A 99073-nucleotide genomic window follows, 5' to 3' on the forward strand; every position below is an offset into this window, starting at 1 on the left:
GCCATCGAGGGCAGCCAGCGTGAGAGCCATCCCTGCCTCGTTCGCACACCCCGATCTTCTACACCAACCGGAGCGCGCTCGCACTCAAGAAGGTAGGGCCACGTGACCGAGCGGAGACAGGTCGTCCGCCCGTTGATCGCGACCACCGTCATCGCCGCCGTCGCCGTCGGAGCCGCCTACACGTTCGGCCCCGGCGCTCAGGCCGAGCAGGTCGGCGCGGACAAGGCCGCCGCGAAGGCCGGAAGTACGGCGGCGCCGGCGAAGGCGGCACGGGAGCAGGTCGAGGCGCAGACGCTCACCGCGGCGGGCTCCTGCGCCACCAGCGTGAAATACCCCAAGCGCCAGCTTCGCGGCGTCTGGATCGCCACCGTGCACAATCTCGACTGGCCGTCGAAGCCGGGACTGCCGCCCGAGCGACAGAAGGCCGAATATCTGAAAATCCTCGACAACGCGGTCAAGCGGCGCCTGAACGCGGTGTTCTTCCAGGTGCGGCCCGCCTCGGACGCGGTCTACCGCTCGTCGCTCGAGCCATGGTCGCAGTGGCTCACCGGCACGGCGGGCAGGGACCCGGGCTGGGACCCGCTGCCGTTCCTGGTGGACGAGGCCCACAAGCGCGGCCTGCAGTTCCACGCGTGGTTCAACCCCTACCGGGCGGCCGACTCGGCCACCTCGAAGCTGCCCGCCGGGCACCCGGCGCGCCTGCACCCGGACTGGACCGTCAAGCACGAGGGCAAGCTCTACTACAACCCCGGCCTGCCGCAGGTGCGCGACTGGGTGACCAAGGTCGTGACGGACGTCGTCACGCGCTACGACGTCGACGGCGTCCACTTCGACGACTACTTCTACCCCTACCCCGGCCAGGGGACGCGGTTCGCCGACCAGGCGGCGTACAAGAAGTACGGCAAGGGCCTGACGCTGGCCGACTGGCGGCGGCGCAACGTGAACCAGCTCGTCGCCCAGGTCTCGCAGGCGGTGCACGCGGCCAGGCCGTACGCGGTCTTCGGGATCAGCCCGTTCGGCATCTGGCGCAACAAGGCCGAGGACCCGGCGGGCTCGGCCACCAAGGGCATGTCGGCCTACGACTCGATCTACGCGGACGCCAGGGCGTGGATCAAGGCGGGCTCGGTCGACTACGTGATGCCCCAGCTCTACTGGCCCCGGGGCTTCGCCGCGGCCGACTACACCGTGCTCGCCAAGTGGTGGGCCGACGCGGTGAAGGGCACCGACGTGGACCTCTTCATCGGGCAGGCCCTCTATCGGGTGGGCACCGCCGACACCCCGGCCTGGACCAGGGCGGGCGAGCTGCCCGCTCATCTCACGCTGAACCGCAAATATCCCGAGATCTCGGGCGACGTCTACTTCAGTGCCGCGCAACTGGTGAAGAACCCGCTGGGCGTGCTCGACCGGATCGTGAAGAGCCACTACGCCCGCCCGGCGCTGCCGCCGGTGCTCCGCCAGGGGTCCGCGCCCGCCGCTCCGCGCGGGGTGAAGGCGGCCGGCGGGACGCTGACGTGGCAGGCCCAGCCGGGCGCCCAGTCGTACGGGATCTACCGGGTGACGGGCAAGGACGCCTCCTGCGCCACCGCGGACGCGCGCAACCTGGTGGCCGTCGTCCCGGCGTCCCAGGCCCCGTCGTACGCCGCCGGAGCCCCCGGCACCTACTACGTCACCGCCGTCGACCGCCTCGGCAACGAGAGCCCTGCCACCCGGGCGGCCTGACCTCGGCAGTGCCCCTTGGGGGCCTGCGGGAACGGGCCGGTCGCGGATTGCTGCGCGGCCGTCAGCGGGTCCGGTAGCGTGGTCGCGAGATTTTTCAAGATCACGTACGGGGACTGCGCGTACAGGATTGCGCGACTGGGCTGCGCGTACGAAGACATGGGGGTCGCCGGTGAGTGACACGTGGGTGAGGCGCGCGCTCGTCGCCGTCGTGTTCGGCGTGTCGGTGCTGGCCGCCGCTCCCGCCGCGGCCTCCGGGCTCGCGTCCGGGGCGGCGACCACGGCCGGTGTACGGGCGGCCGAACGGGTGGCCGAACGGGTGGCCGAACGGGTCCCGACGGCGGCCGGTGAACGCGTCGTGCTCGTCGGCATCCCCGGCCTGATGTGGAGCGACGTGACCCCGGCCGGCACCCCGAACCTCTGGCGGCTCGCCGGCGAGTCCGCCCTCGGGTCCCTGTCGGTGCGGGCCGTACGCAAGGACACCTGCCCGTACGACGCCTGGCTCACGGTCTCGGCCGGGGTGCGGTCGGCGGTGGGGGGAGCGTGCGGCATGGCCCCCACTCCCAAGGCCGACGGCGAGGGCGCGGTCGTCCCCGAGTTCTCCTGGCTGTGGGAGGTGCGCGAGCAGGACGCCGCGGGCACGCTGGGGCAGGCCCTGCACGCGGCCGGGCGGACGACGATGGCCGTCGGCCCGGGAGCGGCGCTCGCGCTCGCCGACCGCGAGGGCCGGGTGGACCTCTACGCCCCCTCCCCCGCCGAGGTCACGCAGTGGTCGCGCGGCGACGTGGTCGCCGTGGAGATCCCCGACCTCATCTCCCCGTACGTCTCCGGCGACCGGATGAGCGAGGTGCCCGAGAGCCTGTCCGACGACGCTCGCCGGGCCGCGGCCCGGGCGGCCGACGCGAAGCTCGGGTCGTTCCTGCCGCAGCTCGGACCGGCGACGGTGCTGGTCGCCGGGCTCTCCGACCACGGCTCGGTCCCCCACCTCAGGACCGCCATGCTGCGCGGCCCGGACAGCGGCACCTCCAGCGGCGCCGCGTGGGCGCTCGGCGCCCGGTCCACCCATCGGGACGACATGGTCATCGTCCCGGATCTCACCGCCACGATCCTGGCCAGGACCGGGGTGGCCGCTCCTCCCGTCGTCGTCGGCGTGCCGGTCGAGACCCATGCGGCGGACGGGACCCTGGACGAGCGCGTCGAGGCCCTGCGCGCCGCCGACGTCGCGGGGCAGACGATCCGCGACGCGACCGGCGTCTTCTTCACCTCGCTCGCCATGCTCCAGGTGGTCTTCTACGTCACCGCGTTCCTGCTGCTGCGCCGCCGCGACGGGCTGCCCGCCGTACGGGCCGCCGCCGTGGCGCTCGCCTCGATTCCCGTCTCGACCTACCTGGTCAACCTCACCCCGTGGGCCCGTACGGCACAGCCCGCGGTCACGCTCTTCGCCTCGATCGCGGCGATCGCCGCGGCGCTGACCGTGGTGGCCCTCGCCGGACCGTGGCGGCGGGGCGTGCTCGGCCCGCTGACCGTGATCGCGGCGGCGACCGCGGCCGTGCTGCTCGGCGACCTGCTGACCGGCACGCCCCTGCAGCTCAACAGCCTGATGGGCTACACCGGCGTGGTCGGGGCCCGCTACTACGGCCTGGGCAACATCCCCTTCGCGCTGCTCGCCACGGCAGTGCTGCTCGTCACCACGGCCGCCGCCGACCGGCTGGTCCGAGCGGGCCGCAAGGCCCTCGCGGTGGCCCTGGTCACGGCCCTCGGGGCGTTCGCCATGCTGCTCGACGGCTGGCCCGGGGTGGGCAGCGACTTCGGCGGCGTCATCGCCTTCGTCCCGGGCATCGCGGTCACCGCGCTGATCGTGGCGGGCAAGCGGGTGTCGATCGTCAAGCTGGGCGCCTTCTGCGCCGGAGGCGGCGTCCTGGTGATGGCCATCGCCTACCTCGACTACCTGCGGCCCCCGGCCAGCCAGACGCACCTGGGCCGCTTCGTGGGACAGGTGGCCGACGGCACGTTCCTGCCGGTGATCTCCCGCAAGCTCGGCGCGATGCTCTCCACGCTGCTCAGCCCGAACCTGATGCCCGTGGTGCTCGCCGCGTTCGCGTTCCTCGTCTTCGCGCTGCTGCGGCCGGGGGCGGCGAGCGCCGGCGTGCTGCCGATCGCGTTCGAACGGGCGCCCATGCTCAAGGCGGGCCTGCTCGGCGCGCTCGTGAGCGGCCTGGTCGGCATGCTCGTCAACGACTCGGGGGCCGCGGTGCTGTCCATGGCGCTGGCCCTGGCCGTGCCGCTCGTGCTCAGCGCCGGCATCCGCGCCCTGCAGCACGGCGAGCCCGTCCCGGCCGCCGCCGGATCGCCGGGCACGCCGCCGAGCCCCGCGCCGGCCTGACGCCGTCCGGGCCCTGGCTCCCGGCCGGTTCCGGCCGGTGCCGGGGAGTCGTCAGGAGGCGGCGGGCCAGGCCTCCGCGAGCAGGTCGCGCGTGTCGCGCAGCAGCTGCGGCAGCACCTTGGTGCGTCCCACCACCGGCATGAAGTTGGTGTCGCCGCCCCACCTCGGCACGACGTGCTGATGGAGGTGGGCGGCGATGCCCGCGCCCGCCACACTGCCCAGGTTCATGCCGACGTTGAAGCCCTGCGCCCCGCTCGCCTTGCGCAGCGCCTGCGTCGCGCGCTTGGTGAACTCGGCCAGCTCCGCCGTCTCGGGCCCGTCGAGGTCGGCGTAGTCGGACACGTGCCGGTAGGGGCAGACCATCAGGTGCCCCGAGTTGTACGGATAGAGGTTGAGCACGGCGAACACGGCCGAGCCCCTGGCCACGATCAGGCCGTCCTCGTCGGAGAGCTTGGGAATCTCGCAGAACGGGCAGCCGTCATCCGCGCCGGAGCCGCTGGGCTTGTTCTCGCCCTTGATGTAGGCCATCCGGTGCGGGGTCCACAGGCGCTGGAAGCTGTCGGGAATCCCGGCGCCCGCCTGCTCGATCGGCTCTGAGTCCACGTCCGCGATCTCCTCCGCTCCCGTTGTCCCCGGTGCTGCTGTTGTTCACGGCGCCGCCGTTGTTCACGGCGCCGCCGCCTCCGCGCCGGCGGCACGTGCACCGGCACCGATCTGCACGGTGCTGTGCGCGAAAAACGACACCGGCAGCAGCATATGACCTCGCGGATCTCCTCTCACCGGCCGGGTTGCGCCAGGGCCGCGACCGATATCCGCGGAGGCCGGACGACCTGCTCGATCATGGGGCAGAATGCACCTGCCGGACGCCCAGACCCCCGAGGAGCCGTCACATGAGCGAGGCCGCAGTCGTCGAGGAGCGAGTGGAAGAGCCGACCGGCGCGTACGCCGGGGAGAGCCTCGGCGACCCGGCCGACGTGCCGGCGGAAGCGGCGGCCGATCGGGCGGAGCCGAGGCCGGAGCCTGAGCCGTCCGCGCCGACGCCGAGGCCCGAGGCGCCGACCGCCAACGTGCTCAAGGGCCGGATCAAGGTCGCCGACGAGGTCGTGGAGAAGGTCGCCGCGCTGGCCGCCCTGGAGATCCCCGGCGTCGCCGACCTGGGCGGCGACCTCGAACGCGCCTTTGAATCCGTACGCGACCGCATCGGCGTGGGCTCCAAGCGGGCGACGCAGGGCGTGGCAGCCAAGATCCAGGATCAGCAGGTCTCCATCGACGTGACCATCGTCATCGTGTACGGCCACGTGGTGATGGACGTCGCCACCGAGGTCAAGGTCAACGTCGCCCGCTCGGTGAGCCGGATGCTCGGCATGCACGTGGTCGAGGTCAACGTGACCGTCGACGACGTCCGTCTCCCTGGTGAGGACTCCCCCGCCGAGGCCGCCCAGGCGTCCTGAGCCGGCCGCCCCTGAGACGCCCCGGGCCATGACCGTCCCCGGCCCCGGGGACGCCTCTGGCGCGCGCCGGGAGACCCCCTGGCCGTACTGGCCGTCCCTGCCGGCAACGCGAACGCGGGAGCCCCGGGTGGGGCCCCCGCGTTCTCCGTGTGAGCGGTCAGACCTGGACGCGGCGGCGGACGGCGTCCACGATCTCCTCGATCGCCTGGTCGATCGGCACGGCGTTCTTCTGCTCGCCGCTGCGGTAGCGGAACGAGACCGCGCCCGCGGCGATGTCGTCGTCGCCCGCGAGGAGCATGTAGGGCACCTTCGCCTTCTGGGCGTTGCGGATCTTCTTCTGCATGCGGTCGTCGCTCTCGTCGACCTCGACCCGGATGCCGTGCTCGCGCAGCCGCTTGGCGACGTCCTGCAGGTAGGGCACGTGGGCGTCGGCGATCGGGATGCCGACGACCTGCACCGGGGCGAGCCACGCGGGGAACGCGCCCGCATAGTGCTCGACCAGCACGCCGAAGAAACGCTCGATCGAGCCGAACAGCGCCCGGTGGATCATGACGGGCCGCTGCCGGGTGCCGTCGGGGGCCTGGTATTCCAGCCCGAAGCGCTCCGGCAGGTTGAAGTCGAGCTGGATGGTCGACATCTGCCACGACCGGCCGATCGCGTCCCGGGCCTGCACCGAGATCTTGGGGCCGTAGAAGGCCGCGCCGCCCGGGTCGAGGACCAGCTCCAGCTTCTCGGACTCGGCCACCTCCCGCAGGGTCTGGGTGGCCTCCTCCCAGGTCTCGTCGGAGCCGACGAACTTCTCCGGGTCCTTGGTGGACAGCTCCAGGTAGAAGTCCTCCAGGCCGTAGTCGCGCAGCAGGTCGAGCACGAAGCGCAGCAGCGAGGTGAGCTCATCGCGCATCTGCTCGCGGGTGCAGTAGATGTGCGCGTCGTCCTGGGTCAGGCCGCGTACGCGGGTGAGGCCGTGCACGACGCCCGACTTCTCGTAGCGGTAGACCGTGCCGAACTCGAACAGCCGCAGCGGCAGCTCACGGTAGGACCGCCCGCGCGCCCTGAAGATCAGGTTGTGCATCGGGCAGTTCATCGGCTTGAGGTAGTAGCGCGCGCCCTCCAGCTCCATGGGAGGGAACATGCCGTCGGCGTACCAGTCGAGGTGGCCGGAGATCTTGTACAGGTTGTCCTTCGTGATGTGCGGGGTGTTGACGAAGGAGTAGCCCGCCTCCTCGTGCCGGCGGCGGGAGTAGTCCTCCATCACCCGGCGGATCACGCCGCCCTTGGGGTGGAACACCGGCAGGCCGGAGCCCAGCTCGTCGGGGAACGAGAACAGGTCGAGCTCGGCGCCCAGCTTGCGGTGGTCGCGCTTCTCGGCCTCCTCCAGGAGGTGGAGGTATTCGTCCTGCTTCTCCCGCGACTCCCAGGCGGTGCCGTAGATGCGCTGGAGCTGCGGGTTCTTCTCGCTGCCCCGCCAGTAGGCGCCGCCGGACCGCATGAGCTTGAAGGCCGGGATGACCCGGGTGCTGGGCAGGTGGGGCCCGCGGCACAGGTCCTTCCAGCACAGCTCGCCCGTCTTGGGGTCGAGGTTGTCGTAGATGGTGAGCTGGCCGCCGCCGACCTCGACGTTCGCGCCCTCGGTGGACTCGGCCGCGCCGCCCTTGAGCCCGATCAGCTCCAGCTTGTACGGCTCGGCGGCGAGCTCCTCGCGGGCCTCGTCGTCGCCCACCGGGCGGCGGCGGAAGGTCTGCCCCTGCTTGACGATCTCGCGCATGCGCTTCTCGATGCGCTTGAGGTCGTCGGGGGTGAACGGCTCCCGGACGTCGAAGTCGTAGTAGAAGCCGTTCTCGACCGGCGGGCCGATGCCGAGCTTCGCCTCGGGGAAGATCTCCTGGACGGCCTGGGCCATGACGTGCGCGGTGGAGTGGCGCAGGATGGCGCGGCCGTCGGGGCTGTCGATCGCGACCGGCTCGACCACGTCGCCCTCGGCGACCTCGGTGGCCAGGTCGCGCAGCTCGCCGTTGATCCGGGCGGCGATCACCGACCTGCCGTCGGCGCCGAGCGCCTCCCCGGCCGTCGTCCCCGCCGCCACCACGCGCTCGGCTCCGGCGAGGGTGATGCGTATCTCAAGGGCGGCGGACACGGTGGCTCCTTAGGACAGGTTCGGCGCATGGATCTCGGGGGCCGCGCGCACGCGAGGCGACGGCTCCGGTCGCATCCGATGCTACCGGTGACGCCGCCCAATAATGGCGCGCATCCGCCGCCCCCGCGTGATCTTCCGTGCCGGGCCGGCGGCCGGAGACGGGTCGTCCCTCCGTGAACACGATCTAACAGGGCCAGGTCCAGTCGCGGATCTCGGCGGGGTCCTCGCCGAAGTCGCGGGTGTGGGCGCGGGCGCGCAGGCGGGCGTCGGCCATGCGCTGGCGCAGGTGGGCCGCACGGCTGCCCAGGCCGGGCACCCGGTCGATCACGTCCATCACCAGATGGAAGCGGTCGATGTCGTTGAGCATCGCCATGTCGAACGGCGTGGTCGTGGTGCCCTCCTCCTTGTAGCCGCGCACGTGCAGGTTGTCGTGCCCCGTACGGCGGTAGGTCAGGCGGTGGATCAGCCACGGATAGCCGTGGAAGTCGAAGATGATCGGCTTGTCCGTGGTGAACAGCGCGTCGAACTCGGCGTCGGGCAGGCCGTGCGGGTGCTCGGAGGCGGGCTGCAGCCGCATGAGGTCGACCACGTTGACCACGCGGATCCGCAGCTCGGGCAGGTGCTCGCGGAGCAGCGCGGCGGCGGCGAGGGTCTCCAGCGTGGGCACGTCGCCGGCGCAGGCGAGCACGACGTCGGGGTCGGTGCCCTCGTCGGTGGACGCCCAGGGCAGGATGCCCAGCCCGCGGGTGCAGTGGACGACGGCCTCGTCCATGCTCATCAGGTCGAGCACGGGCTGCTTGCCGGCGACGACGACGTTGACGTAGTCGCGCGAGCGCAGGCAGTGGTCGGCGACCGACAGCAGGGTGTTGGCGTCCGGCGGCAGGTAGACGCGGACGACCTCGGCCTTCTTGTTGGCGACGACGTCGAGGAAGCCGGGGTCCTGGTGGCTGAAGCCGTTGTGGTCCTGGCGCCAGACGTGCGACGACAGCAGGTAGTTGAGCGAGGCGACCGGCCGGCGCCAGGGGATCTTGCGGGAGGACTCCAGCCACTTGGCGTGCTGGTTGAACATCGCGTCCACGATGTGGATGAACGCCTCGTAGCAGTTGAACAGCCCGTGCCGGCCGGTGAGCAGGTAGCCCTCCAGCCAGCCCTGGCACTGGTGCTCGCTGAGCACCTCCATGACCCTGCCGCCCGGGCCGAGGTTCTCGTCGGTCGGCAGCAGTGCGGCCTCCCACTCCTTGCCCGTCGCCTCGTAGACGGCGGACAGGCGGTTGGAGGCGGTCTCGTCGGGGCCGAGCAGCCGGAAGTTCTCCGGGTTGGCCGCGATGACGTCGCGCAGGAACGTCCCGAGGACGCGGGTCGGCTCGCTGGAGGCCGCCGCCGGGGCCTTGACCTCGACCGCGTAGTCGCGGAAGTCGGGCAGCACGAGCGGGCGCAGCAGCTCACCGCCGTTGGCGTGCGGGCTGGCGCTCATCCGCAGCGGCCCGTCCGGCACCGTCCGCGTGATCGCCTCGACCGGCCGCCCGGCGGCGTCGAACAGCTCCTCCGGCCGGTAGGAGCGCATCCACTCCTCCAGCATCGCCAGGTGCGCCGGGTTGTCGCGCACACCGGCGAGCGGCACCTGGTGGGCCCGCCAGGTGCCCTCGACCGGGAGCCCGTCGACCTCGCGTGGCCCGGTCCAGCCCTTCGGCGTACGCAGGATGATCATCGGCAGCGGGCCGCGGTCGGCCAGCTCGTCGAAGACGGTGTCGAGGGTCGCGGCCATGAGCCCGTGCATCTCGGCCGGTTCATGCCCGGAGACGATGTGGGGGCGGTAGCCGTACCCCTCGAAGAGCTTGACCAGCTCGTCCTCGGGGATCCTGGCCAGCACGGTGGGGTTGGCGATCTTGTAGCCGTTCAGGTGGAGGATCGGCAGGACCACCCCGTCGGTGTCCCGGTTGAGGAACTTGTTGGAGTGCCAGCCGGTGGCGAGCGGGCCGGTCTCGGCCTCGCCGTCGCCGACGATGCAGGCCACCGCCAGGCCGGGGTTGTCGAAGGCCGCGCCGTACGCGTGGGAGAGGGCGTAGCCGAGCTCGCCGCCCTCGTGGATGGAGCCCGGAGTCTCGGGGGCGACGTGGCTGGGAATGCCACCGGGGAAGGAGAACTGGCGGAAGAGCCTGCGCATGCCCTCGGCGTCCTGGGTGATGTGGGGGTAGCGCTCGGTGTAGGTGCCTTCGAGCCACGCGTGGGCGACCGCCGCCGGTCCGCCGTGACCGGGGCCGGCGATGTAGATCATGTCCTGGCCGCGCTCCCGGATGATCCGGTTGAGGTGGGCGAAGCAGAAGTTGAGCCCGGGCGTGGTGCCCCAGTGGCCGAGGAGCCGCGGTTTGATGTGCTCGGGACTGAGCGGCTCGGTCAGCAGCGGGTTGTCCATCAGGTAGATCTGGCCGACGGACAGATAGTTCGCGGCCCGCCAGTAGGCGTCGATGTTCCCGTATGCGTCCATGCCCCTGACACTTTCCCAGCGGGAGCGGCCGAACCAGGGTCTTTCGCCCGCAAATCAGCGTGCCGACCGACCGGTAGTCTTGGCCGCATGTCCGGCACCCGTTGGCTCGACGAGGACGAGCAGCGCATCTGGCGTGCCTATCTGCGGACGAGCCAGCTCCTGCAGGAGGCCCTCGAACGGCAGTTGCAGCGCGACTCGGGCATGCCGCACGCCTACTACATGATCCTCGTGGTGCTCTCGGAGTCGCCCGGGCGGACCATGACGATGACGGAGCTGTCCGCCATGCTCCAGTATTCGGTCAGCCGCCTGTCGCACGCCGTCTCCCGGCTGGAGGAGAAGGGCTGGGTGCGGCGGGTCAAGCGGCCGGAGGACCGGCGCACGACCGTCGCCGAGCTCACCGACGAAGGCTTCGCCGCGCTCGCGGAGGCGGCGCCGGGCCACGTCGAGGAGGTCCGCCAGGTGCTGTTCGATCCCCTCACCCCCGGCCAGGTGCGGCAGTTCGGCGAGATCCTCGACACGATCCTGTCCGCCTTCGAGTGCCGGCGGGCCGAGGAGGCCGAGCGCTTCCGCGCGCTCGACGTCACCGCTCAGTAGTGGTCCCCCCAGTGACCACGGCCCGAGGCCACCTCTCCGGCCCGGGGAGGCCGGTAGGAGGTGGTCGGCGGGGGGTGGTCGGCCGGGCGCGGTGCGGGGGGTGGCCGGTTCAGTTCTTCGGGTTGCGCCGCGCGATGGCGGCGTTGAGCGCGGTGGCGAAGACCGTCCACCCGGCGTACGGCAGCAGCAGGAGCCCGGCCGTGCGGTCCTCGCGCAGAAGGCGGCGGGTCAGCAGCGCGTTCGACACGTTGAGCACGAGGATCTCGGCGAGCGCGAGGCGGGGGTTGCGCGCCCTGAAGAACAGTGGCGTCCAGGCCGTGTTGAGCATGAGGTTCGCCGCGAGCGCCCGCCGCAGGGCCGGCCGGGAGCCGTCGTCCGCCCGCGACAGCGCGCGGGCGGAGGCGTAGGCGATCGAGGCGTACAACGGCGTCCAGACCAGGCCGAACGCCTGTGGCGGCGGCTGCCCGGAGGGCTTGCGCAGGCGGGCGTACCAGCCGGAGCGGGCGTCGGTGGACAGGCCGCCTACAGTGGCGGCGGCGGTCACGGCGAGGGCCGTGCCCAGCAGCGTCTTCTTCGATGTGCGTCTCATGGGTCTTCCCTCTGCCCCCGCGACCGCGTTCAAGACGCGTGATCAGGCCGCCGGTCGCAGCAGGGTGGACAGGCGGTGCAGGCCGCGTGCCGTACGCGCCTTGACCGTGCCGAGCGGGACGTGCAGGTGCTCGGCGATCTCCCGCTGGGTCAGGTCTGCGTAGTAGGCCAGCTCGATCGCCTGGCGCTGCACCTGGGGCAGCGCTGCCAGCGCGCGGCGGATCCGGTCGCGGTCGGCGAGTTCGTCGCCGACCATCCGCCCGTCGTGGCCCGTGGGGTCGGGGACCGCCTCCAGCGGCACCGTGGCGGGCGTACGCGCCCGCAGGTGGTCCACCGCCCGGTTGCGGGCGATGCCGAACAGCCAGGCGGGGAGGCTCCGGGCCGGGTCGAATCGGTGGCGGAAGCGCCACACCTCGGTGAAGACGACCTGGAGCACGTCCTCCACGTCCTGGGGTGGCACGAGTCTGTGCAGGTAGGAGCGCACGGCCGGGGAATGCACCCGGTAGCACTCCCCGAGCGCTCCGATGTCCCCCGCGGCTAGGCGGAACTCCAGGGTCTCCTCCATCGGGCCCCCTTCGGCCACAAACCTATTCAAAACCTATTCATAGCTGCCCACGTTCGAAGCGGACAACCATGGGGGCCGAAGGCTGGTTCAAAAACGCATCAAAGGCGCAGAATCACCGCAGAGTGGTCATTACCGCCGAGATGGCGTCACGAAACGTGTTCACCCGGATGACATGCGTAGGCAGGCCGTCCCACCATCCGGGACCGCCGGCCACGACGCGGCAGGCGGGACGCAGCCCCGGCAGACCCGCCAGCGGGGCCGGATCGCCCGTCTCCCGGATCTGCGACCACACGAACACCGCCGCGGGACCGAGACGGCGCATCGCGTCCGCCAGGGCGGCGTACGGCGTGCGCGCCCCGAGCACGCGGGTCTCCACCCCGAGCGCGCCGAGCGCGGCGGCCAGCGCATGGATCGGCAGCGCGTGCTGCTCCTCCTCCGCGCCGGCCAGCAGGACAGGACGGGGATGCACGGGCGAGGGCGCACGCGCCGCGAACCGCGCCAGCGCGGCCTGGAGCCGGTCGGAGAACAGGTGCTCGACGTCGATCCCGGCGCCCGTGTCGCGCTGCCTGCGGGTGACGGCCGCGAACACCGGCAGCACGAGCCGCTCCCAGGTCCACACCACGCCGTACGCGGCCAGCGCCGTGTCCAGCGCCGCGCTCACGGTCGCGACGTCCAGCGCCGCCGCCGCCCGGGCCAGCATGACCGCCGACGGCAGTCCGGGTTCCCCGCCCGCGCGTGCGGCGGAGGCGGGCGGCGCCGCGCTCTCCGGCGGCCTGGAGAGCCCGGACGACCTGGAGAACTCGGACGACCTGGAGAACTCGGACGACCTCGGGGAGTGCGCCTGCGCCGGGGAGTCCGACGGCCCGGGCGGCGTGGCCGTGGTGGGAGCCCTCTCCCGCGACGGCCGCTCCCCGGAGGCGGGCCGCGTCCGCAGCGCCTGCCTGGCGGCGTCGGCCGGCGGCATGCCGGTCCGGATCAGCCGGTTCATCTCCTGCAGACGGCGCAGGTCCGCGTCGTCGTAGCGGCGGTGCCCCCCCGGGCTGCGCCTGCTCGGGCCGATGCCATATCGGAGGTTCCACGTGCGCAGCGTGGACGCGGGCACGCCGAGCCGCCGGGAGACGGCCCCGATGCCGTAGCCCGGTTCCTCGCCGGCACCCGGGTTCTCACCGGCCGCCGGCCCGCCCTCGCGCGTCACGTGCTCACCCCGTCCGGTCGTCGCCGCGGCCCCGCGCGCGGCTCCGTGCCCCTGACCTTGTTTCGGCCCGGGCGCCCGGCACGGATGCAACCGCCGGAGCGGGCGGGCGCGAAAACTCTACTGACGGCGCCGCCGATCACCGTAACGATCCGAGGAGCAGTGCGCATGCCGACGTTGACCCAGCCCGCCGGGGCCGACCTGCTCCCGGGCAAGCGATCCTGCCTCCTGGCGCCGGCGTCCGAGCGGGCGGACCACCCGGGAGCGGCGCCGCCGGACCCGCTTCCGGGGACCGGCGAGGCGCCGGCTTCGGGTGGCTCCGCCGATCCCGCTCCCGATGGGGCGCGCCGATGAGCGCGGGCGGGCCGGTCGTGGTGATCGGCGCCGGGCTGGGCGGCCTGTCCGCCGCGATGCGCCTGGCCGGGGCGGGCCGCGAGGTGACGGTCGTGGAGGCCGTCGACGTGCCGGGCGGCTGCTGCGGCACGGCGGCCCTGGGCCCGCACCGCGTCGACACCGGCCCATCGGTGCTGACCATGCCGGGGGTGCTGGCCGACACCTTCGCGTCCGCCGGGCAGGATCTGGAGCGCTGGCTCCCGCTGCGGCGGCTCGACCCGTACTACCGGCTGACCTTCCACGACGGATCGCGGCTCGACGTGGTGGCGGGGGCCGACGCGATGGCCGAGCGGGTGCGGGCGCTGTGCGGGCCCGAGGAGGCCCGGCGCTACCTGCGGTTCCGGCATCTGCTGGGAGAGCTGTTCGAGGCCGAGTGGAGCACGTTCATCGACCGGGACATGACCCGGCTGGGCGCGCTGGCCCGGCCGTACGCGCTGGCGCGGCTGGCCGCGCTCGGCGGCTTCCGCCGGCTCGACGGGCTCGTGCGGCGTCACCTCACCGACGAACGGCTGATCAGGGCGCACACGTTCCAGGCGCTGTACGTCGGCCTGTCGCCGCGCCGCGCCCTCGGCGTGTACGCGGTGATCGCCCACATGGACACGGTCGGCGGGGTCTACTTCCCCCGGGAGGGCGGCATGCACGCCGTCCCCCGGGCCATGGCCGCCGCCGCGGAGAAGGCCGGGGCGGTCTTCCGCTACGGCGTGCGGGCCACGCGGATCGAGACCGACGGCGCGGGGGTCGTCGCGGTGCGCCTCGACACCGGCGAACGGCTCGCCGCCCGGCACGCCGTGGTGGCCTGCGACCTGGTCCGGGCGCACGGCCGGAAGGGCGGCGACGGCCTGCTGCCGGAGGAGGCGGCCGACTGGCGGCTGCGCCGGCCCCGTTTCTCCCCTTCGTGCCTGGTGGCGCACTTCGCGCTCGACCGGCGCCCGGACGGCCAGGCCCATCACACGCTGCACTTCGGGCGGGAGTGGGAGCCGACGTTCGCGGCGCTCGATGCGGGCAGGCCACAGCCGGACCCGAGCCTGCTGGTGACCTGCGCGGACGACCACGCCCCCGACCCCGGGCCTGATACTCACGGGCGGCACGACCATCGCCCGGCCGTGCTCAGCGTGCTGGAACCCACCCCGAACACCCGCAGCGGCGCCGACTGGGCCTCCCTCACCCCCCGTCTCGTGGACCGCATGACGAGCCGGCTCGCCGACCTCGGATATGGCGATCTGTCCGGCGCGCCCCGGCTGGTGTTCGATCCCCCCGGATGGCGGCGGCGCGGCCACTCGGCCGGCACGCCCTTCGCGCTCGACGCCCGGTTCACCCAGACCGCGTGGTTCCGCCCGTCCGGCGCGGCCCGGCGGGTCCCCGGCCTCCACTTCGCCGGCATGTACACGGCTCCCGGTGTCGGAGTGCCCCCCGTCCTGATCTCCGGCCGCCTGGCCGCCGAACGCATCCTGGAGAGCACCCCATGAGCACCCTGAGCACGCCGTCCCTGGCGTCGGCCGCGACGCTGACGGCCGGCTACGAGCGGTGCCGCAGGCTGCACGCGAGCTACGGCCGCTCGTACTCCCTGGCCACCCGCCTGCTGCCCGCCTGGAAACGGCCGCACGTCCACGCGTTGTACGGCTTCGCCCGCTACGCCGACGAGATCGTCGACTCGCTCGCGATGACCGGCGACCGGGCCGCGGCGCTGGAGCGCCTGTCCTCCCGGCTCGCCGCCGCGCTGGACGGCGACCGCGTCCACGATCCCGTGCTCCCCGCGTTCACGCACACGGTGCGGGCGTTCGGGATCGACCAGGCCGACGTGCGGGCGTTCCTCGCGTCGATGCGCGCCGACCTCACCGTGGACCGGTACGCGACGTACGACGACCTGCTGGGCTACATGGAGGGATCGGCCGCGGTCATCGGGACGATGATGCTGCCGGTGCTGGAGGCCCTGCCGGGCGAGGAGGCACGGGCCCGCGAGCCCGCCCGCCAGCTCGGGCTGGCCTTCCAGCTCACGAACTTCATCCGCGACGTCCGCGAGGACCTGGCGCGGGGCCGCGTCTACCTGCCGCTGTCGGATCTGGACAAGTTCGGCGTGACCGAGGCCGACCTGGCCGCGCCGTACGCCACTCCCGCGGTGCGGGAGCTGGTGGCCTACGAGTGCGACCGCGCCCGCGACCACTACAGGCGGGCCCGTGAGGGGATCGAGCTGCTCGCGCCGTCGTCGCGGCCGTGCATCAGGGCGGCGTACGAGCTGTACGGCGGCATCCTGGACGAGGTCGAGGCGGCCGGGCACGACGTGCTGGCGAGGCGGGCCAGGGTCGGACGGCGGCGCAGGCTCGCGATCTTCGGCAGGCACCTGCTGGCCGCGCGCGCCGCCGCGCAGGCCGAGCTCCGCGTGGGGGTGGCCTGACGTGGCTCCCGGGCAGGAGGCCACACCGGGCGCCCCTGCGAGCGCCACGGCGGGCCCCGGTCCGGTGCCGGGGCCGAGGATCCCCGCCCGCGAGCCGGACGCGGCCTCCCGGCCGGTCGTCGTGGACGCCATGGGCGGAGACCACGGGCCCGCGGAGATCGTGCGGGGCGCGGTCGCGGCGTGGCGGGAGCACGGCGTGCCGGTCGTCCTCGTCGGCCAGGCCGGGGTCGTGCACGCGGAGCTGGCCCGGCTCAGGGCGGCGGGCGAGATCGACGTCGCGCACGCCGCCGACGTCGTCCCGATGACCGAGCGGGGCGCGGGCGCGGTCCGCATGGGAAGCTCCAGCCTGGCCGTCGGCTTCGATCTCGTACGGGAGGGGGCCGGCGCGGCCTTCGTGTCGGCGGGGTCCACGGGCGCCGTGGTCGCCTGCGCGGTCGACCGGCTGGGCACCGCGCCCGCCGTGCTGCGTCCCGCGCTGGCCGTGGCGCTGCCGACGACGGCGGGCGGCGCCACCGTGCTGATCGACGCCGGCGCGACGGTGGACCCGACGCCCGAGATGATCGCCCAGTTCGCGCTGCTCGGGGCGTCGTACGCGCAACTCGTGCTGGGCGTGGCCGACCCGCGCGTCGGGCTGCTGTCGATCGGCGCGGAGCCCGGCAAGGGCAACCGGCTGACCCGCCGGGCCGAGACCCTGCTGCGGGGCCTGCCGCTGCGTTTCCACGGCACCGTCGAGGGCGGCGACGTGCTCACCGGGGCCGTCGACGTGATCGTCACCGACGGCTTCACCGGCAACATCGTGCTGAAGAACGTGGAGGGGACCGTGCGCGCCACGCTCGCCCTCGTGGCGGCGCAGGACGTGGGCGCGACCGACTGCCTCGGGCGGGTGGCGCGGCGCTACGCCCCAGAGACGCACGGCGGCGCGGCCCTGCTCGGGCTCACCCGCACCGTCGTCGTGGCGCACGGCTCCTCCCGCGCCGCGACCATCGCCAGGGCCTGCGTGGTGGCGCGCGACCTGGCCGTGGGCGAGATCGTGGCCCGGCTCGGCGACCGGCTCGCCATCCACCCCGGGCGGTGACCTCCTGCGCTCACGAGCTTGTCCCGGCCTGCGGGATCGCTCAGCGATCGGCAGGCGAATCGCGGAGGGGGTCGCGCCCGTCCCAGGTGCCCTCGCTCGCGTAGGGGACGAACCGGGCGAACAGCTCCTCGGAGTACCAGTCGTGGGCACGGACCCGCGCGACGACCTCGCGGTGCGCCCGCCCGGCGTAGGCGAACGCGCGTACGGCGGCGGCGTCGCGCCACAGCGAGAAGGTGGCCTGCCTGGCGACCGGCCACTCCCCCAGCCCGACGGAGGCGAGGCAGCCCCCCTGTGCCCGCAGCGACCGGTCGACGGCGGGGGCGGACCGGTAGAACGCCGGCAGCCGCGACGGCCGGATCGACGCCCGGGTCAGCACCGCCACCGGGCCGCGGTGCGGCTCGTCGCCGGGGCCGCCCGTCACGGGCACGAACGGCTCGACGCCGTTCCAGCGTCCGCGCGATGCCATCGGCGCGAGCCGTACGTGCCAGGTCTCGACCGCCTCGCGCCGCCACCTGCCGGGGATCGGCGAGCGGGCCAGGAACTCCTCCGCCGCCTGCTCGTCCCGCCAGACGGCGAGCAGCGCCCAGCGGCGCAGGTCGGCGCCGAGGGTCGTCGACGGCCCCCGGCCCGTGCCGAGCAGCCGCCAGAACAGCAGCCCCCCGGTGCGGCGCAGCACCGGACGGTCGAAGGCCATGTGACGCATCGCCCCCCGGCCGGCGTATCTGTGGAGGTGGAACGTGACGACGCTCCCGCCGCTCGTCCCCATGCTGGTGGCGCTCATCGGCGGCTACCTTCTCGGCTCGATTCCGGTGGCGGTGCTGGTCGCGGGACGGCGAGGAGTCGATCCCCGGGAGGTGGGCGACCGCAACCCCGGCTTCTGGAACGTGCGCGAACGGCTCGGCCGCCGGGCGTCCGTGCCGGTCTTCGCCGGTGACATGGCCAAAGGCGTGCTCGCCGGGCTGCTCGGCCTGCTGGCGGCGGGCGGGCACACGACCGGGCCGGGAGTGGTCGCCGGGCCGAGCGCCCCGGCGGCGTACCTGGCCGTGGGGGCCGCGATGATCGGGCACGCCTGGCCGGTCTTCGCCGGGTTCCGCGGCGGGCGGTCGGTGCTGACCTTCACCGGTGGCATCGCGGTGATCTGCCCGCCCGCGTTCCTGCTCGCGCTCGCCGTAATGGGGGTGACGTTCCTGCTCACCCGGTCGTTCGCGATCGGGGCCAGGGCAGGGGTCTTCGCGATCCCGCTGCTGCAACTGCCGTTCGCGCCGATCGGCCACGTCGCCGCGACCGGCGCGCTGATGTGCCTCATCGGGCTGCGGTTCGGTCAGGCGGCCCTGGCCGCGCGCCGCACGTGACGGCGTCGGCGCGGCCCAGGCCGTACGCGCGGCTCCGCCAGGTCCTGACCGGCCGCAGCGTCGCCTGCGTGAGCCGTACGGCGGTGGCCGGATCGAGCAGGAACGACAGCAGCACGCCCGCGCCGGGCCGGGCGTAGCTGCGCCGCAGCGCGGTGGCGAGCAGCAACCGTACGGCGAGCAGCGCCAGGTCGAGCCGGGTCGGCCGCCCGGCGGCCAGGCGGAGCGCGGGCAGCGCGGCGGCGAGCCAGACGACGGCGAGATCGGCCGCCTGCCAGGCGGGGCGGGTGACGTCGCGCAGCGGCAGCGAGCGCCCCCCCTCCCGCCACGCCTCGGCCGCCGACTCGTGCATGTCCACCTCCAGCAAGCCGCCCGCGTCGAGGAAGCCGACCCTCCAGCCGTCGGCGGCCAGGGCCCGTGCGAGGGCGACGTCGTCGGTCATGTGGCCGCGCACGCGGGCGAAGCCGTCGGCCCGCCGCATCGCCTCACGCCGGAAGGCCAGGCACTGGCCGTTCGCGACCACCCGGTGGGGCGGCGGCGGGACCGGCGGCCCGATCGGGCCGAACCGGTAGACCAGCGTGGCGAGGAACGACGCGTGCAACGCCTGCTCGGCGAGGCCGTCGCAGACGAAGCGCGGGCCCGCGCTGACCAGGTCGTGCTCCGCGAGTGCGGCGGCGAGCGCGCCGAACAGGCCGGGCCGGGGCCGGGTGTCGGCGTCCAGGGTGACCACGATCTCGCCGTGTGCCTCCTCCAGCCCCTGGTGCAGCGCCCACTGCTTGCCCACCCAGCCCTCCGGCAGCGGGCGTCCGCGCACCACCGTCGCCCCGTACGCGGCGGCGAGCCGGGCGGTGCCGTCCGAGGACTCGTCGTCCACCACGATCACCTCGGTGACGGCGGGATCGGCCAGGACCGCCCGCAGGCAGGGGCCGAGCCGCCGCTCCTCGTCCCTGGCCGGGATGACCACCGAGATCCCCGGACTTCCGGCACCCGGTTTTCCGCCGCCTGATGTCGTGCCCCCGCCGATCCACGCCGCCCGGCCGGCGACACCGCCCGGGGGCGCGTCACCGGGGAATTCCCCGGGCGCGGGCGCGGTGAGCGGAGGGAGGCGCCGGCGACCACGCGCGAGCCGCGCCAGCACGACGACGGCCGCGACGGCCTGGGCCACGGCGAGCACGCGCGCGGCGGCCCCGGCCCGTGGCCGCCGCGGAGCGGGTTTTCCGGTCGTCGTGGTCGCCTCGGCCTTCACCGGGCTGCCTTACCCGGGTGCCGGGCGGAACGGGGGAAGTCGCCGCGCACCAAGGCGGCCACGATCCGCCCGCCCATGGCCACCAGGGGCAGCCCGCCTCCCGGATGCACGGCCCCGCCGACGAGGTAGAGCCCGCGCCGTGGCCCCCGGTTGCCGGGGCGGCGGAACGGGGCGAACGGCCCGCCGTACGCGCCCCCGTAGATCGCCCCGCCCCACGCGCCGTACCGGTCCCGCAGGTCGGCCGGGGTCAGCAGGTCGAGGAAGCGCAGCCGTCCGGACAGGTCGTGCCCCCGGCTCGCCAGCCGTTCGAGCACCAGCTCCGCGTACGCCTCGGGCGGCCTAGGCCAGCGCGCGGGGTCGCCGGCCGGGACGTTCACCAGCATGCTCCAGCTCTCCGCGCCGGGGGGAGCCTGGGTGTCGTCCGTCACCGCTGGGCAGCCGATGTAGACCGTGGGATCCTCCGGCGGACGCCGCCGCTCGAAGATGTCGCCGAACTCGCGCCGATAGTCGGCGGAGAACACCACCGAATGATGCGGCAGGCCCTCGGTCCGCCCCTCCACGGCGGCGAGCATCAGGAAGGCGGACGACGACAGGCCCAGCCGGGCGATGCGGCGCAGCCGGGTGCGGTCGGGCAGGAGCCGCCCGTACAGGGCGGCCGCGTCGGCGTTGACGATCACGATGTCGGCCCTGACCACCTCGCCGGGAGCCGTACGGACGCCGACGACCCGCTCCGCGTCGGCGAGGATCTCGGTGATCTCGGTCTCCAGCCGGACCTCGACGCCCGCCTTGTCGAGCGAGGCGGCCAGCGCCTCGGCGAGGCGGGGCAGCCCGCCCCGCACGTACCATCCGCCGTCACCGTGCTCGATGGCGGGGACGCAGCCCAGGGCGGCGGGCGCACGGTAGGGGTTCGAGCCGGCGTAGGTGGCGTAGCGGCCGGCGTACTGGCGCAGACGGGGGTCCCGGAAGAAGCGGCACGCGAGACCGTGCAGGGTGCGGCCCGGCGCGACCGCGAGCAGGTCGCCCGGCCGGGGGCGTGGGAGGGGTCTGCCCGGCCGCCCACCGGCAGGGCCGCCCGACGGGCCGCCCGACGGGCGACCGCCCGGCCGGAACGGCGGCTCTACGACGGGCCCGGACAGCGGGCCCGCGAAGAAGGTGCGCGTGGAGGCGTCCAGGCAGCGCTCGGCCCAGCGGTGGAAGGCCCGCCAGCCCCGGCCCTCGCCGGGCGCGAGCCGGTCCACCGCCTCCGCCGTACGCCCCGGGTCGCGGTAGGTGGCCAGGGTCGAGCCGTCCGCGAAGCGATACCGGCACAGCTCGTCGAGTTCGAGCAGGTCGAGCGGCACGCCGAGGTCGAGGAAGAGGCCGGGCAGCGTGAGGAGCGAGGGGCCGATCGAGAACGTGAAGCCGTCTCGCCTGTGCTCGGCCAGCTTGCCGCCGAGCCGGGGCAGCCGCTCGTGGATCCGCACGTCGTGCCCGTCCCGCGCGAGCAGCAGAGCGGCCACCATGCCGCCGACGCCGCCCCCGACCACGATCACCTCCGCCATGCGCACCCCCAGGCGAGCAGGGCGAAGGCGCCCATCGCGAGCCCTCCGGCGGCGGCCACGAACGGATCGGGCGGCCGGAAGACCACGGCGAAGCCGACGGTCTCCATCAGCGCCATGACCGTGTAGAGCGCGACGAGCCCGGTCGTCCCCGCCGCCTCGGCGCCGGTCACGGGCCGGTCGGCGGCGGGACGGCCGGTGATGCGGTCGAGCAGCGCCATGACCAGGAAGGAGACCAGCAGCCAGCCGGCGAAGTTGGTGAGCGGGACCCCGCGGTAGGGTCCCGGCTCCGCCCAGACCCACAGCCCGAGCCCGAGCATCTGCGGGTCGAGGAACAGGTCCCACGCGGTGAGCGCCAGGGCGCCGGTGAGGATCGGCGCCATCCGGCCGCGCGGCGCCACGCGGCGGGCGACGGCGTGTGCGGCCAGACCCATGCCGCCCCAGGCGAGGGCGACGATCAGCGGGACGCCGCCCGGCCGCGGCCACAGAACGTCGGTGTAGCGGTAGTCGCCGAAGGGCAGGCCCGTCCTGGTGCCGATCCATTCGGCGGCATAACCGGCCGCCACCGCCGCCGTGAACGCGCCCGCCGCCCTGCGCGGGGTGTACGCCGCCGCCGCGAAGGCGAGCGCGCCCACCGCGAGCAGCACCACGACCGCGGTGGTGAGGCGCGGGTCCTGGGGCCGCAGTCCCGTCGCGATCTGGGCGGCCACCATCGCGGCCAGCGCGACCACGCCGGCCGCGTTCGGCCACGCGCCCGCCGGGCGGGGCGTCCGCGGCGCTTCCGGCTCGGACAACATCCCGGAGGACGCTCCGGACGACGGCCCTGGTGATGGGCCGGGTGATGGGCCGGGTGATGGGCCGGGTGACGGGCCGGAGGGCGCTCCGGGGAGTTCCGGCCCGCTCGACGAACGCCGGGGCGGCCGGGCTCCGCGCCGTTCGGGTGGCGTGCCATCAGCCTTGGCCGCGCTCTTCGCCGCGTTCTTCCGTGCGGCCTCCCACGTCTCCACGTAGGGTCATTCGAGCGCGTCCCCCTGATCGGATGCGCTCCGGCCCCACTTGGGCGCCCGGTGGAACCCGGCTACACCGGCCGGGCCGTCACCAGCGGTGGTGGACCTGCGGGCGGATCAGGTCGTCGTAGACCTGGCGGACCGCGTCGTGGGTCTCGGCCGGCAGCGGCGGGAACTGCGCCGCCGCGGCGTTGGCCTCGGCCTGTCCGGGGTTGCGGGCACCGGGGATCACGACGCTGACCCCGGGCTGGTCGATGATCCAGCGCAGGGCGAACTGCGCCATCGTCATGCCCTCGGGCACGAGACCACGCAGCCGCTCGACCGCCTGGAGGCCCACGCCGTACTCGACGCCGGAGAAGGTCTCGCCGACGTCGAACGCCTCGCCCTGACGGTTGAAGTTGCGGTGGTCGTCCTCGCCGAAGACCGTCTGCGGGCCGTACTTGCCCGACAGCAGGCCGCTCGCCAGCGGCACCCGGGCGATGATGCCGACTCCGGCCTTCTCCGCGGCGGGCAGGACCTCGTCCAGCGGCTTGAGCCGGAAGGCGTTGAGGATGATCTGCACGGTCGCCACGCCGGGGCGCGCGATCGCGGTCAGCGCCTCGGCCACCGTCTCGACGCTCACGCCGTACGCGGCGATGCGGCCCTCGGCGACCAGCGTGTCGAGCGCGTCGAAGACCTCGTCGGTCTCGAAGACGGCGCTCGGCGGGCAGTGGAGCTGCACCAGGTCGAGCGTGTCGACGCCCAGGTTGGCCCGGGAGCGGTCGGTCCAGGCGCGGAAGTTGTCCAGCGTGTAGACGTCGGGCGTCTGCTGCACCCTGCGGCCCATCTTGGTGGCCACGGTCAGGCCGGGCCGCTCCTTGATGAGCTTCCCGATGATCTTCTCGCTGCGGCCGTCGCCGTACACGTCGGCCGTGTCGATGAGGGTGGTCCCCGCGTCGACCGCGGCGTTGAGAGTGGCCAACGCGTCGGCCTCGCTCACCTCGCCCCAGTCGGCCCCGAGCTGCCACGCTCCCAGCCCGACCACGCCGACCTGCCTGCCCGTCCTGCCCAACACGCGCTGTTCCATGGGGTCTGATCGTAGCGGGGCACTTCAGGCGGAGGCCGATCCACCCGCCAGATGGTGCACGAACCAGTCGCGGGCGAGCCTTGCGACCGTCTCCAGCGCGCCCGGCTCCTCGAACAGGTGCGTGGCGCCCGGCACGATCTCCAGCCGGACCGGCGCTGTCATCGCCCGCATCGCCTCCCTGTTGAGGTCGAGGACGACGGAGTCACGCCCCCCTACGATCAACAGCGTCGGCTGGCGCACCGAGCGGAGCGCGCCTCCCGCGAGGTCGGGCCTGCCGCCCCGGGACACCACCGCCCTGACCAGGCCGGGCCGCGTCGCCGCGGCGACGAGCGCGGCGGCGGCGCCCGTGCTCGCGCCGAACAGGCCGACGGGCAGGCCGCCGACGACCTCGTCCTCGGGCAGCCGGTCGGCCAGCGCGCCCACCCGGTCGGCGAGCAGGCCGATGTCGAAGCGCAGGTGGCCGGTGAACGCGTCGACGCGTTCCTCCTCCACGGTGAGCAGGTCGGCCAGGACGGTGGCCAGCCCGGCCCGCTGCAACTCCCTGGCGACGTATCGGTTGCGCGGGCTGTGCCGGCCGCTTCCGCTGCCGTGGGCGAACAGCACCGCTCCCCTGGCATCCCTGGGGACCGCCACGTCGGCGTCGAGCACGACGTCGCCGACCGGCATCCGTACGCTGAGTTCCACATCGCTCATGACGCCCGCCCCCCTCGGCCGTGCCCGGCTCGGCGGCGCCGTACGACATCAGGATGACGCCGCACAACCAGGACAGCGCTGGACAATCGGGGGCCGTACCCCGGGCCGGCCCAGACAAACCGGGACAACTCTCGGCAAACCGGGAACGACGCGTCAGGCGCGGCGTGAGCGCAGCGCCTTGAGCACCCGCACGCCGCCGTCCTCCCCGGCGCGCGCGCCGTCCACCAGGCGCCGGTATTCCTCCGACTCCATGGGACACAGCGCGATGCGTCCGTCCCGGTCGAACAGCAGGCCCCAGCCGTGTCTCTTCGCCAGCGGCGACGACCTCAGGCACGCCTGGGGACGGGAGAAGAACTCCTTCCTGAGCTCCGCGCGCCGCTCGGCGGGCAGGTCCGCCGACAGGTCCTGACGGCGCAGCCAGGTCTCGAACAGCACGTCCTCCTGCGTCAGGCCGTACGGCGCGCCGGAGATCAGCTCGTACTGGAGGACGGCGACGGTGGGTTTGCCGCCTCGGCCCCGGGGCACCTCCGCGGCGGTCACCGGGCAGTCGTCGGCGACCGCGATGAGCGTCGAGTAGTAGTTCAGATCCTCGGGCATGGCTCCACTATGCCCGAGGAGATCGCCGGCTTTCCTCACTCCGGTCGCACATGGAAGACCTGCGGAGGGCCGCGGGCGGGCGGGGCTCCTCGATGAGACGCACCTCTTCCGGCAGCCCGTCCACGTGCACCTCGCCGCTGTCCTCCCGGGCCTCCAGGTCGACCCGGGTGCCGGCGATCGGGAAGCCGGAGATGCGCAGCTCCCCGAATCCCTTGGGCAGCACCGGCGCGATCCACACCCTGCGGCTCGGCACCCACGGGTCGACGCGGAGCAGGAGCCGCAGAAGCTGGATCGGCGTGGCCGAGGCCCAGGCTTGCGGCGAGCACGAGGTCGGGTAGGGCACCGGCAGGTCGAACTCCGCCCTGTCGAACCCGCAGAAGAGCTCGGGCAACCGGTCGCCGAAGGCGCGGGCGGCGTCGAGCAGGCCGGTGGCGATGCGCTGGGCCTCCTCCACGAACCCGTAGCGCATGAGCCCGGACGCCACGAGCGCGCTGTCGTGCGGCCAGACGGACCCGTTGTGATAGCTCATCGGGTTGTACGCGCCCATGTCGGAGGCGAGGGTGCGGATGCCGAAGCCGGAGAACATCCGGGGCGACAGCAGGTGCCCGGCCACGGCCGGGGCCTTGTCGCGGTCGACGATCCCGGACCACAGGCAGTGGCCCATGTTGGAGGCGAGCGCGTCGATCGGGCGGCCCTCGTGATCGAGCCCGACGGCGAAGTAGCCGCGGTCGGGCAGCCAGAACCGTTCGTTGAACCGGGCGCGCAGCTCCGCGGCCCGTTGCCGGTAGAGCTGCTCGGTCTCGGTGTCGCGCGCCTCCTTGGCGAAGTAGTGGCGGGCGATGTAGGCGGCGTAGACGTATCCCTGCACCTCGGCGAGGGCGATGGGCGGCCGCGCGATCGTGCCGTCGGCGAAGTTGATGCCGTCGAAGGAGTCCTTCCAGCCCTGGTTGAGCAGGCCCTGGTCGGTCTTGCGCTGGTACCACAGGAACCCGTCGCGCATGCCGTACCGCTCGATCCACTCCAGCGCGGCGTCGGCGTGCGGGATCAGCCGCTCCACCGCCGCCCGGTGCAGGCCCCAGCGGCGCAGCTCGCCGAGAAGGATGACGAACAGCGGGCTGGCGTCGACCGAGCCGTAGTAGGCGTGCCCGGCGGCCGACCTGTCGTCCTTCCTGGCGCCGTAGCGCAGCTCGTGCATGATCTTGCCGGGCTCCTCCTCGGTCAACGGGTCGACCTTGGTGCCCTGCAGGGCGGCCAGCCGTCCCAGCGTGCCGTGCGCCAGCTCGGGATCGAGCGGCAGGGCCATCCACGAGCTGAGCAGCGAGTCGCGGCCGAACAGCGTCATGAACCAGGGCGCCCCGGCGGCGACGGTGGGCGGCAGCTCCGGTTGCCCGGGATCGAACAGCCGCAGTGCGCCGAGGTCCTTCTGCGACTGACGCAGGATTCCCGCCAGCGCGGTGTTGGTCGTCGTCACCTTGGGCAGGCGCTTGTCCCACTCGAAGAGCTGACCGGCCCGCTGGACCAGCGCGGGCGACAACTGCTTCTCGGTGTACCACGGCTCGGTCTCGATCCCGTCGATGATCGGGTTGGCCTGCACGCAGCCCGCCCACTCGCCGCGCGCCGGCACCACCACGCGGAAGACGAGCAGGCGCGGGTTGATCATCGGCAGCACGGGGGTGCCGTCGGCCTTGGCGATCACCCGCACTCCCCTGGCCTTGCTGCCCGAGAACATGCGCAGCGACCGCTCGTCCGCGACGGTGGTCACGTCGGCCACCCAGTGCACCCGGTGGGTCTTCACCTCGAACAGGTCGCACACGTCGGAGCCGATGTGCAGGGTCACCATGCAGCCGGCCGGCTCGTGGGACATGTTGCGGATGGTGATGTCCTCCGACAGCCCGCCGCCGACGTACCGGTCGCGCACGATCAGCAGCGTGCTCTCGGCCTGCCCCGGCCGCGGCGATGTCCGGCCGACGAAGGTCGCGTGGTACGGCTCGCCCGCGAGGACCTGGAGCTCCTCGATCGGGCTGTCGTCGACGCGCAGCTCCCAGTGGGACAGCAGCCGGGTGTCGGCGTAGTAGATCCCCTGCGCCGACCCGGGCAGGATGTCGCCGTTGCGGGCCGACACGCAGAACGATCCCCCGGCCACGAGTGTCATGGCCCCGCCGATGGCGCTGGGCTGTCCCTCGAACGTCCATCCGCTCGTCATGCCGATCACCCCGGCCCCCGGTGGCTGTTCCGACGGTGCCCTCATACCCGGAGGTGGCGCGAATTTTCGCCTGATATGCGGCCTTGTTTCCGTATCCAGTGATCCAGAGGGGTTTACTCGGCCATGACCCGGCGTTTCCTACCCTTCCGCCATGCACAGGTGGATGAGCTCGGAGGGACATGAGGTAGACGTGGTCGTCATCGAGGGCCGCGCTCTGCTGCGCGTGCGACACCTGGGCTACCACATCGGCTACTGCGCCTCCGTCGCGGAGGTGGCGGCCCACCTCGATCTCGCCGACCTGGTGGAGGTCGTCGACCTGCCTCACGCCGCCAGGGGCCGTGGACACGGATGACCCGTGGACAAGGATGAGGGGTGAGCCGGACAGGCTCACCCCTCCCTCTGATCACCGCGTCGCCTCACCGCGGCGCGGACGCTCAGTCCTCCCAGCCCGGCATGTTCCAGAAGCTGTCGGCGGCGGCCGGCTTGGGCTGTGCCTTGGCCTGGGCCTTGGCCGGGGCCTTGGCCGGGGCCTTGGGCTTGGCCTTCGCGGTGGTCTTCGCCTTGCCGGCCTGCGGCATGCCCCAGCCCGGCATCATCCCGCGCACCCAGGCGTCGGCGGCCTCGTCGTCGTCGGCCTTCGACGGCTTACCCGCGAGGTCGTTGCCGGACATCTTGGTAATCGTCGGCTGGTTGGACGTGGGGCGAAGGAAGACGTCCTGCGGCGAGCCCTGGCCGCTGTTCCCCTTGGCGGGCATCGTGAACATGGAGCCCGGCTGCGATCCGCTCACCTGGTTCCCGTTCGCGCCGGCCAGCGGGCCGCCTCCGGCGGGATTTCCGACCGGCTGCGTGCCGGCCTGCCGGCCCTGGGCCGTGTCGCCGCCCGGCGCCTGCCTGCTCTGGTCGTTCGCCGCCGGTCCGCTCGCCCGATCCTCGGCCTCGTCGTCCGCCGGGAAGAACGGGCCGACCTTCGCGCCCTTGTCCAGGATGTCCAGGCTCTTGGACGCGACGACGTCGGGCTCCTCCGGGTGGTTCATCGCCATGGCGGCGATCTGCTTGCCGGGCGACATCGGCTCCTTGGCGGACAGCGGAGCCGGGTCCGCGGGAGCGGGGCCGGAAAGCAGGGCCGCAGCGAGTACGGCAGTACAAAGAGGCATGAGAATTTCCCCCGAAATCTCGTGGACGGTACAAGAACGAAGGTAAGCGCACGATGCCGGGCCATCACGGACCCGATGCTCAGTGTCCGGTCAAATAAGAGGATCAGCCGCTTCAGGACATAGACTCCCAGCTCACCCCCTGCTTCGCTCATTACGGAAATGACCGCGCCATGCTCCAAGTGCCCGTACGGCAATGCATGCGGTGAAATCGCGCGGCGAGAGACCGGGGAAGAGGCGGGAGAAGGCGGGGAAGCGGCCCGGGGACGGCGTGAAGGACACAGGGAAACCGCGAAAAACGGAACGGGGGCGAGCCGTGAGCGGCTCACCCCCGTGAAGGCTGTTTCCGTACGACGGCCGATCACCTCGGCATGAGAACCTTGTCGACCGCGTAGATGGTGGCGTTGCTCGTCGCGATGTTTCCGCAGGTCACAGTGGCGTCGTTGACCTTTAGCGTGGAGTCGGACCCCGTGACGGTGAGCTTGCGCCCCTCGAGAGTGGTGAGCTCGCCGTGCATGTCCGCGGGCGCCTTGCGCCCCTTGACCACGTGGTAGGCCAGCAGCCCCCGGAGCGACTTGCGGTTCTTCATCAGCTGGTCGAGCTGGCTCTTCGGGATCTTGTTGAACGCGTCGTTCGTCGGCGCGAACACCGTGATGTCCTGGGCGGAGTTGAGCGTCTCCACCAGGCCGGCCTTCTTCACCACGCGCGCCAGCGTGGAAAGCAGCGGGACGTCGGAGATCGCGGTGCCGACGGGCACCTTGGCCAGCTCTGCGGGGCTGCCCTTGCCCGAGGCCGGCAGCGAGGAGCAGCCCGCGCCGACGGGCGTTCCGGAGACGGACGGAGACGCGGACCCCGACGCGGTGGGGCTCTCGCTCGCCTCCGCGCTGGGAGTCTCGCTGGTCATGTCCGTCGCGGTCTCGTTGGCCGCGACCGGAGCGGGATTGCCGCCGCCCTGGCCGCCGCACGCCGCGGACATGGAAAGCGCCGCGGTCAGGGCGGCAAGGGCGAGCAGACGGGTATTCATGATCGTGTTTCCTTAGTCGTGGAAAGGTCGTTGCTGGGTGGTTGGTCGGGTGCGTGATGAGACACGGGACGGGCGCACCGATCGGTCCCGGGGACCGGACGCGGTGCCCGGCGTGCCACCCGCACGACCGTCCGCGCCGTCGGCGACCCCTGTGGACGGCGACACCGGAAGAGCCCGCCACACGGGCTCAGGACCGGTGTGGCGGGCCGTTCTGACGGGCCGGTCACACGGGCCTCTTCCGTCAGGCCGTCTGGGGTTGGCTTACTAGCGCGGCCGCTGATGCTGGCGGGGCCTGGTGACCGGCTTCTTGCGCGCCGTCTTCGGCTGGGCCGCCTTCTGCTCCGCCTGCGGCAGCGGATAGATCCTGGTCGACTGGACGCCCTGCACCGGGCCGAAGGTGAACGGCTGCGGCGCCTGTGCGTTCGAGCCGGAAGCGACGACTGGCCGGATGAAGACGTCGCGTGTCTTGGGATCGATCACCGGGACGTACTTGGTCGTGGTCTCTCCATCGGCCTCCGTGCCCTCGATCGTGACCGGCGAGCGGGGAGCCGTGGCGCTGTCGTCGCGCTCGCCCTCCGTCCCGCTGGGGGTCATCCATGGCGGCGCCTGGGGAATGGTGGACGAGGGTCCCCCGGCCTGCGGCACCATGGCGGGCAGGGTCGCGAATTGCGGCCGGCCCGTGGACGGCGACGCGGCGTTGGTGTTGTCCGTGGTTGCCCTCGTACCGGGCGGTGCCGGGTCCGGCGGCACGGCGGCCGGCCCGGAAAGCAGGGCGGCGGCCAGTACGGCTGTGCAGAGAGGCATGAGACTCCCCCGAGGTCATGGATGGTACGAGCACGACGGTAAGCGCCGCACCGGGGAGTGATCACGCATCCGACGACCAATGTCCGGTCAAGCATGATGATCGGGCGCTTCACCCGTAAAGATCCCATCAGTCCCGCGAGCGGCCTCGGCACGGCCGTGGAGAGGGCCGGAGCGGGACGGGCAGCGGGGCCCGTAGGGTGCCGTTTCCTCACGGGACCCGCGGGTGAGGGGGCCGGACGGGCTCGCCGGCGCACCGCCGCTTCGCCCGCGGTCTCACTCGGGCAGCCTGACCTCGATCGGCACCACGATCGGCGGACACTGGGGCGGGTGCGGCACGGGCCGCCGCTCGAAGTAGTGCTCCAGGGCCTGCCGCAGCCGGTCGAGCGCCTCGTCGACCGAGTGCCCCTCGCAGGCGACCTCGACCTGAACGCACCGCGCACAGTACAGGCCGTCGTCCTCGGGGGTGACGGTCGCGGTCAGCCGCACGGTCCGTCCCATGCTCCCACCGTGCGCGGTGACGGGCCGAGGTAATCCCGGCGCCCGGGCAACAGTACGGAGATCCCCCGCCCGATCGGCTCGGCGACCTATGCGCTTCGCGCCGATTTTGCCTGATAGAGAGGCATTTCGGTGGCCAGTCGCGAGGCGGGCGGGCTTCCTCGGGTAGGGCCGGGCCCATGGGCAAGAAGGACAAGAAGGAAGAGCCGTCGGCGGGCGACGAGGTCACCTGGAAGAGCCACGGCGGCGAGGCGGCCGGCAAGGTCGAGAAGAAGATCACCGAGCGTACGGAGGAGGCGGGCCGCACCGTGGCCGCCTCGCCCGAGGACCCGCAGTTCCTCGTACGTAGCGACAAGAGCGGTGGGACGGCGGTGCACAAGCCGTCGGCCCTGCATCCGAAGGAGTGACGTGACCGCCGACAGGAAGCAGACCGCCGCCGAGTTCGGTGAGGCGGTCAACATGTCCGCGGACGAACTGGAGCGATGGCTGCGCGAGGAGCCGTCGAAGGCGGTCGGCGACAAGCCGGACGGCGGCGAGTCGACGGGCCGCGAGTCCGGCCGGCACATCGTCGCCATCCTCCGCAAGAAGACGAGCGAGCTGGACGACGAGGACTACGCCCACATGCGCAAGGTCGTCGGATATGTCCGCCGGCACCTGGCCCAGCGCCCCTCGGGCGACGTGCGGGACACCCGCTGGCGATACTCCCTCATGAACTGGGGCCACGACCCGCTGAAATAGTGCCTTCGAACGGCCAGGTCCGCCCCCGGGGGGTACGCAGGCACCTCACCTCGTGCCGCCAGGTGCACGACGGGCGGTCCGCGACGCCGGGTCCCCCGCGTGCCGACGCGAGGTGCCCTGCGGCAGGTCCGCGACCGGGTTCGCGAACGTGCCGCCGCGCGTTACCGCCAGGTGCACCACAGCCGGTCCGTGACGCCCGGTTCGCGGGCGCGGGGACGCGCCCGCCGTGCCGGTCGTCTTGCCGCCGCTATGTCGTCTCCGACGAGTCACGCCCCGCTGCGCGTGGCCGAGGTCGGGGGTATGGCGACGGAGACTCGCTAATCAAGCGTCTTCTTCCAGTGGAAGCCGCCGGGCAGGTTCACGGTGAGGGTGCGGCGTCCGTCCGCCGTCTTCGTGACGCGGAAGGCGCGTCCGCCGAAGCTGTGCCCGACGCCGCCGCGCGAGAGGTTGAGCCTGAACGGTCCCATCTTGATCGCTTTTCGGTAGCTCCAGCCCATGAGTTCCTCCTTGTTCTGCCGTGGCCTCGCGACTACCCCGGAGGACGATCAGCACACCGGCCGACGGATCATCTCCGTTTACGACCGTGCTGCCGGGTATGGCCACCAAAGAGCAATCCGGCCGTCAGGAACGCGATCGGATCGCCGAGCGGGCGCCGGAGGCGACGGACCCGACCTCGTCGGCGGGTCTCCGCCTCCTCGCGGGGACGCCTGCCCGAGAGCGGAAGGAGCTGTGCTATGGGACACGCCGGAGTGATGCTGGAGACCTATCCCGCCGACCTCGGCGGCGTGGACAGGCAGGTGCTCGCCAAGTGCATCGAGGCCTGCTTCGACTGCGCGCAGACCTGTACGGCCTGCGCCGACGCCTGCCTGAGCGAGCACGCGGTGGCGGGGCTCGTCCGCTGCATCCGCACCAACCTCGACTGCGCCGACATCTGCGCGACGACGGGCCGGGTGCTGTCGAGGCACACCGGCTACGACGCGAACCTGACGCGCGCCCAGCTTGAGGCGTGCGCGCAGGCGTGCCGCAGTTGCGGCGACGAGTGCGGCCTGCACGCCCACATGCACGAGCACTGCCGGGTCTGCGCCGAGGCGTGCCGTCGCTGCGCCCAGGCCTGCAACGAGTTGCTGGCCGCGCTCGGCTGAGCACCCGCACTCTGACCTTCTCCCCGAGGCCGGTTCATCAGGGCGGCTCTCTTGGCGGCTTCCACGGCGCGGCCTCGCCCGCCGTACGTCGCGGGGGCGTTGGCATGGCCGCGGCAGGGACCGTGTAAAAACTGTTCCTATGGCAAAGGAAGCGGACGAGGAGCCGATCGGCGACGACCTGGAGGCCGTCACCGCAGCCGTGCTCACCGCCTCGCGTGTGCTCGTCGCGATATCGGCACGGTCGCTGGCCGCGGCGGAGGACCGGGTCACCCTGCCGCAGTTCCGCATGTTGATGGTGGTCGGACAGGGCGAGACCAAGCTGGTGACGCTGGCGGACAAGCTTGGCGTCAATCCGTCGACGGCCATGCGCATGGCGGGCCGCCTCGCCGTCGCCGGCCTGCTGAAGCGCGAGGTGAATCCGCAGAACCGCCGGGAGACCCTGCTGCGGCTGACCGACAACGGGCGGCGGATCGTGGAGGAGGTCACCGCCCGGCGCAAGGAGGAGATCGCCGCGATCCTCACGCGAATGCCGGCGTCCCAGCGGCAGGCCCTCATCACCGCCATGCGGGAGTTCAACGACGCGGCGGGCGAGCCGCCCGCCCGCATCGCCTTCCCGCTCGGCTGGCCCGGCCCGTCCGCCTGACCACCGCCTGAGCGGCTTCCACGCCGTCGCCCCGGGCACAGGCCGAAATCCAGGCGCAGGGTCGTCGGAGATTCAGCGCCCGGAGGCGGCGCAGGCCCCGGCGATTCAGCGCCGGACGCGGCTTCCGCGGGGTCGGCTCAGGGCGAGCGCCCTGGGATCCAGCGCCTTGAAGGGGATCCAGTGCTCTGAAGCGCGACCCCGGAATCAGCAGCCGTCGGCGGCGCAGGCTCCGGGGATGAGCCCGGGGGCTCCATCGGCGCCGGACGGCACCTCACCCTGGTCCTGGCTGCTGCCGCCCTTCGAACCGCCGCCCTTCGAGGCGCCGCTCGTCTTGCCAGACGAGCCGGTCCCGGTGTGGCCCGTGCTCTTCCCTCCGGAGGCGGAGCCGCCGCCCGAGGAGGCGGAGGCGGTGTCCGCGCCGCCACCACCGGACGCCTGCGATCCGCCGGCGCCCTGGTCCCCTGCGCCCTGATCGTTCGCGCCCTGATCCGCTGAGCCCTGGTCGGCCGGGCCCTCCGCGTCCTGTCCGCCCTCGCCGCCCAGTCCGTCGCCCTGTCCGTCGCCCCGTCCGTCGCCCCGTCCGTCGCCCCGTCCGTCGCTCTGTCCGTCGTCCGCGGCGGAACCGGTGTCCTGGGCGGGGGCCGACTGGCCGGTCCCGGCCCCGGCGGGCGGGTCCGCGGGACCGAACCCGCCGCGCAGCGCGAAGCCCGCTCCCCCGGCCGCGAGCACGGCCACCAGGGCCACGGCGGCGATGACGACGGGCTTCATGTTCCTGGTCCTGGGGGGCGGCTCCTGCCGGCTGGAGAGGATCTCCTGCCGGAGCCGGTCATCGTGGCTCGTCTGTGACGGGACGCGCCCTTGCATGCGAGACAACTCCCAGCGGTCGTGTTCGGGGGAAACCTCCACGGCTTCCGCGGGTGGCTGCCCACCCTAACTCCACCCGTGACCAAATTTCACATAGACGGCTAAACAATCATGAATCTCCATAGGCCGCCGGACCTGCGGTGTCACGACAAGTCCCCCGAGCATGCTCATTCTTGAGCAAACAAGGAGTAAAGGCCCTCGGTAGCATCCCAGTGCCACTCCGGCTTCCCGCCCAGATCAGCGCGTGGGAGACCGAGACCCCGCCCGGCCGGTCACCCGTCAAGCTGAGCGCCGTACAGCGAAGGAAGAATCGATGACGGACGCCCGCCTTGCCTTTCCCGTGACGGAACGGGCCTGCCCGTTGGATCCGCCGCGGGAGTACGCCAGGCTCCGGCTCGAACGGCCGGTCAGCCAGGTCGACCTGCCCAGCGGCCAGTGGGCGTGGCTGCTCACCCGGCACCAGGACGTGCGGGCAGTGCTCGACGATCCTCGGTTCAGCTCCGACATGAGCCGGCCCGGGTTTCCCAACCTCTACGCCAACCCCGTCGAGCCCGTGCTCAAGGGCACGTTCATCCGCATGGACGGCGAGGAGCACGCCCACTATCGGCGCATGCTGACCGGGGAGTTCTCGGTGAAGCGTGTGGAGGCCATGCGCCCGGCGGTCGAAGCGGTCGTGGACGGCTGTCTCGACCGCATCGAGACGTCCGGCTCCCCGGCCGAGCTGGTGCGCGATCTGGCACTGCCGGTGCCCTCCCGGGTCATCTGCGGGATGCTCGGCGTCCCCCACGAAGACCACGGCACCTTCGGCGGCTATCTGCAGACGCTGTTCGACGCCAAGAGCGACCGCGAGCAGATCGGCGCCGCGAAGACCGGCCTCGCGGCCTACCTCGACCGGCTCGTGGCCGACAAGGAGCGCGAGCCCGGCGATGACCTGATCAGCCGTCTCGTGACCGAGCAGGTGCTCCCCGGGCGGCTGAGCAGGCAGGAGCTGATCACGATCTCCTGGATGCTGCTCGCCGCGGGTCACGAGACGACCGCCCACATGATCGGCCTGGGGGTGCTGACCCTCCTGGAGCACCCCGATCAGCTCGCGGCGGCCAAGGCCGATCCGAAGCTGATGGCGTGCGCTGTGGAGGAGCTCCTGCGGCACCAGACCGTCATGCAGCTCGGCATGACGCGGGTGGCCGTGGCGGACGCCGTGGTCGGCGGGCAGCTCATCCGGGCCGGCGAGGGCGTCATCGCCCTCCTCGCGATGGCCAACCGCGACGGTGAGGTCTTCCCCGACGCCGACAGGTTCGACATCCGCCGCGGCGCGCGCAACCACGTCGCCTTCGGGTACGGCCCGCATCAGTGCCTCGGGCACACGCTCGCCCGGCTGGAACTGCAGGTCGCGTTCACCCGGCTGTTCGAGCGGTTCCCGGGCCTGCGCCTGGCAACCCCCGTCGAGCGGATCCCCTTCCGCTACGACGCGATCGTGTACGGCGTGCAGGAACTTCCCGTCCCCTGGTGACAGGGGCCGCGCGCCCGCAGGACGAGATCGGACGAGCCGGTCCCCGTACGCCGGGGCGGCCGAGGAGGAAGTATGCGTGTCAGCGTCGACACCAGCCGATGTTGCGGAGCGGGGACGTGTGTCCTCATCGCGCCCGGCGTCTTCGACCAGACCGACGACGAGGGCACGGTCGTCCTGATGGACCCGTGCCCTCCGCGGAAGTTGTGGAACGACGTGCGGGAGGCGGCGGTCGCGTGTCCCCGCAGCGCCATCGACGTCGACGACGAATGAGGGGCAGGGCCTTCCCTGCCCCTCATCGCGTCCGGGATGCGCCGGCGCGGCGCCTGTGACCACCTCTCGAACTCCGACCAGCCCAAATAGGCACGACAATGCGCACGATAAGCGCACTTTTCACATTAAGCATGCTTCGCTTAAACTCTAAGCGGATCATGAGGCGTTGACATCATTGGGGGGTGTATGCGTCGGGCATCCGGCTCTTTACAGGTTGGCGAGCGGCTTCGCGCCCTCTGTTGTACCGCTTCCGATCACACATCTGTCGTCAGACTCAACCGCAACGAGCATTTATACGTATGCGGTGAACAGGCGAGTCATCTCTACATCATCATCAGCGGCCGGCTGAAGACGGTCAGCGTCTCGCGCTCGGGCAAGGAGTGCCTACTGGGCATCCACACCTACGGCGACCTGCTGGGCGAGTCCTGCCTGCTGGGCGGCAGGCGGGGCGAGACGGTGACCGCGATGACCCCGGCCACCCTGCGCAAGATCCCCCGGGCGAACTTCCTGTCCGCGCTGGCGGACGACGGTCTACTCGAGGACTTCCTGTGCTACCTGGCCCATCGCCTGACCGAGCAGCAGCAGGTGATCACGAGCCTGGTCACGGCGGACAGCGAGGAGCGCCTCGCGCACACCCTGCTGCGCCTGGCCCGCAAACTGGGCACGCCCAAGGCCGGGAAGCTCTGCATCCACGACAAGATCACGCAGGAGGAGCTGTCCGGCATGGTCGGCACCACCCGCTCCCGGGTGGGCTATTTCCTCAAGCGCTTCCGCGACAGCGGGCTGATCGAGAGCCGGCCGGACGCCTTCCTGGCGGTGGACGAGGAACGGCTGGGCGACTACATGGAAGCGATTTCCTGAAATTCGGACGAACGTCGTCCGGCGGAACAGGACGGCCGGGGCGGTTTTCCGCGCCCGGCCGTCGGCCTTTCATCCGAACGATTTCGAATCCTCAGGAATACAACCGATCATCGGGGGTAGGAAAATGCTTTTTGGACCGCCGGGGCCGCCCGTGATCATGCGGGCGCGCGGAATACCACGCTGCCGTTGAATCCGCCGAAGCCGAAGCCGTTCGAGAGGGCGACCCCGATATCGGCGCGGACCCCGCCGGTGGCCGGCGCGAACCGGAGACCCGGGTCGGCGGGGTGCGCGAGCCCCGGGTTGGGGTGAACGAACCCGCCCCGCATCTGCACGACGGTCGCCACCGCCTCGACCACCCCCGCCGCCGCCAGGCAGTGGCCGGTAAGGGCCTTGGTGGAGTTCACCCAGGCCCCGCCCACCGCCTCGCCGAGCACCCACCGCAGCGCCTCCGCCTCCGCCGCGTCCCCCAGCGGGGCTCCGGTGCCGTGCGCGTTCACGTACGACACGTCGCCGGGCGAGACGCCGGCCCGGCTCATCGCCCGGGTCATCGTGGCCGCCTCGGCCTCGCCGTCGGGCTCGGTGAGGCTGTTCGCGGCCAGGCGCAGGTCCCATCCGGCCAGCTCGGCGAGCACCTCGGCGCCCCGCGCCCGCGCGGACCGCCGCGACTCCAGCACCACGCACGCGGCGCCCTGGCCGTAGGCGAAGCCGCCGTGCGTCTCGTCGAAGGGCGGTCCCACCGGACCCGGGGCCATCGCGCCGACGTTGAGCAGGGCCCGCTCCTCGATGGCGGACAGGTCGGCGAGGGCGCCGACGACGAGGCACACGTCGGCCTCTCCTGTGGCGACGAGGCGGGCGCCGTGCACGAGGCCGGCGTTGCCGCTCGCCGAGGCCGCGCCCACGGTGCAGCCCTCCCCCCTGATCTGGAGCAGCTGGCTGATCGTGCCGACGTGATCGGTGTCGAGGAGCCGCAGGGCCGCACGCGGGGGCAGGTGGGCGGGCCGGTTCGCGTACCGGTCGTGCAGGTCCGTCAGGTGCCGACCGGTCAGGTTACTCCCGGCGACCACGAGCCCCACGCGGTCGCCCGGCACGGCCGCGATGTGCAGGCCCGCCCCGATCCAGGCCTCGGCGGCCACGCCGACGGCGGCGCGCAGCGGCAGCGGGGCCCGCCGGGTGAGCCGTTCGGCGGAGCGCCGCAGGGCGTCGGGCGCGCCCGCGGGCAGGACGGGCAACGCCTCGCGGACCTCCTCGTCCAGCAGGGCGGCCGGAGGGCCTCCGTCAGGGCACGAGCACACGCCCCGCCGTCCCTCCCGCAGCGCCCGCTCGAACGCGCCGGCGTCGCCCGCGATCGCACAGACCACGCCGACGCCCGTGACGGTCACCGTGTGCATCGCAGCGCCTCCATCGGAACGTGCCGCTCAGGCATGCGTGCGCAGCAGTTCGACGAGCTCCCCGACCGGCGCGCCCTGGCGGAACTCCGACAGCGGCACCTCGATCGCGAGCTCCTCCATCACCGCGGTGACGATGTCGGCCCGGTCCACGCTGTTGCAGCCGAGGTCGGCCAGGCTGCGGTCGGGCGTGATCTCAGCCGGGTCGATCTCCGGGACCACCGCCACCGTCTGCCGCCGGATCGATTCGAGGATCGCGACATCGTCCATGCACCCCTCAACTCCCTTCAGATCCACTCGTACCGGCGGTGGTGGTCCTCCACCGCGCGCAGGGCCAGCATCGGGCGCCGGTCGGCGCACCGGTCCAGAAGGTGCTCGTAGGCGGCCACGTCCACCTTCCGGTCGCGCTCCGGCACCAGGCAGCGCATGTTCTCCGGCAGCACCTCCAGATATTCGGCGAAGGTCAGCTCGGCCCTGGCCGACAGCCGGCCGGCGATGTCCATGGCCGCGACCTCCTCGGCCGACCTCTGGTCGGCCACACCGCTGAAGAACTCCGACGAGCAGCCCGAGCCGTAGGAGAACAGGCCGACACGCAGCGGCGCGGCGGGCCGTGCGGTGTCGAGCGCGGCGGCCAGGGCGAGGTAGAGCGAGCCGGAGAAGAGGTTGCCGACCTCTCCGGGATAGGTCAGCGACGGGCCCACCCGCCGCTCGAAGTCCGCCTCGATCTCGGCCGGGGTCGCCGCGGTGAACTCGCGCAGCAGCTTGCGATGCCCGGCCTTGACCATCCCCGCGAACGGCGTGTGCAGCGCCAGCAGGTCGAACGTCGTCATCAGGTCGACGTCCTCGACCCGCGCGCGGTAGTCGGCGAAGCTCTCCCGCAGGCACTCCAGGTAGGCAAGCAGCGACCGGTCCACGTCCGCGATGTCGTACGCCGGGGAGGGCCGGGCGGTGTCGAGCGTCTCGAAGCTGTAGAGGCCGAAGGCCCCGGGGTCGAGGGCGAGCACCCGCGGGTCGTCGCCGACCAGCATGGCGACCGCGCCGCTGCCGGTGGCCGGCTCGGCGTACTCCGCCCGTTCGTCGGCCAGCGCGACGTCGGTGGCGATCACCAGCGCGCGGGCGCCCGGCGAGACGTCCGACGCGACATAGGAGGCGGCCAGGCGCAGCGCTGCCGTCGCCGAGTAACACGCCTGCTTGACTTCCAGCAGCCGGCAGTGCCGGCCGAGGCCGAGGTGCTCGTGCACGTACGACGCGACCGACTTGCTGTAGTCGACCCCTGACTCGGTGGCCGTGATGAGGAACTCGACGCTGTCGCGTTCCTCCTCGCCGAGCCGCTCCAGCAGGGGTGCGGCGGCGTTGACCGCGTTGGTCACCGGGTCCTCGAACGGTAGCGCCACCGCGCGGCGCGCCATCATGAGGTTGCCGAACCTGCCGGTGTCGAGCCCCCGCCCGGCGAACAGCTCGGCGACCGGCACGCACGCCACGCCGCCGTACACGTTGAGGGACTCGATGCCGGTGAGCCGGTCTGTCATCGTCGGCCCTGCCCTTCCTTGATCGACGCGGTCCGCCCGGCGGCGCCGGGGCGCTCGTCACCGGCTCCGAGGCGGAGGAAGCCGGCCAGTGCGTGGTTCACCTCTTCCGGGTGTGTGACGCAGGGGAAGTGGCCCGCGTCGGGGATCTCGACGTACCGCGCGTCGGGGATGAGGCCGTGCAGCAGATGCGCGGTCTTGAGCGGGATGACCGAGTCGTGGCGGCCCTGGACGATCAGCGTGGGCACCGAGATACCCGGCAGCCGGCCGAGCAGGTCGGGCTCGGCCGCGAAGACGTCGAGGTAGCGCAGGCCGATCCGCGGGTCCATGCTCTCGCAGCGCAGCAGCGCCGCCTCCAGGTCGTCCCGCTGCTCGCGGATCCGGGCCGACCCCGATCCGGCGACGATGTGGTCGAGGTCCTCGGCCACCACGCGTTCCAGCCGGTTCACGGCGCCGGCACGGTTGGCGTACTTGTACGACCCGCAGATGATCGACAGGGACGCGGTGGCCTCGGGATGCCGCAACGCGAAGTTCTGCGCCAGCAGGCTGCCGAACGACGCGCCGGCGACGTGGACCGGGAACTCCACCCCGAGGCGGCGCAGGACGTCGAAGTGCAGGGCGGTGATGCCGTCGAGGCTGATGTCGCCGTCCGCGGTGGTCGCGCCGACCCCGGGGTGGTGGATCACCACGACCCGGCACCGCCCGGCCAGGTCGCGGAACTGCCGGGCGAACACCCCCGCGCCCATGTTGAACGGATGCATCAGCAGCAGCGTCGGGCCCTCGCCCGCGCTGAGCACCTCGACCTGCCCCCCAACGTACGCCACGAGCGTGCGCCGGACACCGGGAGCGGCCTCCCGCACCGCCGCCCAGTTCTGGTCGGCCGGGCGGTAGCCCTCGCGCAGCACGTCCTGGATGTCGGACGGCACCTCCCCGGCGGGACGGTAGGCGGCGCGGGCGGCGTCGAGGGCCGTGACCGGCTCCTCGGCCGTCACCAGGCACGGCACCTCGGCGGCGGAGCCGAACAGCCCGGTCAGCCGCTCGGCGACGAGATCGATCTCGGCCTTGCCGTAGCCCAGGGGGACGGCGAGCCGGACCAGCCGGTCGCCCGCGAGGTGCGGCCCGCCGCGCACACCGGTCTCGCGGAACATCCAGGCGAGGAACGACGGCACCGGATGGGGCAGACCGGCGAGGTGGTCCATGCGGGACAGGTCGAGCAGCAGGCAGTGCCCGCCGGGGGGCCCACCGGTGGGGCCGGCGAGCGGCACGCCCGCGGCGTCGAGACTCCGCCACAGGGTCCGCACGCCGCGCATCCGCTGACGCACCAGCTTCAGCACGCCCTCGCAGTCGGCGAGGGCCAGCGACAGCGCGCGGCGGTCGAGCAGGTTGAGACCGGGCCCGCGCAGCTCGGCCTCCTCCCGCAGCCGCGCCGCCACCTCGGGCAGGCGGGTCGCCACCAGGCCGCCCGCGTGGACCCCGAAGTCCTTGGTGGCGCTCATCGTCACGACGTCCGCCAGGGAGAGCAGGTCGCGTACCACGTCCCACACTCCGCGGCCCTGGTGTCCCGGCTCATGCTCGGCCACGAAGACGGCGTTCTCCACCACGCGGGTCGCGTCGACGACCACCGGCACACCCTGCGCCGCGGCACGCTCCCGCACCTGACGGAGATTGGCGGCCGACACCGGTGCGCCGCCCCCGGCGTTGCCGGTCAGCTCGACGGCGACGAAGGCGATCTCCCCGGCCTCCAGCGCCCTGTCCAGGGCGGCGAGGTCCAGGTCGCCGCCGAAATGACCGCTGGAGACGGACGGCAACGGGACGGGGTCGAAGCCGTTGTCGGCCAGGTTGAACAGCAGGGTCGGGAAGAGCCCGTTGTGCGGCACGGCGCCGCGCCGTCCCGGCCACGACCGGCACAGCAGCGCCTCGGCGGCCCGGCCGGACGGCGCCGCGACGACCGTTTCGAACGGCAGCCAGGGCGGGGTGAGCTCGTCGCCCGCGCCCGGCTCGGCGGCCCGGCGGATCAGCTCCTCGGCTCGCCGCGCCACCACCTCGTCCGTACGCTCGGCCCACGAGTCGGTGACCAGGTCGAACTCGACGGCCTCCGGCGGCAGCCGCAGCGGGTTGTGCCCGTGAGCCGCCAGCAGCGCCTCCCGCTCCTCAGCCGTGACCGCCGGACCGGCGTCGCCTCTTCTGGAGGGGCCGGACGAGACGGCGACAGCGGCGGGCGCGCTCACGGCGGCGCGACCGTCGGAAGCGGGGCCGTCGTCGGAGGCGGTGGGGCGGTCGGGGGCGGCGGGTGCCGTGATGCCGGTGGGCGCGGACGGGTCCGCGATCATCAAGATGACGTCGGCGACCGGGGTCCGCGGCCCGTCGGCGGGCTGGCAGAGGTAGAGGGGCACGTTCACGGGCCGGAACTTGTTCTTGAACTGGAAGTTGCCGGCGCCGAAGATGCCCGCGCCGCGCAGCTCCTCCAGGCCCTGTTCGACCTCGGGCGCGGCGTTCGGCGAGTCGCACACCTTGGCCCCGAAACTCGCGCCGAAGCTGAACAGCGTGCACCCCTCCGCCACGAGGACGCCGATGATCTGCACGATCGCGTACTCCAGACCGCCCAGCGGGCCGTCGGCGGGATAGAACTCCACGTCGAGCAGGTAGCCGTTCTCAGACGGGATGCGGGTCACGACCACCGCGTTCGCGAGAGCGTCGTCCAGGTAGGTCAGGAAGACCCGGTGCCGCTCGTCCAGCAGGCCCTCGCGGATCTCCTCCCGGACCCTGCGGACGTACGGGTTGGTCATCTGCTTGCCGCCGGCCCAGCGGTCCACCAGCTCGGCCAGCCGGCGGTCCGTCGCCGGGTCGGAACCCGAGCGATACTCCACGGTGCGGCAGGAGCCGCTGCGTTCGAACCGCTGGACCATGTAGCGCAACCGGCTCATCCGGCCGCCCTTCAGCGTGAACCGAGACAGGTCCTCCAGGCGCTGCACCGCACCGAACGGCGTGGCGGTCAGGCGGTGGCCTCCCGCCTCCTCCAGCCGCCGCAGCGACAGGAAGCTGGCCCTGAGGCCGCGGCCTCGCGCGTAGTCCAGGTATTCGGCCGCGAGCTCGGTGAAGTGCTCCTCCGAGCCGACGTAGCTCCAGGAGAAGAGGTCGTCGTCCCGCTGCGAGAACGTGAAGAACCCCTGGCGGGACGAGCCCAGGAACAGCAACGGCGCGATGTCCCGGCCCGCGAGCCCGGTCTCCTTGGCGTAGCGCCGCTCCAGGTCGGCCACCACCTCCCGCAGGCCGGGCCGCCCGGCGACGGCGGCCCGCGGGACGATCAGCGGCGCGCCCTTCTCCTCGGCCGATGATTCGACGGCTCGTGACGCGCTGCTTCCGGTGGCGCCGTCGGGGATGCCGGGGCCGACGCGGCTGGGGGCGCCGTCACCGGACGCGCCCAGCGAGGCGACGGCGGCGGCCCCGAAGGTGTCCCGCAGCCAGCGGGTCAGCTCGGCGAGCGTTGGCCGGTCGAACAGCAGCGACTTGCGCAGGCCACCGAGCCGCTTCTCCAGCGCGCTGATCACGCGCAGCATGTCGAACGACGTGAGCGCGTTGTGCTCGAAGCTCCGCGTCGGGTCCAGCGGCCGCCGGATGACGCTCTCGACCAGGTCGCGCACCGCCCGCTCGGCGGCCTCCCGGCCGTCGCCGTGCTCCGCGTCGTCCCCGCGCATCGCAAACGCGTGGTTCCCGTTCATCTCAGAGGTGCGGTTCCCGCTCAAGGCACCGCCCGCCGGGGCACCGGCCGCCGGAGCATGGCCGTTCGGCGTGTGGCTGCCGCGGGCGTCGCCGTCGTGAGTGGGCCGACCGCCGGACGGCGCGGTCAGCGACGTGATGTGCGCGGCGAGCGCGTCGACGCTGTCGTGCTCGTACATGTCTTCGGCCTTGAGTTCCAGGCCGTACGCCGCGCCGAGCTTGCGGGCGAGGTCCATCCGGAAGATCGAGTCTAGACCCAGCTCCGCGAAGGGCCGGTCGCCCTCGATCTCCTCGGCCGGCATGGCGAGGATGCGCGCCAGGTGTTCTCTGATGCTCCGCGTCACCGGCGCCGCCGCCTCGGCCGTCACCCGCACGAAGGCCGGGGCGGCCACCGGCCGCGGAGTGAGCTCCGGGGGGGCATGCAGGGCGGCGGGCTCGCTCGACGCGGTCCGGCCGCCGTCCGCGGGTGCCGCCACGCCTCGTGCCGCGGGCTCGGGACGTTCCCTGGGCTCGCCGGGCCAGGCGGGGTCCTCCTGTCCTCGCGCGGCGTCCGGCGGGGCGAGCCGCACCCGGGCCCGGCGGGCCGGCCGGGGTCCCATGCTGTGCCGCACGTGCTGGTTCGGCTTCTGCACCGTAACCTCCGTGATGACCTCCGGGACGGGACGGGACTCCTCTCGGGTGAACCAGAACCTCGTCCGGCTGAACGGGAAGCTCGGCATCGGCAGCCTGCGGGGCGGCCGGGCACCGCGGCCCGCCCGCCGGGCCCTGTGCGCGGCCCAGTCGACGCGCGCCCCGGCGACCCAGGCACGGGCCAGCGCGTGCAGGTCCTCCTCGTCACAGGGGCCGGCGTTCCGCGCGGCGGTGCCGAGGTGGATGACGCCGTGGTGGCCGGGCGTCGTGTCACCCGTCGCCCTGTCACCTCTCGCCGCCGTGTCGCCCTCCGCAGCGGCGCGCAGCGCCGACACGAGCTCCTCGTGGCTCGCCGCCACCACGGCGAGCCGTTCGCGCAGCTCCTCCCGGCCGGCCTGCAGCGTGTACGCGACGCGCGACAGCTCCAGGCCGGGCCGCTCGGCGAGGAAGCCCGCGAGCCGGGTCGCGTACGCGCGGAGCGCCCCGCGGGTCGGCGCGGACAGCACGAACAGCTCGGGTCCGGCGTGCGAAGACTCCACCGTCTCCTCCTCGCGGGTCACCGCCCGCTCCAGCACCACGTGGGCGTTCGATCCGCCGAAGCCGAACGAGCTCACGCCCGCGCGCCGGATCGGCCGCCCGTCGGGCCCGGGGGTCACGGGCCACGACAGGGCGGCGTCGACCAGGTGGAACGGCGTTCCGTCGAGCCGCAGGTAGGGGTTGACCTCTCGCCGGTGGAGGGTCGCGGGCAGTTCCCCGTGCTCCATCGCCAGCAGGACCTTGAGGACCCCGGCGATGCCGGCCGCCGCCTCCAGGTGGCCGATGTTCGTCTTGACCGAGCCGATGCCGATGTGGGGGGTCCGCGGCATCGGGCGGCCCCACTCCTCGTACAAGCGGCTGAACGCCTTCTTCAGGCCCTCGATCTCGATGGGATCGCCCAGGCGGGTTCCCGTCCCGTGCGCCTCGATGTAGGTGACCGTGGCCGGGTCGGCGCCCGCCTCGCGGTGCGCCCGGACGAGCACGTCGGCCTGCGCCTCCGGGTTGGGCGCGGTGAGCGACGCCGACCTGCCGCAGTGGTTGACGGCGGTGCCCCGCACCACCGCGTACACGTGGTCGCCCTCGGCGAGCGCCCGGTCGAGCGGCTTGAGCATCACGACGCCGACGCCCTCGCCGCGGACGTAGCCGTCGGCCGCCGCGTCGAACGTCTTGCATCGTCCGTCCGGGCTGAGCATGCCCGACTGGGTGAAGGCGACGAACACGTCCGGGTTGAGCAGCACGTTCACGCCTCCGGCGAGGGCCGTCTCGCACTCCCCCGCCTGGATCGCGCGGACCGCGCGGTGGATGGCCACCAGGGCGCTGGAGCAGGCGGTGTCCACCGCCTCGCTCGGGCCGCGCAGGTCCAGCAGGTGCGAGACCCGGTTGGCCAGCACCGCGTGCGCGACACCGGTCGCCATGTGAGCCTGGACCGGCACGCCGTGCCGGGTGAGCAGGGCGTCGTAGTCGGAGGTCGCGACCCCGGCGAACAGCCCGGTCGCGGTGCCGGCCAACTCCGAGGGCCGGTGCCCGGCGTCCTCGATCGCCCGCCACGCCGCCTGCAGGAACAGCCGCTGCTGGGGGTCCATCAGCGCCGCCTCCGCGGGTGAGATGCCGAACAGCCCGGCGTCGAACGCCGCGACGTCGTCCAGGAAGCCGCCCTGCAGGTGCCGCGTCCGATCGTCCGCACGAAGGTCGGCACGGTCGTCGGGCACCGGGCCCACGAGGTCGTCGCCGCGCATCAGGTGGCGCCAGAACTCGGTCAGGTCGGACGACCCGGGAAGCATCCCGGCCATGCCGACCACCGCCACCTCGACCGGCCCGCGCGCACCATGCGGTTCTCGTACGCCGCCGTCCCCGTCGCCCGCGTCGCCGCCCCTGGCCGCACCCGGTTCCGCGGCTACGGTGACCGGCTCGTCTGCGGCCGGCCTGTCCGTCCCCTCGTCGGCGGGCCGCTCCCGGTTTCCGTGCCGGGCGGCGAGCTCGGCCCGGTGGTGGGCGTCGAGGTAGGCGGCGAAGCCGGTCAGCGTGGGGCACTCGAACAGAACGGTGGGCAGGAGTTCGAGCGAGTAGCGCTCGTTGACCTCGTTGATCAGTTCGGTGAGCGAGACCGAGTCGAAGCCCAGCTCCATCAGGTCGGCGTCCGGGTCGACCTCCGACTGGTCCACCAGCAGGAAGCGGGCGGCCACCGCGCGCAGGTCGCGCTCCACGTGCGCCGCATACCCCTCGGCGTGCTGCCCGCCGCCTTCCTCCGAGGCGTGCGCGGGCGCCCCGCCGGAGGCCGCGCCGGAAGCCTCGTCCGCCACGCGTGACGGCATGGCCGCGTCCCGAGCGCCGGGACCGCCGGTGGACTCGGCGACCGCCGGCTGGAAGACGACGAAGCTCGGCTCGTCCCCCGCGAGCGCCCGGCGGAACGCCTCCAGGCCCGCGGGGGTGCTCAGCGGCGCGATGCCCCAGTGACGGGCCATCAGGCGTTCCGTGGCCTCGTCCACGGCCATGCCGCCCTCTCGCCACAGCGGGTAGCCGATCGCGACCGTACGGCCCGCGCGCCGCCCGGCCTGCCGCTCCTGCTCCCGCTCGCGGGCGAACGCGTCGAGGAAGCCGTTCGCGTATGCGTAGTCCGCCTGGCCGAGGTTGCCCATCTCGGCCGTGGCCGAGGAGAACAGCACGAAGAAGTCGAGCGGGTCGTCCCTCGTCAGCGCGTCGAGGTGGAGCGCCCCGTCGATCTTGGGAGCCAGCACTTCGGCCACCTCGCCGGGCGTCTTGAGCACGGCCCGGGCATCGCGTGTGACGCCCGCCGCGTGGACGACGCCGTGGAGCGCGCCGAACTCCTCACGCACCCGCTGGAGCAGGCGCTCGGCGTCGGACCGTACGGCGATGTCGGCGGCCAGGTAGCGCACCCGCACGCCCTCGCGATCGAGGGCCTCGACACGGGCACGGCGCGTCTCGTCGAGCGGGGAGCGCCCGGTCAGGACCAGGTTGACCGGACCGTGCCCGGCCAGGAACTCGGCGACGAGCAGCCCGAGGGCACCGGCTCCCCCGGTGATCAGGTAGGTGCCGCCGGGGCGCAGCGGGAGACCGGCGACGTCGGCGGGCGTGAAGTCGTCGAGTCCGCGGACGTGGCGTCCCGCACTGTCGTACCGCACTTCGGTGACGCCGCCGGACTCGGCGCAGAGCTCCTCCGCCAGGAGGGCGGCGAGCCGCTCGCCGGATGTGCCGGGATCGACCTCCACCCGGGCGGCCGTGAAGCGGCTGTGCTCCAGGGCGAGAGTCCGCAAGGTCCCGGCCACGGCGGCGTACGCCGGGCGGATCAGCCCTGTGCCGTCCCCGTGCGCCACAACGGCGCGCAGCGGTGCCCCGCCGTTACGCCCGAGGATCGAGACGGCGGTCCAGAACGGCGCGTGGAACCCCTCCCGCACGTCGGCCGACGCGTCGCGAGCCCCGGCGGCCGGTACGCGCAGGAACGCGTCCGGCAGCAGGCCGCGACCGGCGAGGTCGTCCATCACCCGCCGGCAGTGGTCCGGGTGGCCGGGGATCAGCGTGTAAGTCCCGTCGTCGCGTCGTCCGTAGTCCGCTCCGGCGACCACGGACACACAGGTCACGCCGCGTCCCGCAAGCTCGCTCCCGACGGCCAGGCGCAGCGGCTCGTCCGCGAGGTCGAGCAGGGCCACGCGGGGCGGGCGGCCCTGGCGCGGCGGACCGGCCGGACGCCAGACCGGACGCAGATAACGGCACTCACCGGCCCCTGCATCGCCTTGGGTGGCCGTCGCGACAGCGGTGGCGGCGGCGACACTCGCCCGGGCGGCGTCGATGGAGCCGGCGCTCTGCCACCCGCCGCCGTCGGAGCCGCCGATCGGGGCGCTGGTCGAGGCGCCGATCGGGGCGCTGGTCGAGGCGCTGGTCGGGGCGCTGATCCGGCCGGTGCCCGCGGGGGCGGGCTGCGTGACCGGGGCGACGGTCAGGCCGTCCACAGCGAGCAGGACGGCGCCGTCGTCGTCGACGAGCCGCAGGTCGAACCGGCGGCGTCCCCGAACGTCCCGGGCCTTCTCCACGACGTGGACCCAGCACGCGGACGGCAGGGGGACCAGGAACAGGGCCTGGTCGAGCCCGAGGGGGACGTAACCCGCCGATCCTTCGACCAGCGCGGCGGCCGCCTGGAAGGCGCCGTCCAGGAGGGCGGCCTGGCGCGCGAGGCCGCCGTCGTCCCCGTCCCCGCCCGTCTCCTCCGCCGAAGGCTCCCCTGCAGAGGAGCCATACGCGGCTTGCGCGGCCTGAACGCCGCGGGCCGCCACCGGGTCCGGCTCGGCGGACAGAGCGGACACCGCCGACATGGCGAGCGCAGTGGGTGCTACAGAAAGGGCGGGCACGATCGGCACTGTGGGTGCGGTGGACGTAGTGGATACGGCGAGCGCGGTGAGGCGGGCCAGGCACTCGCCGTCGCCTACACGCAGGGCGGAGACGACGCGGAGCCCGGGCCCGTAGTCGAGACCCGCCCGGCCGAGCTCGCGGTAGAAGCCCGCGACGTCGATCTCCCGGCCGCACCGGGACCTGATCGCGTCGAGTTCGAGCACCTGCGCGCGGTCGCGACGAGCCGCCTGCGGTCCGGTCACGCCGTCAGCCGCCGGGGCCGCGGCAGCGAGCCGGGCCAGCAGGCCCTCGGTGTACGCGGCGCCGTCCCGGCCGGGTCCGAGCACCCGGAACCGCCGGGCGTCTTCCTCCTGGATGAAATGGACCGAGACCTCGCGGATGCCGGATTCGAGGTTGATTGGGTGGTGCCAGCGCACGTCGCGCAGGGCCACGGCGGCGCCGGACAGGCCGGAGGCCGAGCGGACCAGTCCGAGGACCGCCGCACCCGGCAGCCAGCGCACCCCGCCAACGCGGTGATCCGTCAGGTGCGGCTCACCGCCGTCCAGCCGCAGAAGCGCCGTCTCCCCGGAGCCGGGCCAGCCCGCGTCCGGCGGCACGGACGTCATCGAGCCGCCGAGGGACGCGGCGCGCGCGTCCCCGGCACCCGCACGGGTGGGACCTGTCGCAGGTGTCGCGCCGGTCGTGTCGGGCGCGCCGGTCGTGTCGGGCGCACCGGTGTTGACGGGCAGCACCGGGCCGTCCAGGTCCAGCCAATAGCGGCGGCGCTGGAAGGGATAGGTGGGGAACGACGCCCGCAGAGGCACGGGAGCGGACCACAGCACGGGCCAGTCCACCGGCGCCCCGGCCACCCACACGCGGGCGAGCTTGGGAAGGCTGCGCCTGGCCAGGAGCGTGGCCACGAACTCTGCGCCCTCGTCGTCGTCCAGCAGGAGCAGGGTGCCGGCCCCCTCCGCCCTGCCGGTGACGACGTCGGGATGCGGCTCGCCCGAGACGTACGCGCGCAGGCGCTCCGCGAGGCCCCGCCGGTCGGTCGCCAGCACCGCGAGGCGCTCCGTCATCTCCTGGCGGCCGACCTGGCTGGTGTAGGCCAGCTCGCGCAGTGTGGCGTCGCATGCCGCGTCGTCGTCCACGAAGTCCGCGACCCGCGCCGCGTACGCGCGCAGCCGCTCGGCGTTGCGGGCCGACAGCAGGAAGAGCTGCCGATCTCCGTCGTCGGCCAGCCGAGGCCGGCTCTCTGTATGTTCCTCCACGATGACGTGCGCGTTCGCGCCGCCCGCGCCGAACGAGCTCACCCCGGCCCGTCGGGGAACGGCCCGCGGCCCGCCGCCGAGGTCGACCACCGGCCGCGCCCACTCCCTCGCCCCGGACGACGGAAGGAACGGCGACCCCGCGAAATCGATCTTCGGGCTGAGGGTCTCGAGGTGGACGCAGGGCGCGATCGTGCCGTGGCGCATCTGGAGCAGCACCTTCGTCAGCCCGGCCACGCCCGCCGCGGCCTCCAGATGACCGATGTTCGCCTTGACCGAGCCGATCGCGCACCGGCCCGTGCCGTGGTCCCCCGCCGCACCGAACGCCCGGGTGAGGCCGGAGACCTCGATGGGGTCGCCCAGCTCGGTGCCGGTGCCGTGGGCCTCGACGTAGCTGATCGTCCGGGGATCGACCCTGGCGCGGCGCAGCGCCTCCGACACCAGCTCCGCCTGCGCGTTGGGGTTGGGGACGGTGAATCCCGCGGTCTTTCCCCCCGCGTTGACGGCGCTGCCGCGGATCACGCCCCAGATCCGGTCGCCGTCGGCCAGGGCTCGGTCGAGCGGCTTCAGCAGTACGGCGCCGACGCCCTCGCCGGGCACGTATCCATCGGCGCGGGCGTCGAAGACCTTGCACGCGCCGTCGGCCGACAGCATGTTCATCGCGCACAGGGACACGTGGTGGTTGGGGTGCAGGATGAGGTTCACGCCGCCCGCGATCGCCATGCGGCACTCGCCCCGCCGGATGCTCTCCACCGCCAGGTGCACGGCGGTCAGCGAGGAGGAGCAGGCCGAGTCGACCGCGAAGCTGGGCCCGGACAGGTCGAAGAAGTACGAGACCCGATTGGCCACCGACCAGTAGGCGGAGTGCGCCCCTGACAGGCGCCCCCGCGGCCACTGGGTGGCCCCCAACTCGCCGTACGTGCCGTACATGATGCCGACGAACACGCCGGTGCGCGGTTCGCGGGTGTGCTCGCCCAGGTAGCCCGCGTCTTCGAGCAGGTTCCAGGTCGTTTCGAGGAACAGCCGTTCCTGCGGGTCGATGTTCACCGCGTCGCGCGGCAGTATGCCGAAGAACCCGGCGTCGAACTTGTCGACGCCCTCGATGACCCCGCCCCACCGGCTGTAGGTGCGCTGCGGCCGGCCGCGGCGCGGGTCGAAGTGCGGGCGCCAGTCCCAGCGGTCCGCGGGCACCTCGGTGACGCAGTCGTTGCCCTCGGCCAGGTTGCGCCAGAAGGCCGCGAGGTCGGGCGAGCCCGGGTAGCGTCCGCTCACCCCGATGATCGCCACATCGACCGGCCGTGCCCCGTCCGCGCCGCCGTCAGCATCGCCGTCACGGACAGCCGAGGGCGCGCGGGACGTGGCCGCGGAGAGCACGGACGCTCCGGAGGCCGCGGGCGCCCCGAAGGCATCCGGGAGGTCGGAGGAGCCGGGAGCCTCGGCGGACGTGGAGAGTGCGGGCCGATCGGACTGCTCCGGCTGCTCCGGCTGCCCGGGCCACTCAGGATGCTCGAGAGCGATCACGCCGCTCAGCCGCTCCGCGTGCTCCCTGGCGAGGTATCGGGCCAGCTGCTCGATCGTGAGCTGCTCGAACAGCAGGGTCGACGGCAGCGGGCCGAGGTCGCGCTCGAACCGGTTGATGATGTTCAGGCTGATCAGCGAGTCGATGCCGAAGTTCTCGAACGTGGTGCGCTCGCCCAGGTCCGCCTCTCGGAACTTGAGCACCTCGGCGAAGACGCGCTTGACGTAGTCGCGGGCCTGCCGGTCGAGTCGCACGCCCACCGGCACCGGGACCTCACCCGTGCCACCGGTCACGGTCGCCGGGGCCGCCTCCGTGCCACCTGCCGCAGGCGCCACCCGGCCGTCGTCGGCGGCCGGCGACGGTGCTGCACCGTCGCCCTGCCGAGCGCCCGCGACCACCCGAGCCCCTGAGGTCTGCCGGTCTCCCCCGGAGCCAGGCGCGACACCCTCGATCCCGAACCCGGCCAGACCGGCGGGCCCGGCCTTCACGACGAGGGCCTGCGGCACCCCGGCGGCGACGATCCGCGTGAGCGCGGCCATGCCCTCTGCGGGCTCGATGGAGCCCACGTCGAGGTCGGCGAAGCGCCGACTGTGCCGATCGTCGGCACCCATGCCGACGGCCCCCCAGTAGCCCCAGTTCACGATCACGGCCGGGGCCGCCCCCGCCTCCCGCAGGTGCAGGCCGTACGCGTCCTCGAAGGTCCCCGCCGCCGCATAGGCCGCCTGCCCGGGGGTGTCCACGAACGTCGCGGCCGAGGAGAAGAGCACCAGGAAGCGGAGCGGCTCACCGCGCAGCGCCTCGTGCAGGGTGACCAGTCCCGTGGTCTTCGGCGCCAGCGCCGCGAGGAAGGTCTCCTCGTCGAGGTTGGCCAGGGTGCGGTCCCCCGGCACGGCGGCCGAGTGCACCGCGCCGTCGACGGGCCCGAACCGCTGCCGGACCCGCGCGACCGCGTCGCGCAGGGCGGCGGGATCGCAGACGTCCGCCCTCTCGTACACCGCCTCGCCGCCCAGGCTGGCGATCTCCGCCATGCGGCGCTCGATCTCCGCGTCGCGCTCGCGGCGGCCGATCCACGCCAGGCGGGCGCCGTGGGCACGGGCGAGGTGGCGGCTCAGCTCATAGCCGATGCCGCTCGCCCCGCCCACGACGAGGCACACCCCGCCCTCCGGGAACGGCAGGCCGGCGGCGGGAAGCCGGGCCGGTACGAGCGTGCGCGTCCAGCGGCGGTCTCCCCGGCGCACCACGATCGGCGTGCCCTCCGTTTCCGCCCGCACGGCACGCGCGGCCGCGCCGGGATCGGGCACGTCGCCCAGGTCGACGCAGGTGACGGTCCACCGCGGATACTCCGCGCCGAACGCGCGGGCCAGGCCGAGCAGCCCCGCCGCCTCCGCGCGTGCCGCCGCGTCGGCCGGTCCCCCCTCCATGCCGTCGAACGGCACCGCGCCCGAGGTGACCACCGTCAGCGTCCCCCGCCCGGGACGCTCCCCCGCGATGAGGGCCTTCATCAGCCGGAACAGGCCGAGCATGACGGGATGCCCGGAGGCGTCGCCGGGACGCGTACCAGCCAGGTAGTAGACCCGGTCGTATGGCGGGTCGAGCCGCGCCGGATCGAGTTCGGCCAGCGGGAGTGCCCGGGTGTGGCCACCGTTGTGGAGCGCGAGCAGCGCGCGGGCGAGCGCGGCCGACTCCTCCGTGTGGACGACCAGCCCCCGCCGCCCGCCGTCGGCGTCCGCACCGGCAGGGACGCGCTCCCGCGGCCCGGCCTCCCGCCATTGCGGCACGTACAGCATGCCGTCCAGGGCATCCGGCACCGGTCGTACGACGAGACCGGACAGCCGCACCAGGACGCGTCCGTCGCGATCGGCCACCTCGATCGTGAAGTGGTGCTCGCCGTCCCGGGTGACGTGCGCGTACGCGGGGCCGGTGAGCGGCGCGAGGACGTCGACCAGGTCGGCGGAGAACGGCACGGCGGGGCCGGTCGCGCCGTCGGCGACGAGGGCGGCCGCCGTCTGCAGCGCGCCGTCGAGCAGCGCCGGGTGCACGGTGAAGCGGTCCTCGCCCGGCCGGGACCCGACCGGCGTGCCGTCCGGGGCGTTGGTGAGCGTGCCCAGCGCCTCCTCCGGGCCCAGGAGGACCTCGGTGAGGGTGCGGAAGGCCGGGCCGTACTCGATTCCCGCCGCGGTGAAGGTCCTGTACAGCTCGTCCGCGGTCCGCCGCCCACGGCAGCGGGCCCGGATGGCGGCCAGGTCCAGGGTGTCGACCTGGCCGTGCGCCGGGGACACCCGGCCGGTGACGTACGGGGTGGCCGGGTCGCCGGCCGTCAGCGCGAACGTGCCGTCGGCGGCCAGCTCGACATGGACGGGCCCGTGGTCCGCTCCGAGCGGACGCAGCCAGCGCACCGACGACAGCGTGAACGGTGGCGTGGAGCCCCTCCGCGTGGCGGCGCCGGCCACGGCCTCCACTGCCGCGGCGGCGGGCAGGATCGGCTCGCCGTTCACCTGGTGGTCGCGCAGGAGCCAGGGTACGGCGAGCCCGAACGCGTCCTCCCGTGCCCGCCCTTCCGGCATGGCCTGCGCGGTCCGCGGGGTGGGCCGGTCGGAGCGGGGGCCGCCGATCCAGTGCCGGTCGCGGGCGAACGGGTAGGCCGGCAGCGGCACACGGCGGGGCCGCCTGCCGCGGTGACGGTGCGCCCAGTCGACGGCCTCCCCCCTTACGTAGGCCGCGGCCAGCCGCTCCGCCTCGCCCGCTGCCTTGTCCGCCGTTTCGTCTGCCGGTGCCCCTGCCGCTTCCCCGGCGGGCTCGGCGCCGACCGGCGTGGCGATCAGGAAGGAGCCCGGCGCCCGGCCCGTACGCAGCAGGGCGCGCAGCCGTTCCTCCAGCTCGGGCAGGTCGCGAGCGACGACGGCGGCCCGTACGGGAAGGTGACGGCGGCCCACGGCGAGCGTGTACGCGACGTCCTCCAGCGTGCACGACGCGGGCAGCGCGGCGACCGCGCCGGCCAGGTCGGCCAGCCGGCGGCGCAGCGCCTCGTCGGTCCGTGCGGAGACGGGCACGACGTGAGCCTCGTCCGAGGAGTGACCGTCACGTGGCACCGGCCGTGGCGGCTCGGCGACCACGATGTGACAGTTCGTGCCGCTGAAACCGAAACTGCTCACCGTCGCGACCCGGCCGCCGGACGGGCCCGGCCGCCAGTCGGTCAGCTCCCGTACGACGTAGAACGGGCTGCCGTCGAAGTCGATGTGGGGATTGGGCCCGTCGAAGTGGACGGCGGGCGGCAGCTTGCCGTGCCGCATCGCCAGGAGCACCTTGATGAGCCCGGCCACCCCGGCCGCCATCGTCGTGTGGCCGACGTTGGCCTTGACCGAGCCGATCCCGCAGAAGCCCACCCGGTCGGTGCATGTCCTGAACGCCTGGCTGAGCGCCTTCACCTCGATCGGGTCGCCGAGCGGGGTGCCGGTGCCGTGCGCCTCGACGTACCCGATGTCGTCGGGGCGGACCCCGGCTCTGCGGTGCACGGCGGTGAGCAGGTCGGTCTGCGACGTGGCGCTGGGCGCGGTGATGCCGTTGGTCCTGCCGTCGCCGTTCACGCCGGTCGCCCGGATGACGCCGTGGATGTGGTCGCCGTCGGACAGCGCGCGGTCGAGCCGCTTGAGGACGACCACGCCGATGCCCTCGCCGAGCACCGTGCCGTCCGCCGAGGCGGCGAACGGGGCGCACCGGCCGGTCGGCGACAACATGCCCACCTGGCTGCAGCGCACCTGGAGCTGCGGGGTCAGCATCAGCGCGACGCCGCCGGCGATCGCCGTCTCGCACTGCCCGGTGCGGATGCTCTCACAGGCCAGATGGATCGCGACCAGGGAGGAGGAGCACGCGGTGTCCACCGCCATCGTGGGCCCGGTCAGGTCGAGCAGGTACGAGACGCGGGCCGCGAGGATGGAGGGCGAGGTGCCGAGGAAGCCGTACCCGCTGTCGAGCACGCCCTCTTCCTGGAGCAGCCGCGCGTAGTCGCCCGCGCCCGAGCCCACGAAAACCCCGCAGCGCGGCGGCCGGCCCGAGCCGGGAGCGGCGTAGCCGGCGTCTTCCAAGGCCTTCCACGCCTCCTCCAGGAACAGCCGCTGCTGCGGGTCCATCACCTCCGCCTCCAGCGGCGATACGCCGAAGAAACCCGCGTCGAACGCGTCGACGTCGTCGAGCATGGCCGCCCAGCGGCTGCACGACTTGCCGGGGACCGTGCGGTCGGGGTCGTAGCACGCGTCGGCGTCCCACCGGTCGCGGGGGATCTCCGTCACGGCGCAGCGTCCGGCCGCCAGGCCGGCCCAGAAGGCGTCCAGGTCGGGCGCGCCGGGGAAGCGTCCCGACATGCCGATGACCGCGATGTCGTCCCCGCGCAGCCCGCCGTCCGGGACCGCCCCGCCGGACTCGGCGCGCTCCGTTGCCGCACCGGCGGTAGGCGGCGCACCGCCGTCGCACGCATCCACGGTCGTCTGGTCGCCCGGAGGCACGTCGTCGTCCGGTTCCCTGACGGCCGCGCCGTCCCTTGGCCGCGAAGGCTCCTCCGCACCGTCGGCCTCCGCCCACGCGCCGTTCTCCGGGGCCTGCGGGGAGGGCTCGGGTGTGGGACAGGTGGCGACCGGACCCGCGGCGCACAGTTCGTGGACGAAGTCCGCGAGCCGCTCGACGGTCGGGTGGTCGTAGACGGCGACCGAGTCGAGTTCGACGCCGAAGCGCTCGCCGAGCTCCTGGCGCACCAGCTCCGCCGTGATCGAGTCCACGCCCATGTCGCTGAACGGAGTCCGCGGGTCGATCTCCTGCCTGGAGACGTAGAGCTGCTCGCACAGCGCGTCCTCGATGGCCCGGACGATTTCCTCACGCGGCACGTGCGCCGTCTGCTCGGACGGCGCCTCAAACACTGTCTGCTCGGGCGCTGCCTCCTCATGCGGCGTCTCTTCGGGCGGCGTCTCTTCGGGAGGCGTCGCCTCGGGGAGCGTCGCGTGGACGGCGAGCGGGCGCGCCCCGCCGGCCGCCACCGCTCGCCGGGCCGGGCCGTCCTCGGAGGCATCGGCGGCGTCCGCGGCATGGGCATCGGCCGCGACAGCGAGGGACACGAGCGCCTTCGGCGCTTCGGTTCCGCCGCGCCGCCAGTCACCGAGCCAGCAGCGCTCCTCGGCGAAGGGGTATCCCGGCAGCATGGGCACCCGCCGGGCGGGGCGGGGGTGGCACGCGGCCCAGGGCACGTCCGCGCCGCCTGCCCAGGCAGCGGCCACCTCCGCCAGCCTTCCGGCCCGGAAGAGCCGTACGGGGTCGGAGCCCGCGTGGACGCCGTCATCGCCGACCGCACCGGTCGCCGGCTCGATGGCCGATCCCGCCGCGGCTCCGGTCTCCGCCGACGTCCACGACCGGACGCCGTCTCCGGGCTCGCCGTCAGCGAAACGGGACAGCGCCGTACGGATGTCCTCAAGGTCGTCCGCCAGCACGGCCAGCCGTACGGGCATGGGAGTCCGGCCGACCTGGCTCGTGTACGCGAGGTCGGCGAGCTCGGGCAGCGGTTCCCCGTCGTCGCCGGGACGCAGGAAGGAGAGGTAGGCGCGGGCGTACTCCCCCAGCGCGTCCCGTGTGCGGGCGGACAGGACGAACAGGTGCGGCCCCCTGCGGCGGGTGCGGCGCGGCGGCCGGGGCGCCTCCTCCAGGATGACGTGGGCGTTCGAACCTCCCGCGCCGAAGGCGCTCACGCCCGCCCGGCGGGGCCCGCCGCCCTCCGGCTCGGGCCACCGCTCCAGCCGCTGCTGCACGCGGAAGGGCGAGTTCGCGACGTCGATGTGCGGGTTCGGCTCGGCGGCGTGCAGCGAGGGCGCCAGAGCCGAGTGGCGCAGCTGGAGCAGCGCCTTGGTGACGCCCGCGATGCCGGCCGCGCTCTCCAGGTGACCGATGTTCGACTTGACCGATCCGACGGAGCGGACGCCCGGCGCGAGCCCCACGCCGGCGAACGCCTGCCGCAGGCCCTCGATCTCGATGGGGTCGCCGAGCGAGGTGCCGGTGCCGTGCGCCTCGACGTACCCCACGGTGCGGGGGTCGATCCCGGCCCGCCTGACGGCCTCGCCGATCACCCTCGCCTGCGCGGCCGGGCTGGGGACCGTAAAGCCGCTGGTCCGGCCGCTGTGGTTGACCGCGCAGGCGCGGATGACCCCGTAGACGTGATCGCCGTCGGCGAGGGCCCGGTCGAGCGGCTTGAGCAGCACGGCCCCCGCGCCCTCGCCCGGCACGTAGCCGGTGCCGTCCCGGCCGAACGCGCGGCAGCGCCCGTCGTCGGACAGGAACTGGCCCTGCGCGAGCTGGAGGTATTTCTGCGGGTGGACGCTCAGGTTGACCCCGCCCGCGAGCGCCAGGTCGCACTCGCCCCGGCGGATGCTCTCGACCGCCAGGTGCAGCGCGGTGAGCGAGGACGAACAGGCCGTGTCGAGGGCGATGCTCGGGCCGTGCAGGTCGAAGGTGTAGGACACGCGGTTGGCGATGGCCGAGTGCACCGCCATAGGGCGTACGCCGTCGTCCGCGGAGTCGAGGAGCTGGTAGTGATTCCACATCACGCCGACGAACACCCCGACCGGCAGGCCGGAGAGCGCGACGGGCGGATAGCCCGCGTCCTCCAGGGCGTGCCAGCCGACCATCAGGAACAGCCGCTCCTGGGGGTCCATCCGCTCGGCGTCGCGCCGTGAGATGCCGAAGAACGCGTGGTCGAAGCGGTCGACACCGTCGACGAAACCACCCCAGCGCCCGTACGTCCGGCCCGCCGTGCCCCGCCGCGCGTCGAAGATCTCCTCGTGGTCCCAGCGCTCGACCGGCACCTCCGTGACGCAGTCGCGCCCGCCCGCGAGGTTGCGCCAGAAGGCGCGCAGGTCCCGCGCCTGCGGATAGCGGCCGGCCATGCCGATGACGGCGATCGGGGCCGGTTCGTCCCGCCCGGCGGCGCCCGCCCGGCCACCCACCGTGCCAGTGGCGGGGGCTCCCCGCCCTCGTGCGGCGCCGGTCCGCGCGCCACCCGGCATGGCCGTGCCGTGCTCTGCGGGCTCTCCGGACTCCCCACGCTCGCCGGACTCTCCGCACTCCCGGGGTGCGACGGCCGGGACGGTCCTGCCGACGACCGCGGGGTCGCCGTAGGCGGCGACGATCGTCACCTCGTCGTACGCCCCCGCCTCCTCCAGCGTGCGCAGCCCCACCTCGGTGGGCATCGGGGCCAACCCCGACGACGCGCGGGCCCGCTCCAGCGCCTCGGGCGCGACGCGCATGCCTCCTTCGGCCCAATAGGGCCAGCCGATCGCGAGCGTGCGCCCGGACCGGTCGGGCCGCTCGGCCCGCACCCGGGCGAAGTGCTCGACGAAGGCGTTGCCGTACGCGTAGTCGCACTGGCCGGGGTTCGGCAGGGTCGCCGACAGCGAGGAGAACAGCACGAACATGTCCAGGTCGTCGTCCGCCGTCGCCCGGTCGAGGTTGACCGCGCCGTCGATCTTGGTCCGCAGGACCTCCGCCGACGCCGCCGGGTCCTTGGCGAAGAAGACGGCGTCGCGGACCAGCCCGGCGCAGTGGAAGACACCGTCGACACGGCCGTACAGCGCGCGCACCTTGTCCAGGGCTGCCATGGTCTGCGAGGCGTCGGTGATGTCGGCCCGGAGATGGACGACCTCCGCGCCCGCCTCCTCCCAGGCCGCCATCCGGGTGGCCGTGCCGGCCCGCAACGGCCCCCGGCCGAGCAGCGCCAGCCGGGCGCGCCAGCGCCGGGCGAGGTGACCGGCCAGCAGGGCGCCGATTCCGCCCGTGCCGCCCGCCAGCACGTAGACCCCGCCCTCGCGGAACCGCAGGGGCTCGCCTCCCGGCCGGGCCCGCGTGTATCCGCGGACGAACCGCTCGCCGTCGCGATACAGCACCTCCCCGTGGGCGTCCGCCACCACTGCGCCGGCGTCCGCCCCGGCCGCGGCCTCGGTGACGATCGCGGCGGCGAGGGCCTCGACGTCGCCCTCGTCGGCGTCCACCTCCACCCGGCGGCAGCGCAGCGCCGGGACCTCGGCCGACAGGGTGCGGGCCAGCGCCCCGACCGCCGCGTCCCCGGGGCGCGCCGCCCCGTCTGGGGCTGCGTGGACGTACAGCACGTCGACCGGCTCGGCGATGCGGTGGTCGGCGAGCGCCGCGGCCAGTGCCCAGACTGCGTGGTAGGGCCCGTCCCGATCCGCCGTCTCCGCACCGGCGAGATGCGCGGTGCCGCCGGGATCGCCGACGACGACATAGGTCCTCGGCGCGGCGGCGGTCCTGGACAGCTCGCCGAGCAGCAGGCGTGCCTGGTCCCGATCGCCGGGACGCATCTCGCAGGTGTCGCGGTCGATCACGGCGAACGCCTCGCCCGCCGTCACGTGCACGACCCGTCGGCCCGTGCCGGCGATCCCGTCGCGCAGCGCGTCGGCCAGGACCGCGGTCCCGCCGACAAGGACGAGGTCGCCGGGCTCGGCAGGCTCGCCGGGGCCACCAGCATCACCGGGGGCACGGAAGTCATCGCGCTCGCCGGTCGGCGCGGCCGGGCGTGCCGCCCACACCGGAGCCAGGCACGTCATCCCGGTTTCGCCGGACGCGGCGGCCGGGCGTCCGGCCGTTTCCGCGACGCCGTCCTCTCCGCCGGAGCGCGCCACGGGTCCGTACGTGTCCACCAGGTGGCGGGCCAGGCTGTCGATGTCGCTGAACTCGAACAGCAGGGTGGGGTAGAGCCTGCTGCCGACGACCTCCTCCAGATCGCGGCTGATGCGCAGCATCGCGACCGAGTCGAGCCCGAGCTCGTAGAACCCGGCATCGGTCCGGACCTCCGCGGACTCCACGCCGAGCAGGCCGGCGATCAGCTCCCGCAGGCGCCCCGCCATCTCACCGGCCGGGTCGCCCGTCTCGCCGGACTGAACGGCCTGAACGGGCTCGCCGTCCACCAGCTTCGTGATCAGCTCGGGATGACGGATCCGCTTGCAGGTGAGCTTGCGGAACTCGGCGACGAGCAGGCCCTCCTCGTCGTACAGGAAGCAGTCGTTGTGGACCACGTCGCCCGAGGTCGCGAACTCCTCGGGCGACGGCACGTGGACGTGACACCGGCCGCGCAGCGGCCGGTGAGCGCGGAAGCGCTCGATGAAGACGGGAATGAACGGGTCGCCCGGCGACGGCCGCTGGCCGTAGGCCACGATGGAGGCCGCGTCGAGTACCGCCGGGTGCAGGTGGAAGCCCTTCCCGTGGCCGGGTCCCGCGCTCTCCAGGTCCAGCTCGGCCAGCAGTTCGCCGTCCCCCTGGAACAGCGGGCCCCGGCAGCGCATGGGGGCGCCGTGCTCGATCCGCTCGCCGCGGGCCTGTGCGTACAGCTCGGCGATGTCGCGGCGGGTCGTGGCCCTCGCCCTGACGGCGGCGAGATCGAGCCGCCCGGGCTCGGGCCCGCCGGCGAAGCGGAGCTCGGCCGAGAAGTTCCGCCGCCAGGACGAGTCGTCGCCGCCCGCCTGGCGGCTCTCCCCGGTCACCTGGCGCACGCCGTCCTCCTCGGGGCCGACGAGCACGCGGATCTCCCGGCCGAGGCCGTCGGCCGTGGCGACCGCCTCGGTGAACAGCACGTTGTGCAGCTCCGCGCGCCGGTGGTCGAACCCCTTGGCGATGAGGATGCGGTAGACGATGTCGAGGAAGGTCACTCCCGGCATCACCGACACACCGTGCACCCGGTGGTTCTGCATGATGAAGTCGGCGTGCCGCAGCGACAGGCGACACTCGATCTCGGGCATCGAAGCGTTCCTCTCCTCGGTGTGCTCAGAGCGCGCGTGACGTCGCGGGGATGGTAAGAACGGGTCCGGCGGCGGCTCAGCTCAAGATTGAGCGCCCAGGAGGCGCAGAGCCCGCTCGCGCAGCGCCACCCGGTCGGCCTTGCCGTTGCGGCTCAGCGGCATCTCGTCCAGCGGCCACAGGTGCCGCGGCAGCATGTACGGCGGCAGCCGGTCGGCCAGCCGCGCGGCGAGCGCGGCCGTGTCGGCGCCTCCACCGGCCACGAACGCGACCAGGACCTTCCCGGTCTCGTCGTCCAGCGCGAACACCAGCGGCTCGCAGCCGGGCGCGGCCTCGCGCAGCGCGTGCTCGACCTCCGCCAGCTCGACCCGGTAGCCGTGGATCTTCACCTGGGAGTCGTCCCGGCCCAGGTGCACCAGCCCCGCCTTGTCGTCGAGCCGGACCCGGTCGCCGGTGCGATACCACGTCCTGCCGTCGGCCTGGTGGAACCGGCCCGCGTCGTTGGCCGGGTCGAGGTAGCCGCGGAACATCTGCGGGCCGGTCATGCACAGCTCGCCGGTCCGCTGGCCGGGCTCGGCGTCCTGGCCGAGCATCAGGAAGTCCATGCCGTCGTTGGGGTAGCCGATCGGCACGGTCTCGCCCTCCCAGTCGAGCGGCTCGCCCGCGGGCCAGCGGTAGGCCGTGCAGGCGATCGTCAGCTCGGTCGGGCCGTAGATGTTGTCGAGGGCGGCGTCCGGGGCGGCCGCCCGCATCGCCCGTGCGGTCTCGACCGGCAGCGGCTCTCCGCAGAAGACCGCGTAGCGCAGCCCGGCGAGCGACCCGGGCGCGAGCGCGTCCCTGGCCCGCACCGCGTTGACCAGGCTGGGGGTGGCATGCCAGACGGTCAGGCCGTACGACCGGACGTACCGGGCCGGGTCGAGGGCCTGCAGCCGGGTCAGGGCGCACAAGCAGGCCCCGCTGCCCCAGGCCATGAAGATGTCGAACATCGCCAGGTCGAAGGTGAGGTCGTACACCTGACTGAAGCGGTCGCCGGGGCCGACGTCGTAGCGCGGCAGCGACGCCCGCAGGAACGCGCTCACGTTGCGGTGCGCGATCGGCACCCCCTTGGGCCGCCCTGTGGACCCCGAGGTGAACAGCACGTACGCGACGTCCTGCGGCGTGCGGCCCGACGGCGGCCGGAAGGAGTCCGCGTCGTCGTCGCCGGGCACCCGCACGGGCACTCCGGCCGGCGCTCCGGTGTCGGCGTCAACGGCGTCGGAGGCCAGGACGACGCGGACGCCGGCCGCCTCGGCCACGCGCGCCGCCTGCGCGGCCCCACCGGCGTCCACGACCAGGGAGTCCACGCCGGCGGCGCGGGCGATCTCCGCGTTGCGCTCGGCCGGCGCCTCCAAGCCGAGCGGCACGGCCGCGGCTCCGGCGTACAGGGCGGCCAGCAGGCCGATGTACGCCTCGACGCTCTTGTTCGCGAGCAGCCCCACGCGGCGCGGCGCCCGCCCGCCCTCGGTCAGCGCGGCGGCCCAGGCGCGGGCCCGCCGGTCCACCTCCGCGTACGAGAGGGTCACGGCGTGCACCCGCAGAGCCGGGCCGCCGGGATCGCGGGCCAGCCCGTCGAGGAACCATTCGTCCAGCAGCCGCTCCGTCATCAGTCCTCCTGAAGCTCGAACCGCACCGCAACCGGCGGCCCCGCGACCGGAGTCAGGGCCGGCCCGACGTCGCGCGCAGCCGGGTCAGCAGCGCCCACGCGCTCCCCGGCGTCCGGAAGTTGGCGGGCACCAGCTCCTCGTCGGGGAACGTCACCCCGTACGCGTCCTCCAGCGCCGCGATGAGCCCCACGGTCGCCACCGAGTTCAGGCCGAAGGCCGCCATCACAAGGTCGGGTGCGAGCGGGGCGCCCTCCGGCAGTGTGGGAAGGTACGGCCGCAGGACGCTCTCGAACGTCTCGTCCCAGTGGTCGGTCACCGTTCGGTCCGCCTTTCGCACTCGATCGACGTCGCGCCTATGACGGCGGCGCGCCATGCGAGCGTGCGGTGTGGCGGCCCGCACGCGGTCCGGGCGCCTGGGGGGCGCAGGCCCGCCGCGTACCGCCGGATGCTAGGCAGGCGCGCCGGGCCGATGCCGCTCAAAGTTGAGCAGACGGCCGCGGGCCGGTCTGGCGACGATCGAAAGCATGGCTCGTGACGTGCTGCTCGGCGGTTCGTCCGCCCTCCTCGCCGCCCGGCTCGCCGACCGTCTCCTGGCCCGCGGCGCCGGCCGGGTGACGATCGTCACTCCTCCCGGACGGCCGCCCGCCGCCACGGGCGGCGCGGCTTCCGCGGACGACCGGCCGCGCGATCCGCGGCTGCTGGTCGTGGACGCCGGGCCGACCGGCGACCTGCCCGAGGATGTGCGGGCCGACGTCGTCTGGCTCCTCACGGGGGACGCCGGGCCGGTTCCCGGCCGCGACGCCCGTGCGGACGCGGCGCTGGCCCGGAGCGTCGTCGCTCGCCTGCCCGTGCTCGGCGCGGCCGGGATCGTCCACGTGACCGCCGACGAGCTGTGCCGTCCCCTCGGCACGTCCGCCAGGCCGGTGGACGCCATCGTCGCCTGTGTGCACACCACGGTGGAGGAGGAGGTCGCCACCGCCTGCGCGGAGCACGGGATCGGCCACCGGCTGGTGCGCACGGTCTCCCCCGTCGGCGCGCTGTCGCCCGCAGGCACGGAGTCCGGCCCCGACGCGGTCGCGACGGCCGGGGTCGTGCCGCCGGGCGTCCGGCCGGGCGAGCCCGTGCCCGCCGGGCTGCACCGGTTCCTGGCCGCCCTGCGCTCTGTCGTCGACGAGGTCACCGCCCGTGCGCCGGACTACTTCGGCACCCGGCCCCTGCGGTGCCTGGTCCCCCCGGAGTCCGTCGTACGGCTGACGCCGATGGACGAGGTCACGCGCGTGCTGGTCGAGCTGGTGGACGATCCGGCGACGGCGGGCGGCCGGTTCCGCCTGGCCGCCTCCGGCGTCGTGCCCGTGGACGGCCTGCTCCAGCGGATCGGCGACGTCTACGGGGTGCGGCTGCTGCCGGTCCAGGACCCCGCCGAGCTGGATCCGATCGACCGGCTGCTACACGACCGGCTCACCGGGTTCCTGGCCGAGCCGTCGCCCTGGACCGGCTACCGGGAGACGACGACGGGACCGCGCGAGTGGGCGCCGCCCGCTCAGCGGGCGCTGCTGCGCCGGGTGCGCCGAGCCCAGGAGGCGGCCGAAGAGGCGGCCCGCGACCGTCAGGAGAGGGTGCCCGAACGGCTCGTGCGCACCACCATCGACGTCGCCGGACGGCCGCTGACCTACCACCTGGCGGTGCCCCCCGCCGTGCCGGGACCCGGAGGAACTCCGGCCGGAGGGGGACTCGGAGCCGAGCCGGTCGTCCTGCTCAACGCCCTGGGCCAGAGCCCGGCCTTCTGGCACCCCCTGATCGACCGGCTGTCGGCCCGGCGGCGCGTCCTGGTCGTGGACCCTCGCGGGCCCGAGGACGACGGCCCTGCGTCCGTGCCCGGTCTCAACGAGCACGCCGACGACCTGGAGGCCGTGCTCAAGAACGAGAGCGTCGAGCGCTGCCACCTCGTGGGCTGGTGCACCGGGCCCAAGCAGGCCGTCCGGTTCGCGGTGCGCCGCCCCGACGTGGTCGCCTCGATGGTGTTCCTCAACGGCTCGTTCCGGGCCGAGGGGGGCCACGACGGTCTCGACACCCCGTACGAGCGGAACCTCGACTACCTGTGCCGGACACTCGTGCGACGGCCGGAACAGGCGGGGCGGTTGCTGCGCCTGTTCGGGGGCGAGGACCCACCCGCCTCCCGCCCCGATGAGGTGCTCGCCCTGACCAGCGACGCGTTGCGGGAGGAGGTCCGTGCGCCGTTCCTTTCGGCCCAGGCCCTGGTGCCCTACGCCTTTCAGATGCTCGCCTTCTGGGGCGACGACGTGTCGGCCGAGGCCGGGCAGGTCCGCGTCCCGGTCCTGGCCGTCGGCGCCGAGCACGACCGGATCGTCTCCACGCCGCGGCTGCGCGCCGCGGCGGCGCGTTTCCCCTCGGGACGCTTCGTCGAGCTCCGCGGCGCGACGCACCAGTGCCTGTACGACCGCGCCGACGTGCTGGCCGGGTTGATCGAGGAGTTCGTGGCCGATCCCGCGGCGATGACCTGCGCTGACGCGACAGCCGGCCTGGCGGGTGAGGTGGACCGGTGACCGTACGCAGGGCGCCGGCGAGCCCGGCGACCGGTTCGAGACGGTTCGACGCGGTTGGAAGTGGTTCGAGACCGAGGAGGAACGCCCCATGACGCAGGCGATGTCGTTCGACCGCGTCGCCGACAGCTACGACGAGATGCGCGGCGGCCTCGAGCGGGGCCGCCAGTCGGCGGCGTGCCTGGCCCCGCACCTGGTGGCCGGCACGACCCTGGAGGTCGGCGTCGGCACCGGCGTGGTCGCGGCAGGACTGCGCGAGCTGGGACATCCCGTGATCGGGGTGGACATCTCCGCGCCGATGCTGCGCCGCGCACACGAGCGGCTCGCCGGCCGGGTGGCGCGGGCGGACGCCAGGGCGCTCCCCCTGCCCCGGGGTGCGGTGGCGAACGTCGTGTTCGTCCACGTCCTGCACCTGGTCGGGGACATGGCCGCCGCCGTGGCCGAGGCGGCCCGCGTGCTGCGACCCGGAGGGCGGCTCGCCGCCGTGCACGGCAGCCCCGTCGCCGACCCGGACGAACTGGTGGAGGCCCTCGACCGGCTGGCGCCACTGCAGCCGCCGCGGCCGGACACCCCGGAGGGGCTCGTGTCCGCCGGTGAGGCGGTGGGCCTGCGGCCGGTGGAGCAGCACTTCGCCGCCGAGTACGAGAAGGCCACCTCGCCCGCGGAAATGGCCGAGAGCATTGAGCGGCGGGTGCCGCCGTACCTGTGGCACGTGCCCGGCGACGTCTGGCGGGACGTGGTCGTCCCGGTCGTCACCGGCCTGCGTGCGCTCCCCGACCCCGAGCGGCCGCGGGTGCAGACCTGGCGCTCGATGTGCACGGTCTTGGAGAAGCACGGCTGAGGCCGCCGAGACAAGCCGCATAAGCCGGAGCTGCGCGGGAGCGGGACTCCACACGCCGTTCCGGGCGGCCCTTTCGACTTCCAGTGCCCTTTCGGCTTTCGCGGCCGCCTCCCGGGCCGCGACCCAAGCAACAGCCGCGGTCCCTGCCCGGCCGGTGACGAACCGGCCGCGGCTCCAGCCCGGCCGTGAGGAAGCGGCCCCGGCCCGGGCGGACTCAGCCGCGGGCCGGGGCGGGAGGGCGGACGCCGCCGGGCTCAGCGAGGGATGAGCTCGAAGGCGATCGCGAGCCGGCCGCCGAACCGCTCGCCCGTCTGGCGGGCCATCGCGGTCAGCGGGCCGCGCACGTCCCTGACCGGCGGCCGCAGGCCCGCCAGGTAGGCGCGGTGCGCCTCCAGGGAGGCCACGGCCTTGTCGATGGAGTCGGTGACGTCCACGGCGTGGGTCGGATGCGGCGAGTTGGCGATGGCCACGTGCCGCACGCCCTCCCAGGGCTCCAGGCCGAGGTCGCGGAAGATCCAGCGGTTGCCCGCGTCGCCCACGGCGTCGAGCAGGGCCCGCCCGGTGTTGCGGTGGTCCGGCGGGTTCCACCGGCCGCTGAGGAACCGCTCGTGGTGGTTGAAGCCGATGACCAGCTCGGGCCGGTGCCGCCTGATCTCCTCGGCGATCCGCCGGCGCAGCGGCAGGCCGTACTCGATGACGCCGTCGGCGTGGTCGAGGAAGGTCACCTGTTCCACGCCCACGATCGACGCGCTCTCGCGCTGCTCGGCCTCCCGTACGGCGGCCGCCTCCTCGGGCGGCATCCCGTCGATCCCGGCCTCGCCGCGGGTGAGCAGCAGGTAGCTCACGGACTTCCCGGCGGCGGTCCAGCTCGCGACGGCTCCGGCGGCGCCGAACTCGATGTCGTCCGGATGGGCCACTACCGCTAGTGCCGTGCTCCAATCGTCGGGCATAGGCTGCAGTTCGTCGCTCATATCATTTAAATTAGCACGTGAAGCCATTCTCAATAAAGGCCGGAAGCCGCTTTTATAATGCGCCGAAAATGCTCAATCCTGAGCAGACGAACCCTCTTCCATCAGGCATGATCCTACGGAACAGCATTGTTTCGTTCCGCAGAACAGTGCCGTCGTTCCGCACCCGAGAAATTCAGCGAAATTCGAGACGCGGGAGGTTTCCGATGGGAAAGACCGCCACCGGGACGATGAAATGGGAGCCGTGGCAGCCGCAGCCGTACGCCGTGCAGGACAGCGGCCCAGTCCTGTCGCGGGGCACCGTCGTCAACCACTACACCGGCGACCTGGTGGCCACCGGCGCACTGGAGTGCCTGGTCCTCACCGAGGCGGACGGCACCAGCCCGTTCCAGGGCCTTGAACGGGTGACCGGCAGCCTCGACGGCCGCCAGGGCAGCTTCGTCTTCCGGCTCGACGGCGTCGTCCGGCCGGGCACAGCCGAGGCCACCCTGACCGTGGTGCCGGGTTCCGGCACCGGCGACCTCAAGGGGCTGCGCGGCGAGGCCCGCTACACGAGCGGCAACGTGGGTCCGGACGGTCACGCGGAATTCACCTTCGAGTACGAGCTCGACTGATCGGCTGCGTACCATCGGAAATCGCGGTGCCGTCTGACGGCCGGTGAAATCGCCGTCATGCGACGCCACCGCGCAGCATATGTCCGTCTGCGCCTCCGGAACGGGCCCGTCCGGCTCGTCCGGAGGCGTAGCAGGCCAGAACGAAGGGAGCTTCACCATGTCAGCCATCGGCACTCTCGCCGCGGTTTCGCTCGACTGCCAGGATCCCGCCGCGCTGGCGGACTTCTATCGCCAGGTCACGGGCTGGGAGGTGGTGTTCAGCAGCGAGAACTTCACCTACCTCGCCGGGAGCGACGGAGGCGTGCGCCTGAGCTTCCAGCGGGTGCCGGACCACCCACGGCCCAGCTGGCCCGACTCGGCCAAGCAGTTCCACCTCGACTTCAGCGTGCCCGACCTGGACAAGGCGGAGCAGCAGCTGCTCGAGCTGGGCGCGACCAAGCCCGACTTCCAGCCGGGCGGCGACAAGTGGCGGGTGCTCCTCGACCCCGCGGGACACCCGTTCTGCATCACCACGTACACGGGCTGAACCTCGTTCTCCCGGCAGCGGAAGGGGCCACGGCGGCGACGCCGTGGCCCCTTCCGGTTCCGCCTCAGCCCCAGTGCTGCGGGGTGAGCAGGACGTCCCGCGTGGTGCCCTGGACAATGATCTTGTCCCAGGCGCCGCCGCCCTTGTCCATCGAGATCCAGTCCTGGATGAACGAGGCGCGCGGGGCGTCGGGGTCGGTGCGCGCGTCGAGGCCCATCAGCAGGTACATCACGTCCAGCGAGCGCATGTGGATGAGGAAGTGCGCGCGGTCCATCCGGCCGAACGACTCCTCGTACAGGAAGACCGTGGCCAGGCCGTCCATGTTGAGGTTCATGTTCTCGGCCACGGTCCGCGCGAACACGCGCGCCTCGGCGCGGTAGCGGTAGTCGAAGTCGACCGTACGGCGCATGACGACGCCCGCTGTGGCCGAGTTGAGCGTCTTGTCCGCCGGCATCGCGGTCTGCTCCTGCGCCGGCCGTACGTCGAACCGGGGCAGGCCGCCCTCCCCGGGGACGATGGGGCTCATCGCGGAGTCTGCGGCCATCGCCTCGGTGGCGGTGCCGAAGATGCCCCACCGGTGCGGGAGCATGACGGTCTCGCGCACGCTGCCCGCCTCGAACAGCTCGTCCCAGACGTCGGCCTCGTGCGCGCCGAAGACGCCACCGCGGATGTCGCCGCCCGGGCCGCCCATCGCCAGCAGTGTGCCGTAGTCGGCGTACGACGTGAAGTGCAGCAGCCAGTGAAGCCGGTTCCTGACGCCGAAGGTCTCCTCGTAGACGAAGGCCGTGGCCGTCCCCGCGTGCTTGGCGTTGATGTGCTCGGCGATCTCGCGGGCTGCTTTCCTGGCGGCGCCACCCCGCCCACCGCGGATCTGCGCCACCCTCTCGACGATCACGCCCGCGTTCCCCGAGTGCAGGACGCGGTCCGGGGACTGCGAGGTCTGGTGCAGCGCCGGCGGCACGGTCGTCTGTGTGGTGCTGTTCGACACCGTCTACTCCTTCATGGACGTGGGATCTGCGGGGATGCGGCCGTCGAGGCATCGGGCGGCGCCGGTCATGAGCCGCTCGGCGATGACGTCGACGTGCCGGTCGCGCCAGTCCTCCAGCTCGCTGCCGCGGACGAACCGGTTGAACGCGCCCATCGCCGGGCCGCAGTGGATCTGGTAGTTGGCACGCTCGGCCGGGTCTCCGGCGAGGGCGAGCCGGTTGGAGTGGGCGAAATACCACTTGAAGACCAGCACCATCCGGTGGCGCGGGTCACGCTCGGCCTTCTCGACCACGTGGGGCCGCCCGCCGGACAGGTAGTGGTCGCGGGTCTCCCGCCACACCTCCTCGACGGAACGGCGGAAGAAGGTGCGCTCGATGCTCGCCAGCGTGGCCGGGTCGATCTCCTCCAGCGACCGGTGGCGCTGGTAGAGCTGGTGCAGCTTGGTCGCGCGGGCGGCGAACAGCGTCCCCTTCCGCACGACCTGCACCCGCGCCCCCAGCTCGAACATGTCGCCCGAGGGCGCATACGCCGTGTCCTGCACGTCGAGCCCGGCCAGCAGGTCCTTGACGGCCTCGGAGGTGCCGGCCTCGGGCGAGCACTGGTTCACCGACCCCGTCAGCACGAAGTCGGCCCCGAGGACGAAGGCGGCGGCCACCGCCTCCGGCGCGCCGAGGCCGCCCGAGGCGCCGAGCAGGATCGGGGTGCGATAGCCGTACCGGTCCGTGAGCTCGTCACGCAGCCGGCGCATGGCGGGGACCAGCGTGAGCGCCACACCCGCGTCGGTGTGCCCGCCGGAGTCCGCCTCGACGCAGACCTCGCCGCCGACCGGCAGCTCCCGCGCCCCCTCGGCCTCCGCGGGGGTGAGCCCGCCCTCCCGCCCCAGCCGGTCGAGCAGCGCCTGCGGCGGCGGGCTCATGAACGCGGTGGCCACCTCCGGGCGTGACACCTTCGCCAGCACCCGCCGTACGGCGACCGGCCTGCCCTGGGCGTCCCGGTGGGCGCCGCTGAAGCGGAAGCGCACCAACGGGGCCGTGACTCCGAGGTACGCCGCGGCCTCGACGAAGCGCACGTCGTGCTTGAGATACAGGGTGACCGTGCGCTCCTCCCTTGCGGGGTCGTCGAGGTCGTTGAGGAGGTTCATGCCGAACGGAACTTCGGAGCCGAGCCGGCGCCGGATGTCGAGCAGCGCCTGCTCGGTGCGCTCCAGGGACAGCCCCCCAGCACCGAAGAAGCCCATCAGACCCGAGCGGCCCATGCGTACGACCAGGTCGGCGGAGGAGATCCCCTTGTACATCGAGCCGGCGAGGTAGGCGTAGCGCAGCCCGTACTCGCGACGGAACCGGGCGGAGCCCAGCTTCTCGGCCGCCGACGCGAGCCGCGCGTCCGCCTCGGCGGCCGGGGCCGTAGGAGCCGGGTTCGCATGAGCCGGCGTCATGGGGGCGGCCGGCGTCACGGGAGCCGGGGCCTGAGGGACCGGAGTCACGGTGGCCGGGGTGCGGCAGGCCGACCGCCACAGGCCCGTGAGCACCGTGCCCGGGCCGACCTCGGCGATCTCGCGGACGCCGCGGTGGAACAGGTAGCTCATGCTGTCCCACCAGCGGACCGGACTGGCGATCTGCCGGGCAAGCAGGTCCGCCACCCCGTCCCGCGGGTACGGCCGGGCGGTGACGTTGGCCACGACCGGCACCCGAGGAGGCGCGAACTCCACCTCGCGTAGGAACGCCGCAAACTCCTCGGCCGCCGGTCGCATGTGCCGCGAGTGGAAGGCGGCGCTGACGTTGAGCGGCACGCAGCGGGCGCCGCCCGCCCGTTCGACGGCCTCGACGGCCCGGGCCATGCCCTCCGGGGCTCCGGACAGGACCACCTGGTCGGCGGAGTTGTGGTTGGCGACGTCGACGTCCGCGACGCCTGCCTCCTCCAGCAGCGCCGCCACGGTCGCGGCGGGCAGGCCGAGCACGGCCGTCATGACCCCGCCGTCGGCCCGGCCCATCAGCTCGCCCCTGCGCCGGACCAGCCGTACGCCGGGGGCCAGGTCGAAGCAGCCGGCGGCGAACAGCGCGTCGAACTCCCCCAGGCTGTGCCCGGCGTAGAAGTCGGGTTCCGGCTCCTCCCGCAGCCGGGCCAGGTGGGTCAGCGCGTTGACGACGAACAGCGCCGGCTGGGCGTACTGCGTCTGCCGGAGCCGTCCGTCGGGGTCCTTCAGGCACAGGTCGCGGATCGAGTAGCCCAGGATCGCGTCGACCTCGGCGCACAGGCCGGGGAAGAGGTCGAAGAGCCCCTCCCCCATGCCCTTGCGCTGCGACCCCTGGCCCGGGAAGAGCCACGCGCGCATGATCAGCCTTTTCCTCCTCCGCCGGGTGCCGGCGGGCGCGGCGCGCCCGTCCGGAGCCCGGACTGGTCCGCTGTCACCGGGGGGCCGTCATCGGGGAAGCTGGTAGGGCACCAGAAGCGTGTCGTGCAGCGTGCCGTCCACGAAGGCCCTGGCCCAGGTGCCGCCGCCGCGGTGGGGCGCGATGAAGTCCTTCTCCAGGATCCGGCGGAAGTCGGGGTCGTGGTCGTCGAGGTGCATCAGCGTCAGGTAGTCCTCGAACGACCGCAGGTGGATCAGCCAGTGCAGCTGGTCCATCACGCCGAAGGTCTCCTCGTACAGGTACGACGTGACCCGGCCGGGCAGGACCTTGTTGACGTGGTTCTGCCAGGCGAAGGCGAAGTAGCGAGCCTCCTTGCGGAACTCGTGCTTGGCCTGGCCGACCCGGTGCAGGACGAGCTCGGCGTTGGCCGAGTTGAGCTGCTCCGACAGCGGCTGGGAGCTCTGCTTCCAGGCCGGGTCGACCCACAGGTCGCTCGGGACGTCCTCCTCGTTCTCGTGGTGGGCGCCGTGCTGGGGCACCAGGATCTTCTCCTGCATCGTGCCCTCGACGATCAGGCGGCCCCACGCGCCGACGCCGTCGTCGTCCTTGACCCGGTCGGACTCGAGAAGGTCGATCATGGTCTCGTCGTGGTCGACCATCTCCAGGCTGATGCCGTAGTCGTTGGGCGACTTCCAGTGGATGAGCCAGTGGAGGCGGTCCTGCGTGCCGAACGCCTCCTCGTAGCAGAAGAAGGAGGCCCCGTTGAGGTCGGAGTCGTTCATGTGACGGACGACCTCGGAGAAGAACTGGCGGCCCTCGGCCCGGTGGCTGTACTTGAGCTGGGCGTTGCGGGCGATGATGAAGCCCGAGTTGCCCGAGTGCAGCACCTTGTCGGCGGGGACGGAGGTCTGGTGCTGGGCCGGCCTGATCCGGCCCGCGTCGAGGGTGGACACCGCCGTGTCTGACATTGCGCGATCCCTTCTCGAAGATCGGCGCGCGCCTGACGGATCTGCCCGCCGAGCGCGTGCGCCGCGTTCGGAGGAGACGATGGGGAACTGCGGCAGACGCTACTTGGCCGGTCAGAGCGTGTCTGCGCAATGTTGCGCAAGGAAAGGGGGCCCGATCGTCGATCGGGCCCCCTGAGATGCGACGGGTCATCCGAAGGCGATGGCTCGGCCGGAAGGCGGCCTCGCCGGGAAGGCAGCGGCTCAGCGCGGGCTGTTCGCACGGCCGCCCTGCTCGGCGCCTGCCTGTTCCCGGCCGTCGCCGTTCGGCGTCGTCCCCCCGCGGGGCTGCTCGTGCCCCTGGGGCCGCTCCGGCCGCTCGGGCTGCTTGTCGCCCGCCGCCTGCTGGGTGCCGTCGGCCGGCTGGGGCATCTGCCGGGGCGGCACCTCGCGGAGGAAGAGCGACACGACCAGCGCGAGCGCGACCACGGGCACGGCGACGAGGAAGACGTCGTCCAGAGCCTGCGCGAACGCGGCGAGCACGTGTCCCTTCAGGGGCTCGGCCAGCCGCTGGATGGCCTGCACGTCGTCGGCCGCGACGCGCACGCCACCCGCCTCGTCGGCGAGATGGCGGGCCAGGCCGGAGCTGAAGACCGCGCCGAGCACCGCCGTGCCGACGGCCGCGCCCATCCGCTGGAAGAAGTTGGCCGCGCCGGTGGCCGCCCCCAGGTCGCGCATCTCGACGGCGTTCTGCACGGCGGTCAGGACGGGCTGCATGGTCAGGCCGGTGCCCGCGCCGAACACGAACGAGAGCACGGCCACCCACCAGTACGCCGTGTCCACGGCGAGGCGCGACAGCGGCAACATCGCCAGCACCAGCAGCACGGAACCGAGCATGGGGAAGATCTTGTAGCGGCCGGTACGGGTGATGAGGTTGCCGGAGACGGCGGTGGCGATGATGATCCCGAACATCGCCGGCAGCATCGCCAGGCCGGCCGTCGTGGGCGACATGCCGGACACGACCTGCAGATATACCGGCAGGAACACGATGCCGCTGAACATCGCGGCGCCGGCGAGGAACCCGAACACGTTCGCCACTCGGAAGACCTGGTTGCCGAACAGCCGCAGCGGGATCACGGGCTCGGCCGCACGCCGCTCGACCACGACGAACAGCACCGCGGCGACGGCGAAGACGGCCGGCAGGGCGAGCGACCCAGGGGCGGCCCAGCCGTACTCCTCACCGGCCCAGTCGAGGTAGAGCAGCAGCGCCGTGACACCGGCGACGATCAGCGCGGCGCCGAGGTAGTCGACGTGGTGTTCCCTGCGGGTCACCGGCAGCCGGAGGACGGCCGCGACGACCGCCAGCGAGACGAGGCCGACCGGTACGTTCACCCAGAAGATCCAGCGCCACCCCGGCCCGTCGGCCAGCCAGCCGCCGAGCAGCGGCCCGCCGAGGCTGGCCAGGGCGAAGACCCCGGCGAAGTACCCCTGGTAGCGGCCCCGCTCGCGGGGCGGCACGACGTCGCCGATGACGGTCAGCGCCAGCGCGAACAGCCCGCCTCCGCCCAGGCCCTGCAAGGCCCGGAACGCGATGAGCTGCCCGACGTCCTGCGCCAGGCCGCACAGCGCCGAGGCGAGCAGGAACAACCCGATCGCGGCCATGAACGTCGACCGCCTGCCGTACAGGTCGGAGATCTTGCCCCACAGCGGGGTCACCACCATCGATGTGACGAGGTAGGCGGTGACCACCCACGAGAGCATGTCCATGCCGCCCAGGTCGCTCACGATCCGGGGCAGCGCGGTGCTCACCACGGTCTGGTCGAGCGCGGACAGCAGCATGCCGGCCATCACGCCGGCCACCGCCAGCCGGACATGCGCGGCGGACAGGGCGGGGGGCGCCTGCCCGGCGGGGGGTGCGCCGCTGGCTGTGGTGCTCATCGATTCCTCCCGTCTGATAGGGAACGTGGTCCGCGGACTGCGCCCGCCGCCCCGGGCCGGCCCTCCGCTCACTCGCGAGGACCTCTCGGGACAGGCCGCCGTGCGGACCTCGGTCCTACTCGGTGAAGGAGAGCTCGAGCAGCGACGCGACGAGCCCGTCCTCATTCTGACTGGTGTCCTCACTGCCCGCAGTCCCGGTGGTTCGACCTGTCGCCGTCACCGTGGGATCGGCCTCCCGGCCGAGCCACAGCCGCTTGCGCCGGAACACCGGCGCGGGCAGCGGCTCGCGGGGCGCCGGAGCCCCCTCGCGCAACCGCGGGTCGAGCTGGGCGGCGACCAGATGGGCGTTGGTGCCGCCGAGCCCGAACGAGCTGAGTCCTGCCACCCGCATCCGCTCCCCCGGCGCCCAGGTGCGCAGCCGGGTGTTCGGGAAGAACGGCGAGGCGTCGAAGTCGAAGCGCGGGTTGGGGGTCTCGCAGAACAGCGTGGGCGGGATCTGGCCGTGCTCGACGGCGAGCACCACCTTGATGAGCCCGGCCGCACCCGCCGCGCTCAGCAGGTGGCCGACGTTCGACTTGACGCTGCCGATCGCGCACCAGCCGGTCCGGTCGCTGGTCTCGCGGTACACGTCGGTCAGCGCGCGCAGCTCGATCGGGTCGCCGATGAGGGTCCCGGTGCCGTGCGCCTCGACCATGCCGATCTCGTCGGCCCGCCGGTTCGCCGCCGCCAGCGCCTTCCTGATGACGTCGGCCTGGGCCGCCGGGTTCGGCGTGGTGATACCCATCGTGTGGCCGTCGTTGTTCACGGCCACGGCCTCGATGACCGCGTGGACGCGGTCACCGTCCGCGAGCGCGGCGGCCAGCGGCTTGAGCAGCACCGCCCCGCACCCCTCGCCCGGCACGAAGCCGTCGGCCCGCTCGTCGAAGGTGGCGCAGCGGCCCGACGGAGAGATGGCGCGGGCGGCGCTGAACTCCAGGTAGGGCTGCTCGTCGAGCAGCACCTCGACACCGCCGGCCACGGCGACCTCGGCGTCGCCGGCGAGCAGGGCTCGGCACGCGAGCTGCACGCTGACCAGCGAGGACGAGCAGGCGCTGTCGACGACCAGATTGGGCCCGCGGAAGTCGAAGTGGTGGGCGACGTGGGCCGCGATGAAGTTCTGGTCCGACTGCAGCACCGCGGGGCGCAGCCCGGCCCGCCTGCCGTAGGAGGAGATCCGTCCGCCGACGAACACGCCGACGTCCCGCCCCCACAGCTCGGCCCCGGTGTAGCCGGCGTCGGCCAGGCAGGTCGCGGTGGCCTCCAGGAACAGCCGGATGCCGGGGTCGAGGCAGGTCGCCTCCTCGTCGCCCATGCCGAAGTAGGCCGCGTCGAAGTCCTCGATCCCGTCGAGGAAGCCGCCCCATCTGCTCAGCGACCTGCCCAGCGCGGGAACCGGGCTGTACAGCCGCCGATGGTCCCACCGGGACACCGGCACCTCGGCCACCGAGCAGCGTCCCGACAGCAGGTTGGCCCAGTAGGTCTCCACGTCGGGCGCGCCGGGGAAGCGGCAGGCCATGCCGATCACCGCGATCTTGCCGGCCGTCGCGTCGTCCCTCCCCGCGTCGGCGGACGGCACGGCCCGTTCCATCACGGTCACGGGACCGGCGGCCGGCATCGAGCCGCAGCCGGGTTCCGCAAGCGCGCCCGGAACGGGTTCCTGAGGCGAGGCGAGGCCGGGTTCCCCAAGCGCGCCGGGTTCCGGGACCGCACCAGAGCCGGATTCCGAGTCCGCATCGGGACCGGGTTCCGGGGCGAACCGGGCGAGGTAGGCGGCGAGGCGTTCCAGCGTGGAGTGGTCCAGCAGGACGGACGGCTCCAGCCTGCGGCCCAGGTGCTCCTCGATCTGCTGGAGCAGCTCGCCCAGCATCACCGACTCGACGCCCAGCTCGGCGAAGTCGACGGTGGGATCGAGGTCCCCGGCCGGGAGCCCCACGTTGCGCGCGAAGAGCTCCACCAGCCACGCGGGTGGGCGGCCGCCGGTCGCGTCCGCGCTCACCGGCTGCCGCGCCACGCTCGGCACGGACGGCACGGGCGGGGCGGCGGCCGCGCCGATGAGGCCGGCGCCCGCGCCGCTGGGGACGTCGCCGGTGAGGGCGGAGCCCCCCTCCCGGACGTCCCAGGGAGCGGCGGAAGCCGTACCGGTCAGCAGCAGGGCGCCGGGATCGGGCGCGACGTCGCGCAACGGCGGACACGGCAGCACCGAGGCGCCGCCCGGCAGGGCGTCGGCGGGCAGGGCCAGCACGCGCTCCAGCACGCGCAGCCCCTCCGCGTCGCCGAGACTGCCGAGCCCCACCGGCTCGCAGACGTTGGGACCGCCGCGTCCCGACCCGCTCTCGTGCCACATGGGCCAGTTGACCGAGCGGAACGCACCCTGGCCCTGACGGGCCTTGCTGCTCACGAAGAAGTCCATGAAGGCGTTGGCGGCGGCGTAGTCCGCCACTCCGGCGGCGAGCCGGGGCACCGCCGCGCACACCGAGGAGAACGTGAGGAAGAACGCGGGCCGGTCGGCCTCGCAGACCTCGGCCAGCGCCTCCAGGCCGTCGGCCTTCGGTTCCAGCACGGCCCGCATCTCGACCGCGCCCTTGTGCGCGAAGACCGGGGTGCCCCGGCCGACCCGCCCCGCGCAGTGGACGACGCCCGCCACCGGGCCCCACGCACCGCGGACCGATCGCAGGAACGCGGCGAGCCCGTCCCGGTCGGACAGCTTCCCGGTGTGCGCCCGGACCTCGGCGCCGAGGCGCTCCAGCTCGCGCACCGTCGCGACTGCGGCGGCCGCGGGCTCGGTCAGCGACGGGTCGTCCCACCGCTCCCTCGGCGGCAGGGAGCGCGCGCCCACCAGCGCGATCCGGCGGGCGCCGCGTTCGACCAGGTGGCGAGCCATCCGGGCGCCGATGCCCCGGGTCGCCCCGCTCAGCACGTACGGCGCGTCCGCCGCGAGCCGCAACGGCACGTGCGGCGCCTCGACCGGCACGAGCCGGGGCTCGTGACGCCGTCCCGCGCGGTGGCAGACCTCGCCGTACCGGCCGGGATCGCCCCACTCCTCCAGCACCTGCCGGGCGACCTCGGCCGCCTGTGCGGCGGGCACGTCAGTGTCGAGCACCGTCGCCCGGACCTTGCCGTACTCCACGCCGAGCACGCGGACGAATCCGGCCATGCGGGCCCCGGCGAGCGTGGCGGGAGCGCCTGGCGCGCCGAGCAGCCCCCGGGTGACGTGGACGACCCGTAGACCGGCGGCGTGCCGGTAGGACACGAGTTGCTGCAACATGGCCAGTCTGGCCTGCCACCGCCCCGGCCCCGCCGGGGCGTCGAGGTCGCACAGGTCCCCCCATCCGGACAGGTCGGGATGCCGGGCCAGCAGCACGCCGACGGCCTCGACCGCGCCCGCCTCGTCGTCGTAGGAGAGCACGCCGACGTCGCCGGGAACAGTGCCCGTTCCGTTGTGGCCGGAGTCGCGGTGAGCGCGGGCGGCGCCTTCGCGGACCAGCAGCACCCGTCCCAGGCCCGCGGCGCGGGCCAGCTCGCGCGCCACGTTCTCGGTCCTGTCATCGAAGACGCACAGCAGCGGCCCCTCGCCGGACGCGGGGAGGGGTGCGGCGCCGGCGGGCACCCACTCCTTCCGGTAGAGCGGGATCTCCCTGCCCGTGCGAGGCCCCTCGCCCGTCTCCCGCCCGTACGGCGTGCCCGGCGTCTGACGGACGTCGGTGGAGGCGGCGACCGGCGTCACGGCGTCGGGCTCGAACGGCCGCTCGGGCAGCCAGCAGCGCATCCGGGCGAAGGGATACGACGGCAGGGCGATGACGCGCGGTGAGAAGCGCCCGGCGTCCCGTCCGGCCTGCTCGGGCTGGGAGGTGCCGGAGTGCCGGACGCGGAGCTCGTGCAGGCGCGGCCAGTCCACCCGGCCGCCGCCCACCCAGTGGGCGGCGATCTCCCGCAGCTCGTCCTCGCCGGGGGCGTACGCCGGACCGTACGCGGCATCGGAGGCGGCATAGGAGGCGGAGTGCGGCCCCGCGAGCGGAGCGTGCCCGGCGTCGGGGGCCGGGACGCGCGGGAGCACGGGTCCCGGCTCCTGCCCCGGGCCGGGGGTGCGGCCCCGCAGCACGCCCGGCGGTTCCTCCCCGGCGGCGACGCGCGCCAGGAGACCGGCCGCCTCCCGGAGGTCCGCCGTGACCAGGGCGAGCCGTTCGCGCAGCGGCTCTCGGCCGGCCTGCAGCGTGTAGGCGACGTCGGCCAGATCGTGGCGGTCGCCCGCGCCGCGGAGCCAGGCCGCCATGCGACCCGCCAGCCGCCGCAGGGCGTCCGGGTCCTGCCCCGACAGCACCAGCGCCTGCGGGCGTCCGGCCGGCCGCCCGTTCGCGAAGCGGGGCCGCTGGGGCATGTCCGCGTACTCCTCCAGGACGACATGGGCGATCGTCCCTCCGGCGCCGAAGGAGCTGACGCCGGCCCGGCGCGGCAACGGACGGCCGTACCCGTCCTCACACTTCGGCCAGGGCGCTGTCTCACGCTGCACCCGGAACGGCACGCGGTCCCAGGCGATCTTCGGATTGAGCTCCTCGGCGTGCAGGGACGGCGCGAATGTGCGATGCCGCATCTGGAGCACGACCTTCGTCAGGCCGGCGATGCCCGCGGCGGCCTCCACATGACCGATCGACGACTTGACCGAGCCGATCGCGACGGCGCCGGGGGGAAGGCCGGCGTCGCCGAAGGCCCGCATGAGCCCGTCGATCTCGATGGGATCGCCCAGCGCCGTTCCGGCTCCGTGCGCCTCCAGATAACCGATGGTCGCCGGGTCGACTCCCGCGTCCCGCAGCGCGTCGCGCACCATCTCGCCCTGCGCCGCGGGGTTGGGCACGATCCAGCCGTTGGTCCTGCCCATGTGGACGACGGAGCTGCCGCGGATCACCGCGTGCACGCGGTCGCCGTCCTCCAGCGCGTGGCGCAGCGGCTTCAACACGACGACGCCGACGCCCTCCGACGGAACGAACCCGTCACCGCCCCGCCCGAAGCTGCGGCAGCGCAGGTCGGAGGCGGTCAGCTTCATGCGGCGCTGCTGGATGAACTTGTTCGGGTGCAGGGACAGGTTGACCGCGCCCGCGATCGCCATCTCGGCCTCGCCCCGGCGCAGCGCCTGCACGGCCAGGTGGACGGCGACCAGCGAGGACGAGCACATCGTGTCGACGGTCATGCTGGGCCCGCGCAGGTCGAAGTGGAACGAGACCCGGTTGGCGATCCCGCCGATGGCCGACCCCGAGTCCTGGGGGTTGCCGCGCAGGGTCTGCTCGACGCCGAAGAAGGGGTACTCGTTGTACATCGAGCCCGCGTACACCGCCACCCGGGAGCCGTGCCGCTCGCGCAGCCGCCGCCGGGGGTAGCCGGCGTCCTCCAGTGCCTCCCAGGTCACTTCGAGGAACAGCCGCTCCTGCGGGTCCATGAGGGCGGCGTCCCTGGGTGTGATGTTGAACAGCAGCGGGTCGAACATGTCGACCTCGTCCAGGAAACCGCCCCACATGATGTCGGCGGGCCAGCCGGGGCGACGCCGCGCGGCCGGCAGCGGTCCGACGCAGTCACGCCCGGAGACCAGGTTCTCCCAGAACCGGTCGAGGTCGGGGGCGTGCGGATACCGTCCGGCGATGCCGACGATGGCGATCGCCCGGTCGTCCTCGTCGCGCTCGCCCTCCTCGCGCCGGTCGTCGCGCGCCACGAGCGCTCCCTGTCGGTCCCGCGCATCCCCGGCATCCCGCTTCCGCGCATCCCCGCCCTGCGCCTCCCGGAGCCGCCACACCCGGTCCTCTGCCGCTCGGTCCTCTGCCGCCCAGTCCGCCGTGTCCGGCTCGGCCGGCCCGGTGTCGCCTTGGGCGTTCTCGTGTCCCCTCCCAGGGGCGGACGCCGTACGGGCCGCCTCGTCCGCGAGCCAGGGGCCTTCGAGGCCGAGGAGCGCTCCCGCCACCCCGGCGAGGTCGCGGTGCTCGAAGAAGAGCGTCGGGGAGACCTCGCCCAGGTCACGCGCCAGCGCGTCGTTCAGCCGGGCCACGATGTACGACGTGAGCCCGTAGTGCTCCAGCGGCACATAGGCGTGCAGCTGGTCCACGGCGATGCCGGAGACCTCGGCATACCGCGCCTTGAGGTAGTCCTCCACCTGGGCGCGCAGGAGGGGGTCGTCCGCCGGGGCGCTGCCGGGGTCGGCCCCGCCCCGGTAATCCGCCCGGCCCCAGGAATCGGCCCCGCTGACGGGAGGGGCCACACCGCCGGAGGTAGCACCGGAGGGAGCGGAGGCGGGCCCGTCCCCGGCGACGGCCTGGGCGGTCTCCGCCCGCGACCGGTCGGAGAAGGGTCCGTCGAAGGGATATGTGGGCAGCGGGACGCGAGCGCCCGGCACCGGCCAGCAGTCCTCCCACGCAACGTCGTGCCCGGCCAGCCACGCCGACGCGGCCTCCGTCTCGGAGAGCACTCCCTCGTCGGCCCCCGGCGTGGCCTGGCCCGCCTTCGCGGTCGCCGTCCCGGCGCCTGACGCCCCCGCAGGATCGCGGCCCGCCGGAGCCGTGCACGTCCCGGGAGCACCCGCCGCCAGAGCCGCGGACCTGCCGGGGGCGCCCGGCGGCGGGGCCACCGCCGTTCTCAGGGCGGGGTGGTCGCGACCGGCCGCCATGGCGTCCAGGGCCTCGGTCAGGGTCTCCAGGTCGGCGCAGCGCACCGCCAGCCGATGGGACATCGCCACCCGGCCCGTCTGCAGGGTGAACGCCACGTCCGCCGGCGAGGGGGCCATGCCGGCGGCGCGCGCCGCGACCAGATGGTCCCGCAGCCGCCGGGCGTAGCGGCTGAGGTGTTCCTCGCTCGCGGCCGACAGCACCACGACGTGCGTGCGGGGTTCGGGCCGCGCCGCCCGGCCATGCTCCGGGTCCGCGGCCCAGGAGGCTCCCCGGCCGGTGGCCCAGGGGTCCACGAGCCGTTCGGGCTCTGTCCGGTTCATCTCGCCTCACAGATGCGTCGACGGTCGGTCTACGGATGTGGTCACGTGCCGGCCGGAACCGGCCGGGCGCCGGGAAGCACCAATGTCGTCAGGCGCCGGCCGAGCAGGTCGGCCGCGGCCTCCATGAGCCGCGCCGCCTGCACGTGCGCTGTCCCCACGTGCGCTGTCCCCACGTGCGCTGTCCCCACGTGCGCTGTCCCCACGTGCGCTGTGCCCACGTGCGCCGCCTCCGCCTGGCCGCCCACGGCGAGGAACGGCGAACGAGCCGATGCGCGGCCGTCCGCGCCACCGGGGGCCGCGACCACGAAGTCGGCGCCGAGCACGAACGCGGCGGCGACCGCCTCGGGCGTCGCGCACACCACCCCGACCCGGATGTGGTGTCCGCAGGCGGCCACCGCCTCGTCGCGGCGGCGCAGCGCCTCGGGCAGCCGGACCTCCAGCCCCGGGCCATCGGACGAGCAGTCGAGGCAGACGTCCTCACTCACGGGCAGACCCCGGGCCACCTCCACCTCGGCGGGCGTGAGCGCCCCCCGGGCCGACAGCTCGGCCAGGAGCGGCTCCGCCGGGGGCCGCATCAACCGTTCCACCAGGTCGGGCGCCGCCACCCGCACGACGAGCCGGTTGGGCGCGACGGGCAGACCGGCGGCGTCACGGTAGGCCCCGGCGAAGCGGAAGCGCACCAGCTCGGGTGGCGCCTGGGTCAGGTGTCCGAGGGTCACGTGCAGGAAGCGCACGCCATAACGCAGGAACAGGCCCACGCGCCCCTGGTCCACCTCGTCGCCGCCCGCCACACGGCGGCCGTCCAGGGCGACACCGTACGGCGCGGCGGGACCCAGGTCGCGACGCAGGCGCTGAACGGCCCGCTCGACGTCGCCGGCGGGCAGCCCGTCCACGCCGAGGAAGGCGAGCACGCCGCGCCGGGCCGTCCTGGTCACCTCGTCGGCCGAGCCCGCCGCGCTCGCGTTCTCCAGCGCCGCGCATGCCAGGCGCGTCCCGTAGTCCCTCCTGAACGTCGCCGCGCCGAGGCGCTCCGTCCGGACGCGGTACGGCTCCCCGCCGGGGGCACGGCCGATGGACACGCCACCGGCCGGCCCGGCGGAATCGGACGCGGACGGGATGAGGTGTTTTTCGGCCTTGCGCCACAGTTTGGTGAGCACCTGACCGGGGCCGATCTCGCGGACGTCGCGCACGCCCCGCTCGGCCAGGTAGACCATGGTGTCCCACCACCGCACCGGGCTGCGCACCTGCCGCGCGAGCAGGTCGGGCAGGGTCTCCGGCCGGTGCGGGCGGGCGGTCACGTTCGAGATGACCGGCACGCGCGGCGGGGCGAAGTCCACCGTGCCCAGATAGTCGGCGAACGCCGCGGCGGGGAACGCCATGTACCGCGAGTGCGCGGCGATGCTCACGTTGAGCAACACGCACTTGCCGGCCCCCGCCCCGCGCAGGACGGCGGCGAGCGCGCGCACCGAGTCCTCCGGGCCCGACAGCACGACCTGGTCGGGCGAGTTGTGGTTGGCGAGGTCGACGTCGGTCGCGCCCTCCTCGGCCAGCACCTCGCGCAACCGCTCGATCGGCATCCCGACGACGGCGAGCATGCCGCCGCCCCGGGCGCGGGCCATCAGCTCGCCGCGCCGCCGCACGATCCGCAGGCCGGTCTCGAAGTCGAAGCATCCGGCGGCGTGTAGCGCGGCTAGCTCGCCGAGGCTGTGCCCCGCGAGGTACGCGGGGGCGGGCCCCTCCTCCAGCGCCGCCCGATGGGCGAGCGCGGCCACGGCGAACAGCGCCGGCTGGACATAGCGCGTGTCGTGCTGGAGCCTCTCCTCGTCTCCCGCGCACAGACGGCGCAGGGAGACCCCGATGATCTCGTCGGCCCGGGCGACCATGTCCGGATAGCGGTCGAGCAGCCCGGCGCCCATGCCCTGGCGCTGCGCCCCCTGTCCCGGGAAGATCCAGGCGACGCTCATGTGCCCCTCCTTCCGTCCGCGTCCGCGAGCGGGCGTGTCCCACCCCCCGCGCCGGTCTCCCACGGCATCCGCTGATGCAGGGTGAAGGCGGCGATCCGGTCCCGTACGGCCGGAGCCGCCATCAGGCGGGCGAACTCGGCGGCCGCGACGCGGCCGGCCTCCTCGGTCACGGGCCAGAGCAGGCCGAAGTATCGTTTGGCCTCCCCGATCGCCTCGGTAGCCACCTTGGTCACCCGGAACTCCAGGCGGCCGAGCGCGGCGGCCGGGTCGTCGCACACCTCGTCGACCAGCCGGTCGCGGTGCGCCTCCGCCGCGGGCACGGGCCTCGTGGTCAGCGTCATCGCGTACGCCGGCTGGAAGCCGGTGCGCCGCACCAGGAACGGCAGGACCGCGCACGGCAGCAGCCCCCACAGCGCCTCCGGCAGGCTGAACGTGCTGCGGGGCGTGGCCAGCACGAGATCGCAGGCCGCCGCCAGCCCGACCCCGCCCCCGGCGGCCTGGCCGTCGACCTCCGCCACCACGACCCGGGGTGTCGTGCTGATCCTCCGCAGGAGGGCGTGGAAGTCCGCCACGCCGCCGTCGCCCTCGGGCGCGTCCACCGCCTCGGCGAGGTCCATGCCCGTGCAGAACACGCCCGGGCGGCCCGCGAGCACGACGATCCGGCAGTCCGGCCGGCGTTCGGCCTCGTCCAGGGCGTGCCGGATCTCGGCGATCGTGCGGGCGTCGAGACCGTTGCGCCGGTCCGGCCGGTCGAGGGTCACCCGCATCGTGTCGGGGGACGCCTCGACGCGAATGCCCCGATAATCCATGGTCATCTCCAACGGCGGTGAGGGCGACGATCCGGTTCTACCGGCGGCCGGAGGCGGCGTCTGCTCACCATTGAGCAGGCCGCGTCCCCGCTTCCGGGGGACGATTGCGGCGACGCGTCCCCCAGGGCGGGGAACGGGGAGACACGGAGACAGGACAGCGGGCTCGGAGGCGGAACCGGAGGCGGGCCGAGCGGTGACGGTGACGGGACGGGTGAGGGGACGAGCGGCGGAACGGGCGGCGGCGTCCACGGGCGGAACGAACTCGCCGGAGCCGCGGATCGCGGCGGGCGATGCGCACGTGTGGATGGCGGACCCGGACGGGCTCGATCGGAACGGGCTTCTCGGCGGCTACCGCGCGGTGCTGTCGCCGCGGGAGCGGGACCGGGCCGCGGGCTTCCGGTCGGAGGCCGACCGGCTGGCGTTCGAGGCCGCGCACGGCCTGGCCCGAGCCGCGCTGACCTGGTGCGTGCCCGCCGTCGCCGCGGGCGCGTGGCGGTTCACGACCACGCCCCACGGCAGGCCGGAGATCGCCGATCAGCCGCCCCACCGGCCGCTCCGGTTCAACATCTCCCACACCGCGGGACTGGTGGCCTGTGTGGTCACGCTGGGCGCCGCCTGCGGGGTGGACGTCGAGCGCGTGCACCGCCGGGCCGACCCGCTGCGGCTGGGCCGCCGGGTCTGCTCACCCGCCGAGTATGCCCGGCTCGTCCCGCTCGACGACCTCGACGCCCGGGCCGACCTGTTCTTCCGCTACTGGACGCTGAAGGAGGCGTACGTCAAGGCACGCGGATACGGGATGACGCTGCCGATGAACCAGTGCGACGTCGAGAGGGCGGCATCCGTTCCAGCGGGGGCGCCTTTGGCGGTGGAGGGGCGGAACGTGGCCCGGTTCGGGCCGCAACTGCGGGACGACCCGGCCCGATGGCGCTTCGCCCAGTGGCGGCCCGGCCCGCGCCACCTTCTCGCCCTCGCCGTACGGCGGGAGCCCGGTCTGCCCTGCGCGGTCGTCGTCCACCCCGCCCCACCGCCCGTTCCATGAGACGCCCGTGCTGTGAGACGCCGCCCGTGCGGTGAGACGCGGCGCTCGGCAGGCTCGTTCATGAGATCACGGACAGCAGGCGCCGCAGGTCGGTCCTGAGGGCGTCGATGAAGTCGGGCCGCACGCCCTTGAGATAGAAATGGTCGCCCGCGAAGACGCGGAGGGTGAAGGGGCCGGTGGTCACCTCCCGCCAGGCCAGCATCTCCTCGGGCGTGACCTCCGGGTCGGCGTCCCCCGTGAGCCCGGACACCGGGCAGGACAGCGGCGGCCCGGGGAGGGGCCGGTAGGTCTCGTTCAGCGTGAAGTCGGCCCGCATGCCGGGCACGAACAGCCGCAGCAGGTCGGGCTGCCGCAGCACCTGGTCGGGGATGCCGTTCAACCGGGCGACCGCCGCGACGAACTCCTCGTCCGGCAGGCCGTGCAGGTCGGCGCGGCGTTTGGGCAGGTGCGGGGCCCGGCGGCCGGACACGACCAGCCCCGCGGGCGGGGCGGCCGGGCCCACGGACAGGCGCCGGGCCACCTCGTAGGCCACCGCCGAGCCCATGCTGTGGCCCATCAGCGCGTACGGCCGGTCGAGATAGGGCAGCAGGCCGTCCACGACGGCGGGGACGAGTTCCTCCATCCGCGTGTACGGCCGCTCCCGCAGCCGCCATTCGCGGCCTGGCAGGACGACCGGGCAGACCTCGACCTGCGGCAGCAGCAGCGGCCGCCACGGCCGGAAGAAACCCGCCCCTCCGCCCGCGTGGGCGAAGCAGAACAGCCGGGCCGGCGCGTCCTCCCGCCCGGCGTCGCTGCTCAGCCATGCCGGCGGCGCCGGCTCCGGCCCCTTCGGGTACGCCTGCGCGATCGTCACGCGACCACCTCCTCCCGTCGTCCGTCATCCGGCGGAGCGCAGCACGACGTGAGCGTAGGACCCGCTGGCGCCGAGCGCGTTGACCAGGGCGCGCAGCGGCTCGCCCGGGCGGCGCGGGGGCCACGGCTCACGCCGGTCCGCCAGGCGCAGCGGCAGCGCGTCCCAGGACCCCAGCCCGCCGGTCCGCCCGGCCAGGGTGGGCGCGATCTCCCGGTGCGCGAACTGCAGCAGCACCTTCGCGAGCTGCGACATCCCGGCGGCCGACTCCAGGTGGCCGATGTTGGGCTTGACCGTGCCCACCGGCACGCCGCGCCCGTCACCCGCGGCCGTCCCCACGAAGACCTCCGCGAGTGCCTCGATCTCGGCGGCGTCCGCGACGCTCGCCCCGGCGGCGGCGCACTCGACGTACCCGATCTCCTCCGGCGTACGGCCGGCGCGGCGCAGCACCTGCCGGATCGAGTCGGCGAGCGCCGGGCTGTTGGGCGCGCCGAAGCGCACGCTCCGGCCGGAGTGGCCGATCCAGGTGGCCTCGACGACACCGTGAGCCGTGTCGCGGTCCCGCGCCGCCACCGCTGCCGGGCGCAGCAGGACGGCTCCCGCCCCCTCTCCGAGCACCCACCCCGAGGAGGCGGCGTCGAACGCTCCCGCGGAGCCGCCGGGCGACACGAGCCCCAGGGCCGACAGCACCTCCGCGTGATAGGGGTGGCAGACCAGGTTGACCCCGCCCACCAGAGCGGCGTCGCACTCGTCCCTGCGCAGGCTCTCCACGGCCAGGTGCAGGGCGGTCAGCGACGACGAGCATGAGGTGTCGACGGCGACGCTCGGCCCGCGGAAGTCGAAGAAGTGCGACACCCGGTTGGGGATGTCGGAGGCCATGGCGGTGACGGCGGCCGGCTCGCCCCGCCGCCACGCGTCCGCGCCCGCCTGCCGATGGTCGTGCCACATCACGCCGGTGAACACGCCGATGCGCGGCGCCGCCCGGCGCAGCGAGGCGGGAGTGTGCCCGGCGTTCTCCAGGCACTCCCACATGACCCGCAGCATCATCCGCAACTGCGGGTCGAGTGTGCGGGCCTCGGCCGGCGAGATGTGGAAGAACAGGCTGTCGAAGTCGCCGGCGTCGGGCAGGAAGCCGCCGGTCAGGCCCGTGGCGCCGGCGGCCCGGCCGGCCGGCATGGGGCCGAACGCCTGCCGCCCCTCGACGAGGCCGTGCCAGAACTCCGCCAGACCGGCCGCGCCCGGAAAACGCCCGGCGACCCCCACCACGGCGATCTCCGCCGCGCGCCGCCCGTCCGAGGCGGGGACGAGGGGTGCGGCGAGCCGGTCGCGGCGGGCGGCGCCGAACACCGGCCGCTCCCCGGAGGCGGTGACCGCGGGCACGGGCCGGGCGGGCACGCCGCCGAGGAACGACTGCAGGAACCGGTGCCCGTCGCCCAGGCCCAGCCGTTCGCAGACCGGCTCGAAGGCCACCGCCCCGACGGGGCAGAGCCCGACACCGCACGCGGCCTGGCCCATCATCAGGAGCTGGCCCATGTATCCGGCCTCCAGGGCCAGATAGCGCGGGGCGTCGTCGCCGTACAGGGGCGCGATGCCGTCGAGCTGCCCGACCAGGTACAGCTCGAAGCAGGCCCGATCGTAGACGGGCCGGTTGTAATAGAAGTGCGCGGAGCGGCCGATCCCGTCCGCCGGCCCGACCAGTTGCAGCGCGTGCTCTCCCGGCCGGTAGTAGTACAGCCCGCCGGCCACGCCCTCCACGCGCCGCACGTGCAGATACACCTGGACGGAGTAGGTGTCCCCCGCCGAAGGGTAGAGCCGCCGGCCCCGCTCGCCCGGCGCCGACGTGCGCAGCAGGCTGAGGAAACGGCAGAAGTCGTCGTACGGCAGCGCCGCCTCGGCGAACTCACGGTGGCTGCCGCGCCAGTCGTAGTGCTCGGGCGCGAACTCGGCCGCGTCGAGCGGGACGATGCGCTCCCCCGCCAGCCGGGGCCGCTCACCCCATCGGCCGGCCTTGAACGCGGCCCGCTCCTCCGGGGAGAAGAAGTCGACGCTTCCCGCGGCAGGCGCACCGCCCGCGCCGCCGTCGTCCAGCCCGGTCGCGGGCCGCGCGGCGCCGTTCGTGGCGGGCTCGGAATGCGGGACGCCGGACCTCGCGGCACCGTCCGCGGCCGGAAGGCCCGGCGGCGGGCCCGCGGTCGTGGACCCGTTCGGCGCGGCAGGGGCCGGCTCGGCGGCGCGGGCTCGCGAGGGCGCATCCGTCTCCCGCCCACCGTCCGCGGGGGACTCCCCTCCGCCCGCGAGCCGGGCCGCGACGTGCCGGGCGATGGCGGCGACCGTGGGCTCCGACAGGAGTGTCGCCACCGGCACCCGCTGCCGATACCGCTTCTGCAGTTCGCCGGAGACCTGCACGATGGTGAACGACGTGGCGCCCTGGTCCCACAGGTCGTCGTCGGGTCGTACGGCGGGCACGCCCAGCCGTTCGGCGAACAGCGCGGCGATCTCGTCGCGCAGTTCTTCGACGCCCGGCCCGCGGGGTGCCTCCCGCGGCGGCTCCTGCAGTGCCTCGCTCGGCGTCTTCCCCGGTTCCTCCGGCTCGGTGTCGGACTCCCGCGCCGGGCCGGGCGCGTCGGTCAGCGGCCACGGCAGGGCGTCCCGGTCGAGCTTGCCGTTCGCGGTGGCCGGGAAAGTGCTCACGAACCCGACGAAGTTGGGCACCATGTATTCGGGCAGCGTCTCGGCCGCGAACGCGCGCAGGTCCCTGACCTCCGGCGGGGTCGGACCCGACGGCTGCACGTACGCCACGAGCTTGCGATCGCCCGTGTGATCGGGCCGGGCCAGCACCACGACCTCCTTGACCCCCGCGTGCTGCCGCAGCCGGTGCTCGATCTCGCCCAGCTCGACCCGGAACCCCCGGACCTTGACCTGGTTGTCGGCACGGCCGAGGAAGCAGATGTTCCCGTCGGGGAAGAAGGAGGCCCGGTCACCGGTCCGGTACATCGGCTCGCCCGGCCGGGACGCGAACGGGTCGGGCACGAACCGCTGGGCCGTCAGCTCCGGCTGGTTGTAGTAGCCCAGGCTCAGGCACTCGCCCGCGATATAGAGGTCGCCCTCCACGCCGACCGGGCACGGTTCGAGGTGCTCGTCGAGGATGTAGTAGCGGCTGTTGTCGATGGGCCTGCCGTACGGGATGCTGCGCCAGGCGGGGTCGATGTCCTCGACGGGGAAGTAGTTGGACCACACGGTCGCCTCGGTGGCTCCGCCCAGGCTGACGATGCGCGCCCGGGGGAACACCGCCCGGACCTCCCCGGGCAGGGACAAGGGGGTGTAGTCGCCGCTCAGGAACACCAGCCGCAGGTCACCGGTGCCCGGCCGGCCCGCGTACGCGGGGAGCAGCGGGGCGAGCTGGGTGAGCGTGGTCGGCGCCGAGTTCCAGAAGGTGATCGGCTCCCGCAGCAGCACGTCGGCCAGCTCGGCAGGGTCGCGCTGCTCGGTCTCGTCCGCGACGTACAGCCCGGCGCCCCGCCCGAGCAGCCCCAGGATGTCGAACACCGACAGGTCGAAGCCGAGCGAGGTCACGCACAGCCCGACGTCCGAATGGCCGAAGCCGAACTCACGGTAGGCCCAGTTGAGCAGGTTGAGCACCGGCCGGTGGGCCACGGCGACGCCCTTCGGCCGACCCGTGCTGCCGGAGGTGAAGATGACGTACGCCGTGCTGTCCGGGGTGGTGACCGGCGGCGGGTTCTCCTCGCCGCGCGGGTCGTCGCGCACCGGGTCGAGGTCGACGGGGAGCACCTCGACGCCCGCGTCGTGACACCGGGTCTGCGAGGTGGACAGCACCAGCGCCGCGCCTGCGTCGCCGAGCATCACGGCCGCCCGATCCCTCGGCAGGTATGGCTCGACCGGCAGATAGACGCCGCCCGCCTTCAGCACCCCGAAGACGGCGGCCACCATGTCGGGCCCGCGCCGCATCGAGATGCCGACCACGGTCTCCGGGCCCACACCGCGGTCGCGCAGGTGCCAGGCAATGCGGTTGGCGCGCCGGTTGAGCTCGGCGTACGTCATCGTGCCGCCACGCCAGCGCAGCGCCACGGCGTCGGGCCGCTTCCTTGCCTGCCGTTCGAACAGCAGGTGGACCGGCCCGTCGGCGGGGAACTCGCGGGCCGTGTCGTTCCACTCGTAGAGGATCTTGTGCCGTTCGGCGGCGGACATGCCGCCGGGCCGCTCCCGCTCGTCGACGAGGCCCGCCAGCCGCTCCCGGAAGTCGGCGAACGCCGCCTCGGCCGTCCGCTCGGGCAGGCCGCCGGGGTCGATGTCCCAGCAGATCTGCAGCCGGTCGCCCTCGCCGACGGCCACGCAGTCGAGCGAGACGTCCGGCGTGCACGTCCGCCATTCCCCGGCGGCGACGCCCGGCGGCAGCGGGTGTCCGTCGAGGTCGAACACACCCGTGTAGACGACCGGGTGGGCCAGACCGCCGCGCCGGGCGGCGACCCGGCGCAGCTCGGCCAGTCCGCTCGCGCCGTCGGCCGCCGCGTCGGCCGCGAGGAGACGCTGGTGGTCGCGGGCCCGCTCCAGCAGCGGTGCCTCCCCCGGGGCGTACGGGATCCAGCTCAGCGCCGTGTGCTCTCCCGGCCGGCACGGCTCGGCCCACCCGGGCCACCGTACGACCGTGAGCGCGAACGTGCCGGGCAGCCGGGCGGCCAGCGCCTCGCCGAAAGCAGCCAGGATCACGGCGTCGGCCGACACCCCGGCGCCCTCGGCGATCTCCTGCAGCCGCCGGCGTCCCGGCAGCGTCGCCTCCAGCCGCGTACGCCGCCGGCCGCGTTCCTCCCCCGCCGCGGGCGAGGGCAGCGCGGGGCCCGGCGGCAGCTCGGCCAGCCGTTCACGCCAGTACGCGACCTGCTCGGGCGAGGAGGCCGGGCGGTGGTCGCGGGGGTCGGCGGCGGGCGCGGGAACGGCCGCCGGGTCGGCGTACAGCCGCCACAGCTCGCGCAGCAGAAGATGGATGCTGCGGGCGTCGGCCACGGCCAGGTCGACCGCGACGTGGACGGTGGCCGCCCCCTCGGATCCGGTGGTCCCACGTGGGGCCGGGGACCCGCCCGCCGGGAACGTGCCCGCGTCCCCCGGGCCGGAGGCGCCGCGCGTCACCTGGATCTCGGCGTGCGGCCCCCGCCCGAGCGGGAACGGCCGCACGGACAGCGCCGCACGGACCGACTCGGCGTCGAGGCCGGACACGGGGACGTGCCACCGGCGGGGCGCCCTCGACCGCACGAGCAGCCGCCCGTCAACGGTCACGGACGCGCGCAGGGGCTCGTACGCCTCGGTCAGGCGCAGCCACGCCCGTTCCAGGCGGTCCACGTCGAGATCGGCCACCTCAAAGGCGTGGTAGACCTGGCAGCCCTCCCCTCCGGACCGCCGTGCCACATAGTAGGCCTGCTGCAGGTCGTTGAGCGGCAGGACGCGGTCGCCGCAGGGGTCCTCGGCCGCCAGCGCGTGCAGCGTGTTCGCGAACCTGGCGAACACCGCCTCGACGCCGGGATTGAGGCCGTCCGCCACGTCCCAGCGAAAGCGCAGCTCGCCGTCCTGTTCCCACATCTGGTGGTCGAGCCCGACACCGGACGTACGGGTGACGGCGTAGCGGACGTCGCGGCCGAACCCCGGCGGCTCGGGCCGCGCGCCGAGCATGCTGGTGAACACGACGGGCAGGGGTGGCGGGGCTCCGCGCCACAGGCGGCGCAGCACCTCCACGCCTCCGACCGCCGCGTGGTCGAGATCCGACCACAGCAGCCGGTGGACCTCGCGCGCCGCCTCGCCCAGGTCCATGCTGTCCAGGGCCGGCACCGGGAAGACCAGGCTGGAGGTGAACGGGCCCACCAGCCGGTCGGCCGCGGCGGGCAGCCGCACCCGGTCGGTGGTGGTCAGCACGAGTGAGAACGGCGTGTGCGCGCCCGCCCATGCCAGGGTCTCGGCGAACACGGTGAGGACGAGCGCGGTCGGCGACACGTTCCAGGCGGCGGCCCGCTCGCGCAGCGTCCGCCACTCGGCCTCCGCCAGCCCGCCCTCCAGGGGCCGCCGCGGCTCCCCCGACGGCACCGGGACGGGCACCCCGGCCTCCGCCGCCGGCGCCGTACTCGCAGCGGCCGGGACGGCACGGGGCAGGGCAGGGCCCGGGGGCAGGTCGGCGAGCCGTCGCCGCCAGTGGTCGACGTCGGCATGGTAGGCCGGAGTATCGGCGTGCGCACGCAGGCGTTCGACGCACTCGCGCACACTCGGCCCGGCCCCCGGCGGTTCGGGCAGCGGGTCCCCGGGCCGGACGTAGGCGCGCCACCAGTCGGACAGCAGCACGTCGAGACCGCGGCCGTCGGTCACCACCGCGTCCACGTCGAGATGGACGACGGCCCGGCCGTCGCACGCCCGGGTCACCTCGACGGCGAACAGCGGCCAGTCGCCCGGTTCGTGCCGCAGCCGCGTCAGACGCCCCCTGACCTCGGCCACTCGGTCGTCGAGATCGGCGTCGGCCACCTCGTGGACCGGCATCGTCCAGGGGCCCGCCTCCGGCATCACCCGCTGTCGTCCGTCCTCGATCAGCACGGCCCGCAGCATGTCGTGGTGGTCGACGACCCGTCCCCACGCCTCCTTCAACCGGTCGGGGTCGAGCCCGGCGATCTCGAACTCGCGGTAGAGGTGGCAGCCCACCGGGTCTGGCCCGAGGTCGGGATGCGACCCCGTGACGTACGCCTGCTGCATGGGCGTCAGCGGGAACGGCGCATACCGGTCCTCAGGTGCGGCCCCCTCGCGGAACGTGGCGAGGGACGGCTGCCCGCGGAGTTCGGCCCCGCGCGGTTGGTTTCCATGCGGATCGTCCTCGTGCAGATCGTCCTCGTGCAGATCGTCCTCGTGCAGGCCGTCCGCCGACAGGCTGCCCTCGGGCAGCGCCCCGGCGATCCGTCCGGCGAGGTCGCGCAGGCCCCGCGCGTCGCGCAGCCACTCCAGCGGCATGTCGGCGCCCAGCTCCTCCTTGATCTCCAGCACGAGACGGGCCGCCGTCATGGAGTCCAGCCCGTACACCGCGAGCGGGATGTCGTCCGCGGGTGCCTCGAGGGGAACCGGGCCACTGCCGGTGCCCGCCGCCCTGCCGGTGCCGGTGGGCAGCGCGGCGGCCAGCATCCGCCGCAGCGCCGCCAAGACCTCGTCCACCAGCGCGTCCACCGGCGCGTCCACCGGCGCGTCCACCGGTTCCGCGACCATATCCCGTGTCGGTCCCATCGCTCTCCCAGTCGTGTGTCGGCGTCGGAGGGTGGATCGGGCCGGGCGGGGGGCGCGCGGAAGGGGCCCGCCGGCGATCGCCGCGGCGCGGGCGTCCGCGGATGACCCGGCAGAGAGCCGGCGTGCCATCCGTCGCCGGGCCGCCGCCACCCGTTCGTACCGAAAAGCTAGGCGGGGGCCCATAGGTGCGCTGCTCAGGATTGAGCAGGCCGGCCCTGGCGGCGCGGGCCGCGCTGGTGCCGCGGGCCGGGGCGGACGGCTCAGCTCAGTGGCCCATGCCGAGGCCGCCGTCCACCGGGACGACGGCGCCCGTGATGTAGGACGCCGCCTCCCCTGCGAGGAACACGACGACCCCGGCCACCTCCTCGGGCACGGCCGTACGGCGCAGCGCGATCTGCCCGAGCACCTCGGCCCGCCGCTGCTCCGTCAGCGAGTCGGTCATGTCGGTGCGGACGTATCCCGGGGCCACCACGTTGACGGTGATCCCCCGGGAGCCGAGCTCGCGGGCGAGCGACCGCGCCAGCCCGACCATCCCGGCCTTGGCCGCCGCGTAGTTGGCCTGCCCGGCCGCGCCGGACAGGCCGCTCACGGACGAAATGAAGATCATCCGGCCGCGCCGCATGCGCAGCATCGGCCCCACGGCGCGCCGTGCCACACGGAACGCGCCGGTGAGGTTGGTGTCGAGGACGCCGGTGAAGGCGGCCTCGTCCATCCGCATCAGCAGCATGTCGGCGGTGACACCGGCGTTGGCGACGAGGACCTCCACCGGGCCGTGCCGCTGCTCCACCTCGGTGAACGCGCGGTCGACCGCGGCAGCGTCGGTCACATCGCAGCGCACGCCGAACAACCCGTCCGGCGCGCCGCCGCCTCGATGGGTGACCGCCACCCGGTCGCCCTCCTTCGCGAACGCCCGTGCGATGGCCAGGCCGATGCCGCGGTTGCCGCCCGTCACCAGCACCGAGCGGCTCATGCCACTCCCTCGCCTCCGGCTCGGAGTCCGATAGTGCCGGAGGCGCGCGATTCGGCACCTCGCCGGGCGCTGTGCCTGACGGCTCGCTCGCCACGCTCGCTCATACCGTCACCAGTCCCACCGGCCCATCGGGGGGAACGGGGCCTGATAGGCGTCCGGCGCGTCGTGCGACACCTTCGTGGAGAAACCGGCCGCCCGGGTCACCTGCCTGGTGAACGCCTGCCGGAACCGGGCGTCGCCCGGCAACCCCGCCTCGTCCGCCGCCCACAGCATCAGCTCCACGAACCGGTCGCGCTGCTCGTCGGTGATCTTCAGGCCCTGGTGGGCCCGGAAGATCGCCTCGAACCCGCCGAGCTCGTCACTGAAACGGCTCGGGCCGCCCATCATCTCGACGAAGAACGCGGTCAGGTTCTCGGCGTGGTGAGCGGACCCGTACTCGAACAGTTTCTTGAGCAGCGGATCGCGCAGCACGGATTCATGGAAGTGCTCGGCGAACTTGCGCAGCGCCGCCTCGCCGCCGACATGTTCGTACATCGTCGTCATCGCAGCCTCCTCGGAACGCCTGGGCTGGCGTCACGGTAGGCGGCGGGCGGTCGCCGATTCTGCTCAAAAGTGGACGAGAGATCAGCGGCTGCGCGTCGAGGAGCTGTGGTAGTCGGTGTACGTGTAGGGGTTGTCGAGGATCTTCGTCTCGGGGATGTCGGGGTTCATCCCCTTCTGCCATGCCTCCTCGCCCATCGTCGAGCGCAGATACTCGACGGTCCGCTCCACCTCGCGCCGCGCCGCGGCGAGGTCGACGCCGACCAGACGGTGCTCGTGCTTCACCACGCGGCCGTTCACGAGGACCGTGTGCACGTCGCCGCGCTGCGCCTGGAACGCGACGTGTCCGTACGGGTTGAGCAGCGGGAACGACACGGGCGACGCGTCGTTCTTGATGAGCACGATGTCGGCCTTCCGGCCCGCCTCGATGCTGCCGAGGTCGTCGCCGCGGCCGATGGCGCGGGCGCCGCCGCGTGTCGCCCAGTCGACCACCTGGTCGGCGCGCAGGCTGCAGTGGGTGACCGTCTCACCCTTGGTGTGCGCCTCCATGTGCTCGCGGGAACGGTCGGCGCCGAGTGTGGTGCGCATCGCCGAGAACAGGTCGCCGCTCCACCAGACGCTGGTGTCCATCGACAGCGACACCGGGATGTCGTGGGCGCGGATGGCCCAGGTGGGCGGGTAGCCCTGGCCCGCGCTCTGCTCGCTCTCGGTGGAGACCGAGATCGAACCGCCGGTGGCGGCGATGCGGTGGTAGGAGTCGGCCGACAGCGAGGCGGCGTGGACGTAGACCGTCTCGGGCGTCATGAAGCCGTTCTCGTACATGAGGCGGATGCCGTCGTCGCTGGTCGCGCCCCACACGCCCGCGTGGGTCGTGACCGGTACGCCGAGGTCGCGGGCCACCTCGAAGGCCGGCTTCTCGGGGAAGGCGGGGTCGCCGGTGACGTCGAAGGCGATCTGGAAGCCCAGCATGTCGTCGCCGGTGATGCGGCGGCCGATGAAGTCGCGGAACTCCGGCGCGCCGGTCCACTCGGCGGGCGGGGCCTGGATGTTGCCGTAGGCGAGCACGAACCGGCCGGGCACCGCCTGCAGCGCGTCGACGGCCGCGTCGGCGTGGTCCACGGTCCGCAGCCCGTGCGACCAGTCCACGACCGTGGTGACGCCGGCGTCGATCGCCTCGATCGCGGCCAGCAGGTTGCCGGCGTGGACGTCCTCGGGCCGCCACAGCTTGCCGTACTCCAGGTAGTACCAGACGAAATACTGCGTCAGCGTCCAGTCGGCGCCGTAACCGCGCATGGCCGTCTGCCACATGTGCCGGTGAGTGTCGATCATGCCGGGCATGACGATGCCGCCGGTGGCGTCGACGACCACGGCGCCGTCCGGCGCGGGCAGGCCGGGCCCCACCTCGGCGATCCGGTCGCCGACGACGAGTACGTCGGTGCCGGGCAGCACGCTGTGCGCGTCGTCCATCGGCAGCACCGTGCCGCCGCGCAGCAGCACCGGCCGGTCCGGTCCGAAATCGGTCGGCTCGTTCATCGTCGAACTCCTCACCTTCCACTGGCCGAGCGCGCTCAACAGTGACGAACACTTGTCCGCTATACGGTCAGCGCTGCTTCCGCTGTTACTTTCGCGAGCACCGCCCCTACTGTCAACCATCGGTTTCCGTATCGTCATACGACGGCAAACCGGTGGACGCATTTGACGACCGGACCGCCTATGCCAGAATCGGCCTCACGGACCGATGTCCGTTGAGCGGACACTGCTGTGACAGCAAGAAGGGGGAGCCGGATGACAGACGACACCGCGCCCGAGCGGGGAGGCGGGCCGCTGTCCGGCGTGCTGGTGGCCGACTTCTCGCGAGTCCTGGCCGGGCCGTACGCCACGATGCTGCTGGCCGACATGGGCGCCGAGGTCGTCAAGGTCGAGGGACCCAAGGGGGACGACACCCGCACCTGGATGCCGCCGGTGCGCGGCGACGTGTCGACGTACTACCTGGGGGTGAACCGGGGCAAGCGGTCGATCGCGCTCGACCTGCGGGACCCCGGCGACGCGAAGGTGGCCCGGGAGCTGGCCCGCCGCGCCGACGTGCTGGTGGAGAACTTCAAGCCGGGCGGGCTCGCCAAGTACGGCCTCGACTACGCCTCCGTCAGCGCGGCCAACCCGGGCGTGGTGTACGCCTCGATCAGCGGGTTCGGCTCCGGAGCGGGCCGCGACGTGCCCGGCTACGACCTCATGGTGCAGGCGATGTCGGGGCTGATGAGCCTCACCGGCGACCCCGGCGGGCCGCCGTACCGCGCGGGGATCTCCGTCTTCGACGTCATGGCGGGCAACCACGCCGCGATCGGCGTCCTCGCCGCCCTGCGCCACCGCGACAGAACCGGGCAGGGCCAGCACGTCGAGGTCAACCTGCTGTCCTCGGCGCTGACCGGCCTGGTCAACCACAGCTCCGCGTACGTCGCCGGGGGCGTCGTCCCCTACCGCATGGGCAACGCCCACCCGAGCGTGTTCCCCTACGAGCCGCTGCCCACCGCCGACAACGACCTCATCGTGGCGGCCGGCAACGACGGCCAGTTCCGCAGGCTGTGCGAGGTGCTCGGCATCCCGGAGGTCGCCGACGACCCCCGCTTCGCGCGCATGGCCGACCGCACCGCGCGCCGCGAGGAGCTGCGGCCCATCCTGGTCGAACGGCTCGCCACGCGCGGCGCCCTGGAATGGTTCGAGCTGCTGGTGGCGGCCGGGGTGCCGTGCGGGCCGATCAACACCATCGACGGCGGGTTCGCCATGGCCGAGCGCTTCGGGCTCGACCCGATCGTGGAGGTGGGCGAGGGCGACCGGGCGGTCCCGACGACCCGCCACCCGATCCGGTTCTCCGCTACCCCCGCCTCCTATCGGCTGCCGCCTCCTGAGCTGGACGAGCATGGGGACCAACTGCGTAAATGGCTGACTGAGGAGGACGACGATGTCTGACGAGCCGGAAACGATCGAGCGGCCGTCGTACCCCACGGCGCAGTATCCGACAGCGCTGGGCGCGTCCTCGCTGAAGTCGATCACCCTGCTCGGCCGCGACCTCGCCGAGGACGTCATGGGCAAGGTCGGGTTCGGCGAGCTGGCGTTCTGGCTCGCCACCCAGCGGCGCCCCACGCCGGGCGAGACCCGCGTGTTCGAGGCCGTGCTCGCCGCGCTGGCCGACCACGGGTTCACCCCGACCGCGATCGTGACACGCCTGACGTACCTGTCCGCGCCCGACTCGATCCAGGGCGCGCTCGCGGCCGGGCTGCTCGGCGGCGGGTCGCGCTTCCTCGGCGTGACCGAAGACTGCGGCCGGTTCCTGCACGACGTGCTGGATGCGCACGACGGGCCGCTGCCGTCCGACGACGCAGGCTGGGACGCGCTGGCCCTGGAGACCGTACGGGCCCAGCGGCAGGCGCGGCGGTTCATCCCCGGCCTCGGCCACCACGTGCACAAGGAGGGCGACCCCCGCACACCGCGGCTGATGGAGATCGCCGCCGAGGAGAACCTGTTCGGGCCGCATCTGTCGCTGTTCGCCGCGATCGGCCGCGTGCATCCCGAGGTGCTCGGCAGGACGCTGCCGCTCAACGGCGCGGGCGTGTGCGGCGCGGCGCTCGCCGACCTCGGCCTGCCGCTCGAACTGCTGCGCGGCTTCGCCCTGCTCGCCCGTACGGCGGGCCTGATCGGGCAGCTCGCCGAGGAGCTGCGCCGTCCGGTGGCGAACGAGATCTTCCTGTCGGTGGACCTCAACAACCGGTCCGTCGAGCCGGAGCCCTACACCCCCTGACGCCACTGGAGGTTCGCATGGCCCAACTGGTCGCGGTGATCGCGTCCACCCATCATCCGTTCTACTACCGCGCCAGCACGGCCACCGGCGAGGACCGCCCGCCGTTCGCCGACGAGTGGGTGCGCAAGGTCGAGGCGTTCCGCGAGACGCTGACGAAGGCGCGGCCCGACGTGCTGGTCATGGTCGGCTCCGACCACTTCCACCAGCTCTGGCTCGACAACATGCCGCAGTTCCTCGTCGGCAAGGCGCCCTTCTACGACGCCAACTGGTACAACGAGGAGCGCGAGTTCGGCCTGCCCCGGATGTTCTTCACCGGCCAGGAGGACCTGTCGGCGTACATCCTGCGGGAGGGCCTCGACGCGGGCTTCGATCTGGCCTTCTCCAACGAGCTGCGGATCGACCACTCGATCACGTGCCCGATCATCACGCTGCGGCCGCAGAACGACCTGCCGATCGTGCCGGTCTACACCAACATCTTCGCCCCGCCGCTGCCGCAGCCGAAGCGGTTCGTGCAGCTCGGCCGTACGATCCGCGAGCTGGTGGAGTCGTGGCCGGCCGACAAGCGGGTGGCGGTGATCGGCACCGGGCACCTGTCGCTGGAGCTCGGCGGGCCGCGCCAGTTCGGGCCGCACGGGCCCGACCCCGAGTTCGACCGCAGGGCGGTCGAGTGGATCTCCTCGGGCGACATCGAGGGCTGCCTGTCGGAGGTCACCCTCGACAGCCTCCACCTGCCCGGCAACGCGACCCACGGCTTCATGGACTTCATGCTGATGATGGGCGTGGCCGGCGAGGGCGCCAAGGCCGACTACGTCGACACCTACGACCTGTTCCACACGATGGAGGCCTACTTCACCTGGTACCCCAACGGAGGCGTGGCGTGAGCAAGTATCTGCTGAACAAGTTCCTGTTCACCGTCGACCGCGATCCGGACCTGGTCGAGCGCTACCGCGAGGACCCCCGGGGCACCGTGGAGTGGTGGGAGGCCGAGCACGCCAACCGGCTGCTGAACTGCCACAGCGGGGAGGCGTCGACCTGGCTGCGCTTCGAGGACGTCGAGCGCGAGGCCCTGGCCGGCCACGACTACCCGAAGCTGTTCGAGCTGGG

At 73.6% G+C, this 99073-nt stretch carries 63 protein-coding genes and 1 pseudogene; 25 read left to right on the top strand and 39 right to left on the bottom strand.

Annotation, left to right across the window (positions count from 1 at the left end; translation table 11 throughout):
* Positions 1–102 precede the first annotated feature (102 nt).
* Both FLV34_RS22365 and FLV34_RS22370 read left to right on the top strand, forming a co-directional pair.
* Positions 103–1719 (top strand): glycoside hydrolase family 10 protein, encoded by a 1617-nt coding sequence (locus FLV34_RS22365; protein ID WP_142648925.1) that lies wholly within the window; start codon positions 103–105, stop codon positions 1717–1719.
* Between the two features lie 169 nt (positions 1720–1888).
* Positions 1889–4099 carry a hypothetical protein gene (locus FLV34_RS22370; protein ID WP_147943976.1) on the top strand — a complete coding sequence of 737 codons (2211 nt, stop codon included), beginning with the start codon at positions 1889–1891 and terminating at the stop codon, positions 4097–4099.
* 51 nt (positions 4100–4150) lie between these two features.
* Here the strand turns inward: FLV34_RS22370 and FLV34_RS22375 are convergent, their stop codons facing one another.
* On the bottom strand, positions 4151–4702 hold the full coding sequence (locus tag FLV34_RS22375) for an HIT domain-containing protein (protein ID WP_221889943.1): 552 nt from the start codon (positions 4700–4702) through the stop codon (positions 4151–4153).
* Positions 4703–4989: 287 nt separating this feature from the next.
* Here FLV34_RS22375 and FLV34_RS22380 point away from each other — a divergent pair, with 287 nt between their 5' ends.
* A complete protein-coding gene (locus tag FLV34_RS22380; RefSeq protein ID WP_142648922.1) occupies positions 4990–5550 on the top strand; it encodes an Asp23/Gls24 family envelope stress response protein in 561 nt (186 codons plus the stop codon).
* 157 nt (positions 5551–5707) lie between these two features.
* On the opposite strand, the gene thrS is transcribed toward FLV34_RS22380, so the two are convergent.
* Together thrS and FLV34_RS22390 are read right to left on the bottom strand one after the other, a co-directional pair.
* Complete coding sequence (gene thrS, locus FLV34_RS22385) at positions 5708–7684, bottom strand: threonine--tRNA ligase (RefSeq protein WP_147943977.1); 1977 nt, start codon at positions 7682–7684, stop codon at positions 5708–5710.
* 184 nt (positions 7685–7868) lie between these two features.
* A complete protein-coding gene (locus FLV34_RS22390; RefSeq protein ID WP_147943978.1) occupies positions 7869–10169 on the bottom strand; it encodes a phosphoketolase in 2301 nt (766 codons plus the stop codon).
* An 87-nt stretch (positions 10170–10256) separates the two neighbouring features.
* Between FLV34_RS22390 and FLV34_RS22395 the strand changes: the two genes are divergently transcribed.
* The gene (locus FLV34_RS22395; RefSeq protein ID WP_142648919.1) at positions 10257–10763 is read left to right on the top strand and encodes a MarR family winged helix-turn-helix transcriptional regulator; all 507 of its coding nucleotides are present in this window, start codon (positions 10257–10259) and stop codon (positions 10761–10763) included.
* Positions 10764–10872: 109 nt separating this feature from the next.
* On the opposite strand, the gene FLV34_RS22400 is transcribed toward FLV34_RS22395, so the two are convergent.
* From FLV34_RS22400 to FLV34_RS22410, 3 genes are all read right to left on the bottom strand, one after another.
* Entirely contained in the window at positions 10873–11352 is a 480-nt protein-coding gene (locus FLV34_RS22400) for a TspO/MBR family protein (RefSeq protein ID WP_147943979.1), read from the bottom strand.
* 42 nt (positions 11353–11394) lie between these two features.
* On the bottom strand, positions 11395–11916 hold the full coding sequence (locus FLV34_RS22405) for an RNA polymerase sigma factor (RefSeq protein WP_142648917.1): 522 nt from the start codon (positions 11914–11916) through the stop codon (positions 11395–11397).
* A gap of 112 nt (positions 11917–12028) precedes the next feature.
* Positions 12029–13111 (bottom strand): MerR family transcriptional regulator, encoded by a 1083-nt coding sequence (locus tag FLV34_RS22410; protein ID WP_147943980.1) that lies wholly within the window; start codon positions 13109–13111, stop codon positions 12029–12031.
* 347 nt (positions 13112–13458) lie between these two features.
* Here FLV34_RS22410 and FLV34_RS22415 point away from each other — a divergent pair, with 347 nt between their 5' ends.
* From FLV34_RS22415 to plsX, 3 genes are read left to right on the top strand one after another with little or no spacing between them, the layout of a single operon-like run.
* Positions 13459–14967, top strand: a complete 1509-nt coding sequence (locus tag FLV34_RS22415) for an NAD(P)/FAD-dependent oxidoreductase (protein ID WP_147943981.1) — start codon at positions 13459–13461, stop codon at positions 14965–14967.
* Positions 14964–15893, top strand: coding sequence for a phytoene/squalene synthase family protein (locus FLV34_RS22420; RefSeq protein WP_147943982.1), 930 nt, complete (start codon positions 14964–14966; stop codon positions 15891–15893). Before FLV34_RS22415 ends, FLV34_RS22420 begins: the two co-directional genes overlap by 4 nt.
* Position 15894: 1 nt before the next feature.
* The gene (plsX, locus tag FLV34_RS22425) at positions 15895–16968 is read left to right on the top strand and encodes a phosphate acyltransferase PlsX (protein WP_261985865.1); all 1074 of its coding nucleotides are present in this window, start codon (positions 15895–15897) and stop codon (positions 16966–16968) included.
* A gap of 40 nt (positions 16969–17008) precedes the next feature.
* Here plsX and FLV34_RS22430 read toward each other — a convergent pair whose 3' ends face one another.
* Positions 17009–17749, bottom strand: a complete 741-nt coding sequence (locus FLV34_RS22430; RefSeq protein WP_240971620.1) for a spheroidene monooxygenase — start codon at positions 17747–17749, stop codon at positions 17009–17011.
* Here FLV34_RS22430 and FLV34_RS22435 point away from each other — a divergent pair.
* Positions 17706–18320 carry a glycerol-3-phosphate acyltransferase gene (locus tag FLV34_RS22435; RefSeq protein WP_260617340.1) on the top strand — a complete coding sequence of 205 codons (615 nt, stop codon included), beginning with the start codon at positions 17706–17708 and terminating at the stop codon, positions 18318–18320. The two genes, FLV34_RS22430 and FLV34_RS22435, sit on opposite strands and share 44 nt — an antisense overlap.
* Here the strand turns inward: FLV34_RS22435 and FLV34_RS22440 are convergent.
* From FLV34_RS22440 to FLV34_RS22470, 7 genes are all read right to left on the bottom strand, one after another.
* The gene (locus tag FLV34_RS22440; protein WP_147943983.1) at positions 18271–19563 is read right to left on the bottom strand and encodes a glycosyltransferase family 2 protein; all 1293 of its coding nucleotides are present in this window, start codon (positions 19561–19563) and stop codon (positions 18271–18273) included. The genes FLV34_RS22435 and FLV34_RS22440 overlap by 50 nt on opposite strands.
* Positions 19560–21104, bottom strand: a complete 1545-nt coding sequence (locus FLV34_RS22445; RefSeq protein WP_187280695.1) for an NAD(P)/FAD-dependent oxidoreductase — start codon at positions 21102–21104, stop codon at positions 19560–19562. The genes FLV34_RS22440 and FLV34_RS22445 overlap by 4 nt, the downstream gene beginning before the upstream one ends.
* Positions 21092–21898 (bottom strand): carotenoid biosynthesis protein, encoded by an 807-nt coding sequence (locus tag FLV34_RS22450; RefSeq protein ID WP_147943984.1) that lies wholly within the window; start codon positions 21896–21898, stop codon positions 21092–21094. Before FLV34_RS22450 ends, FLV34_RS22445 begins: the two co-directional genes overlap by 13 nt.
* A gap of 298 nt (positions 21899–22196) precedes the next feature.
* Positions 22197–23174: an aldo/keto reductase gene (locus tag FLV34_RS22455; RefSeq protein ID WP_142648912.1), complete on the bottom strand. Its 978-nt coding sequence runs from the start codon at positions 23172–23174 to the stop codon at positions 22197–22199.
* 24 nt (positions 23175–23198) lie between these two features.
* Positions 23199–23867: a dienelactone hydrolase family protein gene (locus FLV34_RS22460; protein WP_142648911.1), complete on the bottom strand. Its 669-nt coding sequence runs from the start codon at positions 23865–23867 to the stop codon at positions 23199–23201.
* 153 nt (positions 23868–24020) lie between these two features.
* Complete coding sequence (locus FLV34_RS22465) at positions 24021–24464, bottom strand: DUF6157 family protein (RefSeq protein ID WP_142648910.1); 444 nt, start codon at positions 24462–24464, stop codon at positions 24021–24023.
* Between the two features lie 7 nt (positions 24465–24471).
* A complete protein-coding gene (locus FLV34_RS22470; protein ID WP_142648909.1) occupies positions 24472–26667 on the bottom strand; it encodes a glycogen debranching N-terminal domain-containing protein in 2196 nt (731 codons plus the stop codon).
* 151 nt (positions 26668–26818) lie between these two features.
* Here FLV34_RS22470 and FLV34_RS22475 point away from each other — a divergent pair, with 151 nt between their 5' ends.
* Positions 26819–27019: a transposase gene (locus FLV34_RS22475; RefSeq protein WP_142648908.1), complete on the top strand. Its 201-nt coding sequence runs from the start codon at positions 26819–26821 to the stop codon at positions 27017–27019.
* 82 nt (positions 27020–27101) lie between these two features.
* Here FLV34_RS22475 and FLV34_RS22480 read toward each other — a convergent pair whose 3' ends face one another.
* From FLV34_RS22480 to FLV34_RS22495, 4 genes are all read right to left on the bottom strand, one after another.
* Positions 27102–27821 (bottom strand): hypothetical protein, encoded by a 720-nt coding sequence (locus FLV34_RS22480; protein ID WP_147943985.1) that lies wholly within the window; start codon positions 27819–27821, stop codon positions 27102–27104.
* 358 nt (positions 27822–28179) lie between these two features.
* Entirely contained in the window at positions 28180–28842 is a 663-nt protein-coding gene (locus FLV34_RS22485; RefSeq protein WP_142648906.1) for a fasciclin domain-containing protein, read from the bottom strand.
* 264 nt (positions 28843–29106) lie between these two features.
* Positions 29107–29646, bottom strand: a complete 540-nt coding sequence (locus tag FLV34_RS22490) for a hypothetical protein (RefSeq protein WP_142648905.1) — start codon at positions 29644–29646, stop codon at positions 29107–29109.
* Positions 29647–29919: 273 nt separating this feature from the next.
* Entirely contained in the window at positions 29920–30144 is a 225-nt protein-coding gene (locus FLV34_RS22495; RefSeq protein WP_142648904.1) for a type II toxin-antitoxin system HicB family antitoxin, read from the bottom strand.
* 176 nt (positions 30145–30320) lie between these two features.
* On the opposite strand from FLV34_RS22495, the gene FLV34_RS22500 reads away from it, so the two are divergent.
* Entirely contained in the window at positions 30321–30548 is a 228-nt protein-coding gene (locus FLV34_RS22500) for a DUF2945 domain-containing protein (protein WP_142648903.1), read from the top strand.
* 1 nt (position 30549) lies between these two features.
* Positions 30550–30879, top strand: a complete 330-nt coding sequence (locus tag FLV34_RS22505) for a DUF3140 domain-containing protein (RefSeq protein ID WP_142648902.1) — start codon at positions 30550–30552, stop codon at positions 30877–30879.
* Positions 30880–31196: 317 nt separating this feature from the next.
* On the opposite strand, the gene FLV34_RS22510 is transcribed toward FLV34_RS22505, so the two are convergent.
* Complete coding sequence (locus tag FLV34_RS22510) at positions 31197–31376, bottom strand: DUF4236 domain-containing protein (protein WP_142648901.1); 180 nt, start codon at positions 31374–31376, stop codon at positions 31197–31199.
* 237 nt (positions 31377–31613) lie between these two features.
* Here FLV34_RS22510 and FLV34_RS22515 point away from each other — a divergent pair, with 237 nt between their 5' ends.
* Positions 31614–32021 (top strand): four-helix bundle copper-binding protein, encoded by a 408-nt coding sequence (locus FLV34_RS22515; protein WP_205830475.1) that lies wholly within the window; start codon positions 31614–31616, stop codon positions 32019–32021.
* 139 nt (positions 32022–32160) lie between these two features.
* The gene (locus FLV34_RS22520) at positions 32161–32664 is read left to right on the top strand and encodes a MarR family winged helix-turn-helix transcriptional regulator (RefSeq protein WP_147943986.1); all 504 of its coding nucleotides are present in this window, start codon (positions 32161–32163) and stop codon (positions 32662–32664) included.
* Between the two features lie 204 nt (positions 32665–32868).
* On the opposite strand, the gene FLV34_RS40630 is transcribed toward FLV34_RS22520, so the two are convergent.
* Complete coding sequence (locus FLV34_RS40630) at positions 32869–33432, bottom strand: hypothetical protein (RefSeq protein ID WP_187280696.1); 564 nt, start codon at positions 33430–33432, stop codon at positions 32869–32871.
* Between the two features lie 409 nt (positions 33433–33841).
* Between FLV34_RS40630 and FLV34_RS22530 the strand changes: the two genes are divergently transcribed.
* From FLV34_RS22530 to FLV34_RS22540, 3 genes are all read left to right on the top strand, one after another.
* Positions 33842–35038: a cytochrome P450 gene (locus FLV34_RS22530; RefSeq protein ID WP_147943987.1), complete on the top strand. Its 1197-nt coding sequence runs from the start codon at positions 33842–33844 to the stop codon at positions 35036–35038.
* A gap of 72 nt (positions 35039–35110) precedes the next feature.
* A complete protein-coding gene (locus FLV34_RS22535) occupies positions 35111–35308 on the top strand; it encodes a ferredoxin (protein WP_142648897.1) in 198 nt (65 codons plus the stop codon).
* Positions 35309–35494: 186 nt separating this feature from the next.
* Positions 35495–36169 (top strand): Crp/Fnr family transcriptional regulator, encoded by a 675-nt coding sequence (locus tag FLV34_RS22540; protein WP_142648896.1) that lies wholly within the window; start codon positions 35495–35497, stop codon positions 36167–36169.
* Positions 36170–36324: 155 nt separating this feature from the next.
* Here FLV34_RS22540 and FLV34_RS22545 read toward each other — a convergent pair whose 3' ends face one another.
* The 6 genes from FLV34_RS22545 to FLV34_RS22650 form a co-directional block, all read right to left on the bottom strand.
* Positions 36325–37557, bottom strand: coding sequence for a beta-ketoacyl synthase N-terminal-like domain-containing protein (locus FLV34_RS22545; RefSeq protein WP_147943988.1), 1233 nt, complete (start codon positions 37555–37557; stop codon positions 36325–36327).
* Positions 37558–37584: 27 nt separating this feature from the next.
* Positions 37585–37824 carry a phosphopantetheine-binding protein gene (locus FLV34_RS22550; protein ID WP_142648894.1) on the bottom strand — a complete coding sequence of 80 codons (240 nt, stop codon included), beginning with the start codon at positions 37822–37824 and terminating at the stop codon, positions 37585–37587.
* A gap of 17 nt (positions 37825–37841) precedes the next feature.
* Complete coding sequence (locus tag FLV34_RS22555; protein WP_142648893.1) at positions 37842–39083, bottom strand: hydroxymethylglutaryl-CoA synthase family protein; 1242 nt, start codon at positions 39081–39083, stop codon at positions 37842–37844.
* Positions 39080–60370 (bottom strand): SDR family NAD(P)-dependent oxidoreductase, encoded by a 21291-nt coding sequence (locus FLV34_RS40635; protein WP_187280697.1) that lies wholly within the window; start codon positions 60368–60370, stop codon positions 39080–39082. Before FLV34_RS40635 ends, FLV34_RS22555 begins: the two co-directional genes overlap by 4 nt.
* Before the next feature lie 81 nt (positions 60371–60451).
* Positions 60452–62011 (bottom strand): amino acid adenylation domain-containing protein, encoded by a 1560-nt coding sequence (locus FLV34_RS22645; protein WP_147943989.1) that lies wholly within the window; start codon positions 62009–62011, stop codon positions 60452–60454.
* Positions 62012–62063: 52 nt separating this feature from the next.
* The gene (locus FLV34_RS22650) at positions 62064–62327 is read right to left on the bottom strand and encodes an acyl carrier protein (RefSeq protein WP_168066087.1); all 264 of its coding nucleotides are present in this window, start codon (positions 62325–62327) and stop codon (positions 62064–62066) included.
* 208 nt (positions 62328–62535) lie between these two features.
* Between FLV34_RS22650 and FLV34_RS22655 the strand changes: the two genes are divergently transcribed.
* Together FLV34_RS22655 and FLV34_RS22660 are read left to right on the top strand one after the other, a co-directional pair.
* The gene (locus tag FLV34_RS22655) at positions 62536–64575 is read left to right on the top strand and encodes an alpha/beta fold hydrolase (RefSeq protein ID WP_142648890.1); all 2040 of its coding nucleotides are present in this window, start codon (positions 62536–62538) and stop codon (positions 64573–64575) included.
* 88 nt (positions 64576–64663) lie between these two features.
* Entirely contained in the window at positions 64664–65413 is a 750-nt protein-coding gene (locus FLV34_RS22660) for a class I SAM-dependent methyltransferase (RefSeq protein ID WP_142648889.1), read from the top strand.
* 254 nt (positions 65414–65667) lie between these two features.
* Here FLV34_RS22660 and FLV34_RS22665 read toward each other — a convergent pair whose 3' ends face one another.
* Complete coding sequence (locus FLV34_RS22665; protein WP_142648888.1) at positions 65668–66384, bottom strand: PIG-L deacetylase family protein; 717 nt, start codon at positions 66382–66384, stop codon at positions 65668–65670.
* A 203-nt stretch (positions 66385–66587) separates the two neighbouring features.
* Here FLV34_RS22665 and FLV34_RS22670 point away from each other — a divergent pair, with 203 nt between their 5' ends.
* Together FLV34_RS22670 and FLV34_RS22675 are read left to right on the top strand one after the other, a co-directional pair.
* Positions 66588–66995: a DUF3224 domain-containing protein gene (locus FLV34_RS22670; protein ID WP_168066085.1), complete on the top strand. Its 408-nt coding sequence runs from the start codon at positions 66588–66590 to the stop codon at positions 66993–66995.
* 157 nt (positions 66996–67152) lie between these two features.
* Positions 67153–67521 carry a VOC family protein gene (locus FLV34_RS22675; protein ID WP_142648886.1) on the top strand — a complete coding sequence of 123 codons (369 nt, stop codon included), beginning with the start codon at positions 67153–67155 and terminating at the stop codon, positions 67519–67521.
* Between the two features lie 64 nt (positions 67522–67585).
* Here the strand turns inward: FLV34_RS22675 and FLV34_RS22680 are convergent, their stop codons facing one another.
* From FLV34_RS22680 to FLV34_RS22710, 7 genes are all read right to left on the bottom strand, one after another.
* The gene (locus FLV34_RS22680) at positions 67586–68509 is read right to left on the bottom strand and encodes a DUF6039 family protein (protein WP_147943990.1); all 924 of its coding nucleotides are present in this window, start codon (positions 68507–68509) and stop codon (positions 67586–67588) included.
* 3 nt (positions 68510–68512) lie between these two features.
* A complete protein-coding gene (gene fabD / locus FLV34_RS22685; RefSeq protein ID WP_147943991.1) occupies positions 68513–70840 on the bottom strand; it encodes an ACP S-malonyltransferase in 2328 nt (775 codons plus the stop codon).
* Positions 70841–70927: 87 nt separating this feature from the next.
* Positions 70928–71827: a DUF6039 family protein gene (locus tag FLV34_RS22690; protein ID WP_142648883.1), complete on the bottom strand. Its 900-nt coding sequence runs from the start codon at positions 71825–71827 to the stop codon at positions 70928–70930.
* Positions 71828–72067: 240 nt separating this feature from the next.
* Positions 72068–73741, bottom strand: coding sequence for an MDR family MFS transporter (locus FLV34_RS22695; RefSeq protein ID WP_147943992.1), 1674 nt, complete (start codon positions 73739–73741; stop codon positions 72068–72070).
* Between the two features lie 115 nt (positions 73742–73856).
* Entirely contained in the window at positions 73857–80744 is a 6888-nt protein-coding gene (locus tag FLV34_RS41730) for a type I polyketide synthase (protein ID WP_222709586.1), read from the bottom strand.
* A gap of 41 nt (positions 80745–80785) precedes the next feature.
* The gene (fabD, locus tag FLV34_RS22705; RefSeq protein WP_147943993.1) at positions 80786–82708 is read right to left on the bottom strand and encodes an ACP S-malonyltransferase; all 1923 of its coding nucleotides are present in this window, start codon (positions 82706–82708) and stop codon (positions 80786–80788) included.
* On the bottom strand, positions 82705–83517 hold the full coding sequence (locus tag FLV34_RS22710; protein ID WP_142648880.1) for an enoyl-CoA hydratase-related protein: 813 nt from the start codon (positions 83515–83517) through the stop codon (positions 82705–82707). The genes fabD (FLV34_RS22705) and FLV34_RS22710 overlap by 4 nt, the downstream gene beginning before the upstream one ends.
* Positions 83518–83728: 211 nt before the next feature.
* On the opposite strand from FLV34_RS22710, the gene FLV34_RS22715 reads away from it, so the two are divergent.
* The gene (locus FLV34_RS22715; RefSeq protein ID WP_168066083.1) at positions 83729–84556 is read left to right on the top strand and encodes a 4'-phosphopantetheinyl transferase superfamily protein; all 828 of its coding nucleotides are present in this window, start codon (positions 83729–83731) and stop codon (positions 84554–84556) included.
* Between the two features lie 58 nt (positions 84557–84614).
* Here FLV34_RS22715 and FLV34_RS22720 read toward each other — a convergent pair whose 3' ends face one another.
* From FLV34_RS22720 to FLV34_RS22740, 5 genes are all read right to left on the bottom strand, one after another.
* Positions 84615–85409 carry a thioesterase II family protein gene (locus FLV34_RS22720; protein WP_205830473.1) on the bottom strand — a complete coding sequence of 265 codons (795 nt, stop codon included), beginning with the start codon at positions 85407–85409 and terminating at the stop codon, positions 84615–84617.
* Between the two features lie 24 nt (positions 85410–85433).
* A complete protein-coding gene (locus FLV34_RS22725; RefSeq protein ID WP_187280698.1) occupies positions 85434–92666 on the bottom strand; it encodes a non-ribosomal peptide synthetase in 7233 nt (2410 codons plus the stop codon).
* Positions 92667–92931: 265 nt separating this feature from the next.
* The gene (fabG, locus tag FLV34_RS22730; protein WP_142648877.1) at positions 92932–93636 is read right to left on the bottom strand and encodes a 3-oxoacyl-ACP reductase FabG; all 705 of its coding nucleotides are present in this window, start codon (positions 93634–93636) and stop codon (positions 92932–92934) included.
* Between the two features lie 108 nt (positions 93637–93744).
* Positions 93745–94179: a group II truncated hemoglobin gene (locus FLV34_RS22735; protein WP_147943995.1), complete on the bottom strand. Its 435-nt coding sequence runs from the start codon at positions 94177–94179 to the stop codon at positions 93745–93747.
* Between the two features lie 81 nt (positions 94180–94260).
* Positions 94261–95709: an amidohydrolase family protein gene (locus FLV34_RS22740; RefSeq protein WP_142648875.1), complete on the bottom strand. Its 1449-nt coding sequence runs from the start codon at positions 95707–95709 to the stop codon at positions 94261–94263.
* 252 nt (positions 95710–95961) lie between these two features.
* Between FLV34_RS22740 and FLV34_RS22745 the strand changes: the two genes are divergently transcribed.
* From FLV34_RS22745 to FLV34_RS22760, 4 genes and pseudogenes are all read left to right on the top strand, one after another.
* Entirely contained in the window at positions 95962–97140 is a 1179-nt protein-coding gene (locus FLV34_RS22745) for a CaiB/BaiF CoA-transferase family protein (RefSeq protein ID WP_142648874.1), read from the top strand.
* Positions 97133–97969, top strand: coding sequence for a citryl-CoA lyase (locus FLV34_RS22750; protein WP_142648873.1), 837 nt, complete (start codon positions 97133–97135; stop codon positions 97967–97969). The genes FLV34_RS22745 and FLV34_RS22750 overlap by 8 nt, the downstream gene beginning before the upstream one ends.
* Positions 97970–97986: 17 nt before the next feature.
* The gene (locus FLV34_RS22755) at positions 97987–98850 is read left to right on the top strand and encodes an extradiol ring-cleavage dioxygenase (RefSeq protein WP_142648872.1); all 864 of its coding nucleotides are present in this window, start codon (positions 97987–97989) and stop codon (positions 98848–98850) included.
* Positions 98847–99073, top strand: a pseudogene (locus FLV34_RS22760) (hypothetical protein); the annotation flags it as partial. The gene FLV34_RS22755 and the pseudogene FLV34_RS22760, both read left to right, overlap by 4 nt.

The sequence above is a fragment of the Microbispora sp. CSR-4 genome (genome assembly GCF_008033685.1).
In the GTDB taxonomy this organism is placed as follows: Bacteria; Actinomycetota; Actinomycetes; order Streptosporangiales; family Streptosporangiaceae; genus Microbispora.

Coding starts and splice junctions, on each gene's coding strand:
- FLV34_RS22380 (WP_142648922.1), top strand. CDS start 4,990: ATGAGCGAGGCCGCAGTCGTCGAGGAGCGAGTGGAAGAGCCGACCGGC.
- FLV34_RS22390 (WP_147943978.1), bottom strand. CDS start 10,169: ATGGACGCATACGGGAACATCGACGCCTACTGGCGGGCCGCGAACTAT.
- FLV34_RS22395 (WP_142648919.1), top strand. CDS start 10,257: ATGTCCGGCACCCGTTGGCTCGACGAGGACGAGCAGCGCATCTGGCGT.
- FLV34_RS22400 (WP_147943979.1), bottom strand. CDS start 11,352: ATGAGACGCACATCGAAGAAGACGCTGCTGGGCACGGCCCTCGCCGTG.
- FLV34_RS22405 (WP_142648917.1), bottom strand. CDS start 11,916: ATGGAGGAGACCCTGGAGTTCCGCCTAGCCGCGGGGGACATCGGAGCG.
- FLV34_RS22415 (WP_147943981.1), top strand. CDS start 13,459: ATGAGCGCGGGCGGGCCGGTCGTGGTGATCGGCGCCGGGCTGGGCGGC.
- FLV34_RS22420 (WP_147943982.1), top strand. CDS start 14,964: ATGAGCACCCTGAGCACGCCGTCCCTGGCGTCGGCCGCGACGCTGACG.
- FLV34_RS22430 (WP_240971620.1), bottom strand. CDS start 17,749: ATGAGCGCCACCAGCATGGGGACGAGCGGCGGGAGCGTCGTCACGTTC.
- FLV34_RS22445 (WP_187280695.1), bottom strand. CDS start 21,104: ATGGCGGAGGTGATCGTGGTCGGGGGCGGCGTCGGCGGCATGGTGGCC.
- FLV34_RS22450 (WP_147943984.1), bottom strand. CDS start 21,898: ATGTTGTCCGAGCCGGAAGCGCCGCGGACGCCCCGCCCGGCGGGCGCG.
- FLV34_RS22455 (WP_142648912.1), bottom strand. CDS start 23,174: ATGGAACAGCGCGTGTTGGGCAGGACGGGCAGGCAGGTCGGCGTGGTC.
- FLV34_RS22460 (WP_142648911.1), bottom strand. CDS start 23,867: ATGAGCGATGTGGAACTCAGCGTACGGATGCCGGTCGGCGACGTCGTG.
- FLV34_RS22465 (WP_142648910.1), bottom strand. CDS start 24,464: ATGCCCGAGGATCTGAACTACTACTCGACGCTCATCGCGGTCGCCGAC.
- FLV34_RS22470 (WP_142648909.1), bottom strand. CDS start 26,667: ATGACGAGCGGATGGACGTTCGAGGGACAGCCCAGCGCCATCGGCGGG.
- FLV34_RS22475 (WP_142648908.1), top strand. CDS start 26,819: ATGCACAGGTGGATGAGCTCGGAGGGACATGAGGTAGACGTGGTCGTC.
- FLV34_RS22480 (WP_147943985.1), bottom strand. CDS start 27,821: ATGCCTCTTTGTACTGCCGTACTCGCTGCGGCCCTGCTTTCCGGCCCC.
- FLV34_RS22485 (WP_142648906.1), bottom strand. CDS start 28,842: ATGAATACCCGTCTGCTCGCCCTTGCCGCCCTGACCGCGGCGCTTTCC.
- FLV34_RS22490 (WP_142648905.1), bottom strand. CDS start 29,646: ATGCCTCTCTGCACAGCCGTACTGGCCGCCGCCCTGCTTTCCGGGCCG.
- FLV34_RS22495 (WP_142648904.1), bottom strand. CDS start 30,144: ATGGGACGGACCGTGCGGCTGACCGCGACCGTCACCCCCGAGGACGAC.
- FLV34_RS22500 (WP_142648903.1), top strand. CDS start 30,321: ATGGGCAAGAAGGACAAGAAGGAAGAGCCGTCGGCGGGCGACGAGGTC.
- FLV34_RS22510 (WP_142648901.1), bottom strand. CDS start 31,376: ATGGGCTGGAGCTACCGAAAAGCGATCAAGATGGGACCGTTCAGGCTC.
- FLV34_RS22515 (WP_205830475.1), top strand. CDS start 31,614: ATGGGACACGCCGGAGTGATGCTGGAGACCTATCCCGCCGACCTCGGC.
- FLV34_RS22520 (WP_147943986.1), top strand. CDS start 32,161: ATGGCAAAGGAAGCGGACGAGGAGCCGATCGGCGACGACCTGGAGGCC.
- FLV34_RS40630 (WP_187280696.1), bottom strand. CDS start 33,432: ATGAAGCCCGTCGTCATCGCCGCCGTGGCCCTGGTGGCCGTGCTCGCG.
- FLV34_RS22530 (WP_147943987.1), top strand. CDS start 33,842: ATGACGGACGCCCGCCTTGCCTTTCCCGTGACGGAACGGGCCTGCCCG.
- FLV34_RS22535 (WP_142648897.1), top strand. CDS start 35,111: ATGCGTGTCAGCGTCGACACCAGCCGATGTTGCGGAGCGGGGACGTGT.
- FLV34_RS22540 (WP_142648896.1), top strand. CDS start 35,495: ATGCGTCGGGCATCCGGCTCTTTACAGGTTGGCGAGCGGCTTCGCGCC.
- FLV34_RS22545 (WP_147943988.1), bottom strand. CDS start 37,557: ATGCACACGGTGACCGTCACGGGCGTCGGCGTGGTCTGTGCGATCGCG.
- FLV34_RS22550 (WP_142648894.1), bottom strand. CDS start 37,824: ATGGACGATGTCGCGATCCTCGAATCGATCCGGCGGCAGACGGTGGCG.
- FLV34_RS22555 (WP_142648893.1), bottom strand. CDS start 39,083: ATGACAGACCGGCTCACCGGCATCGAGTCCCTCAACGTGTACGGCGGC.
- FLV34_RS40635 (WP_187280697.1), bottom strand. CDS start 60,370: ATGCCCGAGATCGAGTGTCGCCTGTCGCTGCGGCACGCCGACTTCATC.
- FLV34_RS22645 (WP_147943989.1), bottom strand. CDS start 62,011: ATGACGGAGCGGCTGCTGGACGAATGGTTCCTCGACGGGCTGGCCCGC.
- FLV34_RS22655 (WP_142648890.1), top strand. CDS start 62,536: ATGGCTCGTGACGTGCTGCTCGGCGGTTCGTCCGCCCTCCTCGCCGCC.
- FLV34_RS22660 (WP_142648889.1), top strand. CDS start 64,664: ATGACGCAGGCGATGTCGTTCGACCGCGTCGCCGACAGCTACGACGAG.
- FLV34_RS22665 (WP_142648888.1), bottom strand. CDS start 66,384: ATGAGCGACGAACTGCAGCCTATGCCCGACGATTGGAGCACGGCACTA.
- FLV34_RS22670 (WP_168066085.1), top strand. CDS start 66,588: ATGGGAAAGACCGCCACCGGGACGATGAAATGGGAGCCGTGGCAGCCG.
- FLV34_RS22675 (WP_142648886.1), top strand. CDS start 67,153: ATGTCAGCCATCGGCACTCTCGCCGCGGTTTCGCTCGACTGCCAGGAT.
- fabD (WP_147943991.1), bottom strand. CDS start 70,840: ATGCGCGCGTGGCTCTTCCCGGGCCAGGGGTCGCAGCGCAAGGGCATG.
- FLV34_RS22690 (WP_142648883.1), bottom strand. CDS start 71,827: ATGTCAGACACGGCGGTGTCCACCCTCGACGCGGGCCGGATCAGGCCG.
- FLV34_RS22695 (WP_147943992.1), bottom strand. CDS start 73,741: ATGAGCACCACAGCCAGCGGCGCACCCCCCGCCGGGCAGGCGCCCCCC.
- FLV34_RS41730 (WP_222709586.1), bottom strand. CDS start 80,744: ATGAACCGGACAGAGCCCGAACGGCTCGTGGACCCCTGGGCCACCGGC.
- fabD (WP_147943993.1), bottom strand. CDS start 82,708: ATGAGCGTCGCCTGGATCTTCCCGGGACAGGGGGCGCAGCGCCAGGGC.
- FLV34_RS22710 (WP_142648880.1), bottom strand. CDS start 83,517: ATGGATTATCGGGGCATTCGCGTCGAGGCGTCCCCCGACACGATGCGG.
- FLV34_RS22725 (WP_187280698.1), bottom strand. CDS start 92,666: ATGGGACCGACACGGGATATGGTCGCGGAACCGGTGGACGCGCCGGTG.
- fabG (WP_142648877.1), bottom strand. CDS start 93,636: ATGAGCCGCTCGGTGCTGGTGACGGGCGGCAACCGCGGCATCGGCCTG.
- FLV34_RS22735 (WP_147943995.1), bottom strand. CDS start 94,179: ATGACGACGATGTACGAACATGTCGGCGGCGAGGCGGCGCTGCGCAAG.
- FLV34_RS22740 (WP_142648875.1), bottom strand. CDS start 95,709: ATGAACGAGCCGACCGATTTCGGACCGGACCGGCCGGTGCTGCTGCGC.
- FLV34_RS22745 (WP_142648874.1), top strand. CDS start 95,962: ATGACAGACGACACCGCGCCCGAGCGGGGAGGCGGGCCGCTGTCCGGC.
- FLV34_RS22750 (WP_142648873.1), top strand. CDS start 97,133: ATGTCTGACGAGCCGGAAACGATCGAGCGGCCGTCGTACCCCACGGCG.
- FLV34_RS22755 (WP_142648872.1), top strand. CDS start 97,987: ATGGCCCAACTGGTCGCGGTGATCGCGTCCACCCATCATCCGTTCTAC.